The sequence below is a fragment of the Shinella yambaruensis genome (assembly GCF_050859155.1).
GTDB classification, from domain to species: Bacteria; Pseudomonadota; Alphaproteobacteria; order Rhizobiales; family Rhizobiaceae; genus Shinella; species Shinella yambaruensis.
The window spans coordinates 168,515-283,857 of sequence record NZ_CP150641.1; the positions used below are offsets into that span (position 1 = coordinate 168,515).

Genomic DNA, 115,343 nt, shown 5'->3' on the forward strand with positions numbered 1-115,343 from the left:
GAGGCGGGTGAAGAGGTCTTCGGCCGGCTCGTCGGGGCTGGCCTGCGCCATCAGGGCCAGCATGGCGGCCGTCGAGCGCGACACGCCCATGTGGCAATGGACGAGGAGGTGGCTCGGCGCCGCGCGGTCCTGCCGCGCCTGGAAATCCGCGCCGAACTCAAGGATCGCCTCGACATGGTCCGGGCGGGGCATCACCTGGTCGGGCAGCGCGGCGATGATGTCGTGGAAGCGCAGCGTCGTGCGGTGGTGCCGCCCATAGGTGGCGAAGGTCTCGAGCTCGGGGAGGTCGGGATCGACGATGGACAGCACATGGGTCACCTTGCGGTCACGCTGGCTGGGCAGTTCCTCTATCCCGCAAACCGTCAGTTCCGGGGTGAAAATCACGTCCATGGTCTTTCCTTCCAATCCTGTCTGCCCTCGCGCGCCGCCTCTTCTGCGCCCTGTACGAAGGCAGGGTGGAAACGTGGCGCACGCCTCCCGTTTGTACGACAGCCGCGAGCGGGCCGATAGAGCCAAATTCCCGGGGCTTGCGCGGAAGATCGGGCGGTGCGGCCGCCTGCCGCCATCGTGCGGGACGGCGCCTATGATCCGGCGGAATAGAGGTCGGCATAACTCTCGCGCAGCACGTTCTTCTGCACCTTGCCCATCGTGTTGCGCGGCAGGTCCTCGACGAAGAGCACGCGCTTGGGCTGCTTGTAGCGCGCCAGCCGGTCCCTCAGCGCCGCCAGAACGGCCGCCTCGTCGAGCGTCGCGCCCTTCTGGCGCACCACGACGGCCGTCACGCCCTCGCCGAAATCGGGATGGGGCACGCCGATGACCGCGCTCTCGACGATGCCGGGCATGCCGTCGATCTCGGTTTCCACCTCCTTCGGATAGATGTTGTAGCCGCCGGAAATGACGAGGTCCTTGCCGCGTCCGACGATGTGCACGTAGCCGCGCGCGTCGATCAGGCCGAGATCGCCGGTGATGAAGAAGCCGTCCGCGCGGAACTCCGCCGCCGTCTTCTCCGGCATGCGCCAATAGCCCTTGAAGACGTTCGGCCCCTTCACCTCGATCATGCCGGTCTCGCCGGCCGGCAGGGGCCTGCCGGTCTCCGGCTCGGTGACGCGCAGCGACACGCCGGGCAGCGGGAAGCCCACCGTGCCGGCAATGCGATCGCCGTCATAGGGGTTGGAGGTGTTCATGTTGGTCTCGGTCATGCCGTAGCGCTCCAGGATGGCATGGCCGGTCTTTTCCGAGAAGCTGCGATGGGTTTCGGCGAGCAGCGGCGCGGAGCCGGAGACGAAGAGCCGCATGCCGGCCGTTGCCGCCGGCGTCAGGCCGGGATGCTGCACGAGGCGGACATAGAAGGTCGGCACGCCCATCATCACGGTGGCCTCCGCCATCAGGCGCAGCACCTCGTCGGCATCGAACTTCGGCAGCAGGTACATCGACGAACCGGACAGCAGCGTGACGTTCGAGGCGACGAACAGGCCGTGCGTGTGGAAGATCGGCAGGGCATGGATCAGCCGGTCGGTGCGGGTGAAGCGCCAGTGGTCGCGAAGGGCGAGCGCGTTGGACAGCAGGTTGTCATGCGTCAGCATCGCGCCCTTGGAGCGGCCCGTCGTGCCGGAGGTGTAGAGGATCGCTGCAAGATCGTCCGGGCCGCGCTCCGCATCGAGGAAATCGGTCTCCTCGTCCGCCGCAAGCTCCAGCAGCGAGCCGCCGCCCGCCTCGTCCAGCGTTTCGACATGGGCGCCGTATTTGCCGGCGATGGGGCTCACGCCCTCGCGGGCACCCGGCGAGATGACGACCAGGCTCGGCTCGGCATCGCCGATGAAATAGTCGAGTTCGGCCAGCGTATAGGCGGTGTTGAGCGGCAGGTAGACGGCGCCGGCCCTGACGCAGGCGAGGTAGAGCATCAGCGCCTCGGGGCTCTTTTCCACCTGCACGGCGACCCTGTCGCCCGGGCGCACGCCGCGCGCGGCGAGGGTGCCGGCGAGCTGCCCCGAAAGCGCGATCATGTCGCCATAGGTCCATCGACGCCCGTCGCCCGTCTCGATGAAGACCGCCTCCGGCGTCGCCGCTGCCCGGATCGCGTCGAAGAGATGGTTGCTCATGGGGTCGTTTCCCTCGTGTTGCCGATTCTGTCCCGCGCCGGGCCAAGCCGCGAGCACACTAGAGCATTTCCAGCCGAAGCGAAGTCGCTTCGGCGTCGGATAATGCGGCAGAACAAGAATCTGGAGCCTTGCGGATCCGCGCCGGACAGCGCGAATTCCCCGCCACCGGTTCAGGGCGCGGGCGCCTTCAGCGGGCCAAGCGCGCTCAGGTGCTGGCGCATCGCCTCGGCGGCCTCTCCATTCCGGCCGTCCAGCACCAGTTCGAGGATGTGCACATGTTCGGCGCAGCGCTGGCGGGCCTGTTCGCGGTCCACCCGCTGCTGGTACTCGATGAGCCGGCGCAGCCGGTCGACGCGCCGGAGGCTCTCGATGAAGAAGGCGTTGCGGCTGCATTCGGCGATCGCCTCGTGCATCTCGCTGTTCGTCTCGAACAGGCGCACGGCCGAGATCTCCAGGATCTCCCCCGCCACGAAACGGCGCTGCTGTTCGAGATGCCGCTCCAGCACGGGCCGGTTGAGCGTGAAGCCCGGCTCCAGCAGCGCGGCCGGCTCGATCGCCTGGCGAAAGCTGTAGCTCTGCCGGTAGGTCTCCATCGAGGTCAGCACCGGCAGGAAGCGCCAGCCGTGCCCGGGCAGCCGCTCCGCCCAGCCTTCCTCCGACATGCGCCTGAGCAGGGCCTGCAGGCGCGGGCGGGTCATGCCATAGCGGCGCAGGAGCTCGTTCTCGCTCGTCCGGTCGGGGATCTCGCCGGCCAGCCGGTCGCGGGCGATGGCGAGATAGACCTCCTCGCCGCCGTCGGGCGCCGGCGTGCTGGCGGCAAGCGCCTTCGCGGCGGAAGGATCGGCCACCTTGAAGCCGCCGCGCTCGGCCGCCGCCAGCACGCCGGCGCGCTGGAGTTCGCGCAGCGCCGTGCGGATCGGCGAGCGCGAGACGAGGAAGCGCTCCGCAAGGCTGCGCTCGGTCAGGGGCTCGCCGGGCGCCAGCCGCTCGGCATGCACGAGCCGGGCGATCTCATGGGCAAGGGTGCTGGCTATCTGGGTCATCGGCGCTCCTGGATGGCCTGTGCCTTGTCGCATGTTCCGCGGGCTTCGCCAAGCGCCGGTTCTTTGTGCTTGCATAGTACCAGGATTCGGGCTATTGGACTTTTGTCATTTCAAAACACCAAGGAGAGTGCGCCGGCAGGACCGGCGCCGCCAGATTGATTGCCTGTGGATTGTCGTATATACGCGCTTAATACCATCCAGGGGTCGATCATGAACGAACTTCATCGCTCGCTGGCGGACAAGATCGTCCGCCATATCAGGACATCGGCCATGGAACGGGGACAGCACCTGACGGAAGCCAGCCTCCAGTCCCTGTTCGGCACGTCGCGCCAGCCGATCCGCTCGGCGCTCGGCATCCTGGCCGACCAGGGCATTGTCGAGCGGGTGCCCAACAAGGGCTTCTACCTGCGCGATCCCGACCGCATCGCCGCCGATCCGCTGCCGGCGGCCAACGAGACGTCGGACGAGGCGACCTATCTGCGCATCGCCGAAGACCGCCTGTCGCGCCGCCTGCCGGACCGGGTCAGCGAGACCGACCTGATGCGGCGCTACGGCGTGTCGCGGCTGGGGCTGCGGCGTATCCTGACGCGCATTTCCGGCGAGGGCTGGATCGAGCGCAACGAGGGCCGGGGCTGGACCTTCGCGGTGCTGATCGATTCCGTCGAGGCCTACCGGGAATGTTACGACCTGCGCCAGGCGATCGAGGTGCACGGCATCCGCTCGCCCGAGTTCCGGGCCGATCCCGCCGTGCTCGCGGACCTGCGCCGCCGGCAGGAGATCGTCGCCGACGGCGGCTGGCGTCGGCTCAGCCAGATGGAGCTGTTCGAGGCGAATTCGTCCTTCCACGAGGGTCTCGCCGCGCTCTCCGGCAACCGTTTCCTGGTCAACACGGTGCAGAAGCTCAACCAGCTCCGCCGCCTGATCGAATACCGCCAGACGCTGAATGCCGAGCAGGTGCGCGGCCAGAATGCCGAGCACCTCGCCATTCTCGACGCGCTGGATGCCGGCGATACCGGCAGGGCGGCGGACCTGATGCACGACCACCTCGGCAGGGCCAAGCTGCGCAAGGCCCGCGCCGAAATGTTTTCCGGTGGCCCCGCTGGCGGGCCGAGCAAGGGAGGTGACACATGACACGCGTACTTATACCCGCAGGCGCGCTGGGACTGGGCTATGACCGCGCGGCGCTGGAGCGCGGCGTCGCCAACCGGCCCGACATCATCGCCATTGATGGCGGATCGACGGACAGCGGCCCGTCCTATCTCGGGCGCGGCGTCTCGAAATATTCGCGCGCCTCGACCAAGGTGGAGTGGCGAGAATTGATGCAGGCGCGGGCCAAGGCCGGCGTGCCGCTCGTCATCGGCACGGCCGGCACCTGCGGCGCCGATGCCGCGGTCGACTGGCTGTTCGACATCACCCGCGAGATCGCCCTGGAGGAGGGCATGCAGGTCAAGGTCGCCACGCTGAAATCCGGCCAGCCGAAGGAACGGGTGAAGGCCGCGCTCGGCGAGGGCCGCCTGCACGCGCTGCCCGCCGCGCCCGACATCAACGAGGCCATCGTCGACGACTGCACCAACATCGTCGCGCTGGCCGGCGTCGAGCAGGTGGCGGCGGCGCTCGCCACCGGGGCGGACATCGTCATCGCCGGCCGCACCACGGACACCGCCATCATCGCGGCCCTGCCGGTCGTGCGCGGCGACCATGCCGGCGCCGCCTGGCACGGCGCCAAGGTCGGCGAATGCGGGGCGCTCGCCACCACGCAGCCGAATTCCGGCGTGATCCAGATCGATTTCGACGCCTCGGGCTTCACCATCGAGCCGATGGCCGCCGATGCCGCCGCGACGCCCTACACCGTCTCCGCCCACATGCTCTACGAGAACTCCGACCCCTTCATCCTGCACGAGCCGGGCGGCCATCTCGACGTGACGCGGTCGGAATACGAGGCGCTCGACGGGCGCCGGGTGCGCGTCGAGGGCTCGAAATGGGTGCCGGGGGGCTACACGGTCAAGCTGGAGGGCGCCCGCATCGTCGGCTACCAGACGGTCGGTCTCGCGGTGGTGCGCGAGCGCCGCTATGTCGAGCATGTGCGCGAATGGGCGGCGGATGTCGAGGCCAGGGTGCGCGACAAGATCGTCGCCCGCATGGGCCTTGCCCCCGATGCCTTCACCGTCGAGATTCGGCTGATCGGCATGGATGCGACGCTCGGCGCGCTGGAGAACCGCCACGACATTCCCGTCGAGGTCGGCATTCTCGGCATCCTCACCTGCCCGACCGCCGAGCTGGCGGCCGAGGCCGGCAAGATCCTCAACCCCTATCTCCTGCACCATCCCCTGACCGAGGACGAGCCGATGCCGACCTTCGCCTTTCCCTTCTCGCCCGCCGAAATGCAGCGCGGCGCGCTCTACGAGTTCTGCCTCAACCATGTGATGGAGCTGGACGACCCGCTCGCCGCCTTCGTGCTCGAGACCCACGAGGTGGGACATGCCTGAACTGGGAAGCCTCGTCAGCAAGGTGCGCTCCAAGAATGCCGGGCCGTTCTGGCTGACGGTCGATGTCTTCTGCGACGATCCGGCGACCTATGCCCGGGTGCGCGACGGGCTGAAGGACGCCACGGTGGCGAAGCTCTTCGGCGTCGAGCAGCAATTGCTCAAGCGCTTCGACATCCCGGCGCTCAACGTAGTGAAGTTCTCCGTGCCGCGCCCCGTCGTCCAGGGCACGCGCGCCGACCGCGACATGCACGGCGCCGGCTGGGCCTGCCTGCTGGAGGAACTGCAGATCGACTGACCGGCCTGTTGCGCACGGTTTCCTTTCGACGCCCTCCGCCTCCGGCAGGGGGCGTTTTGTTTGCAGGCCGAGGTTGCCGGCGCTCCGTTGTTTTCTTTTGAAACGATGTCGCTTCAGCAGTGGCCTATGAACAATGGAGATGACGGCCACCCCCCTCTGCCCTGCCGGGCATCTCCCCCTCAAGGGGGGAGATCGACAAGAGGCAGGAACCTTGTTCCATCAGCAAAGCCGGAGTTGGGCGAGACGGCGCTCCATCCGATCTTCCCCCTCGAGGGGGAGATGCCCGGCAGGGCAGAGGGGGGGGGGCTGCACCGGGTCCGGAACCCGGACCGCTTATTGCGCGGAACCGTTGCCTCCCAACGGCAACAACGGTGTTGCGCAACCGATAATATTGTCGTAAGTGTATTATTAAGACAACGGCAAGGAGGCCGGTGTCTGTGTTGCCGCTCGGCAGCACCGGGGCTTTCGGCCCGGACTTTTTGGGAGGAAATTATGATCAAAGCAGTTTTTGCCGCAGCATTGGCGTTTTCGCTTTCGGCCGCAGCGCCGGCCCTTGCCGATCCGGCCGTGGTGATGGCGCCGGGCGGCGCCGGCGGCGGCTATGACGCCATGGCGCGCCTGCCGTTCGAGGCCATGTCGAAGGAAGGCATCTTCACCGATGGCGCGACCTTCACCAACAAGGGCGGTGCCGGCGGCACGATCGGCCTTGCCGAATTCGTCGGCGCGAACCGCGGCAACGACAATGCCGTCATGTCGATGGGCGTCATCCTGGTCGGGGGCATCCTGCTCAATTCCTCGCCCGTCACGCTCGACGACGTGACGCCGCTGGTGCGCCTCACCAACGATACGGGCGTCGTCGCGGTGGCGACCGATTCCCCGATCAAGACGGTGGAAGACCTCGTCAAGGCGATGAAGGAGAACCTCGGTGCCGTGTCGATCGGCGGCGGCTCGGCCGGCGGCGTCGACCATATCGTGATGGCGCTGATCGCCAAGGAAAGCGGCCTGGAGCCGGCCAGGCTGAACTACATCCCCTATGACAGCGGCGCGGAAGCCGTGACCGCGCTCGGCGGCGGCGCCGTGACGGTCGCCGTCTCGGGCGTCTCGGAATTCAAGCCGATGGCCGATGCCGGCCGCATCCGCATCATCGCCGTCACCTCCGAGGGCCGCGTCGAGGGCATCGACGCGCCGAGCCTGAAGGAAGCCGGCCTCAACGTGGTCGTCGGCAACTGGCGCGGCATCGTCGGCGCGCCCGACATGTCGGCGGAGGGCCGTACCATGTGGCTCGACCGCTTCGCCAAGATGCACGACAGCACTGCCTGGAAGGACATCCTGGCCAAGCAGGGCTGGGAAGACGCCTACCTTGCCGGGGATGATTTCGTCGCCTTCCTGAACGACGAAAAGACCCGCATCGGCGCAATCCTGAAGGAAGCCGGCCTCACCAAGTAAGCCGCCGCGCTTTTCGAAAGGATGTCTGACATGACGGAACGCCCCTATTGGATTGCGGCGGGAACGGTCGGCTGGGGAGCCATCGTTTTCTGGAAGGCCGCGGAACTGCCCCAGTTCGACCAGTACGCCCATGTCGGCCCGGGCTTCATGCCCTCGGCCGTCGGGCTCGGCCTGGTCGTCCTGGGCCTGCTGCTGGCACTGCAGATCTACCGGGGCGTTCCGTTCGAGGAACAGGGCGCCGAGGACGTGAGCGAGGACCACAAGGTCAACTACATGGCGCTCGGCCTTGCCGCGGCCGCCAGCGCCCTGCCGATGCTGACGATGAAGCCGCTCGGCTTCGTCATCACCTGCACCGGCTGTTTCGTGCTGGTCGCGGCGGCCTTCAAGTCGCGCCGCTGGCATCTCGACCTGGTGCTCGGCTTCGGCTTCTCGCTTTTGTGCTGGTGGCTCTTCCGCAAGCTGGGCGTCCAGCTCGGCGGTCTTCTTCCGATGATGGGGGTGTAGGATGGACGCGATCACCGGCCTGATGAACGGTTTTTCCGTCGCCCTGCAGCCGCAGAACCTGTTTTGGGCCTTCGTCGGCACCTTCATGGGCACCGCCATCGGCGTGCTGCCCGGCATCGGCCCGGCGCTGACCATCGCGCTGCTCCTGCCCGTCACCGTCTATATCGAACCGACGGCGGCCTTCATCATGTTCGCCGGCATCCTGTACGGCGCGATGTATGGCGGCTCCACCACCTCGATCCTGCTCAACACGCCCGGCGAGAGCGGCTCGATGATGACCGCGCTGGAAGGCAACAAGATGGCCCGCCAGGGCCGCGGCGCGGCGGCGCTCTGCACGGCCGCGATCGGCTCCTTCGTCGCCGGCACCATCGGCACGCTCGGCATCACCTTCCTCGCCCCGCCCATCGCCGAGCTCGCCTTCATCTTCAAGCCGCAGGACTATTTCGCCCTGATGCTGCTCGCCTTCCTCTCCGTCTCCGTGGTGATGGGGACGTCCAAGGTGCGCGGCTTCATCGCGCTCTTCCTCGGCCTGTCGCTCGGCGTCGTCGGCATCGACAAGCAGACCGGCCTGCAAAGACTGACCTTCGGCGTGCCGGACCTCATGGACGGCGTCGAGATGACCGTCGTGCTCGTCTCGCTCTTCGCCGTCGGCGAGACGCTCTATGTCGCCAGCCGCTTCGGCTTCCAGAAGCCCAACCTCAATCCGCTTTCCGGCGGCATCTGGATGACGAAGGAAGACTGGAAGCGCTCGTGGAAGCCGTGGCTGCGCGGCACCGGCTTCGGCTTTCCCATCGGCGCGCTGCCGGCCGGCGGCGCGGAGATCCCGACTTTCCTCTCCTATACGGTCGAGCGCAACCTGACCAAGCATCCGGAGGAGTTCGGCCATGGCGCCATCGAGGGCGTGGCCGGTCCCGAGGCCGCGAACAACGCCGCTGCCGCCGGCGTGCTGGTGCCGCTCCTGACGCTCGGCCTGCCGACCTCGGCCACCGCCGCGATCCTGCTCGCCGCCTTCCAGAACTACGGGCTGCAGCCGGGGCCGCTGCTGTTCATCAACTCCGCCGATCTCGTCTGGGGCCTCATCGCCTCGCTCTATGTCGGCAACCTGATGCTGCTGATCCTCAACCTGCCGCTGGCGGGGCTGTGGGTGCGGCTGCTCTTCATCCCGCGTCCCTATCTCTATGCCGGCATCCTGATCTTCTCGCTGGTCGGCATCTGGGGCGTGTCGAACTCCTGGGTGGACCTTGCCATGATGGCCGGCGTCGGCGTGCTCGGCTACATGATGCGCGTCTATGATTTCCCGATCGCGCCGGTGCTGATCGGCCTCATCCTCGGGCCGATGGCGGAGGTGCAGATGCGCCGGGCGCTCGCCGTGGGGCAGGGGGATCCGACGGTCTTCGTCTCCACCCCGCTCTCGGCCGTGCTCATCGCCGTCTCGGTCCTGATCCTGATCGTGCCGGCGATGCTGCACTGGCGGCGCACCCGCAAGATCGACATGCCCGACGAAACCGCCGGCGTCTGACGCCGCCCACCATCCACGCCGATGCCTGACCGGCCGCTTCCCCGCGGGCGGGCGGGCGGTCGCAACCCTCCGGGAGCCCGAAATGGCCGAAACGCTTTATTTTAGAGCCGAAGACCTGATCCGATACGCCAAAGCCCTGTTCCTCTCCGTGGGCATGAGCGAGGCGGACGCGGCGCTGATCGCGGGCGACCTCGTCAAGGCGAACCTGCGCGGCGTCGACAGCCACGGCGTCAGCCGCATCCCGATGTATCTGGAGCGGCTGAAGCGCGGCCTCGTCAATCCGCGCCCCGACGTGACGGTGACGAAGGCGGCCGGCGCCGTTGCCGCGGTCGACGGCGACAACGGCATGGGCTTCATCGCTTCGAACATCGCCATGAGCGCCGCCTGCGACATTGCCGGCGAGATGGGCATCGGCCTTGCCGGCGTCCGCCGCTCCACCCATTTCGGCATGGGGGCGTGTTATGCGCTGCGCGCCATCGAGCGCGGCTTCATCTCGATGATCTTCACCAATTCCTCGCCCGCCATTCCGATGTGGGGCGGGCGCACCACCTTCCTCGGCGCAAGCCCCATCGCCGCCGGCATCCCGGGCGGCAAGCACCCGCCCTATGTCATGGACATGGCGATGACGGTGATTGCGCGCGGCAAGATCCGGCTTGCCGCCATGAAGGGCGATCCGATAGCCGAAGGCCTGGCGCTCGATGTCGACGGCAACCCCACCACGGACGCCGCCAAGGCCTTCGAGGGGGTCTGCCTGCCCTTCGGCGGTGTGAAGGGCTCCGTGCTGGCGACGCTGATGGACCTGATGTCGGGCGTCCTCACCGGCGCGAATTTCGGCGGCGATGTGAAGAGCCTCTATTTCGACCATTCCGAGCCGCAGAATGTCGGCCACCTGTTCTTCGCCATCAAGCCCGACCTCTTCCTCTCGCTCGACGATTTCGGCGCCCGCATGGATGAGTTCTACGAGCGCATCAAGGTGCTGCCGCGCGCGGCCGGCGTCGAGGAGATCATGATGCCGGGCGAGCCCGAGCAGCGCCGCGAGGACGAGCGCCGCCGCACCGGCATCCCTGTCACCGGCAATGTCGTCGCGGACCTTGCCGCCGAGGGCGCGGCCGCCGGCATCGCCGTGCCGGAAGGCAGCGCGGTCCCGTTCGAGGCGGCCTGATGAACCGCCTCTCCGCCCATATCGGCTATCTCTACGCAGACCTGCCGCTTGCCGAGCGGCCGGCGGCGGCGGCGGGCGACGGCTTCACCGCCGTCGAGCATCCGGAGCCCTGGGCCGTGCCGGCCAAGGAGATGCGCGCCCGCCTTGCCGATCTCGGCCTCACCTTCTCGCAGGTCACCTCGGGCATGGGCGATGCGGCTGCGGGCGAGAAGGGCCTTGCCGCGCTCGCCGGCCGCGAGGCGGAATTCCGCGCCGGCTTCGACCGCGCGCTCGCCTATGCGCTGGAGGTCGATTGCCCCTTCGTCCACCCCATGGCGGGCGTGCCGAAGGGCGGGCTCCTCGATGCCGCCGAGACCTACAGGCTCAACCTTTCCTGGGCGCTGAACCGGGTGGAGGGGAGCGGCGTTCGGGTGCTGGTCGAGGCGATCACCATTCCCGGCTATCACATGGGCAGCCTTGCCCTTGCGGCGGACCTGCAGGACCAGTTCCACGGCCGTTTCGCCCTCTTGTTCGACACCTACCATGCCGCCGTGCTCGGCGAGGATCCGCGTCGCTGGATCACGCGGAACGCCGGCCGCATCGGCCATGTCCATATCGCCGACCATCCCGGCCGTCACGAGCCGGGAACCGGCACGCTTTCCTTCGAGCCCGTCCTTACCGCCCTCACGGCGGCGGGCTATGCCGGCGCCATCGGCTTCGAATACATCCCCTCCGCCGCGACATCCGCCAGCGCTGCCTTCCTGCCCGGCTGGAAGCGGCTCCTTTCCGAAAAGGTTTCGCCATGACAGCCATCACCTCCGTCAACCCCGCCACCGGCCGGTCCATCCGCAGCTTCGACCTGCAGGACGATGCCGCCGTGGACGCCGCTTTGGAAGCGGCCGCCCGGGCGCAGCGTGCCTGGCGGCGCGTGCCGGTCGGCGAGCGCGTGGCGCTGCTCACCCGCATGGCCGCGGCGCTGCGCGCCGGCAAGGCGCGCTATGCCGGGATGATCGTGCGCGAAATGGGCAAGCCCATCGCGGAAGCCGAGGCCGAGATCGAGAAATGCGCGTATAATTGCGACTTCTACGCCGAGCATGCGCCGGCCTATCTCGCCGACGAGCCCGTCGCCTCCAATGCCAGCGAAAGCGTCGTCGCCTTCGAGCCGCTCGGCGTGGTGCTGGCGATCATGCCGTGGAACTATCCGTTCTGGCAGTATTTCCGCTTCGCCGCCCCGGCGCTCGCCGCCGGCAACGGCGCCATCCTCAAGCATGCCAACAACGTGCCGGAATGCGCCCTGGCCGTGCAGGAGGTGATGGAGGCCGCCGGCGCCCCGGCCGGGCTGACGGCGACGCTCCTCGTCGACACGTCCAGGGTCGCCAGCCTCATCGCCGACCCGCGCATCGCGGCCGTGACGCTGACCGGCTCGACCGAGGTCGGCGCCATCGTCGCCGCGCAGGCCGGCAAGGCGCTGAAGAAGCAGGTGCTGGAGCTCGGCGGCTCCGACCCGTTCATCGTGCTCGCCGATGCCGACCTCGACGCCGCCGCCGAGACCGCCGTCAAGGCGCGCTACATCAATGTCGGCCAGTCCTGCGTCAACGCCAAGCGCTTCATCGTGGAGGAGGCCGTGGCGGACCGCTTCACCGCGCTCTTCGTCGAGAAGGCCGCCGCGCTGACGATCGGCGATCCCATGGCGCGCGACACGAAGATCGGCCCGATGGCCCGCGAGAACCTGCGCACCGGCCTGCACGAGCAGGTGAAGCGCTCGCTCGCCGAAGGGGCCGTGCTGAAGCTCGGCGGCGCGCCGGTCGAGGGCGACGGCTTCTACTATCCGCCGACCGTGCTCGATCATGTCCGGCCCGGCATGACCGCCTTCCGCGAGGAGACCTTCGGCCCGGTCGCCGCCATCATCCGCGCGAAGGACGCAGACGAGGCCGTCGCCATGGCCAATGACAGCGAATACGGCCTCGGCGCCGCGCTCTGGACGGGCGACGTAGCCCGCGGCCGCGCGCTCGCCGCCCGCATCGATGCCGGCGCCGTCTTCATCAACGGCATGACCGCCTCCGACCCGCGCTACCCCTTCGGCGGCATCAAGCGCTCCGGCTACGGGCGCGAGCTCGGCGTCTACGGCATCCGCGAATTCGTCAACGTCAAGACCGTCTGGATCGGTCCTGCCAAGTGAGGTCCCACATGCCCGAACCCGCCATCCTGCGCCCGCACGAACTGAAGACCAACGACCGCGGCGGCGGCGCGCGCACCACGCCGCTCGTCACCCGCCGCTGCGGCTCCACCAGCATGATCAACGGCATCACCGCCTTCGATCCCGGCGCCGCCATCGGCCTGCATTTCCACAATTGCGAGGAGAGCGTCATGGTGATCGAGGGCGAGGCGATCGCCGAGATCGACGGGGTGCAGCACCACCTCGCCACCAACGACACGACCTGGATCCCCGCCAACGTGCCGCACCGCTTCATCAATGCGTCGGACAAGCCGATGCGCATCTTCTGGACCTATGCCACGGTCGACGCCACCCGCACCATGGTCGCGACAGGCGAGAGCCGGTCGATCGACGCCGAACACGGCCACGCACCGAAATGACGGAGAAACCGCTGCCGCCGGCTGCTACCCATCGGACGGCAGGGCAATCGCATATGAATTCAACGTTGCCGCCTTCCCCTTCTCCCCCGCGGGGAGAAGGGGAAGAACGGTAATGCCGAATTCCATATGCGATTGCCCTGTATCTGACAGAGGGTATGGCGCGCAGCCTTTTCTATGGCGCGGCATGACCTTGCGGAGCGGCCCGCAGCCGCGCCAGCGCTGCGACGATCGCCCGCCCGGCGGCCTCCACGTCCCCGGCTGAAATGTCGAGATGGGTGACCATGCGGATGCGGCTCTCGCCCTCGACATTGACGCGGACCGCCTCGCCGAGCAGCGCCTCGGCCAATGCGCGCGCGGCAACGCCCGTGCCGGCAAGGTCGAGGAAGAGGATGTTGGTGAAGCTGCTCTCGGGTTGCAGCGTCAGGCCCGGCACGCCGGCAAGGAGCGCCGCGAGCCGCCGGGCATTGGCATGGTCCTCCGCCAGGCGCGCGACATTGTGGTCGAGCGCATAGAGCCCCGCGGCGGCGAGGATGCCGGACTGCCGCATCGCCCCGCCGAGCCGGTGCTTCCAGACCAGCGCTTCCTCGATGAAGGCCTCCGGCCCCGCCAGCACGGCGCCGACCGGGCATCCCAGTCCCTTGGAGAGGTCGATCCAGACGCTGTCGCAGGGCGCGGCGAAGCGCGCCGCCGCAAGGCCGGTGGCGACAGCGGCGTTGAGCAGCCGCGCGCCGTCCATGTGCAGCGCAAGCCCCTTCTCGCGCGCCAGCGCCTTCAGGGCGAGGATATCCGCCTCGGGCCAGATGCGCCCGCCGCCCCTGTTGGTGGTCTGCTCGATGGCGATGACCCGGCTGCGCGGCGAACGGTGGCGCGGCGCCCGCAGCCGGCGGGCGACGTCCTCCACGGAAAAGAGGCCCGTCGCCGTCTCGATCGGCCGGAACTGCGCGCCGGAAAGCGCGGCCGCCCCCGCCCCCTCCGAGCCGAAGACATGGGCATTCTCCGCGCAGACGATCTCGTCCCCCGCCCGGCAATGGACGAGGAAGGCGATCTGGTTCGCCATCGTCCCGGACGGCAGGAACAGCGCCTTCTCCTGCCCGAGAAGCCCGGCCACCCGCGCCTCCAGCGCCAGCGTCGTCGGGTCCTCGCCCCGCTGCTCGTCGCCCACGGGCGCCGCCGCGATGGCCTGGCGCATGCCCTTGGAGGGGCGCGTCGCGGTGTCGGCGGCAAGATCGATGAGGCGGGGCTGTGTCGGCATGTCTCGTCGGTCCTTCCCGTGTTCGAAGCCGGCCGGGACTATGCAGGGACCGCCCGGCGAAAGGCAAGCCGGCCCCTCAGGCAAGACGGTAGGGGATCGTCTCGCGGATGTCGGGATCGACCTGCAGGCGGCCGCGGATCGGCGGGACGGCGCGGCTCGGACAGTTGCCACGCTCGCACAGCCGGCAGGAAATGCCGATCGGCTCGAAGCGGGAGCGCTCGCCGATCGCAAGGTCGTCGGCATAGACGAACTGGTCGGCATAGGAGACCTCGCAGCCAAAGGCGAGCACATAGCCCGTGCGCGTGGCGGCAAAGCCGCCGGTGCCCTTGAAGGTCTGCGTCGCAAGACAGAGATAGCGCACCCCGTCGGGCGTTTCGGCCAGCTGGCGGATGATGCCCTGCGGCACCTCGAAGGCCCGGTGGGCGTTCCACAGCGGACAGGCCGCGCCGAAGCGGGCGAATTGCAGCTTCGTCGCGCTGTGCCGCTTGGTGATGTTGCCGGCGCGGTCGATCCTCGCGAAGAAGATCGGCACGCCCTTGCTGCCCGGCCGCTGCAGCGTCGAGAGCCGGTGGCAGACCTGCTCCAGCGAGGCCTCGAAGCGGGCGGAGAGCAGTTCGATATCGTGGCGCAGTTTTTGCGCGGCGGCGAGGAATTCGCTGTAGGGCATGACGAGGGCGCCGGCGAAATAGTTGTGCAGGCCGATGCGACAGATGTCCCTTGCTTCGTCCGTGCGGAAGTTCGCCCGCTGCACGATCTCCTCGATCTCCCGCGCCGCATGGAGCCGGGAGACCTGGTGGGCGAGCTGGAAGACCTGCGTCGGGTTCGCCGAGAGCCGGTTGAGGGTCAGCACCTTGCGGTCGCGGTCGTAGTGGCGCAGCGGGCCGTCATTGGTCTCGGCGAAGGCGACCGAGACGCCGAACTGCTTTTCAAGATGGCGCACGAGGGCGGACCTGCGGTCGAAGCCCGCGCCGTAGAGGCCGGTCGCCAGCGTTTCGGCGAGAATGTCGAGCGCGTGCACGTAGTTGTCGACGAAATGGAAGAAGTCGCGCACCTCCTCGTAGGGCGTGGCGCCGAGGCCGGGGGCGTTCTCGCGGTCGTGGTCGAGGCTCGCCAGCTGCTCGCTCTTGCGGCGATAGGCCTGGTGGGCGAGCACGAGTGCATGGGCGAGCGCCGGGGCGTTCTGCGAAATCAGCTTGAGTTCCTGGAGGGAAGGGCTGAAACTCTCGAAGATCGGGTCGGCGAGCGCCTCGCTGAGCGCCGAGAGCAGCCGGTCGGTCTCCCCGCGCGAAAGCTCGCTGATGTCGAGGTTGAACTTGTCGGCGAGCTGCAAGAGCACGGCGGCGGAGACGGGGCGCTGGTTGTTCTCGATCTGGTTGAGGTAGCTGGTGGAGATGCCGATGCGCTTGGCGAACTGGCTCTGCGTCTGCTGGCTCGCCACGCGCAACTCGCGCACCTTCAGGCCGATGAACAGTTTTCCAAGCGCCATGTTCGCAATTTCGCAAGTTTCAATTCGCGAATTTATAATTCCACATTCGCGCCCGATCAAGACTTCAGCAAACCTGTGCAAACCGGTATGACTACCAGACGACACCATTGGGAGCCTTCATGCGCGACATCCTTGAACAACTCGAACAACGCCGCAGCGAGGCGAGGCTCGGCGGCGGCCAGAAGCGCATCGACGCCCAGCACGGCAAGGGCAAGCTGACGGCGCGCGAGCGCATCGAGGTGCTGCTCGACGAGGGCTCCTTCGAGGAATACGACATGTACGTCACCCACCGGGCCGTCGATTTCGGCATGGCGGGGCAGACCTTCGCGGGCGACGGCGTCGTCACCGGCTGGGGCACGATCAACGGCCGGCAGGTCTATGTCTTCAGCCAGGATTTCACCGTGCTCGGCGGCTCGCTGTCGGAAACCCATGCCCAGAAGATCTGCAAGATCATGGACATGGCGGTGCGCAACGGCGCCCCGGTCATCGGCCTCAACGACAGCGGCGGCGCGCGCATCCAGGAGGGCGTCGCCTCGCTTGCCGGTTATGCCGAGGTGTTCCGCCGCAATGCGGAGGCCTCCGGCGTCATCCCGCAGATCTCCGTCATCATGGGCCCCTGCGCGGGCGGCGCCGTCTATTCGCCGGCCATGACCGACTTCATCTTCATGGTGCGCGACACCTCCTACATGTTCGTGACGGGCCCGGACGTGGTGAAGACCGTCACCAACGAGATCGTCACCGCCGAGGAACTCGGCGGCGCCGGCACCCACACGAAGAAGTCCTCAGTCGCCGACGCGGCCTATGAGAACGACGTCGAGACGCTGGAGAATGTCCGGCTGCTCTTCGATTTCCTGCCGCTCAACAACCGGGAGAAGCCGCCGGTCCGCCCGTTCCACGACGATCCTGCGCGCCTCGAAATGCGCCTCGACAGCCTCGTGCCCGAAAGCTCGACCAAGCCCTACGACATGAAGGAATTGATCCTGGCTTTGGCCGACGAGGGCGATTTCTTCGAATTGCAGGAGGCCTTCGCCCGCAACATCATCACCGGCTTCATCCGGCTGGAGGGCCAGACGGTCGGCGTCGTCGCCAACCAGCCGATGGTGCTGGCCGGCTGCCTCGACATCGATTCCGCCCGCAAGGCCGCGAAATTCGTGCGCTTCTGCGATGCCTTCTCGATCCCGCTCCTCACCCTCGTCGACGTGCCCGGCTTCCTGCCCGGCACCGCGCAGGAATATAACGGCATCATCAAGCACGGCGCCAAGCTGCTCTTCGCCTACAGCCAGGCGACGGTCCCGATGGTGACGCTGATCACCCGCAAGGCCTATGGCGGGGCCTATGACGTCATGGCCTCCAAGCATATCGGCGCCGATGTCAACTATGCCTGGCCGACCGCCGAGATCGCCGTGATGGGCGCCAAGGGCGCGACCGAGATCCTCTATCGCTCGGAACTTAGCGATGCGGAGAAGATCGCCGCCCGCACGAAGGAATACGAGGAACGCTTCGCCAATCCCTTCGTCGCCGCCGAGCGCGGCTTCATCGACGAGGTGATCATGCCGCATTCCTCGCGCCGGCGCATCGCCCGGGCCTTCGCATCGCTGAAAAACAAGCAGGTGGAGACGCGCTGGAAGAAGCACGACACGATACCCCTTTGACGAGGACGGGGAGGATGGAACGGCCGGAACTGACGCCGGAGGAGGCGCGCAAGGACCACTGGCACATGCTGCGCTTCATGATGCTGCATGCGCTTGTCGGCGGCCTTATCGGCGCGGCCACGGCCGCCGCCGTCATCCTCCTCGATATCGGCGGCATCGGCACGCGTATCGCCCGTGCGGCGGATCCGGTCATGCCGGTCCTGCTGCTCGTCGTGCCCTTCGCCTCGCTGTTCGGCGGGGCCGCGACGGCCTCGGCCATCCTGCTGATGCCTTACGAAAAGAAATACAAAGACAGACCGGGACCGGAAGACACCTGATGTTCAAGAAAATCCTGATTGCCAATCGCGGCGAAATCGCCTGCCGCGTCATCAAGACCGCCCGCAGGCTCGGCATTCCCACCGTCGCGGTCTATTCCGATGCCGACCGCAACGCGCTGCATGTGACCATGGCCGACGAGGCCGTGCATATCGGGCCGGCACCGTCGGCACAGTCCTACATCGTCATTGATCGCATCCTCGAGGCCATCCGCAAGACCGGCGCGGACGCCGTGCATCCCGGCTACGGCTTCCTGTCGGAAAACGCCGCCTTCGCCGAGGCGCTGGAGAAGGAGGGCGTCGCCTTCATCGGCCCGCTGGTCGGCGCCATCCAGGCGATGGGCGACAAGATCACCTCGAAGAAGCTGGCGGCGGAGGCCGGCGTCAACACGGTGCCCGGCCATATGGGCCTGATCGAGGATGCCGACAAGGCGGTGACGATCGCCTCGCGCATCGGCTATCCCGTGATGATCAAGGCGTCCGCCGGCGGCGGCGGCAAGGGCATGCGCATCGCCTGGAACGACGCGGAGGCGCGCGAGGGCTTCCAGTCGTCCAGGAACGAGGCGAAGAGCTCGTTCGGCGACGACCGCATCTTCATCGAGAAGTTCGTCACGCAGCCGCGCCATATCGAGATCCAGGTGCTGGGCGACAAGCACGGCAGCACGCTCTATCTCGGCGAGCGCGAATGCTCGATCCAGCGGCGCAACCAGAAGGTCATCGAGGAGGCGCCGTCGCCCTTCCTCGATGTGGCAACGCGCAAGGCCATGGGCGAGCAGGCCGTGGCGCTGGCGAAGGCCGTCGGCTACCATTCCGCCGGCACGGTGGAGTTCATCGTCGACGGGAACCGCAATTTCTACTTCCTCGAAATGAACACGCGCCTGCAGGTCGAGCATCCGGTGACGGAGCTCATCACCGGCATCGACCTCGTCGAGCAGATGATCCGTGTCGCCGCCGGCGAGAAGCTGGCCTTCGGGCAGGACGACGTGCGGCTGGACGGCTGGGCGATCGAAAGCCGCCTCTATGCCGAGGACCCCTACCGCAACTTCCTGCCGTCGATCGGCCGCCTCACGCGCTACCGCCCGCCGGCCGAGGGCAAGGCGGCCGACGGCACGGTCGTGCGCAACGATACCGGCGTCTACGAGGGCGGCGAGATCTCGATGTATTACGACCCGATGGTCGCCAAGCTCTGCGCCTGGGCACCGGGCGAGGGGGCCGAGGCCCGGCGTGCGGCGGTGGACGCCATGGCCCGCGCGCTCGACGGTTTCGAGGTCGAGGGCGTCGGCCACAACCTGCCGTTCCTCGCGGCCGTCATGCAGCAGCCGCGGTTCCGCGAGGGCCGGCTGACGACCGCCTATATCGCGGAGGAGTTCCCGGACGGCTTTAACGGCGTCGAGCCGGATGGAGAGGCCGCGCGGGTGCTTGCCGCCGTCGCCGCCTCGGTCAATCAGGTGATGCAGGCCCGCGCCGTGCAGATTTCCGGCACGATCGGCAACCACCGTCGCGTCCTCGGCAAGGACTGGGTCGTGCGCTTCGGCGAGACCGAGCTTGCCCTGACGCTGGAAACCGGCGTGGAGGGTGCCAGCGTGCGCTTTGCCGACGGCACCGTGCTGCCCGTCGCCGGCAGCTTCGTGCCGGGCTCCACCCATGCCTCCTTCACCATTGCCGGCGAGACGGTCGGCATGAAGGTCGATCTCGTCGGCCCGGCCATCCGCCTGCGCTGGCGGGGCATGGACGTCAAGGCCCATGTCCGCTCGGGCCGGGTCGCGGCGCTGGCGCGGCTGATGCCGAAGAAGCAGCCGCCGGACACCTCGAAGATGCTGCTCTGCCCGATGCCGGGCGTCATCACCTCCGTCAGCGTCAAGGCGGGCGATACGGTCGAGGCCGGGCAGGCGCTCGCCGTCGTCGAGGCGATGAAGATGGAGAACATCCTGCGCGCGGAAAAGCGCGCGGTCGTCAGGCGCGTCGCCGTCGAGCCGGGCGCGAGCCTTGCGGTCGACGAGCTGATCATGGAGTTCGAATGATGGGAGTTCGAATGATGGCAAACGACCTTGACCGCGGCCGGCAGGAGGGCGCCCGATGAACGACAAGACGATCGCCGACTGGCAGGCGCTGGCCGAGAAGGAGCTGAAGGCCTCCCCCGAGACGCTGACCTGGCAGACGCCGGAGGGCATCGCCGTCAAGCCGCTCTATACCGCCGCCGATATCGAGGGCATCGACCATTTGTCCTCGCTGCCCGGCTTTGCGCCCTTCGTGCGCGGGCCGCGCGCCACCATGTATGCGGGGCGGCCGTGGACCATCCGGCAATATGCCGGCTTCTCCACCGCCGAGGCCTCGAACGCCTTCTACCGCAAGAATCTGGCCGCCGGTCAGCAGGGCGTGTCGGTCGCCTTCGATCTTGCCACCCATCGCGGCTATGACAGCGACCATCCGCGCGTCGTCGGCGATGTCGGCAAGGCGGGCGTCGCCATCGACAGCGTCGAGGACATGAAGATCCTGTTCGACGGCATCCCGCTGGAGAAGATCTCCGTGTCGATGACGATGAACGGTGCCGTCATCCCCATCCTCGCCAGCTTCATCGTGGCCGGCGAGGAACAGGGCGTCCCGCGCGAAAAGCTGTCGGGGACCATCCAGAACGACATCCTCAAGGAGTTCATGGTCCGCAACACCTATATCTACCCGCCGGCCCCCTCGATGCGGATCATCGCCGACATCATCGAATATACCGCGCGGCAGATGCCGAAGTTCAACTCCATCTCGATCTCCGGCTACCACATGCAGGAGGCCGGGGCGACGCTGGTGCAGGAGCTGGCCTTCACGCTGGCCGACGGGCGCGAATATGTCCGCGCCGCGCTGGCCAAGGGGCTCGACGTCGACGATTTCGCCGGCCGCCTCTCCTTCTTCTTCGCCATCGGCATGAACTTCTTCATGGAGGCCGCCAAGCTGCGCGCGGCGCGGCTGCTGTGGACGCGCATCATGCAGGAATTCGAGCCGAAGAAGCCGTCCTCGCTGATGCTGCGCACCCATTGCCAGACCTCCGGCGTCTCCCTGCAGGAGCAGGACCCCTACAACAACGTCATCCGCACCGCCTACGAGGCGCTGTCGGCCGCCCTCGGCGGCACCCAGTCGCTGCACACCAACGCGCTCGACGAGGCGATCGCGCTGCCGACGGAGTTTTCCGCCCGCATCGCCCGCAACACCCAGCTCATCCTGCAGAACGAGACGGGCGTGACCAGGGTGGTCGATCCGCTCGCCGGCTCCTACTACGTCGAAAGCCTCACCAACGCGCTGGCGGAAAAGGCCTGGGCGCTGATCGAGGAGGTGGAGGCGATGGGCGGCATGACGAAGGCGGTCGATGCCGGCCTGCCGAAGCGGCTGATCGAGGAGGCGGCGACGCGCCGGCAGGCCGCGGTCGACAAGGGCGAGGAGGTGATCGTCGGCGTCAACAGGTTCCGCCTGGAGGACGAAGCGCCGATCGACACGCTGGAGATCGACAATACTGCCGTCCGTTCCTCGCAGATCAAGCGGCTCGAAGCGATCCGGCGCCGGCGGGATTCCGCCGCCGTCACGGCCGCGCTCGCGCGCCTCGAGGAGATCGCCCGCACCGGCGAGGGCAATATCCTGGACGCGGCCGTCGACTGTGCCCGCGCCAGGGCCACCGTCGGCGAGATCTCCGATGCCCTGCGCGCGGTCTTCGGCAACCATGTCGCCGAGCCCAAGGTCGTCCGCAACATCTACGGCAAGGCCTATGAGGGCGAGCCGGAACTGTCGGTCCTGACGGAGCGTCTCGACGGCGTCGCCGAAAAGCTCGGGCGCAAGCCGCGGGTGATGGTCGCAAAACTCGGGCAGGACGGCCACGACCGCGGCGCCAAGGTCATCGCCTCGGCCTTCGGCGACCTCGGCTTCGACGTGCTGGCGGGGCCGCTGTTCCAGACGCCGGACGAGGCCGCCGCCATGGCCGCGGCGAAGGGCGTCGACGTCATCGGCGTCTCCTCGCTCGCCGCCGGCCACAAGACGCTGATGCCGCAGCTTGCCGAGGCCCTGAAGGCCAAGGGCGGCGAGGACATCATCGTCGTCTGTGGCGGGGTCATCCCGCGGCAGGACTATTCCTATCTGATGGAGAACGGCGTCGCCGCCGTCTTCGGCCCGGGCACCAACGTGCTCGATGCCGCCCGGACGGTGCTCGACCTGATCGAAGGCCGCCGCAGGAACCAGTGAGGCCAGCATGCTGAAACGCGTCAACCATATCGCCATCGCCGTCCCGGATCTGGCAGCGGCGGCCAGCCGCTACCGCGACCTCGGCGTTGCGACGACCGAGCCGCAGGACCTGCCGGAACACGGCGTGCGCATCGTCTTCGTGGAGTTCGAGAACACCAAGATCGAGCTTCTGGAGCCGCTGGGGCCGAATTCGCCCATCGCCGCCTTCCTGGAACGCCAGCCGGCGGGCGGCATCCACCACATCTGCTTCGACGTGGACGACATTTCGGCGGCCATCGGCACGGCGACGGAAAACGGCATCCGCCTGCTCGGCGGCGGCGAGCCGAAGACCGGCGCGCACGGCAATCCCGTCGTCTTCGCCCATCCCAAGGATTTCCAGGGCACGCTCGTCGAGTTCGAGGAGAACTGACGAAAGACCGCCCTACGCCTCCGTCGCGCCCGCACTGCGCCGGAAAACGGCCGGGGACTTCCCGGTCCATTTGCGGAAGGCGCGGTAGAAGGCGCTCGGCTCGGAAAAGCCGAGGTCGGCGGCGAGCTGCGTGACATTGGCATGGCCCTCCGCCAGCGCCTCCATGGCGAGCGCGCGGCGCAGGTCGTCCTTGATCTCCCGGTAGGACTGCCCCTCCAGCTTCAGCCGCCGCCGCAGGCTCGGCGCGGGGATGCGCATGCGCCCGGCCAGCTCCTCGAAACCCGGCCAGGCCTGCGGCGCGAGGCCGCCGAGGCGCTTGCGGATGGCGGCCGACAGGCCCATGTCGTGCCGGTAGCGCACGAGGATGTTGCCCGGCGCGTGGCGGAGGAATTCCTTCAGCGCGCGCTCGTCGCGGATGGTCGGCAGGTTCAGGAACTCGGCATCGAAGACCAGCCGCGTCTGCGGCTGGTCGAAGCGCACCGGCGCGCCGAAGAACAGGCGGTAGTCGGTGCCGGCCGGCGGCGCGCTGCAGCGGAAATCGACCCAGCGGATCGGCAGCCGCCGCCCGATCAGCCAGCAATTGACCCCGTGCACGATGATCCAGTAGGTGCGGTAGGCGAAGGCCGAGCGCGGCCCGCCCGCATCCTTCAGCACGATCTGCGCCAGCCCCTCCTCGACGACCAGCGTGCCGTGCGGATCGTCGAGCACGATCCTCAGGAACCGCAGCGCCCGCCGCAGCGCATGTTCCAGCGTCGCCGTCGAGAGGATGGCCTGGCAGAGCAGCGCGAAGGAGCCGGCACGCATGGGCCGCGCGCCCTCGCCGAAGAACTCGTCGTCCATGGTGCGGGCCACCGCGTGCCAGAAGGCGCCGTAGCGCTCGGCCGGGATGGGGCCGTTGATGACCGGCGGGAGGCCCGCTTCGGCGAGGAGCGGCGCGGCCTCCACCCCCTGCCGCCGCAGGCATTCGAGCGTGTCGTCCATGAAGCAGGGCGCGATCATGCGGCGTTCCATGCGGCCTGCCCTCCGTCCCTATGGCAAAAGCGATCACGAAATCTGAAACCTTCGGTCATTGCATACCATATTTCTCCGCCGCATCATCCCCTCTCGAAAGAAGGGGAGCCGGGCGGCATGGAGCCGGGGCGCCGCGCCTTCGCCGCCTGAAAGCGCGGCCGGCGGGGCGGGAGCCCGAACCGCCCGCCGGACACAGTCCGACATCATCACGACCGAATGCCTGGCGGGTGTCTTCACGCGCCGGATGGCGTTCTGCGCCGATCGTGGGCAGCGCAGCAAGGCCTCAACCATCGCCCGCAGCCAAACTGGGAGCGCATCCATGAAGAAAATCCTCTTGTCCTCGGTGGTCCTGACATCCCTGGCCCTGTCCGGCGGCAGCGCCTTCGCCGATATCGTCATCGGCGTCGCCGGCCCCATTACCGGCCCGAACGCCGCCTTCGGCGCGCAGTTCGTCAAGGGCGCGGAACAGGCGGCCGCCAACATCAACGCGGCCGGCGGCGTGCTCGGCGAGCAGGTGAAGATCGTCATCGGCGACGACGTCTCGGACCCCAAGCAGGGCATCTCGGTCGCCAACAAGTTCGTCGCCGACGGCATCCACTATGTCGTCGGCCATTTCAATTCCGGCGTCTCGATCCCCGCCTCCGAGGTCTATGCGGAAAACGGCGTGCTGCAGATCACGCCGGCCTCGACCAACCCGCAATTCACCGAGCGGGGCCTGTGGAACACCTTCCGCACCTGTGGGCGCGACGACCAGCAGGGCAGGGTGGCGGCCGCCTATATCGCGGCCAATTTCAGGGACGCGAAGATCGCCATCGTGCATGACAAGACGCCCTACGGCCAGGGCCTCGTCGACGTCGCCAAGCAGGAGCTGAACGGCGAGGGCATCACCGAGGTCCTCTATGAGGGCATCACCGGCGGCGAGAAGGATTTTTCCGCGCTGATCGCCAAGATGAAGGATGCCGGTGTCACGCTCATCTATTTCGGCGGCCTGCACACCGAGGCCGGGCTGATCATGCGCCAGTCGGCCGACCAGGGGCTGAAGGCGACGCTGTTCTCCGGCGACGGCATGGTCTCCAGCGAGCTGGCGCAGATCGCGGGCGATGCCGTCGTCGGCACGCTGAACACCTTCGCCCCCGACCCGCGCCGCAACCCGGCGGCAAAGGAGGTGGTCGAGGCCTTCCGCGCCGCCGGCTTCGAGCCGGAAGCCTATACGCTCTATTCCTACATCGCCGTGCAGATCGTCGCTGCCGCCATCGAGAAGACGGGCTCGGCCGAGGATGCGCAGAAGGTCGCCGAGACCATCAGGTCCGGCGGTCCCTGGGCGACGGCGCTGGGCGAGATCGGCTACGACGCCAAGGGCGACATCAACCGCCCCGACTATGTCATCTACGAATGGCGCAAGGGCGAGGACGGCAAGCCGACCTATTTCGAGAAATAGAGCATTTCCAGCAAAAGTGCGAAGCGGTTTTGCGTCCGGAAATGCGGTAAAACAAAGGGTTAGAGCGTTTTCGCGATTCGGAGAAAAGCGGAAACGCATCGAGGACGCAGGCATCGCGTCCGGGAACCGGACCGGCCGCGGCGGGGAGACCTGCCGCGGCCGTTCGCGTCACAGCGTCGGCAGCACCGCGCGGATATGGTCGGCGAAGGCGATCGTCGCCGGTGATGCGTCGCCGTCGGCGAAGGCGATCAGCATGCCGAGATGCGGCAGGTGCGGCAGCGGCGCGTTGAGGATGTGAAGGTCGGGCGGCACGGCCTCCTGCGTCATGACGCAGATCGCAAGGCCGGAGCGGGCAAGGCCGATGAGGCCGGCAAGGCTGTTGCTGGCATAGGAGATCTTGTAGCGCAGCCCCGCCCGCGCCATCGCCTCGCAGGCCGCGCGGTGGTCCATCGCATTGGAGGCCGGCAGCGCCAGCGGCACCGTATCGCCGAAATCATGCGCCTCCAGCGTCGGCTTGCTGCCGACCCAGACCAGCGGTTCGGTCCGCACGATATTGTCCACGTCGGCAAGATTGGGCGTCGAGACCAGCGCCAGGTCGACCTTGCGCGACGGCAGGAGGGCGCGCAATTCCGCGGTCGGGGCGGAGACCACCTTGATCTCGACATCCGGATAGCGCGTGCCGAAACTCTTCAGCAATATGGGAAAGAACGACAGGAGGTAGTCCTCCGGGCTGCCGAAGACGATGGAGCCGTGCAGGCCCTTTTCGGAAAAGGCGGAGACGGCCTCGTCGTGCATCTTCAGGATGCGCTCTGCATAGGCGAGGAAGCGCTCGCCGCTTCCCGTCAGCCGCACGCCGCTGCCGCTGCGGTGCAAGAGGCTGTGCCCCAGCATCTCCTCCAGCCGCTGCATCTGCATCGTCACGGCCGATTGCGTGCGGCCGACCTGCACCGCCGTGGCGCTCAGCGAGCCGGAGTGGGCGGCGTTGACGAAGGTGATGAGCAGGCGAAGGTCCAGCGGTCCCAACATATCAGTTTTCCTTATATCGGAATCCAAATACTATCAATTTTACAGAGATCCTGCCAGCCGGTATCGCTTGTGCAACGGCATCGGAGGCTCACATGTCACGCAATCAGGACCCCGCCTTCTGGGCGGCCGCACGCAAGCACCTCATCCGCTACGGCGGAAGCTTCGACCCGGCCATCATCGAGCGTGCCGAGGGCTGCTTCGTCTTCGATGCCGACGAGCGCCCGATCCTCGATTTCACCTCCGGGCAGATGAGCGCGCTCGTCGGCCATTCCCATCCGCACATCGTCGCCACCGTCCAGCGCCAGATGGGCGCGGTGGCGCATCTCTTCAGCGGCATGCTGTCGCGGCCCGTCGTGGACCTTGCCGCGCGGCTGGCGGCGCTGGCACCGGGGCTCGACCGGGTCATGCTGCTGTCGACCGGCGCGGAATCCAACGAGGCGGCCATCCGCATGGCCAAGCTCGTCACCGGCCGGCACGAGATCGTTGCCTTCTCCAAGAGCTGGCACGGCATGACGGGCGCGGCGAGCTCGGCGACCTACAGCGCCGGCCGCAAGGGCTACGGCCCCGCCATGGTCGGCTCGCTCACCATTCCCGCCCCCAACACCTTCCGACCGCGCTTCCGCCATGCGGATGGCAGCCTCGACTGGAAGACCGAGCTCGACGACGCCTTCGGGCTGATCGACAGCCAGTCGGTCGGCAGCCTCGCCGCCTTCATCGCCGAGCCGATCCTGTCGAGCGGCGGCATGCTGGAACTGCCGCCCGGCTATCTGTCGGCGCTGAAGGAAAAGTGCCGCGAGCGCGGCATGCTGCTCATCCTCGACGAGGCCCAGACCGGCATCGGCCGCACGGGCACCATGTTCGCCTTCCAGCGCGACGGCGTGACGCCGGACATCCTGACGCTCTCCAAGACGATCGGCGCCGGCCTGCCTCTGGCGGCCGTCATGACGACGGCGGAGATCGAGGACATCGCCCACGAGAAGGGCTACCTCTTCTACACGACCCATGTCTCCGATCCGCTGCCGGCGGCCGTGGGCCTCGCCGTGCTCGACATCGTGGAGGAGGAAGGGTTGGTCGCGCGCGCCGGCCGGCTCGGCAGCCGGCTGTTCGAGGGCCTGTCGCAGCTCAAGCAGCGCTTCGACTGCGTCGGCGACGTGCGCGGCCGCGGGCTGATGCTCGGCGTCGAGATCGTCAATCCGGACCGCAGCGCCGACCACGAGCTCGGCAGCCGCATCGCCGCCGAAGCCTTCCGCCGCGGGCTCAGCATGAACATCGTCAAGCTGCCCGGCATGGGCGGCGTGTTCCGCATCGCGCCGCCGCTGACGATTTCCGAGGAGGAGATCGACCTTGGCCTTGGCATCATCGCCCAGTCCATCGAGGCGGCATCCGTCTCCGGTGCCCGCGCGCCGGGCATTGCGGCTGAATAGGGAGAAAGAGCGGATGCGCGACGCGAACCTTGCCGGCGAAAGCCTTTCCACCGGGCCGGCCGAGGCCCCCGACACCATCCGCGTCCTCGTCGCCAAGCTCGGCCTCGACGGCCATGACCGGGGCGCCAAGGTGGTGGCGCGCATCCTGCGCGACGCGGGCATGGAGGTCGTCTATACCGGCCTCTACAAGACGCCGAAGGACGTCGTGCAGGCGGCGATCCAGGAGGACGTCGACGTCATCGGCGTCAGCCTGCTCTCCGGCTCGCATGTCCCGCTGTTCCGCGAACTCGGCCGCTGTCTGCGCGAGGAGGGGGCCGGGCACATCCTCGTCGTCGCGGGCGGGGTCATTCCCGAGCAGGACTATCCCGCGCTGCTGGAGGGCGGCGTCGATGCCATCGTGCCCCAGGAGGCCCGTTCCGACCTGATCGTCACGACGATCACCGACCTCGTCACGGCGCGTGGCCGGATATGACGGTCGTCACCCATTCCGCAAGTCCGCGGCGGGCGGCCTATGTCCCCTCGGCCGACCTGGTGAAGGACGTGCTGGCGGGCCGGGCCATCGCCATCGCGCGGATGATCTCGCGCGCGGAGGAAGGATATCCGGAGGCCGCCGCGGCGCTCGCCGAACTCTACAGGCTCGGCGGCAAGGCCCATGTCATCGGCATTACCGGCGTTCCGGGGGCGGGCAAGTCGACCCTCGTCTCGGCGCTGATCAAGGCCTATGCCGCCGAAGGCCGCAAGGTCGGCGTGATCGCCGTCGATCCGAGCAGCCCCTATTCCGGCGGGGCGATCCTCGGCGACCGCGTGCGCATGAGCGAGACGGCGGCCGCCGGCGGCGCCTTCGTGCGCAGCATGGCGACGCGCGGCCATCTCGGCGGGCTGACGCGGGCGACGCTCCAGGCGGTCGACGTGCTGGATGCGGCGGGCTACGACCCCGTCATCATCGAGACCGTGGGCGTCGGGCAGGACGAGGTGGAGGTGGTGACGGCCGCGCACACCGTCGTCGTGCTCTCCGCGCCGGGCCTTGGCGACGACATTCAGGCGATCAAGGCCGGCATCCTCGAGATCGCCGACATCCACGCCGTCAGCAAGTGCGACAAGCCGGAGGCCGCCGCGACGGTCTCGGCGCTGCGCGGCATGCTGGCGCTCGGCGGCGAGCGGCCCGGTTCCCGCCGGGCGCCGCCGGTCCTGCCGGTCAGCGCCGTCTCCGGCGAGCGCATCGGCGAACTGAAGGACGCCATCGGCGCGCATTGGGCGCATCTCAACGAGAGCGGCGAACGGGTCGAGCGCCAGCGCGCCATGGGCCGCACCCGCATCCTCGGCACGGCCCGCCATCTCTTTCAGCAGAAATTCCAGGAAGCACCCGAAACGCTCGAAAGGCAGATCCGGGCGGTGGCGGAACGGCGGATGGATCCCGCCGTCGCCGCGCGGGCCCTTCTGGGTTGGGAGGAAACACCATGAGCGACGCCCATCTCTTCTCCGCCTCCGCCATCGACGCCATCCGCCAAAGCCAGGCGGAATGGGAGGAGGGCGCGCTTGCCGCCTTCCTCAAGACCCGGCCGGAGGAAAAGGACGTCTACGAGACGGAGAGCGGCATCCCGCTGAAGCGGATCTACACGGCCGCCGACGTTGCCGACATTCCGGCCGAGGAGCTCGGCTTTCCCGGCGCCTATCCCTTCACCCGCGGCGTCTACCCGACGATGTATCGCGGCCGCCCCTGGACGATCCGCCAGGTCGCCGGCTTCGGCAATCCCGAGGCGACGAACCAGCGCTACAAATACATGATCCAGACCGGCCAGACCGGCCTTTCGACCGACTTCGATCTGCCGACCCTGCTGGGGCTCGATTCCGACGACCCGATGGCCTTCGGCGAGGTCGGCCGCGTCGGCGTCGCCATCGACACGATGGACGATATCGACCGCCTGTTCGACGGCATCGACCTGGAGAAGATCTCGGTCTCGCTGACGATCAACCCCTCGGCCTGGGTGGTCTATGCCATGTTCGTCGCCGTGGCGGAGCAGCGCGGCTGCGACCTTGCCAAGCTGACCGGGACGCTGCAGGCCGATCCGCTGAAGGAATATGTCGCCCAGAAGGAGTGGATCTATCCCGTGCGCCCGGCCGTTCGGCTCCTGCGCGACCTCATCATGTACAGCGCCAGGGCGACGCCGAAGATCAATCCCGTCAGCCTCAGCGGCTACCATCTCTCCGATGTCGGCGGCAACGCGCTGCAGGAGATCGCCTTCACCATGGCCTTCACCATCGCCTATTGCGAGGAGGTCACGAAGGCCGGCATGGACATCGACGATTTCGCCCCGCGCCTGTCCTTCTTCTTCATCAGCCACCAGGATTTCTTCGAGCAGATCTGCAAGTTCCGCGCCGCGCGCCGCGTCTATGCGAAGATCATGGCGGAGCGCTTCAAGGCCAGGAAGCCGGAATCCATGCGCCTGCGCGTGCATGTGCAGACGGCGGCGATGAGCCTCACCAAGGTCGAGCACCACAACAACCTCATGCGCACCGCCATCCAGGCGCTCGGCGCGGTGCTCGGCGGCTGCCAGAGCATGCACACCAACGGCCTCGACGAGGCCTTCGCCATCCCCACCGAGGAGGCGATGAAGCTTGCCATCCGCACCCAGCAGATCATCCGCGAGGAGATCAACGTCACCTCGGTGATCGACCCGCTCGGCGGCTCCTATTTCATCGAGCGGCTGACCAGGGACATGGAGACCGAGATCTGGAAGATGCTCGACGAGGTGGAGGCGCGCGGCGGCGCGGTCAAGCTGGTGGAGGAAGGCTGGTTCCAGCAGAAGCTTGCCGATTCCGCCTATGCCACCTTCAAGAAGATCGATTCCGGCGAGAAGATCTCCGTCGGTGTCAACAAATTCGCCGACGAGGCAAGCAGCACCGCCGAGGTGCATATCCACCCCTATGACGAGCAGTGCACCCAGTTGCAGATCGACCGGCTCCAGGCGGTGCGGGCGAACCGGGACGATGCGCGCATCGGGGTGCTGATGCAGGAACTTGTCGAGCAGGCCCGGTCGGAGGACATAAACCTCCTGCCCAAGACCATCGAACTGGTCAAGGCGCGGGCGACGCTCGGGGAGATCTGCGGCGCGCTGCGCGGCGTCTGGGGTGCCTATGCCGAACCGATGATCGTGTGAGGCGGATGATGAACGAGACTGTCCTTTCCACCCTCGAAGGGCCGATCGCCTGGATCACGCTCAACCGGCCGGAGCGGCTGAACGCCATGAACCGGCCGCTCGTCGACGGGCTGATCGCGGCGCTTTCAGCCGCCGAGGCGGACGACGCCGTCCGCGTCGTCATCCTCAAGGGCACCGGCCGGGCCTTCTGCTCGGGCGACGACCTCAAGGACCTCGACGCGCAGACCGCGTCGGAGGCCGAGACGCAGGACTGGGTGGAGGCCATCCAGGCCGTCACGCGCCACATCATGCGTTCGCGCAAGATCGTGATCGCCGCCGTGCACGGCTGGTGCGTCGGCGGCGCGCTGGAATGGGCGATCAACTGCGACTTCCGGCTTTTTGCCGAGAACACCCGCTGGTTCTTCCCCGAGGTCGGCTACGGCCTGTTCGTGACGGGCGGCGTGACCGCGCTCCTGACCAAGCAGGTCGGCCCGCAGGTCACCAAGGAACTGCTCATCCTCGGCGAACGCCACGATGCGCAAAAGGCTCTGGAGACCGGCATCGCCTGGAAGGTCGTGCCGGACGATACCTTGCTCGATGCGGCCCGGCAGCTCGCCCTTGCGATCGCCAGCCGTCCGGCGGGCGCGGTGGCGGATGTCAAGCGCGCCATCAATGACGGCTTTCACTCCTCCCTCGAGGACGCGATGGCGCAGGAGACGGCGGCCACGGTCCGCGGCTTCCTTTCTCCCGCGGCGCAGGCAAAGGCAAAAGGGTTCTGACCGTGTCCATCATTCCCGCCTTCCCGTCCCTTTCGCCCGTCCCGGGCCTTCACGACGACGCGATCGAAGAGCGTGTCCTGCCGAAGATCCTCGTCAGGCAGGCCGAGCGTTTCGGTTCCAACCCCTTCCTCGACATCTGCGGCCGCACGGCTAGCTTCGAGGAGATGCTGGACCTTACCTGCCGGCTTTCCGGCGGCCTTCGCCGGCTGGGCGTCGGCCGCGCCGACCGGGTGGCGATGCTGCTGCCCAACTGCCTTGAACTCGTCGCCACCTGGTTCGCCGTCTCCAGCCTCGGGGCGATCGAGGTGCCGAACAATCCGGGGCTGAAGGGCGACCTGCTCTGCCACAATCTCAACAATTGCGGGGCGGAGGTGCTGGTCGCCGATGCGGCTGCCCTGCCGGAACTCGCCATCGTGCAGGACCGGCTGCCGACGCTGCGCACGCTCATCCTCGTCGGCACCGATCCCGTAGAGGCGCGCGCGGCGGGGATCCGGATCGACCGCATCCTGCGTTTCGAGGAATGCCTCGCATCGCCCGCCGCCCTCGACCTTTCGGCCGTGCATTACAGCGACCCGATGGCGATCCTCTACACGTCTGGCACGACGGGCCCGGCCAAGGGCGCGCTGATGTCGCACCACCATTGTTACGCCTGGGCGGCGGCGATGGCGGCCAATCTCGGCTATCGCACGGACGACAGCTACTTTTCCGCCCTGCCGCTGTTCCACACCGATGCGCAGATGTTCGGCGTCTACCTGCCGCTGATCTACGGCACCAGGGCGACGCTCGTCGACGGGTTCAGCGCCTCGCGCTTCTGGGCGCAGGTGCGCGACAGCGGCGCGACGGCGACCAACCTCCTCGGCGCCATGGCCGTCATCCTCCTGCGCGCGCCGGCGGAGGCGCGCGACGGGGACAATCCGGTGCGGGTCTGCCAGTGCATTCCCATGGTGCCGGACAAGGCGGCGTTCGAGAAACGCTTCGGCATGCGCCTCGTCACCGGCTACGGCCAGACGGAGACCAGCTTCGTGACGCTCGACACCGTCGACGACACGAGGTCGGGCTCCTGCGGCAGGGCGCATCCCGACTGGGAGGTGGCCGTCGTCGACGACAGGGACCGCCCGCTGCCGCCCGGCAGCATCGGCGAGATCGTCTCGCGTCCGAAGAAGAGCTGGAGCATGTTCTCCGGCTACTATCGCGCCGAGGCCAAGACGGTCGAGACGCTGCGCAATCTCTGGTATCATTCGGGTGATGCCGGCGTGATGGACGCGGACGGCTGGCTCTACTTCAAGCACCGGCTGAACGAGGCGATCCGCCGCCGCGGCGAGAACATCTCCGCCTACGAGGTGGAGACGCTGGCCGAGCAGCATCCCGACATCGTCGAAAGCGCCGCCTTCGGCATCGCCTCCGAGTTCACCGAGGAGGACATCATGGTGGTGGCCTTCCGTCGCCCCGGCTCGACGCTCGATGCGGCCGGCCTGCTTGCGCATTTCCGGGCGAACGCGCCGCGCCACATGGTGCCGCGTTATATCGAGATCACCGACGCGCCGCTGCCGCGCACGCCGACGGAAAAGGTGGCGCGCAGCGTGCTGCGCCAGCGCGGCCTCGGCCCGGCGACCTTCGACCGGGGATCGCGCTAGGCTGCACGGCCCGGCGGGGCCATGGAGAAGCGGCGATCCGCACACATTCGCTTGAAGAGGGGGGAACAAATTGCAGTCGTTGGCGTTCCAGCGTACACTACAGGCGGGAGATTCGATACCCCCGGCTGACGACCGCAGGAGCGTTCCATGGGAACCACTGGCAGCGACGTTTTCGATCTGTTTTCAAAGGCTTACGCAAGTACTGCGCAGGAAGAGCTGAGCCTTCAGGAGTACTTGCTGGCCTGCCGTGACGACAAGAGCATGTATGCCACCGCGCCCGAGCGCATGGTGGCGGCCATCGGCGCGCCGACATTGATCGACACCAGCGCGGACGAGCGCCTCGGCCGGGTCTTCGCCAACCGCACCATCAAGATCTATCCCGCCTTCTCCGATTTCTTCGGCATGGAGGACACGATCGAACGCATCGTCGGCTACTTCCGCTATGCCGCCCAGGGGCTGGAGGAGCGCAAGCAGATCCTCTACCTGCTCGGTCCCGTCGGGGGCGGCAAGTCCTCGCTCGCCGAACGCCTCAAGAAGCTGATGGAAGAGCAGCCGATCTATACGCTCGCCATAAACGGCAAGATCAGCCCGGTCTTCGAATCGCCGCTCGGCCTCTTTTCCCGCGACCGCATGGGCGAGCTGCTGGAGGACAAGTACGGCATCGCCCAGCGCCGGCTCACCGGCCTCATCTCGCCCTGGGCAACCAAACGGCTGGACGAGATCGGCGGCGATATCTCCAAGTTCAGCGTCGTCAAGCTGATGCCCTCGCGCCTGCGCCAGATCGCCATCGCCAAGACGGAGCCCGGCGACGAGACCAACCAGGACGTGTCCGCCCTCGTCGGCAAGGTGGATATCCGGCAGCTGGAGAACTTCAGCCAGGCCGACCCCGACGCCTATTCCTACAGCGGCGGCCTCAACCGTACGACCCAGGGGCTGCTCGAATTCGTCGAGATGTTCAAGGCGCCGATCAAGGTGCTGCATCCGCTGCTGACCGCCACGCAGGAAGGCAGCTACAACGGCACGGAGAATTTCGGCGCCTTCCCCTACCAAGGCATCGTGCTCGCCCATTCCAACGAATCCGAATGGCTGCAGTTCAAGCACAACAAGAACAACGAGGCCTTCCTCGACCGCATCCTCGTCGTCAAGGTACCCTATTGCCTGCGCGTCACCGAGGAACGGCTGATCTACGAAAAGCTGCTGCGCGAGAGCGAGCTGGCCGACAGCCCCTGCGCGCCGGAAGTGCTGGAGAACCTCAGCCGCTTCACGGTCGCAACGCGCCTTTCCCCGCACGAGAACTCGCCGACCTACACGAAGATGCGGGTCTATGACGGCGAGAACCTGAAGGACACCGACCCCAAGGCGAAGTCCCTGCAGGAATACCGCGATGCCGCCGGCATCGACGAGGGCATGACGGGCGTCAGCACGCGCTTCGCCTTCAAGGTGCTGTCGGAGACCTTCAACTACGACACCAAGGAGGTCGCGGCCGATCCCGTGCACCTCATGTACATCCTGGAACAGGCGATCCGGCGTGAGCAGTTTCCGAAGGAGGTCGAGGCGAACTATCTCGACTTCATCCGCTCCGAGCTTGCCGCCCGCTATGCCGAGTTCATCGGCCACGAGATCCAGAAGGCCTATCTGGAATCCTACAGCGAATACGGCCAGAACCTCTTCGACCGCTACATCGCCTATGCCGATGCCTGGCTGGAAGACCAGGACTTCAAGGACCCCGACACGGGCCAGATCCTCAACCGCGAGATCCTCGACAGCGAGCTGTCGCAGATCGAAAAGCCCGCCGGCATCGCCAATCCCAAGGACTTCCGCAACGAGGTGGTGAAGTTCACCCTGCGCGCCCGCGCCCGCAACAACGGGCGCAATCCCGCCTGGACGAGCTACGAGAAGCTTCGGGAAGTCATCGAGAAGCGCATGTTCGGCCAGGTCGAGGATCTTCTGCCCGTCATCAGCTTCGGCTCGAAGAAGGACAGCACGACCGAGAAGCAGCACGCCGAATTCGTCCAGCGCATGACGGCGCGCGGCTATACGGGCCGCCAGGTCCGCCGGCTCGTCGATTGGTACATGCGCGTCAACAAGGCCGGCTGACCATGCCGAAGCGGGGGATTGGCGCATGCCGAATTTCATCGATCGCCGGCTCAATCCCAAGGACCGGAGCCTCGGCAACCGCCAGCGTTTCCTCAAGCGCGTGCATGACGAGCTGAAGCGCACGATCCGCGACCAGGTGAAATCCGACAGGATCGCCGACGTGGACGCCGCCCATGGCGTGCCGATCCCGCGGCGCGGCGCGGACGAGCCGAGCTTCCGCCATTCCGGCGCCAGCGGCGAGCGGGACCATGTGCTGCCCGGCAACCAGACCTTCTCGCCCGGCGACCGGATCCGCAAGCCCGAGACGGGCCCCGGCGGCGGGGGCAACGGACGCGGCCCCGGACGCGGCGAGGCGGCGGACGATTTCCTCTTCATCCTGTCGCGGGAGGAGGTGCTGGACCTCTTCTTCGAGGACCTGGAGCTTCCCGATCTCGTGAAGCTCAATCTGCGGGAAACCGTCACCTACAAGCCGCATCGCGCCGGGCTGACGACATCCGGCACCCCCACCAACATCAATGTCGGGCGCACCATGCGCAACAGCTTCGGGCGCCGCATGGCGCTGCGCCGCCCGAGCGAGCGGGAATGCCGCGTGCTTGCCGACGAGATCGCCGCGCTGGAGGGGGAGGAGCGGCTGTCGCTGTCGCAGCGCAACCGGCTCGCGCAGCTGCGGCAGGAGCTGGAGGTGTTGGAACGCCGGCGCCGGCGCATCGCCTATGTCGATCCCGTCGACGTGCGGTTCAACCGCTTCGAGCGCCAGCCGCTGCCCAATGCGAGCGCGGTGATGTTCTGCCTGATGGACGTTTCCGCCTCGATGGGCGAGCGCGAGAAGGACCTGGCAAAACGCTTCTTCGTGCTCCTGCACCTCTTCCTCAAGCGCCGCTACGAGCGCATCGACATCGTCTTCATCCGTCACACGGACGAGGCGCACGAGGTGGACGAGGAGACCTTCTTCTTCAGCAAGCAGAGCGGGGGAACGATCGTCTCGACCGCGCTGGAGGAGATGCAGCGCATCATCATGGACCGCTATCCCTCCAATATCTGGAACATCTACGCCGCGCAGGCCTCCGACGGCGACAATGCCAATGGCGATTCCGAGCGCTGCGCCTCGCTGCTGCGCGACGAGCTCATGAAACTCTGCCAGTACTATGCCTATGTCGAGATCATCGACGAGCGCGAAAGCGAGATCTTCGGCACCACCGACAACGGCACCTCGCTCTGGCGCGCCTATCGCACGGTCGACGGGGCGGTGGGGAATTTCCAGATGACGCGCATTTCCCGGCCCGCCGACATCTACCCCGTCTTCCGCAAGCTCTTCGCCCGGCACCAACCCCGCTCCGCGCGCGGCTGAGGGGGCGAGCGGATGGCGAAGCGACCGGCCTCCTCCCTGCTGTTCGAAGGCTCCGAATGGAATTTCGCGACCCTGTCGCGGGCCTATGACGCGATCGAGGCCATCGCGATCGGCGAGATGGGGCTCGACGTCTACCCGAACCAGATCGAGGTCATCTCCTCCGAGCAGATGCTGGACGCCTATTCCTCGGTCGGCATGCCGCTGATGTACCAGCACTGGTCCTTCGGCAAGCGCTTCGTCTTCGAAAGCCACCTCTACCGCAAGGGCTATCGCGGCCTCGCCTACGAGCTCGTCATCAATTCCAATCCCTGCATCACCTATCTCATGGAAGAGAACACCATGCCGATGCAGGCGCTCGTCACGGCCCATGCCGCCTTCGGCCACAACCATTTCTTCAAGAACAACTACCTGTTCCGCCAGTGGACGGATGCCAGCGCCATCCTCGGCTACATGGATTTCGCCAAGAAATACGTCGCCAAGTGCGAGGAGCGGCACGGCCCGGCGGCGGTGGAAGAGATCCTCGACGCCGCCCATGCCCTGATGGACCAGGGCGTCTTCCACTATCGCCGCCCGCCGCGGCTGTCCTCGGAAAAGGTGACGGAGCGGGCGCGCGAGCGGCTGGAATACGAGGAGCAGACCTATAGCGACCTCTGGCGCACCCTGCCGACGGCGGGCGGCAATGCCGGCATCGAGGCGGCCGAGCAGGAGGCGCTGGAGCGCAAGCAGGCGCTGAACCTGCCGGAAGAGAACCTGCTCTACTTCCTGGAGAAACACAGCCTGATCCTCGAGCCCTGGCAGCGCGAGATTCTGCGCATCGTGCGCGTCATCGCCCAGTATTTCTATCCGCAGGGCCAGACCAAGGTGATGAACGAGGGCTGCGCCACCTTCGTGCACTATTTCATCATCAACCGGCTGTTCGACCAGGGCCGGATGAGCGAGGGCGCCATGCTGGAACTGCTGGCGAGCCACGCCAACGTGGTCTTCCAGCCGGATTTCGACGATCCGCGCTTTTCGGGCCTCAATCCCTATGCACTCGGCTTCGCGATGATGCAGGACATTGAGCGCATCTGCACCCGGCCGACCGACGAGGACCGGGACTGGTTTCCCACCATCGCCGGCAATGGCGACTGGCGGGGAACGCTGCTCGACGCCTGGGAGAACCACCGCGACGAATCCTTCATCCTGCAATATCTGAGCCCGACGCTGATGCGCCGCTTCCGCCTGTTCCACCTCACCGACCGCGCCGACGAACGGTTCTGCGAGGTCGCCTCCATCCATGACGAGCGGGGCTATTCCGCCGTGCGCGCCGCGCTCGCCCGCAACTACGATCCCGGCGTCAACCGGCCGGATATCCAGGTGATCGACGTCGACCTCCTGGGTGACCGGCAGCTCCGGCTGCGCCACCGGGTGAAGAGCGGCATCCTCCTGAACGAGAGCGACCGCGACGCGACCCTCGCCCATGTCCGCCGGCTGTGGGGCTACAATATCAGCCTGTCCGGCGTGGATGCCGAGACGGGGGCCTCGCTCTACGAGTGCTCGGCGACGGAGGCGTGATTGGCGTGGGAATGTAAAGCTCCCACAAGGGCAGGGCCATCGCCTGTGGAGGAAACCGGTGCTTCCTTCCCTTCTCCCCCGCGGGGAGAAGGTGCCGGCAGGCGGATGAGGGGGATGCCGAAGGCGCAAACGATCCGTTAGAGCCACCCCCTCATCCGACCCTTCGGGCCACCTTCTCCCCGCGGGGGAGAAGGGGAGAACGGCAATGTCGAGTTCCACTTGCAACGATCCCACCCCTGTGGGGAAGGCTCTTCACGCCCTCTGCGACTGCCCCGCCTTCACCGGCACTTCCTTCTCCCGCACACGCACCGGCGGGATCGAATCGGTGCAGTACTGGTCGTAGAGGCTGCGATATTTCTCCGCCGCGCCGAAATCGCTGTAGCGGGGGAGCGCCGCCATGTCCGTCTTGTTGAGCACGACGCCGACGATCTTGGCCTCGATGCGGCTTTCGGCGGCAAGCAGGTCGCGCACCAGCGGCGAGGGGGTCTTGCCCCATTCCACCACGAAGAGGAAGCCGTCCGCCAGCGGCTCGAAGGTCTTGACGTCGACGACCGGGGCGAGCGGCGCGAGATCGACGACGATGTAGTCGAAGGTCTGGCGCAGCTCGTCGAAGAGCCGCTTCATGGCGGCCGACGCCATCAGCTCGTTGGGATGGTGGCTCTCGCCCGCGCCCGCCCGGCCGCCGGCCGGCAGCACGGCGAGCTTGCTGCGGCGGTCGACCTTGATCGCCTGGTTCCACGCGGCCTGCCCGAGCAGCACCTCCACGAGGCCGGCCTGCGGGGTGGGTTTCAGCATGGCGGTGAGGCTCGGCCGGCGCAGGTCCGCGTCGATCAGCAGGGTGCGCTTGCCGCTGGCGGCAAGCAGCGCGGCGAAGTTGATCGCGACGGTGGACTTGCCCTCCTGCGGCAGGGCGGAGACGATGCCGATCACGCGGCTCTCGCGCCCGTGCAGCATCATGTCGCTGGCGAGCCGGGCATGGCGCAGCGTTTCGGCGAAGGCCGAGCCCGGCGCGTCGAGCACGATGCGCGTCATGCGCTCGAAGGGAATGACGTCGCCCTCCTCCGTGCCGCCGTCCTCGGCCCGGGCGGGCTGCGCGCGCTCCTTGCGGGCGCCGACCAGCGGCAGGTAGCCGAGCGGGCGCAGCCCCAGCACGGCGCGGATGTCGTTGCCGACGCGGAAGGCGCGCTCGCGCATTTCCTGCAGCACGGTCAGCGCGCCGCCGCCCATCAGGCCGAGCACCAGCGACAGGCCCATCACCAGCGTCCTGCTCGGGCTGGAGGCCGCCGTCGGCACGCCGGCATCGGAGATCACCCGTGCCTTTGCGATGGGGAAGGACTGCTGCTGCGTCGCCTGCTCGTAGCGGGCGAGATAGGCGTCCGACAGCGTCTTCAGCGCCGCCGCCTGCTGTTCCAGCGTGCGCAGCTGCACCGAGGAGCGGTTCGCCTCGGCATTGCTGCCGGCGACTTTCTCGATGTTCTCGCGCAGCGAGACCTCCCGCGAGCGGGCGACGTCGTAGTCGTTGCGGTAGCTCGCCGTCAGCTGCTGGAGCTCCTGGTAGATCTGCCGGGCGAGGTCTTCCTTCTCGGTCCTGAGCGCCGTCGCCTGGGGATGGTCGGCACCGAAGGCGCGGGTGATCTCCTCTTCGCGCTTGACGACGGCGTTGTAGCGGCCGCGCAGCTCCTGCAAGATGGAATTGTCGCCCTGCCGCGCCGGGATGGTCGCATTGGCAACCGCCTTTTCCGGCCCCTGTTCGACGATCGCGCGGAACTGGTTGTAGCGGGCGGAGGCGCTTGCTGCGTCGGCCTGCGCCACGATGAGCTGGCTGTTGAGGTCGGCAAGCTGCTGTTCCGACATGAGCTCGCCGCGCGCGGCGGTCAGGCCGTTCTCGTTGCGGTAGCGCTCCACCTCCAGCGCTGCGGCCTGCGAGCGTTGCTGGATGTCGGCAAGCCGCTCCTGCAGCCAGGCGCTGGCCTGCTCGCTGGCATGGACATTGGCGTTGAGCTGCTCGGCGAAGAAGGCCTCGGCATAGGCCTTGGCGATGGTTGCCGAAAGCTGCGGGTCGGGCGAGCGGAAGGAGACCGCGACGACGGAGCTGCGCGCGACGCGCTCGACGCCGAGGGCCTGCTGCAGCATCGCCGCCGCCTTCTGCCGCCGACCCTCGGCTTCCGCCTCCGCCGAGGGGGCGGGACCGACGGAGCCGAGGGAGGCGAGCGACTTCACCCAGCCCTTGGCGAGGGAGACGGGCGATTGCGGCGGGTTGAGGATCGTCTCGTTTTCGGAAAGTTCAAGGGCATCGACGACGCGCAGCGCCAGCCGGCCCGATTTCAGGATCTCGATGGCGCTGGCAAGGCGCGTGTCCGCCTGCTGGCTGGTCTGCGGCGTGGTCTCGGCCTCCTCGGCATACCGCGACAGGTCCTCGTCGAGCAGGATCTGGGTCATCGCCGTGTAGAGCGGCGTGGCGAAGACGAGGTAGAGGACGCCGAGCGCCAGCGCCACGACGACGGAGAGCGCGATCAGCCGCGCCCGCCGCATGAGGATCGTCACGAGGCGGTTGAGATCGATGAAGCTGTCGGACGCATCCGGCTCCCTGCGGAAAAGGCTGCCGTACGGCACGGTGCGGTGATGCATGGGGCTCCGTTCTGCCTTTCGGCTCGTTGGTCGCTGCCTATGCGGATCCCGGGCCGGTGGTCCGGGATCTGCTTGTGTCAGGCGGCGCGCGCGCCGCCGCCGTGGGCCATCACGAGATCGCGCAGCGGCTCGAAGAGCGCGCCGCCGAGGTCCGGGCGGGCCAGCGCGAAGGCGACGTTCGCCTCGATGAAGCCCTGCTTCGAGCCGCAGTCATAGGTCCGCCCCTCGTAGACATGGGCATGGAAGGGCTGCGTGGCGGAGAGCTTCAGCATGCTGTCGGTCAATTGGATTTCGTTGCCGGCGCCGCGCTGCTGGCGGGCGAGATGGCCGAACACCTCCGGCTGGAGGATATAGCGCCCGTTGAGGAAGAGGTTGGAGGGCGCCGTGCCCGGCGCCGGCTTCTCCACCATGTGGGTGACGGCAAAGCCGTGCCGCACGGCCGCGCCCCTGCCGACGATGCCGTATTGCGAGGCCTCCTCGGGCGCGCATTGCTCGACGCCCACCACATTGCCGCCGACCTCGCCATAGAGGTCCATCAGCCCGGACAGGCAGCCGCGCGGGCCGAAGGACACCATGTCCGGCAGGAGCAGCGCGAAGGGCTCGTCGCCGATGAGATCGCGCGCGCACCAGACCGCATGGCCGAGGCCGAGCGGGGCCTGCTGGCGGGTGAAGCTCACCGCGCCCGCCGCCGGCAGCAGCCGGCCGAGCTCGCTGACCGCGGCCTCCTTGCCGGAGCGCTCCAGCGAGGAGATCAGCTCCGGCGTGTCGTCGAAATGGTCCTCGATGACCTGCTTGTTGCGGCTGGTGACGAAGACAACATGCTCGATGCCGGCCTCGCGCGCCTCGTCGAGCGCATATTGCACGACCGGGCGATCGACGATGGTCAGCATTTCCTTCGGCATGGCCTTGGTGGCCGGCAGGAAGCGGGTGCCGTTGCCGGCAACCGGGATGACGGCCTTGCGGACGGTCTTGGTTCGCTCCATGGCATTATCCTTTGTTCTTGAGCGGCAGGTCTTCCGCTGTCGTTGGGGAAAGGGCCGCGCGCGGCGCGGCCGTCCTCACAGGGGCCGAGGGCGCCATCAGGCGGCGCCACCGGGCGGCGATCGGCATCGCAAGATGCCGGAGCGCGACGGGATCGCCGAGCGCCACCTTGAGGGCGGGCCCGAGCGAACGGTTCTTCAGATGCTGGACGAGCGCGAGGAAGGACCGCGTCTCTTCGAGGTTGCGCGTGCGCCGGCGCTGGGCGGCGGCCGCCGCGCCCTGAAGCGGGAAGCGGGCGAGAAAACGCCGGTCGCCGGCCAGCATCGCATCGACATGGTGAAGGTGCAGCACGCGCGAGATCGAGCCTTCGCGGATGCGGTAGACATAGCCCGCCTCGGGCACGATGGCTGAGGTCCCGCCCGCGGCGAGCACCGAAGCGAGCAGGAGATAGTCCTCGCCGATGCGCAGCGCCTCGTCGAAGGCAAGGCGCTTCTCTTCAAGGAAGGACCGGCGGAAGACCGGCTTCATGTAGCCGAAAGTGTGCGTGGCGCGAAAAATCCGGTTGGCGTCGATGAAGACGGGCAGCGTCAGGGCCGGCATGGCAGCGAGTTGTGCCGCGTCGAACATCCGCTCCCTGCGGCCGTCGGCATGCAGCACGTCGAGATTGTCGACGACGACGGCGGCACCTTTCGCCTCGGCCGTGGCGATCATGCGGCAAAGGCGATCCGGCCGCATCGTGTCGTCGGCGTCGAGCACCGCGATCCAGCGGCCGCGCGCGGCGGCAAAACCCGCATTGCGCGCCCCGCCCGGTCCGCGGTTGCGATCGAGCGGCAGGAGCGTCAGCCCGGGCGTGCCGAGCGCGGCGACGGCCGCGCGGGTCGCATCCGCCGAACAATCGTCGACGACGATGATCTCCACCGTCACGCCCTCCTGCGCGGCGGCGCTGCGAATGGCGTCGCCGATCGTATCAGCCGCGTTGTAGGCGGCGATCACGACGGAGACATCGGGCGGGAGCGTGCGGGTCATCGCGTCGCGGCCTCCGGCTGTCCGTAGGGTTCGATGGCGCGGGCGCCGAAAAGGCCGCCGATTACGCCGGCATGCAGCAGGCCGCGCAGGAGGAAGCGGTTGCGCTGCACCGGCAGGAGGACGAAGGCCGTCGCCGCCGCAAGGCAGAAGCCGGCCTTCGCGGCCGCCAGCCCCGCCGCGCCGGTCCGGCCCGTGCCGCGCCCGGCAAGAAGCCGGCCATGGGTCTGGCCCATGCGCAGGCGGCGCTGCGCCAGCCAGGAAAACCGGGCGCGCGCGGGCGGAACCGGCTCGTTGACCCAGGCCTCGCCGGCAAAGGCGATGCGCCCGCCGGCGGCGTGCACCTCGCCGAAGAAGGCGGTGTCCTCGCCGCCGCTCCGGCCGAGCGCATGGTCGAACCGGCGGCCGGCGATGGCCGGCGCGGCAAGGCGCAGCAGCACGTTGCAGGTATAGCCGGTGCGGATCTCGCCGCCCACCCAGACGGGGCGGGTGGAATGGAAGTCGCCGCGCCGCATCCAGCCGGGGGCGTCCGGCCCGTACCGTGCCCTGACCGGGCCGAGGACCACGTCGGCGGCGGCCGTCGTCGCCGTGGCGAGCAGGTTTTCGAGCCATTGCGGCTCCACCGTCTCGTCGTCGTCGACGAAGGCGAGGAAATCCGCATCGGCCGCCTCCAGGCAGGCATTGCGGGCGAGCGAGATGTTGCCGGCCGGGCAATGCACATAGGCAAGCGCCATCGGCAGGTTTTTGCGCGCGGCCTCGGCGCAAGGACGGGCGCTCGGCTGGACATCGTTGTCGGCGACGATAATGCGCGCGGTGACGCCCGCCGGCACCGTCAGCGCGGCGAGCGTGGCGAGCGTATCGCCAAGCGCCGCGCGCCGGAACGTGCAGACCGCGATGTCGATGCGGAGCGGGGCGGGGGCCGTCATGCCGCGACCCTCCGCTGGCGGATGTCGAGAAGCTCGCGCCAGAAGCCGGCGGACCAGGCGAAATGCATGATCATCGCCGAGACGGCGGCGAGCGGGCCATAGGGGTTGCGCTGGCCGAGCGCCATCCAGGCGCCGTAGCCGAGGCAGGCCGCCGCCCACAGCACGAAGGGCACGGCGGCGATCCAGGTGATGGCCGCCAGGAACGCCCCGACCGCCACCGGCGCCACCATCAGCGGCAGAAGCTGGCGCAGGCTCGGGCGCGCGCGGTGCTTGAGGAAATTGCGCGCCCGCCCGCGGCCGTAGCGGAAATACTGCTTGAACAGCGGCCCGGCGCTGGCGCGCGGATAGTAGACCATCGCGGTGCGCGCGGTCATCCAGATCCGGTAGCCGGCCGCATGCAGGCGATAGTCGTATTCCGCGTCCTCGTTGGCGGTGAAGCTCTCGTCGTAACCGCCGACCGTGCGGAAGGCGGAGATGCGCATCAGCGCGTGGTGGCCGTGCTCGGCCCAGTGGCTTTGCGCCCCGGCGCGGTGTTTCGCGCCGCCATTGCCGAGCACGGAATTCTGCGCGACGGCGGTGGCCTTCTGGAAGGTGCCGAAGCCGACCGTCTGCATGGCGACGACGACGGAATCGGCCCCGGTCGAAAGGGCTTCCTCGACGAGCACGCGGCAATAGTCTGTGGGATAGGTGCCGTGCGCGTCGATACGGATGAGATAGTCGTGCTCCATGCCGAAGGTCTCGACGGCAAGGTTCACGGCCGCGCTCTGGATGCGCTTGGGATTGTCGAGGAGGTGCAGGTTCGGCACGCTTGCCGCAAGCTCGGCGGCGATGGCGCGCGTGCCGTCCGTGCTGCCGCCGTCGGCAATGACGAGCGTGGCGTTGAGCTCGGCCAGCGCCGGCTCCAGCTGCCGCACCAAGGGCTCCAGGTAGCGCGCCTCGTTGAGGCACGGGATCACGATCAGGCACCGCACGGATGTCACGGGATCAATGGTCATGGCAATCCACCTTGCTTGCGAGAAGAGAGGGAACGGGCGCGGGCTCCGCCGCCGGCGCGCGGAGCGCGGCGAGGCGCTGGACGAATGCGGCGCAATCGGCCCGGTCGTGGATCCAGGGTTTCGGCCCGAGCCTGGCGAGTGCGGCATGGAGCGCCCGGTAGCTGTCGCCGTCGAACGCGGAAAAGCGCGTCACCAGCGTTTCGAGGCGCGCATCGCGCAGCGCAATGCCGATGCCACGCAGGCCGGCAAGCCGCGCGGTCTCGGTTCCGCCGAGAACGATGGGCAGCGCGCCGTGGAGGCATCCCTCGTAGAGCCGGTTGGGCAGCAGCCAGGCGGAGTTCAGCCCCTCCTCGAAGAAGTCGATCGCCCAGGCGAGGTCGACGTCGCCGTAGATGGCGGCAAGGTCCTCCGGGTTGCGGTAGGGGCCTTCGAAGCGGATGAAGGGCTCGCGCGCCACGAGGCCGTCGAAATCGTCGAATTCCGACCGGGCGGGGCGGCCGCGCAGGATCACCTCGAAACGGCCCTCCATGCGCCGCGTGAAGGCGGCGAGGAGATCGAGCGACCTGCGGCAGCGGATCGCGCCGAACCAGCCGATGCGCCAGGGCTCGCCCGCCTGTTTTGCCCGCGGGGGAAGGTCGCCGGCCGGGCCGTCCAGCGCCAGCACGCGGTTTTCCATGAGGTGGACCGGCGCCCTGACGCCGGACAGCGGCTTGAAATAGTGCTCCACGAAGGCCGGCGAGCTGGTGACGAGGAGGCCGGCCTTGCGGGCGAAATGGCGCTCGGCCGCGCGCAGGCCGCGGCTCGCAACGCCCCTGCCGGTCAGCAGCCGGTGGATGTCGAGGCATTCATAGGCGATCGGCACGGTGCCGCCGAAGATACCCTGCGCCCGGCCGGCCAGCGCCAGCATTTCGAGATTGCGCGCGAGGATGACGTCCGGCTGCGCCGTGCCGGCCAGCCGGCGGGAAAGCGTGGCGCCGGCGCGGGCGACGGCGGCAAGGCGCTGGGCGAAGCGGGCGTCCCGGGTGGCGCCGAGTTCCACGGGCACGACGCCCTCCACCGCCGCGAGCCGGTTCTCGCCGCGCCGGAAGCCGGCCAGCGTCACCTCCGCCCCGCCCGCGCGCAGCATCAGCACGCGGCGGCGCACGGCGGGATCGGAAAGATCGTGAACGAGATAGAGCACCCGGAGCATCGGCGGTGTCCCGGTCAGTTCAGCAGGCAGGCGACGGAGCCCGCGAAGGGGCAGGCATCGCCCTCGGCGGTGAAGGCGACGCGCTCCACCTCGAGCCGCGTCGGGCCGGCAAAGGCGAAGCGGCCCATCCAGCCGGTCAGCGTGTCGCTGCCCCACAGCGAGAGGAACACCTTCTGGGCGTTTACCGGCAGCGCCGCCGGATCGGTCACCTCGTGCACGAGGGCGCCGTTCACGTAGTAGCGCAGCCGGTCCTTCTGCCAGACGAAGGCATAGTCGTTGAAGCCGGCATCCGCCGGGCCGGGGAGCGGCACCAGCTTCTCGTTGCCGCCCTTGCCGGCGACATACTGGTTGAGCTGGACGCGCGACGTGTCCTTGCCGAGCACCTCGAAATCGATCTCGTCGTGCTGTTTCTTGTCGGCCGGGCCGATATAGGTGAAGAAGGCCGAGTTGAGGCCGGAGCCGGTCGCCGTCTTCATGCGCACCTCATAGGTGCCGTAGCCGTAGCGCTTGCGCGTCTGCACCTCGCCGCAGGCATAATCACGCTCGCCGGCCGGCGCGGCATCGAAGGAGAGCAGCAGCTTGCCGTCGCTGACTGCGACCTGGTCCTTCGACCAGGTGCAGTTCTGATGCGCGCCGTTGTTCCAGCCGTCCGAGACGTACCAGAAGCCCGTGTCGAGCGTATCGAACTCCTCGACGAAGGAGGTGCCGCTTGCGCCCTCCTGGGCGGCAAGGGGGCCGGCTGCGGCGAGCACCGCAAGAAGGGCGCCGGCCCGAAGGGCGTTTTTCAAGGAAGCGGTCATTCCGGTTACCTCCGTTGGACGATGGAACCGCTCGGCTCCATCGGCGGATGCTGGCGCTGGCCCGTGGGCGCGCGCGGGCCGCCCAGCCGGCGGCCGGTGAGGATGGCGTGCAGCGACGGCGTGAAACGCCGCGCCGCAGCATGGCTGACAACGAGGTTGACGAGCGCGAGGAGAGGGCTTGCGACATAGAAGAGCGGGTAGTCGCCCGCGCTGCCGAGGCGGTTCCAGACCATCCAGAACAGGACGAGCAGCGGATAGTGCGCGCAGAAGATCCAGAAGCTGAGGCCGCCGAGCTTCGCCAGTGCCGCGCCCGGCGCCGTGCGCACCAGAAGCGCGGAAAGCGCCCAGGCGCCGAAGATGCCGGCGATCGCCGTCAGGCTGCGCAGCATGTCCAGCCAGGCCGGGAATTGCGGGCCGAAGGCGAAGAGGACGAGCGACAGCGCCACCGCCATGGTGAGCACCGCGAGGACGAGCGGCACGGCGAAGCGGTCGAGGCGGCGGATGTCGAAACGGTGCAGCGCGGCGCAGACGCCGAAGCTGAAGCCGAACAGGATCGACTTCTTCAGGAAGATGCCGTTCGGCAGCGGCAGCACCGCATAGGCCAGCATCAGCGCGAGCACGGTGCGCGGATAGCGCAGCACGGCGATGGCGATGAGCGGCGAGAGGAGAAGGCAGAGGAGGAGGTCGCGCAGGAAATAGAGCGGGATGTTGACCGGCCAGGCCTCGATGGCGAAGGAAAGGTTCATCCATTCGCGCGGCGTGGCGTTCAGGACGTCCGGCAGGTAGCCGAAGCCGATGCCGCGCGACTGCGCCGCCAGCACGAGGAGAAGGAAGGCCGTGTTCCACAGGAGGAACGGCACGAGGATCGTCGAGGCCTTGGTGCGGAGCGTCCTGCGATAGTCGAACCCCGCAAACCCGCGCTGGAAGAGCAGGTAGCCGGAAATCGCGCTGAGGCAGGGAACGCCGATCCGAAACAGGCTGTCGCCGAGGAAGACGCGCAGCCAGTCGAAGCCGCCGAACTGCCCGGCATAGGGGCTGGTCGCGGGATCATAGGGCACATGCACGAGGATGATGCCGCTGATCAGCACGATGCGCATCAGGTTGATGCGCTGTGAAACGGTCGCGTCGATATCCACGGTGTCCGTCACCCCTCTGGTGTGCCGCTCCCCCAAGCGGCCGTTCAAACAAGAGCAGACTCGAGCCTACGAAGCGGAGTCTGGGTGACGGGACGGAAAAAAATATGGCAGCGCAACAAAATCGCGTGAATGGAAGGTTGCATTGCAGCATAACGACAGGTTCGGCGCGGCGGGCGGAAGGGGAATTCGGGGCGCCGTCCGGCAAGACCAAGCGCCGGGGCATCAATTCTTTGAAGCCTATTCGAATATACTGATCTGCCTGCAATTATGGGGTGCAGCGACCTGTGAAGTTTTTTTCGGGAACCATGCGTGACCGGCCCGGTGCCGGCGCGATTGTGGCCGGACGGGGCCGAAATGCGGCGGCCTCAGGGCAAGACGGGCGATGCCTTGGGCCGGCGCGCGAGCTCGATGAGCTTGCGCAGCAGCGGGCGCTCCGTCAGGAGGACCAGCACGCCGTAGAGGATGCCGCCGAGCGCGATGCCGGCGGCAAGCTGCAGGGTGGCGGGCAGCCGCGGGGCGAGGACGTGGTCGAGGGCGTAGCGCACGGCAAGCGCCATCAGCGCGGCCATCAGCATCGGCCGCACCGCGCGCAGGAAGCCGGAGAGGAACGGCGTGCCGTCGGCGCTGAACACCAGCCTGGAATAACCGACCAGCACGAGCGCGTTGACGATGCAGAGCGCCGTCATCGCCGCGACCAGCGTGCCCTCATAGGCGCCATAGGCGACGGCGGCGGTGGTGACGACGGCGCGGCCGACCGCCCAGCGGAAGAGCGCGCCGCCATGGCCGGCGCCCTTCAGATAGGGGATGAAGGTGCTGCAGGGCGTCAGGATGCCCTTCGACAGCGCGAGCAGGCCGAGCACCGGCCAGGCGGCCGCCCATTGCGGGCCGAACAGCAGGAACATCGCGGGTTCGGCGAGCGCCCACAGGCCGAACATCATCGGTGCGAGCAAGAGGGTCGTCACCTGCGTGCTGAGCATCAGCGCCTGCGAGCGGCGTTCGCGATCATGCATCATCGCGCTGAAGGCGGGAAACAGCACGCCCATGACGGCGGACAGCACCACCTGGTTGGGAATACTGGAAAAGCGGTTCGCCGCGGAATAGGCCCCGGCCTCCGCCAGTCCCAGGAAGCGCGAGATGACGACCATCGGCGACTGGAAGGTGACGAAATTGGCGATCTCCGAGCCCATCAGCCCGAGGCTGAAGCGCGCGAGCCGCGTCACCTCCCCAAGACGGAAGCGAAGGCGCGGCAGGTAGCGCGAGACGAAGAACAGGCCGGCCAGCCGCACGACGCCCGCCACGAAGAGCTGGACGACCAGCGCGACGACGCCGAAGCCGGCGAGCGCCAGCGCGACCGCGGCGATCGCCGCCAGCGATTCGGACATCATGCTCCACAGCGCATCCTTGCTGAACTGCATGCGCCGGGCGACGAGGGCATAGGCGACGTCGCCGGCCAGCTGCAGCGGAACGAGCAGGCTCATCAGGCGGAGCAGCGGGGCGGCATCGGCCGCGCCGAGCCAACCGGCCAGCGGCTCGGCCCAGAAAAACAGCCCCGCCGCCATCAGGAAGGAGAGCGCCAGATTGGCCCAGAACACCGAGTGGATCGTCTCCTCGTCTTCCCGCGGTTCGAGGATGAGGGCCGAGGCGAGGCCCGCCCCGCCGATCATCGCCAGGAACTGCACGAGGGCCAGCGCAACGGCCACCGCGCCGAATTCCTCGGGCGAAAGCAGCCGGGCGAGAATGGGCACCGTGACAAATTTAAGCCCGAATGTGCTTGTCTTGGATAGGACGCTCCAGCCGACGTTTCGCGTCACCGACTTCGCGTTCACCTGCTGGGACATGGCGGATACCTGCTCGAAAAAGGAGCCCTGGCGACGACGAAATGCCTGCGCCGGAAACGGCCGCGCCCCCGTGGGAGGAGACCATGCGAAACTCTTTCTAGAGAAACCACAGGGACGAAAAGATGGCGAAGCTGACAGTTATCATCCCCTTCTACCAGAAGGAGCCGGGCATCCTGGGGCGTGCGCTCAGGTCTGTTTTTGCCCAGAATTTCAACGACTTCGACGTCATCGTCGTCGACGACGAATCGCCGTATCCGGCCGATGGCGACATCATCGCCCTTTCACCGGAAGACCAGGCGCGCGTGCGCATCCTGCGCCAGGAAAATGCCGGGCCGGGCGGGGCGCGCAACACCGGGCTCGACCATGTCGCGCGGGAAACCGAGCTCGTCGCCTTCCTCGATTCGGACGACACCTTCGCCCCCGGCCACCTTTCCCGCGCCCATGCGGCGATGACGCGGTTCGGGGCCGATTGCTACTTCGCCTCCATCACCGGGGGCGATGCCTTCTACTATCATTTCGGCGTCGCCGATCTTGCGGAAAGCGAGACCGTCGTGCGGCTCGAGGAGGATCCGCTCCTCATCGAGATTCCCGGCCTGACGCAGGTCATGCTGAAGAACTGGAGCTTCCTGCACCTTTCCTCAATGGTCATCGGCCGGCCGCTGATCGAGCGGGTGCGCTTCGATGCGGCGCTGCGGCTTGCCGCCGAGGACGTGCTGTTCTTCTGCGACTGCGTGATGGCGGCAAGGCGCGTCGTGCTCGGCGCTGAGGCGGGGGCCGTGCGCGGGGAGGGGGTCAATATCTTCCACGGCGTCGACAACGATTCCCCGCAGTTCCTGCGCCAGCAGTTCAACACCTGGCTGGCGCTCGACCGGCTGGAGACGCGCTTCACCGAGCGGCCGGCGGAGGTCGCCTCGCTGCGCGCCTACAAGCAGACGGCCCGGCGCCAGGCGCTCTGGGGCCAGGCGCGGCGCGTCAAGCGGCGCAAGCTGCCGCAGTTCGACATGCTTGCCCGCTGGGCATTGCGCGATCCGCGGCTGATCGCCAGCGCCTTCGCGCTCGCCGTCGGCAAGGTCTCCCGCTGAACCCTTTTCGCGCCGGGCGGGAACGCCCGGTCCCTTGCGCCCCGCTCTTCCAAGGAGGTGGACATGAAGCCCTATTACTGGGAATCGCAGCACGGCAATTTCGGCGACGACCTCAATCTCTGGCTCTGGGATTTCCTGCTGCCGGGCTTTCGCACCGTCCATCCCGACGTGCTGCTCGTCGGCGTCGGCACGGTGCTGAACAAGGCGCTGCTGCCCGAGGCGGGGCGAAAGCTCGTCGTCGGCAGCGGCTTCGGCTACGGCGTGCTGCCGGACATGCGGAATGAAAGCCTCTGGGACATCCGCTCAGTGCGCGGGCCGCTGACGGCGGGAAAGGTCGGCGTGCCGGAGACGCTGGGCATCGTCGACCCGGCGGTGCTGGTGGCCGACATGCCGGAATTTTCGAACCTGCCGAAGCGCCATGGCTGCAGCTTCGTGCCCCATTGGGAATCGGCGGTGGCGGGCCTCTGGCCGGCCGTCTGCGCCACGGCGGGCCTCAACTATATCGATCCGCGCGGCGAGGCGAAGGCCGTGATCCGGGCGATCGCGCAGTCGGAGCGGATCGTCGCCGAATCCATGCACGGCGCCATTCTCGCCGACGCCTTCCGCGTGCCCTGGGTGGCCGTCAGCACGTCGGACAGCATCAACAGCTTCAAATGGCGCGACTGGGCGGCGACGGTCGGCGTGGAACACCGGCCCCGGCGCGTGCCGATCTCCAGCCGCGCCGAGGCCATCGTCAAGGGCGCCCGTTTCTGGGGTGTGGACTACGAGGGACGCCGTGTCGCGCGGCTGGAGCCCGGGCCGGCACAGGATGTCGCGGTGGCCGAGGCCGTCCGTGCGCCATCCGGCACGGGCCTTCGCCTCGCGGCCAAGCAGGTGCTCGCCGCCCCCTCGACGCTGGCGCTCTGGCAGGCGAGCCGCGCCGAACCGCAGCTCAGCGCCGATGCGCGCCTTGCCGCGCGCAAAGCGCAGCTTTACGACGTGCTGGAAGGCGTGCGGCGCGACTACCTGTAAGCCCCGCGATGCCGGCCGGTCCCGTCAGACCGGCTCGGCGGGCAGCAGGTAGCGCAGGCCCGCCTCGGCCGGGACCCGCGGGCGGAAGCGCCGGTAGGCGGCCTCCGCCTTGTCGCGCAGGATGCCGCCGGCAATGGCCGGCAGGGCGGCGGGGTTGCCGAAGGCGTAGGAGAGGGCCGCACCGGCGCCGTTCTCCCGCTTGCGGTCGAGAAAGTGGCGCAGGGCATGCCGGTTGCCGATCTGGCGGCAGTGCCGGCGCAGGACGGGGAGCGCCTCGGGGGGGATGCCGCCCGTCGCCAGGATGGCGCGTTCGGCGGCATGCAGCGCCGCCAGGTCCTCCGTGCGGTGCCGGCCGCTGAGCGAGTTCTCGCGCACCAAGGCGCCGTAGCCGCAGCTCTCGATCACCGTATAGCGCGCGCCGTTCGCCAGCGCCCGCACATAGAGCTCGTAGTCCTCGCCAAGCCGCATCTCCTCGCGGTAGCGCAGCCCGTGCGCATCGAGAAAGGCGCGGCGCATGACCGGCTTCAGGAAGCCCAGCTCGCCGCGCGGCGCGCCGCGGCGGGAGATGTTGCCGAGCACGAAGGCCTTGAGATCGAGCCGGCGCGGGCGCGGCGCGAACCGCGCCGGCTGGCGGAGCGGTTCGGCCTCGGCCATGAAGGCGATGTTGTCGGCGATGAAATCCCAGTCCGGGCAGGCGAGCATCTGGCGGAAACGGCCGGGGAAGAAGACGTCGTCCGCATCGAGAATGGCGATCAGCGGTGCGCGGGACACGGCGATCGCCCGGTTGCGGGCCGCCGAAGGCCCGCGGTTCCGGGTGAAGCCCAGGATCTCCAGCCGGCCGCTCGCATCGTTCGCGGCGGCGGCGGCCGCCATGGTACGGTCGTCCGACCCGTCGTCCACCACCACGACCTCGGCCACTTCCCGCTGCGCAAGGGCCGAGCCGACGGCCCGCCCGATCGTCTGCTCGGCATTCTTCGCGGCAATGATGACGCAGACCGTTTCTTCCCGGGCCATGAGCATACCCCCGTCACGCGTTGAACCATGGCGCGGGGCCTGCCCGCGCTGCAATGCAGCATGAAAGGGGAAAAGGGCACAAAAACGGCCCGCGCGAGGACGCGGCGATCAGGGTTTGGAGTGGCCGGGCTCGTTCATCGAAACGGGGACCTTGCTCTTCGCCGCATCCCGGGTCTTGTCGGTGTCCGGCGTGCCGGGGCCAATCCCCTGCCGGCGCTCCCGGGCCGCGCGCCAGACCAGGAAGAGGGTGGTGAGGAAATAGCCGATCTGGATGAGGACGGCGCAGAGGAACGTCTGGAGGGCGGTGGTGGCGAGCGAGCCGGTGGAAAGATAGGTCACCACGGCAAAGGCGACGAGCGCGATGGCCATGCTGAGGAAGAAGCGTGGCGCATAGGCCATGCTGTCCCGCCACTTTTTGTCCGGCACGCGTTTCATCGTTGGAATCCGCCTTCTCCTCGCAGGCTGTGGGGCACTATAGTGTGTTTCCACCGGTGCAATCAACGGCAAGAGCCGCGCAGGCGCCCGCATCGGCTCCACCCTAGCCCGGCGACCTTGCGCTTCCGTTAAACGCCGCAGCGCCCGATTCGTTGCCTTGTTCTTGCCTCAATCGGGACATGGTCCACGCCGCATGCGGGTTATCCCGCCGCCAGCCTATCCGCGGGGTTGCGAAGGAAGGGCGCGGCGGATCAAATTTTATTACCGATTCAACGCTTCTTCGCCGGAAACTGTGCGTTGCAAAATTAATATTGCGATGCAAAATAATTCGCGGTTTCCATGTATATTATCGCGAGTTTTGCAATCTGCCGCAGAGGATTCCGGGAATGAACCGTAATTCATCGGCTTGTGATTCATCAAAAGAAGTGATGATGAAACTTTCAAGGTAAAGCCGCAGAAGTGCCATGGCCTTGCCGCCGCGAAAAAGCTTGCCATTGAACCTGGATGAACATAACAGAACTTCAATTTAGCACATAAAGAATTTCTTAAATTCGAGTGCATCGCCCTTGTCCACGGCTTCACATTTCAAAAAACAAACTGTGACCACACAGTCCGCATTGGATGACGGGACGCGTCCGAGGGGACCGACCCTATCGCAAATCCAAGTGGAGCCATCTCTATGAAGTCCGCGACACGATCGGCCAGTTCGCCGTATTTCAGTTCGTTTGCAACCGGCGCGCCGCCGGTGGGGGGAATATCGAAACGAAGCTTCGACATCCTGGTGGCGCTCGGCGCCATCATCGTCATCAGCCCCATCTTCCTGATGATCATGGCGCTGGTGAAATTCTCCGACGGCGGCAGCGTCTTCTACGGCCATCGCCGCATCGGCTATAACGGCACGACCTTCCGCTGCCTGAAATTCCGCACCATGGCGGAAAACGGCGATGCCATCCTGCAGCAGTATCTGAAGGACAATCCGGCCGCCTATGAGGAGTGGCGCACCGCCCGCAAGCTGCAATACGATCCGCGGGTGACCCTCGTCGGCACCGTGCTGCGCAAGCTCAGCCTCGACGAGCTGCCGCAGCTCTTCAACATCCTGCGCGGCGAGATGAGCCTCGTCGGGCCGCGCCCGGTGGTCGAGGACGAGCTGGAGCTCTACGAGGCCTCCGCCATCTACTATCTCCAGACCCGCCCCGGCCTCACCGGTCTCTGGCAGGTCAGCGGGCGCAACGACGTGTCCTATGCGGCGCGCGTCGCCTTCGACACGCATTATGTCCGCAACTGGTCGCTGGTGAGCGATCTCATGATCGTTGCCCGCACCATCCCGGCCGTCTGCCTTTCGCGCGGCAGCTATTGATCCGGAAGACGCGCCCGCGGCCCCGGCTGCGGGACGCCCGGAAGACAGGGGTTTCCATGAAGACGAAGACACCGAACGCGGCGTTCGCCGCGGCCGCTTTTCCCATGAAGGCGCGCACGGCGCTCTGCCTCGCGCTTCTCCTCATCGCCGGCCCGGCAGGTGCACAGGTCGGCGAATACCGGCTCGGGGTGATGGACAAGCTGCGCATCCGCGTGGCGGAATGGCAGACCGCCGAGGGCGCGATCCGCGACTGGAGCGCCGTCAGCGGCGACTACAGCGTCGGGGCGGACGGGGTGGTTTCCGTGCCCTTCCTCGGCCCGCTGCCGGCGGACGGCCGCACCACCGGCGAGCTTGCCGAGGAGATCGGCCAGAAGATGCAGGTCCTCTTCGGCCTGCGCGACCGCCCGTCCGCCTCGGTGGAGATCGCCGAATACCGGCCGGTCTATCTTGCCGGCGAGGTACAGACGCCGGGTGCCTATCCCTATGCGCCGGGTCTGACGGTGCTGAAGGCCGTCAGCTTCGGCGGCGGCCTGCGCCGCGCCGATGCCGGCCAGCGCTTCACGCGGGATTTCCTGCGCTCCGAAGGCGAGGCGGCCGTCTTCCTTGCCGAGCGCAACCGCCTGCTGGTCCGTCGCGCGCGCATCCACGCGGAGATGAACAACGCCAAGGGCATCGCCATGCCGAAGGAGCTCGGCGATACCGAGGAGGCGCGCGCGCTGATGGAGAGCGAGAAGGCGCTGATGGTCTCGCGGGAGAAGCGCCTGCGCCTGCAATTGACGGCGCTCGCCGATCTGAAATCCCTGCTCGGCACCGAGATCGACGCCCTCGCCAAGAAATCGCAGACCCAGACGCGCCAGCTCGAACTCGTCCAGGCCGATCTCGACAAGGTCGACACGCTCGCCGAAAAGGGCCTTGCGATCAGCTCCCGGCGGCTGGCGCTGGAGCAGCGCACGGCCGACCTGCAGGCCGCCCTGCTCGACATCGACACCGCCTCGCTGAAGGCCAAGCAGGACATCAACAAGGCCACGCAGGACGAGACCAACCTCACGAACGACTGGGACGCGCAGCTTGCCCAGGAATTGCAGAATACCGAGCAGGAGCTCGACACGCTGGCCCTGAAGCTCGGCACGAGCCGCAGCCTGATGTCGGAGGCGCTGATGCAATCGGCCGATGCGGCCGCCTTCAAGGACGGGCTCTCCTCCGCCAACATCGCCTATTCGATCCTGCGCACGGTGAAGGGCAAGGTCGAAGAGATCGCCGCCACCGAGACGACGCCGGTCCTGCCGGGCGATGTCGTCAAGGTGGGGCTGAGCCTGAAGACGCAGTGAGCCGGCCATGCGGATCGCCAAGGCAAGCCTGATCGACCCCGGGTCCAACACGGCCTATGCCGCGACCGCCGTCGCGCTGTCCTTCTTCGTCTTCGCCTATTCCTTCCGCTTCGGCCAGGTGTCGATCCTTGCCTATTACGCGCTGTGGCTGCCGCTGGTCATCGTCGATTACCGGCGGGTGCTCGGCAATTATGCGCGCTACGGCTGGATCTTCGCCTTCGCCGTCTTCGCGTGCCTCTCCATCTTCTGGTCGCAGGCACCAGGCGTCACCGCCCGCGCGAGCGTGCAATACCTCTCCCATGTCGTCTGCGCGCTGATCGCCATGCGCGTCGTCGACACGCGCACGCTGGTGCGCGGCGGCCTTGCCGGCACGGCGCTTGTTTTGTGTTATTCGCTCGTCTTCGGCGTCTATCATCTCGACCCGCTCGACGGCACCTACAGCTTCGTCGGCGCCTTCGCCTCCAAGAACCAGCTCGGCTTCTACGCCTCGCTCGCCGTGCTCTTCGCCTTTGCCGCGCTCTTCCTCGGGGCCGAGCGCGGGGCGTGGAAGCTCGTCGCCCTCGTCTGCGTGGCCGTCGCGCTCTACTGCCTGAAAGCCTCGCAATCGGCGACCTCGGTGCTGACGACCGCCGCCGTCGCGGGCCTCTGCCTCGGGCTGAAGGCGCTGGAATGGCTGGCGCCGGCGCACCGCAAGATGCTGTTCCTCGTGCTTGCCGTCTTCGCCGTCCTCGTGCTCCTCGCCGGTGCCTATGGCGGGGGCTATGCGCTTGTGCTCGGCGCCTTCGGCAAGGATGCGACGCTGACGGGGCGCACCTATCTCTGGCAGCAGGGCATCGAGACGGCCGCGGCCGCGCCCGTCGTCGGCATCGGCTACCAGGCCTTCTGGGTGCAGGGTTTCGCCGAGGCCGAGCGGCTATGGGCCGCCTTCTTCATCGGCACCCGCTCGGGCTTCCATTTCCACAACACCTTCATCGCCGCGACGGTGGAGACCGGGCTGATCGGCTGCTTCTTGCTGTCGATGGTGCTGCTCGCCGCGCTCGCCGGCCATCTCCACCGGCTCCTCTCGGCAGCGCACGACCTGGAGGCGCTGGTCCTCTTCACCGTGGCGGCGCTGCTCGCGGTGCGCACCTTCGTCGAGATCGACATCCTCAACCCCTACCATGTCGGCTCGTTCCTGCTCTATTTCGCCGCCGGCAAGCTGGCCGATGCCCGCCGCGCCCGAAGAGGGCAGCCGATCTATCGCGTCCGGCTGCCGCCGCGCGCCGAAGATATCCGCCCATGACGGAAGAGACTCGGCCGGCGACGCTCTATGGCATCCAGTACCTGCGGGCGCTCGCCGCGCTTGCAGTCGTCCTCTTCCATGCCGGCGAACGCAGCGGCCATCCGCTGGCGATCGGCGCGGCGGGTGTTGACGTCTTCTTCGTCATCAGCGGCTTCATCATGTGGGTGATCGTCGCGCGGCGCCCGGTCTCGCCCGGCCGCTTCCTTGCCGAGCGCCTGCGCCGCATCGTGCCCGTCTACTGGCTGGCGACCGGCGTCATGGCGGCCGGCGCGCTGCTCGGCCTCTTCCCCAATCTCGTGCTGACGGTGCCGCACCTCCTCGCCTCGCTGTTCTTCGTGCCCTCCCGTTCGCCGAGCAGCGGGGAGGTCTGGCCGGTTCTCGTTCAGGGCTGGACGCTCAATTACGAACTCTTCTTCTACGCCGTCTTCGCCGCCTGCCTGTTGCTGCCTGCGCGCATGAGGCTTGCCGCCGTCGCCGCGATCTTCCTCGCCCTTGTGGCGCTCGGCCTCGCGGTGACGAGCGAGAACCCGCTCTTCGTCACCTATACCCGGCCGATCATCCTGGAATTCGTGGCGGGCATGCTGATCGGCCGGCTGTGGCTCGCCGGGCGGGTGCGCGGCCGGGGGCTCGGCCTTGCGCTCGTCGTCCTGTCGCTCGCCGGCTTCGCCGTGATCGGCCTCCTGCGGCTGCCCTTCGACGAATGGACCTGCGGCCCGCTCGCGGCCATGCTCGTCTACGGCACCGCGGCGCTGGAGCGGGAAGGCGGCGTGCCGCACCTGCGGCTTCCCGCGCTCCTCGGCAATGCCTCCTATTCGATCTATCTCTGGCACACCTTCGCCATCTCGGTCGTGGCGAAGGCGGGAACGATGCTCGGCCTGGCGCCGGCGCTCGTCTTTATCGCCTCCGTCCTCGCCGGCCTCCTTGCCGGCCTTGCCGGCTACCTGCTCATCGAGCGCCCGCTGCTGCGCGGGTTTTCCGGAAAGCGCCGCCCGGACGTCGCCCGCAAGGCAGTCGCCGCCGAGGGATAACGCATCCGTCCATGCTTCCCTCTGCCTGCCGGCACCTGCTTCTGAAAGGAAACCGTTGCCCCATCCCCTTCTCCCCGCGGGGGAGAAGGGGAAGGAGGCAATGCCGAATTCCACATGCCATTGTCTTGCTCTCAGGGGGAGAAGGTCGGACGCTCGTATTTCAGGCGCAGGGGATACCGCGGATTACGCGCCCGGCACGGGGGTTGGGGAGGGGACTTCACGCCGGGCGATTGCCCTCCGGCCCGAGCGGTGGAAAGGTGAGTTCCACCACCGTGCCCCGTCCCGGTGCCGAGAGGATGCGGGCGTCGCCGCCGCTCTGGCGCACGAAGCCGTAGACCACGGCGAGGCCGAGGCCGGCGCCGCCTTCCTCGTCGCGCGTGGTGAAATAGGGCTCGAAGGCCTTGTCGGCGGCTTCCGGCGACATGCCGATGCCCTCGTCGGCCACCGACACCACGACACCCGCCCCGCCGCCGAGGCAGCGGATGAGGATCGTCCCGCCCGACGGCATGGCGGCTGCGGCATTGAGGCAGAGGTTGAGGATGGATTGCTCGAACAGCGCCGCGTCGAGCAGCACCGCCGGCAGGCCTTCGGCAATGTCGAAGACGAGCCGGCACTTCTCGCCGACGGCGATCTCCAGCACGTCCGCCATGCCGCGCAGCAGCGCGCCGATCTCCACCGCGCCGGGATGGATCGGCTGCTGGCTGCCGATGGAAAGCATGCTGCCGGCCAGCGACCGGCCCCGGTCAGCGGCCTTGCGGATGCGGGCGAGATGCCGCTTCTGCCGGTCGTTGAAGCCGGTCTCGCGCTCCAGGAGACCGAGGCTGCCGGTGATGATGCCGATCATGTTGCCGACCTCGTGGCTCACCTGGTGCGTCATGCGCATGATGCCGTCGAGGCGCTGGATCTTGGCCGCCTCCGCCTCCTGCCGGTCGATATCGGTGACGTCGCGCGCAAGCAGCACGATGCCGCCGTCCGGCTGGCGCGACAGCGAGACCTCCGTCACCCGCCCCGCCGCGGAGCGATGGCGCAGCACGGAGCGATCCTCGAGCGCGCCCGCCTCGCTTTCGGCCGGCAGCAACATCGGGTCGATCTCGGGGATCGGGGCGACGAATTTGCGCACCGGCAGTTTGCGCGCCGAGCCCGACCAGCCGACGAGCTCGATGACGCGGCGGTTCATGGTGATCGGCTTGCCGCGCGGATCGAACAGCGCGATGCCCTCGTTCATGGTGCGGAAGGTGGAGCGGATGGTGCGCGCGGCGGCCTCGGCGGTGCGCCGCAGCCGCGAGACGCGCTCGACGCTCTCGCGGAAGGCGCGGAAGGCCTCCAGCAGCCGCACCAGCTCGGTTTCCGTGCCGTCATAGCGCGGGGCATCGACGTCCTTGCGCCCTTCCGCCAGCGCGTTCATGCCGTTCGACAGCGCGACGATGCCGCGCGAGACGCGCATGACGGAGCGGATGGAGAAGATCGCCATGACGAGCACGAGCAGCGCGGCGAAGGCGACGATGACGAGCAGGCGGCTCAGCGCATCGGAGGTCGAGACGAGATCGTCGTTGAGGCCGCGGGCGACCGCCTCGCTCTGGGTCTCCGTGGCGTGCGAGAGATCGCGCGAGACGGAATGCAGCCGCGAGACGGCGGCGCGGATGGCGAACATTTCGAGGAGGTAGCGCGTCTGCGCCTCGAAAACGCGTTCATAGGGCGCGAATTCGGCGGCGGAAAACCCGTTTGGGGCGGCGCGCACAAGGCGCGGCGCGGTTTCGGCAACATAGCGGCGGCGCAGTTCCCCGAGCTGGAACAGGCTGTCGGAATTGGAGGCCGACTGCACGATGGCGTTCAGCCGCCGGCGGAAATCGGTGTCGGCGATGCCGCTGCCCGTGGCGATCTCGCCGAGCGCGGCGGCGGCCTCGGCCTTGTGCTGCTGGGCGCTGTCCGCATCGCCCGCAAGCATCATGGTCTGCGTGCGGATCGTCTCCAGCAGCTCGACGATACGGGTGCTGGCAAGGCCCTTCACGGCCGCGGCCCCGCTTTCCGGCGCCATGGTGCGCAGCAGCGCATCGACCTGCGCGACCACCGAACGGCTTTCGCTGGAGACCCGGTAGGGCGAGGTGGCGTTCATCAGGAAGGGGGCGCTGGAGACGAGGTCGGAAACCTGGCGCGAGACGAGCGAGGCCTTGGCGAGGCTCGAAAAGGCCTGCAGGCCGTAGCTCGCCATCTCCTCGCGCGCCCGCTGCAGGCCGTAAATGGCGATGGTCGACAGGCTGAAGACGAGCACGCAGATGAAGACGATCGCAAACGGCAGGCGGAAGGCGATCGAGGAGAGGAAGGGGCGGCTGATCACGGTGAAAGCTCGCCATCGTCTGTGTCGAGCACGTAGCCCTTGCCGCGCCGCGTCTTGATATGGCGCGGCAGGTCCGGGTTGCGCTCGATCTTGCGGCGCAGGCGCAGCACCAGCACGTCGACGTTACGGTCGATATAGCGATCGCTCTCCGCGCCGAGCCGGTCGAGGATATGCGCGCGGCTGACCGGGATGTTCGGCGTCTCGGCGAGGATTTCGAGCAGGGCGAATTCGGCGCCGGTCAGCGACTTTCCGGGATCGGTGCGGCAGACGGCACGGCGGTTCGCAAGGTCCACCGACCAGTCGCCGAGCTTCAGGGAGGCCGGTTCGTGCTCGCGCTCGCTGTCCCGCTCGGGCTTCAGCGAGGGGATCGTGCGGCGCAGCACGGCCTTGATGCGCGCCGTCAGCTCGATCGGCTCGAAGGGCTTGACGACATAGTCGTCCGCCGCCGTCTCCAGCCCCAGCACCCGGTCCGCGGCGCTGCCCGCCGCCGTCACCATGACGATGCCGATATTGGTCTGCGCGCGCAGGCGCTGGGCGAACACCCTGCCGGAAATACCGGGCAGGTTATGGTCGACGAGCACGAGATGCACGCTTTCGCGCGCCAGCACGCCCGCCGCCGCCTCCGCCGACGCCGCGGTCACCGGTATCCAGCCCTCCGCCTCCACCAGGTCGGAGATGAGCTCCGCCATGTCCGGATCGTCCTCGACGATCAGAATCCGTATCCTCTCGTTCAACACATGCCTTCCTCCCGCGCCCATCATAGTGAGGCCGGGATGATTGTTCAAAGCGGCTCGCATTATGCGGTCTTGTCACATTTGTAACCTTTGTCATCTTTGGGAGGGCTGGTCGGCCGGCGCTGTAAGAACGGTAACCATTCTTCGATTGCGGTGCGCGGCGGATGTGCCATCCTGAACGTGGAGATTGGGATGCCCGCCGTTGCAGGCGGCGCGTTCCGAATGGGAGGAACATCGTGAGAGGCATCAGCGCTTTCGGCGCGGGCGCGGCCCTGTGGCTGTGTGCCGCCACGGCCGGCATGACGGCCCCCTCGCTCACCGTCCTGTGCGGTGTGGACGAGGCGTGGTGCGCCGTCATGCAGAAGGCCTACGAGGCGAAGACGGGCCTCGAGATCGCGATGACGCGCCGGAGCACCGGCGACATCCTCAACCAGATCCGCGCGGAAAAGGCAGCGCCCACCGTCGACGTCTGGTGGGGCGGCACGGGCGACACGCATCTGCAGGCCGGCTCGGAAAACCTGCTCGAACCCTACCAGCCGGCGCACGAGCGCGACATGCTGCCCTGGGCGCAGAACTTCTTCGCCATGTCCGGCGGCCGCTCGGCCGGCATCTATGCCGGGGCGCTGGGCTTTGCCTACAATGCCGAGCTGCTGCGCGCGGCAAAGCTGCCGGCGCCGACCTGCTGGAAGGACCTGACGGACATCGCCTATCGCGGCCGCATCCAGAGCGGCAATCCGAACTCCTCGGGCACCGCGTTCACGACACTGGCGACGCTGGTGCAGCTCTTCGGCGAGGAGGAGGCTTTCCGCTATCTCGCCGCGCTCAACCGCAACATCGAGCGCTACACGTCATCGGGCTCCGCGCCCGTCAAGGCCGCGGCGCGCGGCGAGGTGCTGATCGGCATCTCCTTCATGCACGACGCCGTCACGCAGAAGGAGGCGGGCTCCCCACTCGTCATCGTCGCGCCCTGCGAGGGCACGGGCTACGAGATCGGCGCCGTCAGCATCGTCAAGGGCGCGCGCCATGTCGAGGAGGCGAAGCGCTTCGTCGATTTCGCGCTGAGCCCGGAGGGCCAGGCGACGGGCGCGGCCGCCGGCCAGAACCAGGTGCCTTCGAACGCCATGGCGGGCCTGCCGCTCGCCGCCCCCGATATCTCGCTGATCAAGATGGTGGATTACGACTTCGCCACCTTCGGCTCGCCGGAAGAACGAAGTCGGCTGCTCGAGCGGTTCGACGCGGTGGTCTCCGCGACGAACTGATCGAGGCCCGGAAATAACCCTATTCGACAATCGCGAACGCGCCGCCCGCGGGCAGCCCGATGGCCTCGCCGTGCCCGTTCGTGCCGCAGATCAAAACCAGGCAACAGGAGGATGCCCCATGAAGACCAGAACCCTTTCCCTCATGCTTTTCGCCGGAACGGCGCTTGCCGCCCTGCCGGCGCAGGCGGCCGGCGAACTCAACCTCATCTGCTCGGCCGACGTCGTCATCTGCGAGCAGATGAAGGGCGATTTCGAGAAGGCGCACAGCGACATCAAGGTGAACATGGTGCGCCTGTCCTCGGGCGAGACCTATGCCAAGGTGCGCGCCGAGGCCCGCAACCCGAAGACCGACATCTGGTGGGCCGGCACGGGCGACCCGCATCTCCAGGCCGCTTCGGAGAACCTGACGCTGGAATACAAGTCGCCCAAGCTCGACGAACTGAACGACTGGGCGAAGAAGCAGGCCGAAAGCGCGGGCTACAAGACGGTCGGCGTCTATGCCGGCGCGCTCGGCTGGGGCTACAACACCGAGATCTTCAAGTCGAAGGGCTTCAAGGAGCCGCTCTGCTGGGCCGATCTGCTGGCGCCGGAACTGAAGGGCGAGATCCAGATCGCCAATCCGAACTCGTCCGGCACCGCCTATACGGCGCTCGCCTCCCTCGTGCAGATCATGGGCGAGGACCCGGCCTTCGACTACCTGAAGAAGCTCAACGACAACATCTCGCAATACACCAAGTCCGGCTCGGCGCCCGTCAAGGCGGCGGCGCGCGGCGAGACGGCGCTCGGCATCGTCTTCGTGCATGACGCGGTGGCGCAGACGGCCGAAGGCTTCCCGGTCAAGTCGATCACGCCCTGCGAGGGCACCGGCTACGAGATCGGCTCCATGTCGATCATCAAGGGCGCGCGCAACCTCGACAATGCCAAGATCTGGTACGACTGGGCGCTGACCGCGGAGGTCCAGTCGCGCATGAAGGATGCGAAGTCCTTCCAGCTGCCGTCGAACAAGAACGCGGAAATCCCGAAGGAAGCGCCGCGCTTCGAGGACATCAAGCTGATCGACTACGATTTCGCGACCTATGGCGAGCCGGCCAAGCGCAAGGCGCTGCTGGAGCGCTGGGACCGCGAAGTCGGCGCGGCCGCCAACTGACGGCCCGATGGACGGCGCCCGTCTCCTCCGGGCGCCGTCTTCCCGAAACGACACACATAGCGAGGTCGGCCATGAGACATGGCAATCGCAGGCTGGACGTGGTCCTGATCCTGGGCGCGGTCGCTTTGACCCTTCTGCCCTGGTACCGGATCGACGGCGGCTTCTACGGGTTCGGTTGGCTGGCCGGTTTCCCCCTTTCCACCGAGGTCGCGCCCGGCCTCGTGCAGATCGCCGCGCATGGCCGGTGGTGGCTTGCCGGCGTCGTTCTGCTGCTTCTTCTCGCCGGCGCGGCGCGCGGCATGGCGGACCCGATGCGCCGCGGCGCCGCGCTGGCCTGGCTGGGTGCGCTCGGCGTCCTCTTCCTGTCGCTGCAGGGCCTTGCCATCGGCTTTTCCGGCTGGACGTGGACGATCAGCGAAAGCCTGTTCGGCGCGCTTTCGGACGGCCAGCCCTCGATGGGCGCCGGCGCCGTGCTGTCGGCCGTCGTCTTCGTGCTGCTCTTTTCCTTCGGCCTTGCCGAGCGCGGCGTCATGAAGGGCGATGCCTTCGTCGTCAGCGCCATCTCGCTGCTCGTCTTCCTCGTCGCCGTCTTCGTCTTCTATCCGATCGGCAGCATGTTCGCCGGCTCGGTGCAGGATTTCGACGGCTCGTTCAATCCGGACGGCTTCATCCGCAACATGCAGGATCCCGGCATCTGGAGCCTTGGCTGCGTCATCGGCGGCGGGCGCTGCGGCGTTGCCTGGCGCACCCTGTGGCTCGCCATCATGACCGGTCTCGGCTCGACGCTGCTCGGCCTCGCCTTCGCGCTGGTCGCCACCCGCACGCGTTTTCCCTACAAGAAGGGCCTGCGCCTCCTCACCATCCTGCCGATCATCACGCCGCCCTTCGTCATCGGCCTCGCGCTGACGCTGCTCTTCGGCCGCGCGGGCGTCATCACGCAGGGACTTTCCGAGCTTTTCGGCATCGAGCCCGGCCGCTGGCTCTACGGCCTCACCGGCATCTGGATCGCGCAGGTCCTCTCCTTCACGCCGATCGCCTTCCTCGTCCTGATCGGCGTCGTCGAGGGCGTCAGCCCGTCGATGGAGGAGGCCTCCACGACGCTGCGCGCCGACCGCTGGCGCACCTTCCGGCGCGTCTCGCTGCCGCTGATGAAGCCGGGCCTCGCCAATGCCTTCCTCATCGGCTTCATCGAGAGCATGGCCGATTTCGGCAATCCGCTGGTGCTCGGCGGCAGCCACGGCGTGCTCTCGACGGAGATCTTCTTCGCCGTCGTCGGCTCGCAGAACGATCCCTCGCGCGCCGCCGTGCTCGCCATGGTGCTGCTCGTCTTCACGCTCTCGGCCTTCCTCGCCCAGCGCTTCTGGCTGTCGGGCAAGAACTTCGCCACCGTCACGGGCAAGGGCGACAGCGGGGCGCATATCGCGCTGCCGCGCGGCCTGTCGATCGGCGTGCATGCCATCGTCATCCCCTGGGGCCTCTTCACGCTCGTCGTCTACGGCATGATCCTCGTCGGCGGCTTCGTGAAGACCTGGGGCCTCGACAATTCGCTGACGCTCGACCACTACGCCAAGGCCTTCTCCATCAGCTTCGACGGCAGCATCGCCTGGACGGGCGTCGCCTGGAACTCGTTCTGGACGACGATGGAGATCGCGCTGATCTCCGCGCCGCTGACGGCCATCGTCGGCCTTTTGACGGCCTATATCATCGTGCGCCAGAAGTTTACCGGCAAGAACGTGTTCGAGTTCGCGCTGATGATGAGCTTCGCCATTCCCGGCACGGTCATCGGCGTCAGCTACATCATGGCCTTCAACCTGCCGCCGCTGGAAATGACCGGCTCGGCGCTGATCCTGATCGCCTGCTTCGTGTTCCGCAACATGCCGGTTGGCGTGCGCGGCGGGATCGCGGCGATGAGCCAGCTCGACAAGAGCCTGGACGAGGCCTCGCTGACGCTGCGCGCCGGCAGCTTCCGCACCATCCGCAAGGTCATCCTGCCGCTCCTGCGGCCCGCCATCACCGCCGCGCTCGTCTATTCCTTCGTGCGCGCCATCACGTCCATCAGCGCCGTCATCTTCCTCGTCAGCGCGCAGTACAACATGGCGACCTCCTATATCGTCGGCCTCGTCGAGAACGGCGAATACGGCGTGGCGATCGCCTATTCCTCCATGCTGATCGTCGTGATGATCACCGTCATCACCGGCTTCCAGCTTCTCGTGGGCGAACGGCGCCTGCGCCGTGAGAACCGCGTCGCCGGCCTTGCCCCCTCTCGTCAGGAGAAAACCGCATGATCAACCAGAAAGCCGGTTCCGTCACGTTCGAGAACGTGAAGAAGACCTTCGGCGCCTTCACCGCCATCCCCGACCTTTCGCTCACCATCGAGCCCGGCACGCTCGTCACCCTGCTCGGCCCCTCCGGCTGCGGCAAGACGACGACGCTGCGCATGCTGGCCGGGCTGGAACACCCGACGGCCGGGCGCATCCTCATCGGCGGCAAGGACGTCACCATGCTGCCGGCCAACGAGCGCGACGTCTCGATGGTCTTCCAGTCCTATGCGCTCTTCCCGCACATGACCTCGCTCGACAATGTCGCCTACGGTCTGGAATCCTCCGGCCTCTCGCGCAAGGAGGCGCGCCAGAAGGCGGAGGAGGGGCTTTCGCTCGTCGGCCTTGCCGGCATGGGCGGGCGCCTGCCGGCCGAGCTTTCCGGCGGCCAGCAGCAGCGTGTCGCCGTCGCCCGCGCGCTGGTGCTGGAACCGCAGGTGCTGCTGCTCGACGAGCCGCTCTCCAACCTCGACGCGCGCCTGCGCCGCCGGGTGCGCACGGAGATCCGCGAGCTCCAGCAGCGCCTCGGCTTCACCGCCGTCTATGTCACGCACGACCAGGACGAGGCGCTCGCCGTCTCCGACCGCATCATCGTCATGAAGGACGGCGAGATCGCCCAGTCGGGCGCCCCGCGCGACCTCTACGAGTTCCCGGCCTCCTCCTTCATCGCCGATTTCATGGGCGAGGCGAATGTCATCGCCTGCGAGGTGGTCGGCATCAACGGCGCCGAGGCCGATATCCGCATCGGTAGCCTCACGCACCGCGTGCCCGCCGGCCGGGCGAAGCCCGGTGCTGCCAGCCTTGCCGTGCGCCCCGGCGCGGTGACGCTCGCCGAGGGCCGCGGCGAGGGGCTGGCCGGCCGCATCCTGCATTCGGCCTATCTCGGCGACCATGTCGAATACGAGGTGGAGACCGATGTCGGCACGCTCTTCATCGTCGACCATGCCGTCGACCGCATCCTGCCCGCCGCCTCCGACGCCACGCTCGGCTTCAAGAACCGCGGCATCGCCCTCATCAGCAACTAGAGCAATTCCGCTTTTCCTCGAATCGCGGAAACGCTCTATCTTTTTGTTTTTACGCAATTCCGGACGCAAAACCGCTTCGTACTTTTGCTGGAATTGCTTACCCAAGGAAATCAGCATGACGTCGCAAGAGACGGACCTCGACAGGCGCTTCGTCCTCGCCAAGGCCATCGCCCAGGAGGCGGGGGCCATGGCGCTCGATTATTTCAACCGCCGCGACAGCCTGGTGATCGAGACCAAGCGCGACCCGCAGGACGTCGTCTCCATCGCCGACCGCAATGTGGAGAAGCTGATCCGCGAGCGGGTCGAGGCGACATTCGCCGGGGACGGTTTCCTCGGCGAGGAGTTCGGCCACACGGCGGGCACCTCCGGCTATACCTGGGTGGTCGATCCCATCGACGGCACCGCGCCCTTCGTCAGCGGCATGCCGAACTGGTGCGTCTCGGTCGCCGTGCTGCACGGCGACGAGCCTGTCATCGGCGTCATCGGTGCGCCCTGCCACAACGAGCTCTATGCCGCCGCTGCCGGCAGGGGCGCCAAGCTCAACGGCAGGGCCCTGACGCTCGACCCCACCCGCAACGTGCGCAACGCCATGACCGGCATCGGCGCCAACAGCCATGTGACGCCGGAGGCCATGGCCGACATCGTCAGCCGGCTGCTGCAGGCCGGCGGCACCTTCATCCGCAACGGCTCCGGCGCGCTGATGCTCGCCTATGTCGCGGCCGGCCGGCTCGTCGGTTACTACGAGCCCTACATGCACGCCTGGGATTGCCTTGCCGGCTATTGCCTCGTGAAGGAGGCCGGCGGCTGGCATCACCCCTTCCCGGTGGAGGGCGAACGGCTGACCAAAGGATCGCCGGTCGTCGCCGCAGGCCCGGGCGCCCGCGCCGACCTCGAAAAGCTGGCCGGGCTTGCCTAGCCGGCCGGTTTCACACATCAATGCACGGCTGTGCAATATTGTATTGACAAGTGCCGACCCTCAATGATTGACTGCACCCACTGACCAGCCAGGATGGGAGGAAACATTCCCGGTTTGGTCGAATTCGGTGCGGTGGCCGGCGGAAGCCGGCAGGGGAGGAAACATTGCACGGCTTTGCGAAGACGGTTGGAAAAACGTGCCGCAGCGCACAAGGCGGGCTCCATGGCCACGTCTGATGCGGCTGTAGCGCCAGCGCCCGTTGGCGGCGCGCGCTGGCGCTACCGGTTGCGGCTGGCGCTGCGCGAGCCGACGACGGTGATCGCCGTCCTGATGGCGGCGCTGTTTGCCTATCTCATCGTGGTGCCCATCCTGTCGATCCTTTCGGATGCGGCCACCGTGCAGTTCGGCGACGAGCGGCGCACGGCGGGCGAAACGGGCAGCTTCACCGCCTACTATCTCTACCGCGCCTTCGCCTCGCCCGTCGCGCACGATCTCTTCTGGGAACCGCTCCTCAACACGCTGAAGGTGGCCTTCGGCGCCATCGCCATCTCGCTGTCGGTCGGCGGCGTGCTCGCCTGGCTGATCGCGCGCACCGACATGTTCGGCCGCCGATGGTTCGCCACCGCCCTCATCGTGCCCTACATGCTGCCGGCCTGGACCTTCGCGCTCGCCTGGACCACGCTGTTCAAGAACCGCACCGTCGGCGGCCAGCCGGGCTGGTTCGAGGCGATCGGCCTGTCGCCGCCGGACTGGCTCGCCTATGGCCAGGTGCCGATCACCGTCATCCTCGCGCTGCACTATACCCCTTTCGTCATCCTGCTGTTCGGCTCGGCGCTGCGCCGCTTCGACAGCCAATTGGAGGACAGCGCGCGCATTCTCGGCGCGCCGGGCCGGGTGGTCGCACTGCAGATCATCCTGCCGCTGATGCGCCCCGCGCTGCTGTCGGCCGTGCTCCTCATCTTCGCCAAGTGCCTCGGCGAGTTCGGCGTGCCCTATGTGCTCGGCCTGCCGGTGAAGTTCGACGTGCTGGCGACCTCGCTCTACCGCTCCATCGGCTCGCGCCAGACCGGCGTTGCGGGCGTGCTCGCCGGCGCCATCATGCTGATCGGCGTTCTGGCCATCATGATCGACGCGCATCTCGCCCGCGAGGCGCGGCGCTTCGTCACCGTCGGCTCCAAGGGCGCGATGAACCGGCTGTCGCGGCTGAAATCCTGGCGCTGGCCGGCCAGCGGCTTTGCCGCCGCCATCTTCATCGTCTCCGTCGGCATGCCGCTCCTGACGCTGGCGCTCTCGACGGTCATGCACCAGCCCGGCAGCTTCGCCCTGTCGAACTTCACGCTCGACTACTGGATCGGCCGGGACCTGCCGACGGTCGCCATGCGCACCGGCATCCTGCTCAGCCCCGATCTCTGGCAGGCGGCGCTGAACACGATCTGGATCGTCGGCATCGCCTCGGTCTGCTCGGGCATCCTCGGCGTGCTCACCGGCTATGTCGTGGTGCGCACGACCATCCGGCCGCTGGCGATCTTCCTGCGGCAGGTCACCTTCATGCCCTATCTGGTGCCGGGCATCGCCTTCGCGGCGGCCTATCTCTCGCTCTTCGCCGTGCAGCGCGGGCCGATCCCCGGCCTCTACGGCACGACGCTGATCCTCATCCTCGCTTTGATGGCGGACCAGATGCCCTATGCGTCCCGCGCCGGCATCTCGGCCATGATGCAGCTCGGCAAGGACCCGGAGGAGGCGGCGCAGATCGTCGGCGCCGGCTGGTTCCGTCGCATGACGTCGATCGTCATCCCGATCCAGAAGGGCTCGCTCGTCACCGGCATCCTCCTGCCCTTCATCTCGGGCATCAAGGGGCTCAGCCTCTTCGTCATCCTCGCCGTGCCCGCCACGGACGTGCTGACGACCTTCTCGCTGCGCCTCGTCGACTACAACTACACCCAGGCCGCCAATGCCGTGGTGCTGATCATCGCCGGCCTTGCCTATGGGGGCACGGTGCTCGCCCAGCGGCTCACCCGCACCAACCTTGCCGAGGGACTTGGAAACTGATGCCCGATATCGTTCTCAGCAATGTGCAGAAATCCTACGGCGCCGGCTCGCCCAACGCGGTGAGCGACCTCGACCTTCACATCAGGGACGGCGAGTTCATGTGCCTGCTCGGCCCCTCCGGCTGCGGCAAGACGACGACGCTGCGCATGATCGCCGGGCTGGAGAACCTGACGGACGGCGAGATCCGCGTCGGCGAGAAGATCGTCGACAGCCCGGCGCGCGGCGCCTTCATCGGCCCGGAAAAGCGCGGCATGGGCCTCGTCTTCCAGTCCTATGCGCTCTGGCCGCATCTCACCATCGAGCGCAACACGGATTTCGGCCTGCGCCTGCGCAAGGTGCCGAAGGCCGAGCGCGAGGCGCGCGTGACCGAGGTCATGAAGGCGCTGGACATCGAGAAGTACCGGCACCGCTATCCCTCCCAGCTTTCCGGCGGCCAGCAGCAGCGCGTGGCGCTCGCCCGCATGCTGGCGGTCAATCCCGGCGTGCTGCTGCTCGACGAGCCGCTGTCCAACCTCGACGCGCGCCTCAGGCTCGAAATGCGCGCCGAGCTGAAGCGCATCCACGCCGCCTTCGGCACCACCATCGTCTTCGTCACGCACGACCAGTGGGAGGCGATGACGCTCGCCACCTCCATCGCCGTCATGAACGAGGGCCGGCTGCAGCAGCTCGGCACGCCCAACGACATCTACGACCGGCCGGCCAACCGCTTCGTCGCCGAATTCGTCGGCAGCCCGCCGATCAACATTCTCGAAACCGCGACCGGCCATGCGCTGGATCGCGCCGCATCGCATTGGCTCGCCGGTCGGCTCGGCGAGAGCGCGGGGGTCGGCTCGGTGGGCTTTCGGCCCGAGGCCTTGCAGATCGCGCGCTCGGAGGCTGCCGTTCCCGGCGACAGCTTCCGCCATGCGGCCGAGGTCACCGGCATCCTGCCGACCGGCGGAAGCTGGATCATCGAACTGAAGGTCGACGGCCGCGCCCTCTTCGCCACCACCACCGAATGCCCGGTGCTGAAGGGCGGCGAGCGGGTCTTCGTCCATGCCCGGCCGACGGCCATGCATGTCTTCGACGCGGCGGGCCTGAGGCTTGCCGGCGCCGACGACACGCTGGCGCGCGCCGCCTGAACCGAAACGGAAACTGAAACCCGCGCCATCCGATGGGAAGAGACGGATGGGGCGAAGCTGGAGGAGGAAAACATGCGGAAATACGGTTTACTGGCAGGCGTCGCCCTTGTGCTCGGCATGGCCGGCGGGACGCTGGCGGAAGACTTCAACCTCGACGCGCTGATCGAGGCGGCGAAGAAGGAGCCGCCGCTGTCGGTCTATGACAGCACCGGCAAGATCGTCGACATGGTCGAGGCGTTCAACGCCAAATACGGGCTGAAGGCGGAGGGCTCGAAATCCAAGGCCACCGCGCAGCTCGAAACGATCATCCGCGAATCCCAGTCGGGCAACATCCAGACGGACGTGTCCTTCATCTCCGATCCCTCGGCGGTGGTCGGCCAGCTGATGCCCGCCGGCTTCGTGGAGAACTGGGTGCCGCCGGATCTTGCCAAGGACATCTCGCCCGAGGCGCACAACCCGCTGCTCGTCGTGTCGAGCCCCAACTTCCTCGCCTACAACACCAAGCTCTACGACAAGTGCCCGATCACCAATATCTGGCAGCTCACGGAGGCGGAGTGGAAGGGCAAGGTCGCCATGCAGGACCCGCTCGGCAAGCCGTCCTACACCGACTGGTTCAACCAGATGCGCAGCCGCATCGACGACAAGATCGCCGCCGCCTACGAGAAGCAGTACGGCAAGAAGCTGGAGAGCGACCTCGGCAGCGCGACCGAGGCCTTCGTGGCGGCGCTCGCGGCCAACGGCCCGCTGCTGACGGATTCGGATTCCGCCGCCGCCGAGGCCGTCGCCGCGCCCGGCCAGAGCGAGCCCTTCGTCGGCCTCGTCGCCTCGGCCAAGTTCCGCGACAATGCGGGCAAGGGCTTCTCGCTCGGCCTTTGCACCGGGGTGGATCCGATCATCGGCTTCTCCAACCCGACAGTCGGCGTCATCGTCAAGGGCTCGGACAGCCCGAACACGGCAAAGCTCTTCGTCCACTATGCCATGACGGCCGAGGGCATCGCGCCGCAGGCCGAGGACGGCAAGCTGTCCAGCAACCGCACCGTCGGCCTGCCGGACGACGAGCCGTCGGGCATCGGCAAGCATCTCGATGCCCTGCTGAACTACGACCCGGCGACGGGCCGCGAAGACTGGGACAGCCGGCAGGACTGGCAGGATTTCTGGCGCGTCCACTACAAGCGCTGAGCCAAAGACGGGCGGGCCGTTTCCCGGCCCGCCTGCCGCCCTTGCGGCGGCAATGATGAACCGGAAACGAACAGGGCAGGAAAGACAGGGCACATGAGCATTGACGAGGGGGCGATCGACCGCCGGGAGGCCTTCCTGCACGCGCTTGTCCGCGAGGCGGCGGATCTCGCCCGCGCCGGCTTTGCCCGGCAGACGGGGCAGGCGGTCAGCATGAAGGGCCCGCAGGACTACCTGACGGAGACCGACGGGCAGGTGGAAGACCATCTGCGCGCCCGGATCTCGGAGGCTTTCCCCGAGGACGGCTTCCTCGGCGAGGAGAGCGGCGGCGAGCCCGGCCGGCAGGCCTGGGTGGTCGACCCCATCGACGGCACGGCCAACTTCGCCCGCGCGATCCCGCATTTCTGCGTCGCCATCGCCTTCATCGCCAGGGGCGAGGTGCAGCTCGGCGCCATCGTCAACCCGGTGCTGGACGAGGTCTATTTCGCCCGCCTCGGCCGCGGGGCGCACCGCAACGGCAAGCCGATCCGCGTTTCCGCCACGAGCGACATTGCCGCCACCTCCTTCGAGATGGGCTGGTCGAACCGCCGGCCGCTCGCCCGCTATATCGGCGCGCTCAACGCGCTCTTCGAGGCGGGCAGCAATGTGCGGCGCGGCGCCTGCGGGGCGCTGGGGCTCGCCTATGTTGCGGACGGGCGCAGCGACGGCTATGCGGAGCTGCACATGAATTCCTGGGATTGCCTTGCCGGCCTCCTGCTCGTGCGCGAGGCGGGCGGGGTGACGGGGCCGTTCCTGTCGCTCGGCGGGCTGACCGCCGGCGCGGCGGTGCTGGCCGCCGCGCCCGGCGTCGCCGCCATCCTGTCGGAGGCGACGGGCATTCCCCTTCTGACCGGGCCGGACCTTCTGGCCGCGGCGGAAGAAGAGCATCGGAGAACCGCATGACCGACAAACCCACCCGCCACTACGATCGCCCGCCGATCAGCCGCGTCTACGAGAACCTGCCGGGCTTCGGTGTCGATCTCTTCGTCGGCGGCCGCGAGGGGGCGTCGGACGTGCCGCTGCTGCGCCGGAACGGCATTTCCACCGTGCTCAACTGCGCGGTCAATCTCGACTTCAACTATGTCGCGGCGCCCGCCGAGGTCTCGCATGACAGCCGCGTCGGCTACGGCCCGGCGCCCATCCGCTACTACAAGCTCGGCATCGTCGACGGCCCCGGCAATCCCGACACGATGTTCCTCGCCGGCTACTACCAGCTGCTCGGCGCCTTGCAGCAGGTGCTGCCGGAAAAGCCGAGCTATCCCATGCGCGAGCGCGGCAACGTGCTGGTCAACTGCCGGGCCGGGCGCTCCCGCTCGGTGATCCTCGCCGCGCTGCTGCTGCATTTGCAGATCCCCGGCGAATTCCCGACGCTTGGCTCCGCGGTCGACCATGTGCGGGTGAAGCGCGAGCTGCGCCCCGACGAATGGCACGAGACACCGAAGCCCATGCTTATCGCCGCCGCCGAGAGCGCCGCCGGCTGGGTGCGCCTCGTCGAGGCCGATCGCGTCCGCGCCGCCGCGCCCGCAAGAGCCACTGCATGATCCGCATCGCCGTCATCGCCGATCCGCATGTGCATGATTGTGCCTGGATACCGGATGGTTCCGGCCTGCCCGGCGCCATCCGCAGCTTCACTGAAACCGCCGCCTCGACGCGTGTCTTCAACGAGAGCATCCCCGCCTTCCGCGCGGCGCTGGACCGCGTCGCCGAGGCCGGCGTGAAGACCGTGCTCCTCGTCGGCGACCTCACCGACGACGGCCAGCGGCCGAACATCCGCGCCGCGCTCGCCCTTGTCGCGGAGTATCGCGAGCGCCACGGCATCCGCGTGCTGATGACCCCCGGCAACCACGATTTCTACGCCCTTGCGGGCCGGCCGCAGGACAAGAGCTTCCTCATGACCGACGGTACGCCGCTGCTCCTTCGCAGCGCCGATTGCCCGGAGGCGGCGACGCTCGGCACGGCGGAGGCGCTCGCCATGCTCTCCGGCCTCGGCTTCATGCCCGAGGCCGGCGACCTCCACTGGGAAAGCCCCTTCGGCACCGATCCGGCCTGGGAGGCCCGCAGCTACGAGGCGGTGAGCCCGGACGGCGGCACGCGCTGCCGGATGATCGATTCCTCCTATCTCGTCGAGCCGGTGGAAGGCCTCTGGGTGCTCGCCATCGACGCCAATGTCTGCGTGCCGCGCGACGGGGCGGGCGACCTTGCCGATCCCGGAGAGTTCCACGATCCGACCGACGGCGGCTGGCGGGCCGTGCTCGCGCATCGCGCTCATCTCTTTTCCTGGATGGCGGACGTGGCGACGCGGGCGAAGGCGAAGGGCAAGCGGCTCGTCGCCTTCTCGCACTATCCGGCGCTCGATCCGCTCGGCGGCGTGTCGAGCGAGGAGGTCGCGCTGTTCGGCCCCACCGGCCTTGCCCGCCGCGCGCCGACGGCCGCGGTGGCCGACGCCTTCGCCGCGACCGGCGTTTCCCTGCATTTCTCCGGCCATCTCCATGTCAACGACACGGCGCGGCACGAGACGGGCGCGGGACGCTTCGTCAACATCGCGGTTCCCTCGCCGGTCGGCTACGGGCCGGGCCTGAAGATCGTCGACCTCTACGCTGATCGCAGCGAGATCCGCACGCTCTCTCTCCGGCAGGTGCCCGGCCACGACGCGGCCTTCGCAGCCTACCGCACCGAGGCGGCGCGGGAAGGGGCGGCGGAGCTCGCCGCGAGTTCCGCGCCCGACCACGGCACCTTCCTCAGCCGCCATCTCGTCAACCTCGTGCACGGGCGTTACCTCGCGCGCGAATGGCCGCGCGACATGGTGGAGTTCGTGCGCACGGCGACGGTCGCCGACCTTCTCGAAGCGCTCGGGCTCGCCGCCGCCGGCGCGCCGGCCTTCGGCCTCAACGAGCTCGTCGAGGACTGGTACCGGCTGCGCAAGGCGGGCGAGCTCAGCCACGCGGACATCGCATCCGACCGCCTCGCCTTCTACCGGGACCTTTGCGCAAGGGCGCCGCATATCGAGGGCGACGGCCTGCCGGCCCGCTTTTCCACGCTGCTGCGCATGATGCGCGCCTATCTCGAGCGTCCGCCGAACCGGGATTTCTCCCTCAGCCTGCCCGACCTCGTCGTCCGGGCGCTTTAGAGTTTGTCAGGAAAAGTGGGAGCCGGTTTTCCCGAAGAGACAAACGAAAACAAAGAAACCGAGAATCTGTCTGGTTCAGAATGAACCTGACAGATTCTAGGGCCGCACGCTCTTGCGCCAGGCGACCTGCGTCGGCAGGCGCTTGGGCGGGGCGGGGTCGGCCTCGTCCTTCTCGATGATGGCGACGATATGGTCGGCGATCTCGCCGATCGGCTGGCGGAAGGTGGTGAGGTTGTAGCCGATCCAGCCGGCCTGCGGGATGTCGTCGAAGCCGACGACGCAGAGCGCCTCGGGGATGTCGAGGCGGAATTCCAGCCGCGCCACGTCCATGAAGCCGAGCGCCAGCAGGTCGGTGACGCAGAACACGCCGTCCGGCCGGCTGGAGGCGCCGAGCAGCTGGCGGGCGCCTTCCGCGCCGGTCGCGTAGCTGGTCGGCCCGGCACGGCTGACCTGCGCTTCGAGGCCGAGCTCGGCGGCAGCGGCGACGAAGGATTGCTCGCGCGTCACGATGCTCGGCGTGCCCGCCGTCGAGCTGACCACGGCAAGGCGCCGGCAGCCGGCCCGGTGCAGCATGAGGCAGGCCTCGCGCGCCGCGCTCTCATTGTCCACCAGCACGATCTCCGGCCCCTCGATCGGGTCGTCGCGGTTGATGAGGATGACTCGCTGGCCGTTCTCGATGCAGGTCTCGATCAGCGAGACGGGCGGCGCGCCGGACACCACCACCGTGGCGTCGGCGCGGTAGTTCAGCGTCTGGCGCAGCGCCGCCTCGACATTGTCCGGCTGGCCGGCCGTGTTCAGCACCATGACCACCTTGCCGATCGCCTGCAGCTTGCGCGTGGTGACCTCCACCACATTGGAGTGGAAGGGCGCCTGCAGCTCCGCCACGATCATGCAGACGATGCCGGACCGGTGATGGATCAGCCCGCGCGCCAGGTGGTTGACGTGGTAGCCGAGCTTTTCCGCCGCCGCGAGCACCTTGGCGCGCGTCGCCGGCGAAACGCTGGCCCCGTCGGTGAAGGTGCGCGAGACGGCCGAGCGCGAGACGCCCGCGAGCTCGGCCACGCGAATGGCGCTGACCGAGGCCTTTTTCGGCCTGGACCTGGATGTCGTCACGTCTTCCTGCCTCCGGATGCGTTTGTGCATACTTGCGCATATTCTTCGCCCTGTGCAAAGCCGCAGAATGATGAATTTCCCCGGAAAAGCGCGAAATCGCGGGATCGCAGCGCCATTCCCACCATCGGTCTCGCGCGGGTTTTCGCACGGCTGTGCAAGGCGCACTGCCTCGGCCTGGCGGAGGCAAGGGAACCCGAATCCGTCTTTCGCGTTATGGCTGCATGACGGACCTGATCGAGAACGATGGACGGCGGGAAGGGGCGCTCTGGAGCGTTGCACGCGGCCAGTCGCCGATCATCGGCACCGCCATTCACGACGGCCACCTGCTGCGCAGCGACCTTGCGGCACGCATGAAGCTCGACGCCGCCGGCCGGCTGCGCGAGGAGGACCCTTTCACCGCCGCCTTCGTCGAAGATATCGGCAACCGGATCGTCGTCCACCGTTCGCGCTTCGAGGTGGACCTGAACCGGCCGCGCGAGGGCGCCGTCTACCTGCGCCCGGAACAGGCCTGGGGCCTCGACATCTGGGCCGAGCCGCCCGGCCAGGAGGCGCTGGAGACGCTGCTTGCCCAGCACGACGGCTACTATGTCATGCTGAAGGCCGTGCTTTTGGACATGGAGCGTGCGCATGGCCGCTTCGTCCTCCTCGACATGCACAGCTACAACCATCGCCGGGCCGGCCCCGACGGGCCGCCGACCGCGCAGGCGGAGGCGCCGGACATCAATATCGGCACCTTCTCCATGGACAGGGCGTTCTGGGCGCCGGTGGTCGATGCCTTCATGGCCTGCCTGCGCGAGCAGCCGTTCCCCGGCCGGCAGCTCGATGTCCGGGAAAACGTTGCCTTTGCCGGCAAGGGCGAGCAGACGCGCTTCGTGCACCAGCATTTCCCCGGCCGCGGCTGCGCCATCGCCGTGGAGTTCAAGAAGATCTTCATGGACGAGTGGACGGGCGCGCCGGACCGGGAGGCGATCGCCGCCTTTTGCGCGGCCATCCGTGCCAGCCTGCCGGTGCTCGAAAGCGCTCTCCGGGCCATGCCGGGCGGGGACGGGCCATGAGCGGGCGTGCCCGCAAGGCGGCGGACCCGCTCGCCGCGGTCGCCGCCGCGCTGGAGCGCGGCCTTCCCGTCCGGCTCGACCTGCCGCGCCGCGGCCGGCTCCACCTCGATCGCCCGCTGCCGTTTCTCGCCGTGCATGTGAACCGGCGCTCGGCTCCTGCGGCCCGCGCGGCCACCATGGCCAATGCCGCCTATCTCCTGGCCGGCAACCTCTCCGACGCCGCGGCCATCGCGCGCCTCGTCGGCGAACGGATGCGCGAGGAATTCGGCGCTTTCCTCGTGCTCGATTTCGGTGAGCTTGCACGCGACCAGCTGGCCGCGGACACGCCCTATCTCGCGCCCTTCGAGATCAGCGTCTCGGCCTCGCCCGATGCGGCGGCGGAGCGCGCGCAGTCGGCCTTCGTCGGTGCGGTGGAGAAGATCGACGGCCGCTACCGCGCGCCGCGCATCGCGCGGCCGACGCTTGCCGAGGACCCCCATGCGGGCCTTGCCCGGCGCCTGCCGGATATCCCTACGCTCAACGTGCGCGTCGCGCCGATCTACCGGGTGCCGACCTCGCGCGCCGTCTATCCGGAGCTGCAGGGCCGGCTGGTCGCCCACCTGGTCGATGCCGGGCTGCGTGCGGCAAGCCAGTTCGCCCGCGCCGAGACGGCGCTGGCGCCCGCCACCCACCGGGCGCTCGGCCGGCGTGTCTTCGTCGAGGCGGTGACCCGCGCCGACCGTGCCATGGACGATATCGCCGCCAGCTTCGATTTCCTGCTCGCGGTGACGCCGATCAATGCCGACGCGGCCTTCGAAGCCTTCCGCGCGGCCGGCTGCGAGCGCGCGCCGACCTTTCTCTACCGCCCACTCGCCATCGACATCGCCGCGCGCAAGAAGGCGCTGTTCTCCATTGCCCTCGACCGGTTCGAGGATCCGGTGCTGGAGCGGCTCTACGGCGAGAAGCAGCAGGAGCTGGACCTGCAGCTCTCCATGCTCGCCGCCCGCGAGGATGCCCGCTTCGTCGAGATGAGCCGGGCGCTCTACGGCTCCGTCGACGGCCGGCTGGCGAAGGTCGCCGGCGATATCCTGGAGGCGACCGCGAAACCCGGCCGCAAGGCCGCCCCGCAGGAGGTGGACCATCGCTATGTCGAGCGGCGGGCGCGCGCGATGATCGACCGCTACAGCGCGCAGTTCTCCGCCTTCGCGCCGAGCGTCGAGGTGCGCAACGACCTCCCGCCGGGGCTGATGGTGTCGAGCGACCGGCTGCTGATCGCCCGCACCACGACGATGGCGCGCGAGCGGGTCGAGGCGCTGCTGAGCCACGAGGTCGGCGTGCACCTCCTCACCTATTGCAACGGCTCCGGCCACGGGCTGCGGCTCTTCCGCTCCGGCCTTGCCGGCTACGAGGGGGCGCAGGAGGGGCTGGCGGTGCTGGCGGAATATCTCGTCGGCGGCATGACGACGGCCCGCCTCCGGCTGATCGCCGCGCGGGTGGTCGCCTGCGCCGCCATGCTCGACGGGGCGGGTTTCGTGGAAACCTACCGGCTGCTGGTGCGCGAGCATGGCTTTGCCCCGTCCGGCGCCTTCAACATCGCGCTTCGCCTCCACCGCGGCGGCGGGCTTGCCAAGGATGCGGTCTACCTGCGCGGCCTCCTGGAAATCCTCGCGCATCTGCGCGGCGGCGGCGATCTCGAGCCGTTCTGGCTCGGCAAGATCGCGGCCCGCCACTTCGCCGTCATGCAGGAGCTCAGCCTGCGCGGCCTCCTCAAGGCGCCGCGCCTGACGCCGCAATTCCTGACCGCCAAGGGCGCGCAGGAGCGCCTTGCCCGGCTGCGCGCCGGCCTTTCACCCCTCGATCTCATCGCCTGAGGAGGCTCTCATGCGCATCGCTTTCTTCGTTAACTCGATCGCCGACGAAACCCCGCAGTTCACCACGACGACGCTGGCGCTCGCCGCGCTCAACCGCGGCCACGAGATCTGCTACGTCACGCCCGGCGATTTTGTGCTGCGCGCGGATGACAGCCTTGCCGTGCGCGGGCTGGTGCTGCCCTCCTCGGGCTACAAGAAGCCGGAGACGCTGCACAAGGACCTGCAGGGGGAGAATAGCGAGACGCGCATCTTCGACGTCGCGGAGATCGACGTCCTGTTCCTGCGCAACGACCCCTCGCTCGACGTGACGGACCGGCCCTGGGCGGCCCATGCCGGGGCGCTGTTCGGGCGGCTTGCGGCGCTGCGCGGCACCCTGGTCGTCAACGATCCGGCGGGCCTCGCCAAGGCACAGAACAAGCTCTACCTGCAGGATTTCCCGCCCTCCGTGCGTCCGGCCACGCTGGTCTCCAAGAGCATCGAGGAAATCCGCGGCTTCATTGCCGGGGAGAAGAAGAAGGGGGCGATCATCAAGCCCTTGCAGGGTTCGGGCGGCAAGAACGTCTTCAAGGTCGCCTCGCCCGACGACCAGAACCTCAACCAGATCTTCGAGGCGGTGAGCGGCGAGGGCTATCTCATCGCCCAGAGCTTCATGCCGGAGGCGAGCGAGGGCGACGTGCGCTTCTTCGTGATGAACGGCCGGCCGCTGATGCGCGACGGCAAATACGCCGCCTTCCGCCGCGTGCCGGCCAAGGGCGAGATCCGCTCCAACGTGCATGTCGGCGGCGGGCCGGCGCCGGTGGAGGTGACGCCTGCCATGCTCGCCGTCGTCGAGGCGGTGCGCCCGAAGCTCGTCGAGGACGGCATGTTCCTCGTCGGCCTCGACATCGTCGGCGACAAGATCCTGGAGATCAACGTCTTCACGCCGGGCGGGCTCGGCAATCTGGCGCAGCTCTACGAGACCAACTTCTCCGACACGGTCATCGCCGCGCTGGAGGACAAGATCGCCATGCGCGAGGCCTATGGCGGCCGGCTGGACAACAGCCGGCTCGCCACGCTGTGAGCGGCGTGCCTCTCTCGTTTCAGCGCCGGGTGGCGATGCCGGCGGTGAGGATGCCGAGCAGCGTCAGGAGCGCGATGCCGAGCACGACATAGCGCGCCGCATCGACCGCCACGTCCCCGCCGGCCGCCATCAGCGTGCCGGCAAGCGCCGAGGTGACGGAGAAGGCGATGAGCTGGGTCGTGGTGATCGCCGCGGCCGCCTTGCCGCCCTCGGCCGGGTCGTGCGTGCTGCGCATGGCGGCAACGCCGAGCAGGGGCCAGGCAAGGCCGATGCCCACGCCCGCCAGCGCCAGCACCGCGACCCAGGCGGCGACCAGCCCCGTGCCGGCGCCGGCCACCTGCAACAGGCCGTAGGCGATGAGGCCCGCCGTCAGCAGCAGCGGCCCGGCGCGCACGGCGCGGCGCCGGCCGGCGGGCGACGTCACCGACACGACGAGGAGCTGCGCGATGACCCAGGCGAACGAGAGCACCGCCCCGAGCAGGCCGCCGACCAGCGGGCTGACGCCGGCGAGCTGCTGGCTGAAGAGCGGGATGAAGGTCTCCACCATGACGCCGGCGCTGAGCGCGGCGACGGTGAGATAGACCCATTTCAGCGCATTGCCGCGCCGGTAGGTGATGCGCGGCAGGATGGTGTTGTGCGCGCGCCGCTCGACGAGCACGAAGAGGACGAGAAGCACGAGGCCGGCGCCGACGGTCGCCAGCGTCGGCCAGCCGATCGGCACGATGGCGCTGAGGCTGATGGCGATGGTGGCAAGCACCAGCGGCACGAGCGATGCGACGGGCACGGGCGTACGGTGCGGCGAACCGCCCATGCCGGCAAAGGCGCGCTGCGCGAGAAGGGCGAAGAGCAGCGCGACGATGGCGAGCGCCCCATAGGCCCAGCGCCAGAGGCCGAGCTCGGCGAAGATGCCGCCGAGCGCCGGCCCGAACAGCGTGCCGAGGCCCCACATGGCCGAGACGGCGCCGGTTCCCCGCGCCCAGTGCCGCTCGGGCAGCGCCGCGCGGATCACGGCATAGCCGAGCCCGGCGAGCAGCCCGCCGCCGAGCCCCTGCACCACGCGGCCGACGATGAGAAGATCCATGGTCGGGCTGGCGGCATTGCCGGCCGCGCCGAGCGCGAAGACGAGGAAGGCCAGCACATAGGCCGGCCCCGGCCCCTTCCAGTCGAGCATGCGGCTGACGAAGAGCGAGGCGACGATGGCCGAGACGACGAAGGACGTCGTCACCCAGGCATAATAGGCCTGGCCGCCGATGTCGGCGACGATGGAGGGCATCAGGGCCGCGGTGAAATAGAGGTTCATCGCATAGAGCAGCACGCCGCTCGCCAGGATGGCGACGATGACGAGATGGCGGCCGGACAGGAGGTCCGACCAGGTGTCGAGGTGTGCGCCGGGCGCAGGCGAGGGATCGGCCGGGCCGGCCGATGTCAGCGGTTCTTTCATGGGAATGCTCCGGGGGAAACGGTCAGGTGCGCGGGCGCGAGACGGCTAGCACGATAAGCGAGACGACCAGCACGATGGCGGGGGCCGTCATGTGGGCATAATCCTGGTTGACGAGGGTGGTGAGGGTCGCCGCCGCCATGACCGCCGTGCCGAGCGCGGCGCCGAGGCGGCGCGTGGCAACGGGGATCAGCAGCAGGGCGGCCGCAAGTTCAAGGGCGGCGGTGAGGAAGGGAAACCAGCCCGGATAGCCCCAGCGTTCATAGGCCGCCGCATTGTCGGCGGAGAGGAAGGCGTTGCCATAGGCGCCGAACAGGAAGAACGCCGCGAGCGGCCAGGCGAGCAGCGCGGCGAGGCGGGAGGAGAGGGACGGGGAAAGGATCGACTGGGACATGACACTCCGCTTTTCGGCAAAGCCCTCCCTTTCCAGCGGCGCGAGGCTGGACGGGGCGGTGGTTTCACCATAGATTGAGCGTTCATTCTAATTATGATCGCCGTTCCGTCAAGATAGATAGAGCGATCATTCTATTTTTGGAGACCGCATGGCACGCAAGCTTGTTCCCGAGCAGCACGAGGGAAAACGCCACGAGATCCTGGAGGCCGCGCATCGCTGCTTCCTGCGGCACGGGCTGCAGGGCGCGTCGGTCTCGATGATCTGCAAGGAGGCGGGCATCAGCCCCGGCCATCTCTACCACTATTTCCCCAGCAAGGAGGCGATCGTCGAGCAGATGGCGGACGAATACCTCGCGCGCCTGCACGGCGTCTTCGGCCGGCAGCGGGAGACGGGCGATGCCGCGACCGTGCTGCTTTCGGAGATCTGGAGCATGGAGAGCTGGGAGGACACCGCCCACTGTCGCATCCTGTTCGAGCTTTTGGCGGAAGCGGGGCGCAACGAGCGGGTGCGCGCCATCCTCGCCCGCAACACCGACGGCGTGCGCGTGCTCCTGTCGCAGGTGCTGAAGGCCGGCCAGGCGCGCGGCGAGGTGGATCCGGCGCTCGATCCGGAACACACCAGCGCCATGCTGATCGCCATCGTCGACGCCGCCCCCATGCTGCCGCTGATGGTGCCCGGCATCCGCTTCGACGAGAGCCGGGCGCTGATCACCACCATGGTCCGGCGCTTCCTGCGGCCCGAAGGCCAGGTCTGAGAGCCGCCTTGCCGCCCTAGATCCTTGTTTGCCGCATTGTCCGACGCCGAAGCGACTTTGCTTCGGCTGGAAATGCTAGCGGATCAGCGGCAGCGCGGCGAACTGGTGGTAGGGCGGCGGCGAGGAGAGTGCCCATTCCAGGGTAACGGCCCCTTCGCCCCAGGGATTGTCGCCCGCAACGCGCTTGCGCGCGAAGGCTTCGGCGACGGCGAAGAAGAAGACGGCAAGGCCGGCGGCCGAGATGTAGGAGCCGACCGAGGAGACGAGGTTCCAGCCGGCAAAGGCATCCGGATAGTCCGCATAGCGCCGCGGCATGCCGGCGAGGCCGAGGAAATGCTGCGGGAAGAAGACGAGGTTGACGCCGACGAAGGTCAGCCAGAAATGCAGTTTCCCCAGCGTCTCGCTCATCCGGTAGCCGCTCATCTTGGGGAACCAGTAGTACCAGGCGGCGAAGATGGCGAAGGCCGCGCCGAGCGACAGCACGTAATGGAAATGCGCGATGACGTAGTAGGTGTCGTGCAGCACGCGGTCGATGCCCGGATTGGCGAGCACCACGCCGGTGACGCCGCCGATGGTGAAGAGCAGCACGAAGCCCGTCGCCCACAGCATGGGCGTGGCGAAGCGGATCGATCCGCCCCACATCGTCGCCAGCCATGAGAAGACCTTGATGCCCGTCGGCACGGCGATGACCATGGAGGCGAAGGCGAAATAGCGCTGCGAGTCCAGCGACAGGCCGACCGTGAACATGTGGTGGGCCCAGACGACGAAGCCGATGGCGCCGATCGCCACCATGGCATAGGCCATGCCGAGATAGCCGAAGATCGGCTTTCTCGAGAAGGTCGAGATGACGTGGCTGACGATGCCGAAGGCCGGCAGGATCATGATGTAGACCTCCGGATGGCCGAAGAACCAGAACAGGTGCTGGTAGAGGATCGGGTCGCCCCCGCCGGCCGGCTGGAAGAAGGTCGTGCCGAAATTGCGGTCAGTGATGAGCATGGTGACGGCGCCCGCCAGCACCGGCAGCGAGAACAGCAGCATGAAGGCGGTGACCAGCATCGCCCAGGCGAAGAGCGGCATCTTGTGCAGCGTCATGCCCGGCGCGCGCATGTTGAGGATCGTGGTGATGAAGTTGATCGCCCCGAGGATCGACGAGGCGCCGGACAGGTGGATCGACAGGATGACGAAATCCACCGCCGGCCCCGGCTGGCCGTCGCTCGAATAGGGCGGATAGAGCGTCCAGCCGCCGCCATGGCCGTTCACCCCGGCGGCGCCCGGCACGAACATCGACAGCACGAACATCGCGAGCGAGGCGACGAGCAGCCAGAACGACACGTTGTTCATGCGCGGAAAGGCCATGTCCGGCGCGCCGATCATGATCGGGATGAACCAGTTGCCGAAGCCGCCGATCAGCGCCGGCATGATGACGAAGAAGATCATCACCAGCCCGTGCGCGCTGACCACGACGTTGAAGACGCCGGGATCGGAGAAGACTTGCAGGCCTGGCGCCTGCAGCTCCATGCGCAGCGCCACCGAAAGCCCGGTGCCGAGGATGCCCGACAGCATGGAGAGGAGGAGGTAGAGCGTGCCGATGTCCTTGTGGTTGGTGGAGAACAGCCAGCGGGCGGCAAGGCCCGGCCGGTGTTCCGTTTCGCCGAGGATGTGTTCGGACATCGCATGCGCCTTTCCTGTGTGCGGCCGGGTGCAGCGGGGGAGCCGGCACCTCTCCCCGCCTTTGTCGGCCCTGTTGCCTGAAAGGAGTGTGGGCCGGCGGGAAGAAGGAAGGCAAACGGAATTAAATGCTGTATGAAGACAAAATAATTGCACTCAATGGGGAGCCTCATGGATATCGATCGGGCGCGCACCTTCCTCGAGATCGTCCATACCGGCAGCTTCCTGAAGGCCTCCGAGCGGCTGCACATCACCCAGACGACGGTGAGCGCGCGCATCCGCACGCTGGAGGAGGCGCTGGGGCGCAAGCTTTTCGTGCGCACGCGCAACGGCGCGGCGCTGACGGCGGCCGGCCGCGAATTCGAGCGTTTCGCGCAATCCTTCGTCCAGGTCTGGGAGCGGGCGCGCCAGCAGCTCACCGTGCCGCCCGGCCGGACATCGGTCGTGGCGGTGGGCGGCGAGATGAGCCTGTGGAACCCGCTGCTGCTCGACTGGCTGGTCTGGATGAAGGGCAATTGCCCCGAAATCGCCATCCACGCCGCCGTCGGCGTGCCCGACCAGCTGCTGGAACAGCTGCGCACCGGCGTGCTCGACATCGCCGTGCTTTATGCGCCGAAGCTGATGCCGGGCTTCAAGGTCGAGCTGGTGGAGGAGGAACGGCTCGTGCTGGTGCGCAGGCCGGCCGGCCCGCAGGAGAGCGGCGCGCCGGACTATGTGCATGTCGACTGGGGGCCGCGCTTTGCCGGGCAGGGCGGCTTCGGGCCGGCGGGTTTTGCCGAGCCGGCGCTGAAGGTGGATTTCGGCCCGCTCGCCCTCCACTATATCCTGCGCACCGGCGGCATGGGCTATTTCCGCAAGGGAACGGTTGCGCCGCATCTGGCGGCGGGCGACCTCGAACGGGTGGAGGACGCACCCGAATTCCCCTATCCGGCCTATGCCGTCTATCCGGAGGCGGCCGAGGCCCGGCGCGACGTGGAGGAGGCCCTTCGCGGCCTCAGGCAGGTTTCGCCCTGACGCAGCGGCAGGCAGCCCGGCAGCGCGATTTTCCGCCGCCCGCAATGGGCATGCGGCGGCGGAATGTCACCCGGACAAGATTTTGTTGTTGCCGACGGCAAGAGAAGAATTTCCTGCCTATGTTAACCGGCGAATCGCCGCCAATATCGGCAGCAGACGCTGACCGCAGGAGACAAAGATGCTGATCGCGAACCCAACCCGGCGCTCGTTCTTGCAGGCCGGGGCCACCCTTCTCGCCTCGACGGCGCTGCCGGCCATCGCCCTTGCCGAGAGCGCGCCGGCCGGCGGCCGGCTGGTGGTGGCGGCCGATTCCGAGCCGAAGAACCTCAACCCCGCGATCGTCGCCTCCAACGGCGTGTTCTTCGTCGCCAGCAAGGTTATCGAGCCGCTGGCCGAGGCCGCCTTTGCGGGCGAGGACGGACTGTCGCCGCGCCTTGCGACGAGCTGGGAAGGATCGGACGACGGCCTTTCCGTCACCTTCCGCCTGCGCGAGGGCGTGACCTGGCACGACGGCAAGCCCTTCACCTCCGCCGATGTCGCCTTTTCGGCACTTGAAGTCTGGAAGCCGCTGCAGAATCTCGGCCGCATCGTTTTCGCCCATCTCGAGGCCGTCGAAACGCCGGATGCCGCCACCGCCATCTTCCGCTTTTCCAGGCCCACGCCGCTCCAGCTCATCCGCAACGCCCTGCCGGTCGTCAGCAGCGTCATCCCGAAGCATCTCTACGAGGGCACGGATATCGCGACGAACCCGGCGAACACCCAGCTCGTCGGCACCGGCCCCTTCCGCTTCGCCGAATACAAGCCGGGCGAATATTACCGCCTGACGCGCAACGAGGCCTATTGGGATAAGGACCAGCCGAAGCTCGACGAGATCATCTTCCGCGTGCTGCCGGACCGCGCCGGGGCGGGCGCGGCGCTGGAGGCGGAGGAGATCCAGCTCGCCGCCTTCTCCGCCGTGCCGCTCGCCGATCTCGACCGCATCTCCAAGGTGCCGGGCCTTGCGGTCGTCACCAGGGGCTACGAGGCGCTGACCTACCAGCTCGTCGTGGAGATCAACCATCGCCGCAAGGAGCTCGCCGACCTCAAGGTGCGCCAGGCGATCGCCCACGCCATCGACAAGACCTTCGTCGTCGACACCATCTTCCTCGGCTATGCCGAAGCCGCCACCGGCCCGGTGCCGAAGAACGCGCCGCAATTCTACGAGGCCGACGTGCCGTCCTATGCCTTCGATGTCGCCAAGGCCAATGCCCTGCTCGACGAGGCCGGCTATGCGAAGGATGCGAACGGCACGCGCTTCACGCTGAAGCTGCGCCCCGCGCCCTATTTCAACGAGACGCGCCAGTTCGGCGACTATCTCCGCCAGGCGCTTGCCGCCATCGGCATCGATGCGGAACTGGTGAACGCGGATTCGGCCGCGCACCAGAAGGCCGTCTATACCGGCCACGATTTCGACCTTGCCGTCGCCCCGCCGGTCTTCCGCGGCGACCCGGCGATCTCCACGACCATCCTCGTGCAGTCGGGCATTCCGGCCGGCGTCGGCTTCTCCAACCAGGGCGGCTATGCCAATGCCGAGCTCGACGCCGTCATCGCAAAGGCGGCCGAGACGATCGACACGGCGGCCCGCACCGCGCTCTACCGCCAGTTCCAGAAACTGGTCGCCGCCGACCTGCCGCTGATCAACGTCGCCGAATGGGGCTTCATCACGGTGGCGCGCGACAGCGTGCTCAACGTCGCCAGCAACCCGCGCTGGGCGGTGTCGAACTGGGCCGATACCGCGCTCAAGACGTGACGGCGGGGCCATGACGGGCGCTTTCGTGAACAGCTCTTATCTTCTCGGGATAAATGGTAACCGCATGGGACGCCAGCACCCCCCTCTGCCCTGCCGGGCATCTCCCCCACAGGGGGGGAGATCGAATGGAGCGCCGTCTCGCCCATCTTCCACTACGCGGTTTGAGCGAGGCTCTTGCCTCTTCCCGATCTCCCCCCCTGTGGGGGAGATGCCCGGCAGGGCAGAGGGGGGTGGTTCCCTTACCACGCCGCCCATCCGGCGCCACCCGTGACCCGCGCCCTCCGCCTCACCGCGCGCCGTGCCCTCAGCAGCATTCCCGTCCTGCTGATCGTCGTCATCCTCACCTTCCTGCTCTTGGAAACGGCGGCGGGCGATGCGGTCGATGCCTATCTGCTCTCCATCGGCGGCGGGGATGCGGCGATCGCCGAGGCGCTGCGGCAGGCCTACGGGCTCGACCAGTCCATGGCGGCGCGGCTGTGGCTCTATCTCTCCGCGCTCGCCCGGCTCGATCTCGGCTGGTCCGTCGCCTTCGACCGGCCGGTGCTCGGGCTGATCATCGAGCGCCTGCCGAACACGCTGCTCCTGATGGGAAGCGCCACCGCGCTCGCCTTCGCCTTCGGCTCCACGCTCGGCATCCTCGCCGGCGCGCGGCCGGGCAGCCTGCGCGACCGGCTGCTCTCCACCCTCTCGCTGGTCGTCTATGCCATACCGGGCTTCTGGCTCGGCCTGGTGCTCGCCATCGTCTTTGCCGTGCAACTGCGCTGGCTGCCCACCTCGGGCATCGAGACGATCGCCTCCGGCCGCACGGGCCTTTCCCGCGCCGCCGACATCGCGGCCCATCTCGTCCTGCCCGTCGGCACGCTGGCGCTCATCTATGCCGCGCTGTTCCTGCGCGTCATGCGCGCCGGCATGGCCGGCATCTGGCGGCTGGATTTCGTGCTATTCGCCCGTGCCAAGGGGCTTTCGCGTGCCCGCATCGTCTTGCGCCACGTGGCGCGCAATGCGCTCCTGCCGCTTATCACCATGCTCGGCCTGCAGGCGGCCGCCATGCTCGGCGGCAGCGTCGTCATCGAGAGCATCTTCGCCATTCCCGGCTTCGGGCGCCTGGCGCAGGAGGCGGTGAGCGGGCGCGATGCGGCGCTGCTCTGCGGCATCATCGTCGTGAGCGCCGTGCTGGTCATCCTCGTCAACCTCCTCGTCGACATCGTCTATGCCGCGCTCGATCCGCGCGTCGGCGCCGCGGAGCGCGGCGCATGAAGCTTGTCGGCGACATGCTGCGCCGGCCGGAGGCGGCGGCCGGCCTTACGATCCTCGTCCTGCTCGCGCTTCTCGCGCTGCTCGCGCCCGTCCTCTTCCCCGGCGATCCGCTGAAGATCGCCGGCCGGGCGCTGACGGCGCCCTTCACCGATCCCGCCTTTCCGCTCGGCACCGACCGGCTCGGCCGCGACGTCCTGGCCGGCATCGTTCACGGCGCGCGCACCTCGCTCTTCGTCGGCCTCGCCGCGGCGCTGGCGGCGCTGGCGATCGGCCTTTCGGTGGGGCTTGCGGCGGGCTTTGCCGGGGGGATTGCCGACGAGGCGCTGATGCGCGTGGTCGATGCCTTCCAGATCGTGCCGAGCTTCCTCCTGGCGCTCGCCTTCGTCAGCGTCGTCGGCGCCTCGGTGCCGGTCGTGGTGCTGGCCATCGCGCTCGGCGCCTGGGCCGATCCCGCGCGGCTCACCCGCGCCGAGGTGCTGTCCGTGCGCGGGCGGGACTATGTCGCCGCCGCGCGTATTGCCGGCATGCATCCGGTGGAGATCGCCCTGCGCGAAATCCTGCCCAATGTGCTTCCCCCCGTGCTGGCGCTCTCGGCCATCATCGTCGCCACCGCCATCCTGACGGAGGCGGCGCTCTCCTTCCTCGGCCTCGGCGATCCCAATGTCGTCACCTGGGGCTCGATGATCGCCGAGGGACGAAACGTCCTGCGCTCCTCGCCCTTCCTGTCGATCTTCCCCGGCCTCGCTTTGGTCGCCACGGTGGTCGGCGTCTACCTGCTCAGCGAGGGGCTGACCAATGCGCTTGCGGGGGAAGCGAGTGTCGAAAGGAAGAAACCACGGCGCGTCGGCAAATCCCCCCCTCTGCCCTGCCGGGCATCTCCCCCTCAAGGGGGGAGATCGGCAAGCGGCGGGAACCCTGCTCAACCGGAAGCGCCGGAGGTAGGTGAAACGGCCCTCCATCCAATCTCCCCCCTTGAGGGGGAGATGCCCGGCAGGGCAGAGGGGGGTGTCGGCGCTGAAAGCGATCGTCCTGCTCAACGGAGGCAGGAAGATGTGCTGTGCGAAACTCAAAACCTCTCCGTCACCTATCGCGGCCAGGAGACACCGGCCCTGACGAACCTCGACCTTGCGATCCGCGCCGGCGAGCGGCTGGCGATCATCGGCGAGAGCGGCTCGGGCAAGAGCACGTTCGCGCGGGCGCTGGCCGGGCTCCTGCCCGAAGGGGCCGAGGTGGAGGGCACGGTGCACTGGGCGGCGGGCGCCGCGCCGCTTGCCGGCCGCGATCTCGGCTTCGTGCTGCAGGACCCCTCCGCCAGCCTCAACCCGGTGCTGACGATCGGCGAGCAGGTGGCCGAAGGCGCGCGCCGGCATCTCGGCCTCTCCCGGCCCGAGGCCCGCGCCCGCGCGCTCGACATGCTGGAGCGGGTGCGCCTTCCCGAGCCGGAAAAGCTGCTCGCCGCCTATCCGCACCAGCTCTCCGGCGGCCAGCGCCAGCGGGCGGCGATCGCCGCCGCGCTCGCCGCCCGCCCGGGCCTCGTCATCGCCGACGAGCCGACCAGCGCGCTCGACATGGTGGTGCAGGCGGAGATTGTCGCGCTGCTCGACGACCTGGTGCGCGGGGCGGGCATGACGCTCGTCTTCATCACCCACGACATCGCGCTGGCCGCCGGCTTCGCCGACCGGGTGGCGATCTTCAAGGACGGGGCGCTCGTCGAAACCGGCCCGGCGGCGGCCGTACTGGCCGCACCGCGCGAAACATATACGAAGATGCTGGTCGCCAGCCACCGCGACCTCGTCTCCCCACCGCTGGTCGGGGAGATCCGCGCATGAGCCTTCTCGTCGCGCAAAATCTTGGCAAGCGCTTTTCCTCCGGCGGCCGCACCGTGGAGGCGCTGCGCGATGTCTCCCTCAGCCTTGCGGCGGGGGAGACGCTCGGCCTTGCCGGCGCCTCGGGCAGCGGCAAGTCCACGCTGGCGCGCATCCTCACCCGGCTCGTGCCGCCCGATGGCGGCAGCGTGCGCTTCGCCGGCGAGGACTGGCTCGCCCTTTCGGGCGCGGACCTGCGCCGCCGCCGCGCCCGCATGCAGATGGTGTTCCAGGACGTTTCCGGCGCCTTCAATCCGCGCGCCACCGTCGCCGCCGCGCTCGACGATCCCCTGCGCATCCACGCGGTGGTGCCGAAGGGCGAGCGCCCGCGCGAGATCGCGGCCCTGCTCGATCGTGTCGGCGTGCCCGCCGCCTATGCCGGCCGCGCGGTCCGCGACCTCTCCGGCGGCCAGCGCCAGCGCGTCGCCATCGCCCGCGCCATCGCCACGCGCCCGGCGCTGATCGTGCTCGACGAGGCGGTCTCGGCGCTCGACGTCTCGGTGCGCGAACGCATCCTGCACCTGCTCGCCACGCTGCAGGAAGAGCGCGGCATCGCCTATCTCTTCGTCTCGCATGATCTTGCCGTGCTGCGCGCGCTCTCCCACCGCATCGCCGTGATGGAGGCCGGGCGCATCGTCGAATGCGGGCCGGCGGGCCGCGTCATCGCCGATCCGCAATCGCCCGCCGCCCGCGCCCTCATCCGCGCCGTGCCGCGCCTCCTACCCCAGGAAAGCAAGGAAAGCCCCGATGGCCGCTGACCGCTGGAACGCCCTGAACGATGTCCCCGATTTCCCGCCCCACCGCCTCGGCCCGCTCGCCGACCGGCTCGCCCGCATCCTGAAGACCCGCAACGACATCCTCCTCTTCCAGACGGAGGCCGTCGTGGCGCTGGAGGCGGTGGCGACCAGCATCGCCCGGCCGGGGCTGACGGCGCTCAACATCGTCACCAGCCCGTTCGGCGCCTGGTTCGGCGACTGGCTGCGGCGCGGCGGCGCGGACGTCGTCACGCTCTCGGCCGAACCCGCCCTGCCCATCGACATTGAAAGCGTGGAGGCGGCCTTCGACGCCCATCCCCAAGTGAAGGCCGTCATCCTCTGCCATGCCGAATCGGCGAACGGCGTGCTCAATCCGCTGGCGGAGATTGCCGCCGCGGCCCGTGCCCGCGGCATCGTGACGATCGTCGATGCGGTCGCCTCGGTGGGCGGGCATGCGCTCGACGTCGACGCGCTCGGCATCGATATCGCGGTGATCGGCCCGCAGAAATCGCTGGCCGGGCCGGCCGGCGTCTCGGCGCTGTCGGTCGGCCGGGCGGCCTGGGCCCTGGTTTCGGCGGCGGGCGGGCGGCGCAGCTCGACGCTTTCCCTGCTCGACCGCCGCGACTGGCTCGACAGCGGGCGCGGCGCGCTTCCCGGCACGGCGGCGCCGCTGGAATTCTTCGCTTTGGAGGCCGCGCTCGACCGCTTCGAGGCGGAGGGGGCGGACGCCGTGCTCGCCCGCCATGCCCGGGCGGCGGCGGCGTCGCGCGACGGTCTCCTGGCGCTCGGCGCTTGTCCCTGGGCGGATTTCGGCCGGGCGTCCCATCTCGTCACCACCGCGGCGCTGCCCGAGGCCGTCGATCCCGAGACCTTTCTTGCCGCCGCCGTGCCGCTCGACATGGAGCTGTCCGCCGGCATCGGCCCCGGCGCCGCGCGCCTGGTGCGGCTCAACCATACGGGCCGCCGCGCGCGCTTCGATAGCGTGCTCGGCAATGTGCTTGCCTATGGCATCGCCCTGCAGAAATGCGGCGCCCCGGCGGATCTTGCCGCCGCGGCCGCGGCTGTCGCCGCGCATTACGGCGCGGATTGAAGCCGTTCGAGGAAATCGGCACTGCGCGGTTGAAGAGGTCCAGCCGCTGCAACGGGCAAATCGCTGGCGCCGGGCGGCACGCTGTGCGGGGGGGGGGGCGCCGGCAGGGCAATCGCATAGGGAACTGGAAGCGTGCCTCCTGCCCCTTCTCCCCCGCGGGGAGAAGGTCGCGGCAGCGGGATGAGGGGGCGGCGCAGGCGGAAGACGGCGTGCTTACCCCTCATCCGACCCTTCGGGCCACCTTCTCCCCGTGGGGGAGAAGGGGAAAACGGCACCATCGTGCGCCCTGGTGGCACCGGGGGTAGTGGTGTGCCCCAGACGGGCGGCGTGCTGCTGCCGTCGCCATCCGACACGCCTGCGCAAAAATCGGGCACGCCGCGTCGCCGGCAGAAGCAACGCGGCATTTGCATAGCTGCATTGCACAATAAATGTTTCCCATATGGTCAAAAAAATCGCATAGTGCCCTCAGTTGATGCACACGGCGGTTTTCCTCCCAGTGCCGCCGCATCAGCTGTTCCCCTCTGGAGGTTTTTGACCTTCACACTTCATGGGCCGCGGTTTCCGCTGGCCCATTTTTTTTGGCCCCTTTGCGGCTTGATTTTCCCGGCCATTCGGAGGCATCTGCGGGAAACCTTCACGCCGACACGGTGGGGACATGCAACCGGGCGCACTGAACGTACTGGTCATCGACGAGAACCGCATCCGCGCCGCCATCATCGAGGAGGGGCTGCGCGATGCCGGCTATGCCGTGACCGTGGTCGAGGAGATGCAGGGCCTTGCCCGCCGCATCGCCGAGCTCAATCCCGACGTCATCGTCATCGACCTGGAAAACCCCAACCGCGACATGCTGGAGAGCATCTTCCAGCTGACACGCGCCATCCAGCGCCCCATCGCCATGTTCGTCGACAAGTCCGACGAGGCCTCCATCGAGGCGGCGGTGGAGGCGGGCGTCTCGGCCTATATCGTCGACGGGCTGAAGCAGGAGCGCGTGCGGCCGATCCTGAAAATGGCGATCAGCCGCTTCAACGCCTTCTCCCGTCTCAGCCGCGAACTGGAGGAGACGCGCAGCGAGCTGGAGAACCGCAAGGTGATCGACCGCGCCAAGGGCCTCCTGATGCGCTCGCGCGGGCTGTCCGAGGAGGCGGCCTATGCGCTCTTGCGCCGCACGGCGATGAACCAGAACCGCAAGATCGCCGAGATCGCCCAAAGCCTCGTCACGGCAGCGAGCCTGCTCGATCCGGGAGTGAAGACATGACGACGCGCCACGCCATCACCGCCGGCTTCGTGCCGCTGCTCGACAGCGCCCTCCTCGTCGCCGCGAAGGAGAAGGGCTTTGCCGCGGCGCAGTCGATCGACCTCACGCTGGTGCGCGAGCGCTCCTGGGCGAGCATCCGCGATCGCCTCGCCGTCCGCCAGTTCGACGTCGCCCATATTCTCGGCCCCATGCCGATTGCCTGCAATCTCGGCCTTTCCGCCCCGGCCCCGAAGATGATCGTGCCCATGGCACTCGGCCTCGGCGGCAACGCCGTCACGGTCTCGGCGGCGCTCTGGCAGGCAATGGCCGAGGCGGGCGCGACCGCCGACCTCGACGCGCGCGAAAACGGCGCTGCGCTGCGCCGGGTCATCGACGGGCGCAGGGGCGAGCCGCTGCGCTTCGGCGTCGTGCATCCCTATTCCGGGCACAATTACGAGCTGCGCTACTGGCTGGCGGCGAGCGGCATCGATCCGGACCGCGAGATCGACATCCTCGTCCTGCCGCCGCCGGATATGGGCGATGCGCTCGCCGAAGGGCTCATCGACGGCTATTGCGCGGGCGAACCGTGGAACACGTTCGGCGTCCTGAAACGCGGCGCGCATCTTGCCACCGTCACGGCGGCGATTTGGAAGTCGAGCCCGGAAAAGGTGCTCGGCGTCGATGCGGGCTGGGGCGAGGCGAACCCGGAGGCGCTCGCCGCCCTGCTGGTCGCGCTGCATCACGCCGCCATCTGGTGCGGCGAGCCGCGCAACCATGCGGAACTCGCTTCGCTGCTGGCGCTGCCCGCCTATGTCGGGCGCGAACCGGACCTCCTGCTGCCGGCCCTCACCGGCGTCCTGCCGGTCGGCGGCGGCGCGGTGGGCACGGTCGGCGATTTCTTCGTGCCGCAGGCCAAGGCGGCCACCTTCCCCTGGAAGAGCCATGCGCTGTGGTTCTACACCCAGATGGTCCGCTGGCGGCAGGTGGCGCACACCGAGGCGAACCGTCAGGTCGCCGCTGAGACCTACCGCCCGGATGTCTACCGCGCCGCGCTGAAGGCGCTCGGCATCGCCATGCCCTCGGCGAGCGCCAAGGTGGAGGGCGCGCTGACCGCGGAAACCCCCGTCGGCTCCTCCGGCGCGCTGACGCTCGGCCCCGACGGCTTCTTCGACGGCGGGCGCTTCGATCCCGACGACGTCGATGGCTATATCGCAGCGCAATCGCGCTGACGCCTATTTTATGCGCAGTGCACAAAATTTGGCGCCGCTTTGCCGATAGCCTGTGCGCATGCCGGCACGCGGTCTTTCAGGACATGAATTAAATCAATCGTTTGCCGACTTGGCACGCCGATTGCTTTTCTCTCCATAGGCCTTCGGGCCACGATATCGGCGTCCAACGACGGGCGCCACCAGCAAAGCCGCTGATCGGGTTTTTCGCGCACATGGCCTCCCTCGTGTCGCGCGAAAAGAACCTGGCCAGCGGCTTTTTGTTTTTCACCCTCAAAGATGGAGCGGCACGACCTTGTCGGGCCCCGGAGACGCCATGTCAAAGATCAAGCAGCCCCTGTCCCCGCGCGAACCTGCCGTCGCGCTCTGGATGTCCACCTTCGCCTTCACCATCTGTTTCGCCGTCTGGACGATTTTCGCCATCATCGGCATCCGCATCAAGGAGGACCTCGGGCTCACCGAAGCCCAGTTCGGCCTCCTCGTCGGCACGCCTATCCTCACCGGCTCGCTGGTGCGCATCCTGCTCGGCGTCTGGACGCCGCGTTATGGCGGCCGCCTCGTCTATACGCTGACCATGCTGGCGGCGGCGCTTTCGACGCTCATGCTCTCGCATGCCGCGACCTTCCCGCAGATGCTGCTCGCCGGGCTCGGCGTCGGCCTTGCCGGCGGGTCCTTCGCGGTCGGCGTCGCCTATGTCTCGCCTTTCTTCCCGCCGGAAAAGCAGGGCACGGTGCTCGGCATCTTCGGCGCCGGCAATGTCGGCGCGGCGCTGACGAAATTCCTCGCGCCCTTCGTGCTCGTCGCCGCCGGCTGGCAGATGGTGGCGGAAATCTGGGCGGCGGCGCTGATCCTTACCGCCTGCCTCTTCTGGTTCACAACCAGCGACGACCCGGCCTTCCGCAATCGCCGCGACGGCAAGGCGCCCAAGCGCAGCCTCATGCAGGAATTCGCGCCGCTGAGGAAGGCGCAGGTCTGGCGCTTCTCGCTCTATTATTTCTTCGCCTTCGGCGGCTTCGTGGCGCTGGCGCTCTGGCTGCCGCGCTACCTCGTCGGCGTCTACGGCTTCGATATCGCGACGGCCGGCATGGTCGCCGCCGCCTATTCCATCCCCGGCAGCATCTTTCGCGCGCTCGGTGGCATGCTTTCGGACCGCAAGGGCGCGCGCGCCGTCATGTACTGGATGTTCGGCATTTCCGCGGTCGCGACGCTCGTCCTGTCGCTGCCGTCCGGCGTCACGCCCGCCGTCTTCATCGTCACCGTCTTCGTGCTCGGCTTCGTCATGAGCCTCGGCAAGGCGGCGGTCTACAAGCACATCCCGGCCTATTACCCCGATGCCGTCGGCCCGGTCGGCGGCGTGGTCGGCATGGTCGGCGGGCTCGGCGGCTTCGTGCTGCCCATCGCCTTCGGCCTGCTGAAGGACGCGACCGGCCTGTGGTCGAGCTGTTTCCTGCTGCTCTTCGCCGTCGTCGCCGTCTCGCTCCTCTGGATGCACCTTTCCATCCGCCAGATGGAGCGCCCCTCCGTCTCCGCCGTCGCCGCGTAACGTTGAGAAAAATCCCATGACCGAGAAACTCGTCATCGTCGGCAATGGCATGGCCCCCGGGCGCATGCTGGAGCACCTCCTCGAAAAGGCCCCGGGCCGGTACGAGGTCACCATCTTCAACGCCGAGCCGCGGGTGAACTACGACCGCATCATGCTCTCGCCCGTCCTCTCCGGCGAGAAGGCGTATGAGGAGATCATCATCCACGGCGACGGCTGGTACATCAAGCACGGCATCACGCTCTACAAGGGCCACCGCATCGTCGCCATCGACCGCGACGCGAAGACCGTCACCTCCGATCACGGCGTCACGGAACGCTACGACAAGCTGGTCATCGCCACCGGCTCCGTGCCCTTCATCCTGCCCGTGCCGGGCAACGACATGCGCGGCGTCATCACCTATCGCGACCTCGACGACGTGCAGGCCATGCTGCTCGCCGCCCAGTCGCGCGAAAAGGCCGTCGTCATCGGTGGCGGCCTGCTCGGCCTCGAAGCCGCCGCCGGGCTTGCCGGCCGCGGCATGGACGTCACGGTGCTGCACGTCATGCCGACGCTGATGGACCGCCAGCTCGATCCCGCCGCCGGCTATCTCCTGCAAAGGGAGCTGGAAGGGCGCGGCATCAAGATCATCTGCAAGGCGAACACCCGGGCCATCGTCGGCAACGGCAAGGTCGAGGGCATCGCGCTGGACGACGGCCGCGTCATTCCCGCCACGCTCGTCGTCATGGCCGTCGGCATCCGGCCGAGCGTGAGCCTCGCCAGGGAGGCGGGCCTTGCCGTCAACCGCGGCATCGTCGTCGATCACGGCATGCAGACCTCGGACGGCAGCATCCTGGCGCTCGGCGAATGCGCGGAAGTGGGCGGCATGGTCTATGGCCTCGTTGCCCCGCTCTACGAGATGGCCCGCGTCGCCGCCGCGCATCTGGCCGGCGACCGCTCGGCCGCCTTCGTGCATTCCGATACGCCGACCAAGCTGAAGGTCACCGGCATCGAGCTCTTTTCGCTCGGCGATTTCGCCGACGGCGACGACCGCGAGGAAATCGTGCTGCGTGATGCCTCGGCCGGCGTCTACAAGCGGCTGGTGCTGAAGGACAACCGCATCATCGGCACGGTGCTTTACGGCGAGACCGCCGATGGCGCCTGGTTCAACGACCTGAAGAAGAAGCAGACCGACATTTCCGAGATGCGCGAGACGCTGATCTTCGGCCAGGCCTATCAGGGGGGCGCCCCGCTGGACCCTATGGCGGCCGTTGCAGCCTTGCCGGATGATGCGGAAATCTGCGGCTGCAACGGCGTCTGCAAGGGGAAGATCGTTTCGACGATCACGGAAAAGGGCCTGGCCTCGCTCGACGACGTGCGCGCCCACACCAAGGCGTCCGCCTCCTGCGGCTCCTGCACCGGCCTCGTCGAGCAGCTGATGACGCTGACGCTGGGCGACAGCTACAACCCCGCCGCCGTTCAGCCCCTGTGCGGCTGCACCGATCTCGGCCATGACGACGTGCGCCGCCTGATCAAGGCGAAGGGGCTGAAGACCATCCCCGCCGTCATGCAGGAGCTGGAGTGGAAGACCTCCTGCGGCTGCGCCAAGTGCCGGCCGGCCCTCAACTATTACCTCGTCTGCGACTGGCCCGACGAATATGCCGACGACTACCAGTCGCGTTTCATCAACGAGCGCGTGCATGCCAACATCCAGAAGGACGGCACCTATTCCGTCGTGCCGCGCATGTGGGGCGGCGTGACGAATTCCGGCGAATTGCGCGCCATCGCCGATGTGGTGGACAAGTTCGAGATACCCTTGGTGAAGGTGACGGGCGGCCAGCGCATCGACCTGCTCGGCATCGAGAAGGAGGACCTGCCCGCCGTCTGGGCCGATCTCGGCAAGGCCGGCTTCATCTCGGGGCAGGCCTATGCCAAGGGCCTGCGCACGGTGAAGACCTGCGTCGGCTCCGACTGGTGCCGCTTCGGCACGCAGGATTCCACCGGGCTCGGCATCCGCATCGAGAAGTTCATGTGGGGCTCCTGGACGCCGGCCAAATTGAAGATGGCCGTCTCCGGCTGTCCGCGCAACTGCGCGGAGGCGACCTGCAAGGATATCGGCGTCGTCTGCGTCGATTCGGGCTTCGAGATCCATTTCGCGGGCGCGGCGGGCCTCGACATCAAGGGCACGGAGGTGCTCGGCCTCGTCAAGACCGAGGACGAGGCGCTGGAGCATATCGTGGCGCTGACGCAGATGTACCGCGAGCAGGCGCGCTATCTGGAGCGCATCTACAAATGGGCCAAGCGCATCGGCCTCGACGAGATCCGCCGCCAGATCATGGGCGACGCCGACAAGCGCAAGGCCTTCTACGACCGGTTCGTCTTCTCCCAGAAATTCGCGCAGGTCGATCCCTGGTCGGAGCGGGTCTCCGGCAAGGACAAACACGAATTCAGGCCGATGGCGACCATCGGCTACGGCGAGGCCGCGGAATGAGGAGCACGGACATGACCTGGTTTCCCATCGGCAACATCGCCGACATTCCCCTGCGCGGCGCGCGCTGCGTGAAGACGCCGGAGGGGAAGATCGCCGTCTTCCGCACGGCGGAAAACGAGGTCTTCGCCATCGAGGACCATTGCCCGCACAAGGGCGGGCCGCTCTCGCAGGGCATCGTGCACGCCAAGGCCGTCACCTGCCCGCTGCACAACTGGGTGATATCGCTGGAGACCGGCAAGGCGCTCGGGGCGGACGAGGGAGCGGTCAGGACCATTCCCATGCGCAACGAGGACGGGGCGCTGTTCATCGCGCTCGAAAGCCTGATGGCGGCGGCGGAGTAGGTGGTGATGCAGGCAAAACTCCCCTCCTCCCACAGGTTGAAGACCTCCTCTGGACTCTTTCCCACAAAGGCAGGGCGATCGCCTATGGAGGAAAACGGTTGCCCCATCCCCTTCTCCCCCGCGGGGAGAAGGTGCCGGCAGGCGGATGAGGGGGGTGGCGAAGGCGCAGACGACCCGTCAGAGCCACCCCCTCATCCGACCCTTCGGGCCACCTTCTCCCCGCGGGGGAGAAGGGGAGAACGGCAAGGTCGAATTCCATATGCGACAACCTTCCTAACAAGGGGGCGATGCCGGCAGGCAGAGAGAGGTGCCGGGGTGCGCCGTCACCGGCCCCTGAAAGGAGCCGCCCATGCCCGTTGAGACGAAGACGACCTGCCCCTATTGCGGCGTCGGCTGCGGGGTGATCGCCACGGTCGGCGAGGGCGGCGCGGTTTCCGTCAGGGGCGATCCGGACCATCCCTCGAACTACGGCCGGCTCTGCTCGAAGGGCTCGGCGCTCGCCGAGACGATCGATCTCGACGGCCGCATCCTCCACCCCGAGATCGCCGGCCGGCAATCGACATGGGACGAGGCGCTCGACCGCGTCGCGGAGAAATTCTCCGCCGCCATCGAAGAACACGGGCCGGATTCCGTCGCCTTCTACGTCTCCGGCCAGCTCTTGACGGAGGACTATTACGTCGCCAACAAGCTGATGAAGGGTTTTGTCGGCTCGGCGAACATCGACACCAATTCGCGGCTGTGCATGTCTTCCTCCGTCGCCGGCCACCGCCGGGCCTTCGGGGCCGATACGGTGCCGGGGACCTACGAGGACCTGGAGCTTGCCGACCTCGTCGTCCTCGCCGGCTCGAACCTCGCCTGGTGCCACCCGGTGCTCCACCAGCGGCTGGCCGCGGCCAAGGCGCGGCGGCCGGGCCTGAAGGTGGTGGTCATCGATCCGCGCCGCACCATGACGGCGGATATCGCCGACCTGCACCTCGCCATCCGGCCGGATACGGATGTGGCGCTTTTCGCCGGCCTGTTCTCCCATCTCGTCAAGAACGGCGCGGTGGACCAGAATTTCATCGCGGCGCACACGATGGGCTTTTCCGAGGCGTTCGCGGCGGCGGTTTCCTTTCCGGAGGCGCTGGAGCGGACCGGCCTGCCGGCCATGCAGCTTCGCGAATTCTTCCGGCTGTTCACGGCGAGCGAAAAGGTGGTGACCTGCTACAGCCAGGGCGTCAACCAGTCCTCCTCCGGTACCGACAAGGTCAACGCCATCCTCAATTGCCACCTCGCCACCGGCCGCATCGGCCGGCCGGGCATGGGGCCGTTCTCGCTGACCGGCCAGCCCAACGCCATGGGCGGGCGCGAGGTCGGCGGCCTTGCCAACATGCTGGCCGCCCATATGGCGCTCGAAAGCGCAGAGGACCGCGACCGCGTGCAGCGCTTCTGGCAGGCGCCGCGCATCGCCGAGAAGCCGGGGCTGAAGGCGGTCGACCTGTTCCGGGCGGTGGCGGAGGGACGCATCAAGGCGCTGTGGATCATGGCGACCAACCCGGTCGTCTCGATGCCGGACGCCGATGCCGTCGAGGCGGCGATCAGGGCCTGTCCCTTCGTCGTCGTCTCCGACATCCTGCGCGAGACGGACACCGCCCGCCACGCCGATGTGCTCCTGCCCTCGCGCGGCTGGGGCGAGAAGGACGGCACCGTCACCAATTCCGAACGGCGCGTCTCCCGCCAGCGGGCGTTCCTCGACGCGCCGGGCGAGGCACGGGCGGACTGGTGGCAGCTGGCCGAGGTCGGCCGGCGCATGGGCTTTGCGCGTGCGTTCGCCTATGACGGGGCGTCGGGGATCTTCGCCGAGCATGCGGCGCTCTCCGCCTTCGAGAACGGCGGCAGCCGGGATTTCGATATCGGCGCCCATGCCGGCATCGGGCCGGCGGCCTATGACGCGCTTTCGCCCTTCCAGTGGCCGCAGCCGGCAGGCCGCGGAGAGGGGGAAACCCGGTTCTTCGCGAACGGCGGCTTCTATCATCCGGACGGCCGGGCGCGCTTCGTCGCCGTCGCGCCCGCCGCGGCCGACCGCACCGATGCCGCCTATCCCTTCACGCTGAACACGGGCCGCATCCGCGACCAGTGGCACACCATGACGCGATCCGGCAAAAGCGCCCGCCTTTCCGCCCATATCGCGGAACCCTTTGCCGAGCTTCACCCGCGCGATGCGCTGGAGATCGGCGTCGTGCCCGCCGGCCTGGTCGAGATCGAAAGCCCGCGCGGCAGCGTGGTGGTGCGCGCCCTCGTCACGGACCGGCAGGCACGCGGCAGCCTCTTCGCGCCGATGCACTGGAACGACCAGTTCGCGGCAAAAGCCCGCGTCGACACCCTCGTGCCGCCGCTGACGGACAGGATCTCCGGCCAGCCGGCCTCGAAGAACGTCGCCGTCGCCGCCCGCCCGTTCAAGGCCGTCTCCTATGCCTTCGCCGTGTCGCGGGCAAGGCCGGAAGGGCTCGAGGCCGCCTATTGGGCGCTGGCGAAGGCCGAGGGCGGCTGGCGGCTGGAGCTTGCCTTCGATCGTCCCGTGGAGGACTGGGCCGCCTGGTGCCGGCGCGCCTTCGCCATCCCGGACGCGGTCGAACCGCTCGGTTACGCCGACCGGGAGACCGGCGAGATCCGCCTCGCCTTCTTCGACGGCCCGCGCCTGCTCGCGGCCTTCTTCCTTGCGCGCGAACCGGTGGCGGTGGCACGCAACTGGGCGATCGCGCAGCTTTCGGCCGAACATGCGAACCTGCGCCGGCGCTTCGCCCTCGTCGCCGGCCGGCCGGGGGCGGACAGGCAGGATCCCGGCGCCACGGTCTGCGCCTGCTTCGGCGTCGGCGTCAACCAGATCGTCGCGGCCGTGCGCGGCGGGTGCCACGGTGTCGAAGCGGTCGGGGAAGCGCTCAAGGCCGGCACCAATTGCGGTTCCTGCCGCGGGGAGATCCGCAGCATCATCGACAGGTGTCTTGCCGCGGCGGCGGAATGAGGGGGAGCCAGCGGCACCGGCCCCCGCGCCGGCCCCTGCGCCGAGGATCGCGCTATCCGGCGGCGGCCTTGCGGCCGAAGGACAGCAGGTCGCGCGTATAGGCCTCGGCAGGGGCGGCGATCACCGCCTCCGTCCGGCCGAACTCGATGACGTCGCCGCGGCGCATGACGAGGAGCGTGTCGGAAATGTGCGCGACGACCTTGAGGTTGTGGGTCACGAAGAGCATCGAGAGGCCGCGGCTTTCCTTGAGGTCCGCGAGCAGGTTGAGGATCTGCGCCTGCACGGAGACGTCGAGCGCCGAGGTGGGCTCGTCGAGGATGAGCAGGCCCGGTTCCAGCGCCAGTGCCCGGGCGATCGCCACGCGCTGCGCCTGGCCGCCGGAAATCTCCCGCGCGCGGCGATCGAGGAAATCGGCGGTGAGGCCGCAATCGGCGACGAGCGCGGCGATCTTCTCGCGCAGCGCCGGGCCTTGCCGCGCGCCGGCGGCCAGCAGGGGCTCGGCGACGATCTCGGCGATGGTGAGGCGCGGGCTCAGCGACAGGAAGGGATTTTGCGAGACGACGCCGATCTTCTGGCGCGCGCCGCGCAGGGCGTCGCCCTGCAGTGCCAGCCAGTCCTGCCCGTCGAGCCGCACCGTGCCGCTTTCCACCGGCAGGAGGCGCAGGATGGCGCGCAGCAGGCTCGTCTTGCCCGAGCCGCTTTCCCCGACGATGCCGAGGGTCTCGCCCTTTTCAAGCCGGAAGCTGGCGCCGTTGACGGCCGGTTTCGGGCGCGGCGCGAAGAGGCCGGCGCGATAGCGGATGACGAGATCCCTGACGTCGAGCATCGGGGCCGGGCTCATGCCGCATCCTCCGGCAGGTGGCAGAGCCAGGTGTGGCGGTCACGGGCGCGTTCGGGCGGCGGCTCGGCGGCGCAGACGGGCATGGCCTTCGGACAGCGCGGGGCGAAGGCGCAGCCGGCGATCCTCGTCCGCGGCGGCGGGATGGAACCCTCGATGGCGGCAAGGCGGGCGCCGTGCGGGGCGGCATCCGGCAGGGCGGCGAGCAGCGCGCGCGTATAGGGATGGCCGGGCTTCTGCAGCACGGCCTCCACCGGGCCGGTCTCGACGGAGCGGCCGGCATAGAGCACCGTCGCCCGGTCGCAGGCCTCCGCGATGACGTCCATGTCGTGGGTGATCATCAGCACGGTGAGGCCGCGCTCGGCGACGAGCTTGCGCAGCAGTGCGAGGACCTGCGCGCCGACGGAGACGTCGAGCGCCGTGGTCGGCTCGTCGGCGATGAGGAAGTCGGCGCCCGTCGCCAGCGCCTGGGCGATCACCACGCGCTGCTGCATGCCGCCGGAAAGCTGGTGCGGATAGCTCTTCAGCACCCTTCCAGGATCGGGCAGGCCGGTGGCGGCGAGAAGGTCGGCCGCCTCCCTGCGGCGGGCTTCGCGCGGCAGGGTGCGGTGGGCGCGGATGACGTCGTCCATCTGGCGGGCGATGGAAAGCACCGGGTTGAGCGCGGCCGCGGGGTCTTGCGCGATCATGCCGATGCGCTTGCCGCGCAGGGCCTTCGCCTGTTCGCGCAGGTCCGCGCCGTCGAAATGGAAGCGCGCGGCCTCGATGCGGGCGCCCTTCGGCGCAAGGCCGAGCGTGGCCATGCCGGTCATCGTCTTGCCGCAGCCGGATTCGCCGATGACGCCGTGGATCTCGCCGCGCTCGATCCTAAGGCTGACGGCGCGCACGGCATGCACCTCGCCCTCCGGCGTCGGGATGCGGACGGAGAGGTCGCTTATGTCAAGCAGGGGCACGGACGGTCCCTCCCTTGCGCTCGCGCAGCGCATCGCCGAGCACGCTGAAGGCGAGCGCGACGATGAAGATCGTCAGGCCGGGCATGGCCGAATACCACCAGCGCGCCGGGAAGAATTTCCGGCCGGCATCGACCATCTGGCCCCAGTCGGCCGTCGGCGGCAGAACGCCGAGGCCGAGGAAGGAGAGGGCGGCGGCGGTCAGCAGCGCCGGGCCGACGTCGAGCGCGGCCTGCACGGTCAGCGGCCGGCCGGTGGCGGGCAGGATGTGGCGGGCGATGATGCGCGGATGCGACACGCCGGCAAGCCGCGCCGCCTCCACATAGGGCTGGCCGCGCAGCACCAGCACTTCCGCGCGGGCAAGCCGGGCATACCAGGGCCACCAGGTCACGGCGACGGCGATGATGCTGTTGAGGAAACCCGGGCCGAGGGCGGCGGCCATCAGCACGGCGAGCAGCAGCGCGGGAAAGGCGAGGAAGACATCGGTGCCGCGCATCAGCGCCTCGTCGATCCAGCCGCCGAAATAGCCCGCCGCAAGGCCGACCGGCAGGCCGATGAGCAGCGAGAAGGCGACGATCAGCACGCCGTTGGTCAGCGAGACGCGGGTGCCGTAGATGATGCGGCTCAGGATGTCGCGGCCGAGATGGTCTGTGCCGAGCCAGTAGTCAGCCGAGGGCGGCGCGAGCTTCGCCAGTACGTTCGGCGCGCCGGCGCCCTGTGCGGGATAGGGCGCGATCCACGGCGCGAAAAGGCCGGCGAAGACGAAGAGGAGGACGACGGCAAGGGCGATCGTGCCGGGCCAGCCGAGGCGGTGAACGAGCTTTTTCATGAGAGCGCCACCCGCGGGTCGACAAGCGCCTGGGCGATGTCGATGAGGAGGTTCATCACGACATAACAGATCGTCACCACCATGGTGACGGCCGCGATGACCGGAAAGTCCTTGGCGAGGATCGCCTCGGAAACGTAGCGGCCGAGCCCCGGCCAGGCGAAGATGATCTCGACCAGCACCGCGCCGGTCAGCGCATAGGCGAAGGAGAGGCCGATCACCGTCAGGGCCGGGCCCATGGCGTTCGGCAGCGCATGGCCGAACAGGATGCGCGGCTCGGACAGGCCGAGCGCGCGGGCGGCGACGACGTGGCGGCGCTCGAGGATTTCGATCATCGCCGAGCGCGTCAGGCGCATGGCGACGCCGGCGGGGTAGGAGGCGAGCGTCAGCGCCGGCAGGATGAGATGGGTCACCGCATTGCCGAAGGCATCGAGCCGGCCGGCAAGGAGCGCGTCGACAAGCGTGAAATTGGTGACGACGGGCAGCGGCGCGCCGATCGCGATCTCGCGCGACAGCCGGCCGGACAGCGGCAGGATGCCGAGCCATTGCGCGAAGACCAGCTGCAGGATCATGGCGAGGAAGAAGGTCGGCATGGCGACGGCGGCGATGGAGCCGAAGCTGCCGAGCCTGTCCGGCCACCTGCCCTGCCTTGCGGCGGCGAGCACGCCGAGCGGAATGCCGATGAGAAGCGCAAGGCCGGTGGAGAAGACCGCAAGCTCCAGCGTCGCCGGCAGGTAGGCCTTGAGGTCTTCGGCGATCAGCCGGCGTGACTTGTAGGAGACGCCGAAGTCGCCGGAGGCCATCGCGGCCGCGAAGGTGGCGAAGCGGGCGGGCAGGGGCGCGTCGAGGTTGAGTTCCTGGCGCGCCTTGTCGATCTGCTCGGCCGTCGGGCGCGGGCCGGCATAGAGCGCGGCGGGATCGGAGGGAACCACCTGCGCCACGATGAAGACCAGGAAGGTCACGCCGACGACGACGAAGGCGGAGAGGACCGTGCGGCGCAGGATGTAGCGGAGGAGTTCCATCAGCGGGCCGATCGCATGGCGGAGGGGAGGGTGAAAGGACTGCGGCGAGCACCGCCGCCGCCTGCCGGCATCTTCCGGGCGGACGCGTTGCGCCGGGCCGGATGCGGGGCGCGGGCGCCATGATCGGACGGGTTCGCCTGCGGCATTCTCCCCATGTCGCTGCCGCGACCTCCTCCCCGAGGGGGAGAAGGGAGCAGGCAGGACGGGTCCGCCCCATGGGCACGACCTCTCGCCGCCAAAGGAGAGGTCGCGAGGCGGGAACCCGGCTTCAACGGCACCGTCGAAGAAGGGCGGAGCGCCACCCCACCCGATCTCCTCCTTTCAGGGGGAGATGGCCGGCAGGCCAAGGAGGGGTGCGCGCGCGTCATCTGGGGGTTTCCCGTTCCGTTACCGGCTCAGTTCGTTGACGAAGGTGACATGGCCATAGGCCGGATTGTCGGTATAGCCCTTGATGTCCGAGCGGATGATGTGGACGTTCGGCCGGTCGACCATGAAGACGGCCGCCGCTTCCTCGATCACCGTGCGCTGCGCCTCGATGAAGAGGGCTTCGGCGCGGGGGCGGTCGGTGCCGGAGAGCTTGGCCGCCTCGTCGATCTTGGCGTCCACCTCGGGGTTGGAATAGTAGCCGAGGTTGAAGTTCGGCTTTTCTTCCGTGTGGAACAGGTTGAAGAGGTAGTCGTAGGGCGTGACGAAGGTCGGCCACCAGAACATGACGAAGATGTCCTGCGCGGCCTTCGGGTCCGACTTGCCGAGCTGCCATTGCGCTTCCCAGGCCATAGGCTGCAGCGTCAGCGTGATGCCGAGGGTTTCGAGATTCGCCTTCCAGAGCTCGCCGGCAACGGCCGAAAGCGCCTGGGTGGTGGAATAGGTCATGACCAGTTCCAGCCCCGGCTCGATGCCTTCCTCCGCCAGCAGCGCCCTGGCGGCTTCCAGGTCGGTGCTGGGGATCGGCGCATCGGCGTCATGGCCCCAGATGCCGGCGGGCACGACGCCCTTGGCGCGGGTGCCGAGGCCCATCGTGCCGGCGGCGATCACGTCGTCATAGGGGAAGGCGAGCGACAGCGCTTGGCGCACCTTCACCTTGTCGAGCGGCGCACGCTTGACGTTGTAGAGGCCGAACAGCGTTTCGAAGGAGGGGTTGGAGACGACGTTGAGGTCCGGATTGGCCTTCATCGCCTCGAGGTTCTCGAAGGGAATGGAATAGGTCCAGTCGGCCTGGCCGCTCTCGATCATGTTCTGGGCGAGCGTCGTGTCCTCGATGATCTCGAAGGAGATCGTCTGGAAGGCGCCGTCCGGCACGGTGTCCCAGTAGCCTTCGACGCGGTCGAGCACCGCGCGCTGGCCAGGCTCGTAGCGCGAGATCCTGAACGGGCCGGTGCCGGCATCGTTGCCGGCGTTGAACCAGGCATTGTCCTTGTCGAAGGAGGAGGGCGCGTAGATCCAGGCGGCAAAACCGGCCGAGGCGATGAGGTCGAGCGGCTGCGGCTCGGAGAGCTGGAAGACGACCTTCAGCGGCTCGGGCGTCTCGATCGCGGTGACCGGACCCCAGATGAAGGCCGCGCCGCCGCCGATCTTCTTGGTGCGCTCGATGGAGCCCTTGACGGCCTCGGAGGTCAGCGCCGTACCGTCGTGGAATGTCACGCCGTCGCGCAGGGTGAAGGTCCAGGTCTTGCCGTCGGCGCTCACCTCCCAGGCGGTGGCGAGCCGGGGCTCGATCTTCGCCTCCGTCTTCTCGTCGCCGGGAATGTAGCGCGTCAGGCCCTCATAGACATTGGCCAGCACCGCGCCGTCGTTGGAGAACGAGGTCGCCGGGTCGAGGTCCGGGAAGCTCGTCGGATAGGCGAGCGTGAAGATCTGGCTGGCGCCCTGCGCCATGGCGAAGTTCCAGCGCGCGGTGGCGGCGGTGGCGAGGGCGGCAAGGACGGTGGTCTTCAGGAAATTGCGGCGGTTCATGTCGGGCTCCCAATGGATGGTTTGATCGGACGATCAGGCGTCTTCTTCGTAATGCGGGACTGCGGGCGCATCGGCGGAGACGCCCATCGGCACGAAGTCGAAATCATAGCCGAAGGCCCGGGGGCCGACGGAGGCGAGCGCGATCTCGCTGCGCAGCAGCACCGGCGCGGGCATGGAGAGCACGTCGATGCGCAGGCCGTAGCGCAGCTCCTCCGTGCCGATGGCGCGGCCGGTCTCCGAATCCACGATGCAGATGAGGTCCGGCACCATGGTGATGATCGTCTCGCCCTCGCGGGCGATGAGATATTCGTTCTGGATCTCGACGGTCAGCGTGCGGCCGGCATCGCCATCCAGCCCCGCCACGGTCAGCTTGCCGCGGGTGAAGCCGGCCATGACGCGGCGGCCGATATCGGTCACCTTGCCGCGCATCAGCCGCACGCCGCCGGATTGCTTCAGGATCGCCTCGACCGGGTCCGCCTTGGCGGCGCGGGCGGTGAGCACGGCGTCGCCGAGGCTCCAGGCCTGGCTCGTCGTGTGCGGCACGCCGAAGCGGCGCACGAAGTCACCCGACATCGGCGCGGTCGTCATCAGCGCCGTGCAGCCCATGGCGATGGTGCTGGCGCGCAGCAGCTTTTCCAGCATTTTCGGCGTGGTGGCGTCGGTGACGACCAGCACGTTGCCGTCCGCATCGGCGAGCGCCGCCGGCTGCACCGGCTGGCCGTGGATGAAGAAGGTCGTCATCTGCACCTCCGGGAAGGCGCGGCCCATGCCGTCGGCATCGACGACCGGCAGGTCCACCATGGCCGCCGTCAGCATCGGCGCGATGCCGTTGCCGCCGCCCACCTCGTCGCCGAGCAGCGCATCGACCTTGCGGCCCATATGGCGCTCCAGCGCGTGCAGGAGCCGCACGCCCTCGCCGCCCTCGGCGATCTTCTCGATGCCGACGGTGGGCGCGCCGATGCCGCCGATGCCGATGATCTGCGCATCCGGGTCCATGTCGGCCGGGCGCACCATGCGGATGCGTTTACCCTCCCGCAGCAGCGCCTTGGCGCGCAGCGCGCCGTGATAGGTGCTGCCGCCGCCGCCGGTGCCGAGGATGCCGCAGCCGATGGCGATGCGGTCGATATCCGCCTCGGTGAGCGTCCAGTATTTCATGCCCGCAATTCTCCAATGACTTTCGCCGCGACGCGCACGGCATTGCCGGGCAGGTAGGCGAGCGGCGTTTCCTCGATCTCGGCGAGCGTCGTCGTTTCGGCGGCCGCGCCCGCCTCGACGGCGCGCGCCCGCGCTTCCGCGACGACGGATTCGAGCGCGATCTCGCGTGTCGTGCCTTCCAGCGAGACCACGCTGTCGACCTCGCCGGAAACCTGCGCGATGGCCGCGCCGATGGCGTTGGCCGAGCCGAAATGATCCGGCTTCAGCGAAACGGAGGTGCCCTCCAGCAATCCTTCGACCAGCACGGAGCCGCCGCCGACGAGGATGGCCGGAATCGGCTCGGCGCTCGGCTTCATGCGGTCGAGCACGGTCTCGATGCTGGCCTTCATCTGCGCCAGCATCTTCTGCGCGAAATCCGGCGTGATGTGGGAAAGGCGGCTGCGGTCGCCGAGGTCGACGAGGCCGGCGGCAACCGCAATATCGGTCGCCGTCAGCGTGTCGCCGCCAAAGCACAGCGCCCTTTGCGGCAGGCGGAAGCCGACGGAGTCGGGGCCGACGGTCGGCGCTGCGCCGTCTCGCACGATGCTGCCGCCGCCGAGGCCGAAGGAATAGACGTCGGGCACGCGGAAATTGGTCGGAACGCCGCCGATCATCGCGCCCTCGCTGCGGGTGCGCGGGAAGCCGGCGACGAGCATGCCGATATCCGTAGTCGTGCCGCCGATATCGATGACCGCGGCGTCGGAAAGCCCGGTGAGGAAGGCGGCGCCGCGCATGGAGTTGGTCGGGCCGGAGGCGATGGTGAAGACCGGGTAGCGTTCGGCGAAGTCCGCCGCCATCAGCGTGCCGTCGTTCTGGGTGAGATAGAGCGGGCAGGCAAGGCCGAGCGCGGCGAAGGCCGAGCGGAAGGCGCCGACCGTCTCGCGGCCGAGCGTGTGGAGGCTGGCATTGAGGATCGCCGCGTTCTCGCGCGGCAGGAGGCCGGTGCGGCCGATGCGGTGCGACAGGCTGATCGCGGCATCCGGCATTTCCCCGGCGACGATGGCGGCCGCCTCGATCTCCATGCGCGGATCGACCAGCGCGAAGACGGAACAGATCGCGATGGCGGAGATGCCCCGGGCGCGCCAGTCGCGGCAGGCCGCGCGGATGGCGAGGCCATCGAGCGGCGCGATGTCCGAGCCGTCATAGTTGAGGCCGCCGCCGACCAGCGCCGCGCCGCCCTCGACGATGGGACGCAGGGTGTCCGGCCAGTCGATCATCGGCGGCAGCGAGCGCGTCGCCGCGCCGCAGAGCCGGAGCACGCCGACCTTCTTGAGGTGCCGTCCCTCGACCACCGCATTGAGGAAATGCGTGGTGCCGATCATCACGCCGTTGACCGCGCCGGCGGCGATGCCGGCCTCGGCCAGCACCGTGCGGATCGCCGCGGCGACGCCGGAGGTCACGTCCGCCGTGGTCGCGGATTTCACCGTGGCCAGAACCGTCGTGCCGGAGAGCAGCGCCGCATCCGTATTGGTTCCGCCCACATCCACCCCGATGCGCAGCATGGGTTATCCTTTCTTCTTGCCGCCGAGGTCCGTGCCGCGGCTGATCGCGGTCGTCCTCGTGCCGAATACCTTGTAGAGGCGCAGGACGACCGAGCTCGTCACGCGCTTCACGCCGGGCAGCTTGCCCAGCTCCTGGTCGATGAATTCGAGAAGCGCCGCATGATCGGCGACGAAGAGCGAGGCGCTGAGATTGGCCGTGCCGCTGGTGGCGGCGAGGTAGCCGATCTCGTCATATTCGGCGAGCTGAATGGCGACCTCCTCCTGCCGGCCCGGCTCGATTTCGATCAGAAGCTCGACCTGCACGTCGCGCCCCAGCGCCACGGGATCGGGAATGGCGCCGATGACGATCATCTTGGCCTGCAGCAGGCCGGCGATGCGGTTGCGGATGGTGCGCTCGGAGACGCTGCCGATCCGGCCGGCGATCTCGGCGGCCGAAAGGCGCCCGTCCTCGCTGAGGTAGCGGATGATCTCGCGGTCCAGATCGTCGACGAGGTAGCGTTGGCTCATGCGCGGTTCCATTTCGGCCTGAATGCATCAAGTAGATTTCCGAAACGGAATTGTGTCAAGAATATTTCAGCCATATCGGGCCATTCTTTCCGAAAATATCCCGGTTTTCGGCTTCCGGATGCAGAAAATTGCCGATCCGGCAACCGGAGAGGAGTCTTTCCGGGGCTGTCCGTTGCCGAAACGGAAACGCGCGGACGCAGCCCGCCGCCTGCCATGGCGAGGTTTCCGGACGGCTTTGGAGGGGTCAGAGGCCGGCGGTCTTCCGCAGCGGCAGGTTTTCCTTCAGCAGCACCTCGATGCGGATGCGCTCCTGCGAGGCGAGAAGCTCGCGATGGTCGGCGCGGGCGCGCATGATGCGCAGGGCGCTGCGCACGGCATGGCCGGGGTCCTGCGCGATCACGGCGTCGATGCGCTCGTCCATCAGCGCCTGCGCGCTGAAGGGCGTGTGCTCGTGGGCGATGACGGTGAGGGGGCGGTCCCCTTGCGCGTTCCAGACTGCGGAGAGGGGGACGCGCGCCTCGGAACTCAGGACATAGACGGCGACGGTGTCGGGATTGTGCTGCAGCGTGCGCCGGATGATGAGGTCGGCGCGCTTCTCGTCCGCATAGGTCTCCAGCGAGGGCAGGCTCTCGAGATGCGGAAACTGCGCGTTGATGATGCTGTCGAAGCCGAGGCGGCGCTGGATGCTGTCGAGCGCCATCATGGTCTCGGCGACGACCATGATCTTGCCCGGCCGCGCGCCGATGAAGCGGCCGGCGATCTTGCCGGCCGTCGCGCCGGCGGCGAAGTTGTCGATGCCGACATAGTCGGCGCTCTCCAGCCGCTCCTGGCCGGAGAGGAACTGCACCACCTTGACGCCCCGCTCGACGAGGCGCAGCAGCGCGTCGCGCACCTGCGGCGATTCCGGCGCCATCACGGCGACGCCGTCCACCGCGTCGTGGTCGATGGCGGTGAGGTACTTGGCGACGTGGTGCGGGTCGCTCATCGGGATCTGCACGGCCTCGACCTCGGTAGAATCGGCGCGCAAGGCCTCCTTGGCCTCGCGCACGCGGGCGAGGAGTTCGGCAAGATACTGGTCGCCGGAGGTCGGCAGCACGAAGCGGAAGCGGTAGGTCTTGTTGCGTGCCAGCGCCACGGCGGCGGGATTGCGCACGAAGCCTATGCGCTCGATGGCCTCGGCCACCTTCCTTGCGGCCTTCGGGCTGACATTCGGCCGCTCGTTGAGCACGCGATCGACCGTCGCGAGGCTGACGCCCGCGGCTTCTGCCAGGTCTTTCGCGGTGGGCCGCATTCTCCGCTCTCTTTCACGACGGCGTGATCCTGATCCGATTCCTCCAACAAAAGCAGGCGAAAAGCAAGAATTGAAGTGCGCACCTCAAAAATCGCTTGCATTGAGGTGCGCACCTCAATATGACTCGTTGCGTGGCCGGCAGGAGGAACGGCGCGTGCCACAAGAGGCGGCGCGGAGGAGGAGGGCCCGATTGCGGGCCCGCCGGAAAGCCAGTCCGCGCCATATGCCCGCACCGGGCGTTTTCAGCCTTCCGATGGGGTCGGAAGGCGAGGGAGGAGGTCCCCGCCATGACATTTCGCCATGCCACATCACTGGCCGCTTTCGCGGCCCTCTTGGCTGCCGGCGCCGCAGCCACGGGTGAAGCGAGCGCAAAGGATCTGACGCTGTGCTGGGCCGCATGGGACCCGGCGAACGCGCTCGTCGAGCTCAGCAAGGATTTCGAGGCCAAGAACGGCGTCACGATGAAATTCGAGTTCGTGCCATGGCCGAACTTCGCCGACCGCATGCTCAACGAGCTGAATTCCGGCGGCAAGCTCTGCGACCTGATGATCGGCGACAGCCAGTGGATCGGCGGCGCGGCGGAGAACGGCCAGTACGTCAAGCTCAACGATTTCTTCGACAAGGAAGGAATCAAGATGGACGACTTCATTCCCGCGACCGTCGTCGGTTACGCGGAATGGCCGAAGAACTCGCCGAACTACTGGGCGCTGCCGGCCTTCGGCGACGTCGTCGGCTGGAGCTACCGCAAGGACTGGTTCGAACGGCCCGAGCTGCAGGCGGCGTTCAAGGAGAAATACGGCCGCGACCTCGCCGTGCCGAAGACCTTTGCCGAATTGAAGGACATCGCCGAATTCTTCCAGAAGCGCGAGATCGACGGCAAGACCGTCTACGGCGCGGCGATCTATACGGAGCGCGGCTCCGAAGGCATCACCATGGGCGTGATGGACGTGCTCTACAGCTTCGGCTTCCAGTACGAGAACCCGGACAAGCCCTATGAGCTGGAAGGCTACGTGAACTCCGCCAAGGCGGTGGCGGGCCTGGAATTCTACAAGCAGCTCTACGATTGCTGCACGCCGCCCGGCCATTCCGACGCCTACATGTCCGAGGATATCGACGCCTACAAGTCGGGCCAGGTCGCGCTGCACATGAACTTCGCCTTCACCTGGCCGGGCATCCATGCCGACGCCAATGTCGGCGGCGAGAAGTCCGGCTATTTCCCGAACCCGGCAGGCCCGGACGGCGTCGCCTTCGCCCAGCTCGGCGGGCAGGGCATTTCCGTGGTCGCGGCCTCGGAAAAGCAGGAGGATGCGCTCGCCTATATCAAATGGTTCGCCCAGCCGGAAATCCAGGAAAAATGGTGGCAGATGGGCGGCTATTCGGCGCTGCGCAAGGTGGTCGAGGATCCAAGCTTCGCCACCAGCCAACCCTATGCGCAGACCTTCCTCGATTCCATGGCGATCGTGAAGGACTTCTGGGCCGAGCCCGCCTATGCCTCGCTCTTGCAGGCGGCGCAGAAACGCTTCCACGACTATGTCGTCGCCGGCCAGGGCTCCGCGCAGGACGCGCTCGACGGCCTTGCCAAGGACTGGACGCAGGTCTTCGACGACGAAGGCAAGTACTGACACCGCCGGGCGGCCGGGTTGAACGCAAGCCGATGCGGCTTCCTTCTTCCCATGGGGCAGGGCCATCGCATCGGGGTTCGACACTGCCGTTGTCCCCTTCTCCCCCGCGGGGAGAAGGTGGCCCGAAGGGCCGGATGAGGGGGTGGCTCGGATAGAGCCTTTGCGCCTCCGGCATCCCCCTCATCCGCCTGCCGGCACCTTCTCCCCGCGGGGGAGAAGGGGATGGGGCAGCGGTTTCCTTCTTTCTGCGATGGCGCTGCCCCCGTAGAGGAGAAGGGAAACGAGGCACCTTCTTGCGTCGCGGCCGATCGTCTTCATACTCTGCCCTGTCCCGCCGCCTCCCAGCGGGCCACGGGCGCGGCCGGAGCCGGGGATCTGCCCCGGCTCTGTCGCCGCCCAGTCAGATAGTCAGGGGAACACCCATGCTGAAATCCTCCGTGGACCGGATCGCCGAGGCGACGCCGCACGCCATTGCCAGACGCATGCACGGCCTGTCCGACCGCGCGCTCGCCTGGCTCTTCGTCGCCCCGTCGATCGTGCTCTTGCTGGCGGTCAACATCTTCCCGCTCATCTGGACGATCCGGCTGAGCTTCACCAATTTCCGCGTCAACCGGCCCAATGCCGAGGTCGATTTCGTCGGCCTGAAGAACTATGCCAGCATCCTGTCCGACCGCGACATCTGGCTGACCATGCAGGCGACGGCGCATTTCCTGATCTGGACCATCGTGCTGCAGGTCCTCATCGGCTTCTCGCTCGCCTATCTCATCAACAAGAAGTTCCGCGGCAACGATCTGTGGACGACGATCATCGTGCTGCCGATGATGCTCAGCCCGGCGGTGGTAGGCAATTTCTGGACCTTCCTCTACCAGCCGCAGATCGGCCTGTTCAACTATGCGGTCGGCTTCCTCACCGGCGCGGATCCCTCCAGCTTCTCGATGATCGGCGACGTCAAGCTCGCGCCCTGGGCGATCATCATCGTCGACACCTGGATGTGGACGCCCTTCGTCATGCTGATCTGCCTTGCGGGCCTGCGTTCCATTCCGGGGAGCATCTATGAGGCCGCCGAATGCGACCGCGCCAGCAAGTGGCGGCAGTTCTGGACGATCACCATCCCGCTCGTCCTGCCCTTCCTGATGCTCGCCGTGCTCTTCCGCGGCATCGAGAACTTCAAGATGTTCGACCTCGTCGTGCAGCTGACGGGCGGCGGCCCGGGCTCGATCACCGAGCTCACCTCGATCAACCTCAAGCGCGAAGCCTTCGAGAAGTGGCGCACCGGCTATGCCTCCGCCTATGCCGTCATCCTCTTCGTCACGGTCTTCGGCCTTGCCTCGATCTACGTCAAGGCGCTCAACAAGGTGAAACAACGATGAGCAGCTATTCCGTCACCGAGCCCTCGCCAAGGCAGAAATGGGTCGCGGGCATCCTGGTCGTCGGCTACGCGCTGATCACCATCCTGCCGCTGGTCTGGATCATCGCCACCAGCTTCAAGACCCCGTCCGACGCCATCGCCTATCCGCCGAA

The 115,343-nt window shown here is 68.0% G+C and carries 94 protein-coding genes and 1 pseudogene (2 of these 95 running past the window's edge); 62 read left to right on the forward strand and 33 right to left on the reverse strand.

The annotated features are described in order from the left end of the window. The 3 genes from WMC41_RS28620 to WMC41_RS28630 form a co-directional block, all read right to left on the reverse strand. Positions 1-390: the 5' portion of a tyrosine phosphatase family protein gene (locus WMC41_RS28620; RefSeq protein ID WP_272808892.1), read on the reverse strand. It extends 195 nt beyond the left edge of the window; the window shows 390 of its 585 coding nt (coding positions 1-390); the start codon lies at positions 388-390; its stop codon lies off the left edge, out of view. Positions 391-581: 191 nt separating this feature from the next. Then, entirely contained in the window at positions 582-2,099 is a 1,518-nt protein-coding gene (locus WMC41_RS28625) for a malonate--CoA ligase (RefSeq protein ID WP_432349826.1), read from the reverse strand. 170 nt (positions 2,100-2,269) lie between these two features. Continuing rightward, on the reverse strand, positions 2,270-3,142 hold the full coding sequence (locus WMC41_RS28630; RefSeq protein ID WP_432349827.1) for a GntR family transcriptional regulator: 873 nt from the start codon (positions 3,140-3,142) through the stop codon (positions 2,270-2,272). A 210-nt stretch (positions 3,143-3,352) separates the two neighbouring features. On the opposite strand from WMC41_RS28630, the gene WMC41_RS28635 reads away from it, so the two are divergent. The 10 genes from WMC41_RS28635 to WMC41_RS28680 all read left to right on the forward strand — a co-directional run bounded on the left by WMC41_RS28635 (position 3,353) and on the right by WMC41_RS28680 (position 13,128). Then, a complete protein-coding gene (locus WMC41_RS28635) occupies positions 3,353-4,273 on the forward strand; it encodes a GntR family transcriptional regulator (protein WP_244768863.1) in 921 nt (306 codons plus the stop codon). After that, complete coding sequence (locus WMC41_RS28640) at positions 4,270-5,628, forward strand: acyclic terpene utilization AtuA family protein (RefSeq protein ID WP_244768864.1); 1,359 nt, start codon at positions 4,270-4,272, stop codon at positions 5,626-5,628. Before WMC41_RS28635 ends, WMC41_RS28640 begins: the two co-directional genes overlap by 4 nt. After that, positions 5,621-5,923 (forward strand): DUF4387 family protein, encoded by a 303-nt coding sequence (locus WMC41_RS28645; RefSeq protein WP_244768865.1) that lies wholly within the window; start codon positions 5,621-5,623, stop codon positions 5,921-5,923. Before WMC41_RS28640 ends, WMC41_RS28645 begins: the two co-directional genes overlap by 8 nt. Before the next feature lie 492 nt (positions 5,924-6,415). Next, positions 6,416-7,369: a tripartite tricarboxylate transporter substrate binding protein gene (locus tag WMC41_RS28650; protein ID WP_288082180.1), complete on the forward strand. Its 954-nt coding sequence runs from the start codon at positions 6,416-6,418 to the stop codon at positions 7,367-7,369. Between the two features lie 30 nt (positions 7,370-7,399). Then, positions 7,400-7,873: a tripartite tricarboxylate transporter TctB family protein gene (locus WMC41_RS28655; protein ID WP_244768867.1), complete on the forward strand. Its 474-nt coding sequence runs from the start codon at positions 7,400-7,402 to the stop codon at positions 7,871-7,873. A gap of 1 nt (position 7,874) precedes the next feature. Further along, positions 7,875-9,392: a tripartite tricarboxylate transporter permease gene (locus WMC41_RS28660; RefSeq protein WP_244768868.1), complete on the forward strand. Its 1,518-nt coding sequence runs from the start codon at positions 7,875-7,877 to the stop codon at positions 9,390-9,392. 82 nt (positions 9,393-9,474) lie between these two features. Beyond that, positions 9,475-10,554 carry an Ldh family oxidoreductase gene (locus WMC41_RS28665; RefSeq protein ID WP_432349638.1) on the forward strand — a complete coding sequence of 360 codons (1,080 nt, stop codon included), beginning with the start codon at positions 9,475-9,477 and terminating at the stop codon, positions 10,552-10,554. Then, the gene (locus WMC41_RS28670) at positions 10,554-11,339 is read left to right on the forward strand and encodes a hydroxypyruvate isomerase family protein (protein ID WP_432349639.1); all 786 of its coding nucleotides are present in this window, start codon (positions 10,554-10,556) and stop codon (positions 11,337-11,339) included. Before WMC41_RS28665 ends, WMC41_RS28670 begins: the two co-directional genes overlap by 1 nt. Then, the gene (locus WMC41_RS28675; RefSeq protein ID WP_432349640.1) at positions 11,336-12,712 is read left to right on the forward strand and encodes an NAD-dependent succinate-semialdehyde dehydrogenase; all 1,377 of its coding nucleotides are present in this window, start codon (positions 11,336-11,338) and stop codon (positions 12,710-12,712) included. The genes WMC41_RS28670 and WMC41_RS28675 overlap by 4 nt, the downstream gene beginning before the upstream one ends. An 8-nt stretch (positions 12,713-12,720) precedes the next feature. Continuing rightward, positions 12,721-13,128 carry a cupin domain-containing protein gene (locus WMC41_RS28680; RefSeq protein ID WP_244768872.1) on the forward strand — a complete coding sequence of 136 codons (408 nt, stop codon included), beginning with the start codon at positions 12,721-12,723 and terminating at the stop codon, positions 13,126-13,128. 172 nt (positions 13,129-13,300) lie between these two features. Here the strand turns inward: WMC41_RS28680 and WMC41_RS28685 are convergent, their stop codons facing one another. After that, positions 13,301-14,380 carry a threonine aldolase family protein gene (locus WMC41_RS28685; protein WP_432349641.1) on the reverse strand — a complete coding sequence of 360 codons (1,080 nt, stop codon included), beginning with the start codon at positions 14,378-14,380 and terminating at the stop codon, positions 13,301-13,303. Positions 14,381-14,456: 76 nt separating this feature from the next. Next, complete coding sequence (locus WMC41_RS28690) at positions 14,457-15,866, reverse strand: helix-turn-helix domain-containing protein (RefSeq protein WP_432349642.1); 1,410 nt, start codon at positions 15,864-15,866, stop codon at positions 14,457-14,459. 119 nt (positions 15,867-15,985) lie between these two features. Here WMC41_RS28690 and WMC41_RS28695 point away from each other — a divergent pair, with 119 nt between their 5' ends. The 5 genes from WMC41_RS28695 to mce are packed head-to-tail and all read left to right on the forward strand — an operon-like array spanning position 15,986 to position 22,456. Continuing rightward, the gene (locus WMC41_RS28695) at positions 15,986-17,518 is read left to right on the forward strand and encodes an acyl-CoA carboxylase subunit beta (protein ID WP_432349643.1); all 1,533 of its coding nucleotides are present in this window, start codon (positions 15,986-15,988) and stop codon (positions 17,516-17,518) included. A 14-nt stretch (positions 17,519-17,532) separates the two neighbouring features. After that, positions 17,533-17,835 carry a hypothetical protein gene (locus WMC41_RS28700; RefSeq protein WP_023514401.1) on the forward strand — a complete coding sequence of 101 codons (303 nt, stop codon included), beginning with the start codon at positions 17,533-17,535 and terminating at the stop codon, positions 17,833-17,835. Further along, complete coding sequence (locus WMC41_RS28705) at positions 17,835-19,853, forward strand: acetyl-CoA carboxylase biotin carboxylase subunit (protein WP_432349644.1); 2,019 nt, start codon at positions 17,835-17,837, stop codon at positions 19,851-19,853. The genes WMC41_RS28700 and WMC41_RS28705 overlap by 1 nt, the downstream gene beginning before the upstream one ends. Before the next feature lie 55 nt (positions 19,854-19,908). Beyond that, positions 19,909-22,047 carry a methylmalonyl-CoA mutase gene (gene scpA / locus WMC41_RS28710; protein ID WP_432349645.1) on the forward strand — a complete coding sequence of 713 codons (2,139 nt, stop codon included), beginning with the start codon at positions 19,909-19,911 and terminating at the stop codon, positions 22,045-22,047. 7 nt (positions 22,048-22,054) lie between these two features. Continuing rightward, the gene (gene mce, locus WMC41_RS28715; RefSeq protein WP_244768878.1) at positions 22,055-22,456 is read left to right on the forward strand and encodes a methylmalonyl-CoA epimerase; all 402 of its coding nucleotides are present in this window, start codon (positions 22,055-22,057) and stop codon (positions 22,454-22,456) included. Between the two features lie 12 nt (positions 22,457-22,468). On the opposite strand, the gene WMC41_RS28720 is transcribed toward mce, so the two are convergent. After that, positions 22,469-23,467 (reverse strand): AraC family transcriptional regulator, encoded by a 999-nt coding sequence (locus WMC41_RS28720; protein WP_432349646.1) that lies wholly within the window; start codon positions 23,465-23,467, stop codon positions 22,469-22,471. A gap of 319 nt (positions 23,468-23,786) precedes the next feature. Here WMC41_RS28720 and WMC41_RS28725 point away from each other — a divergent pair, with 319 nt between their 5' ends. Then, complete coding sequence (locus WMC41_RS28725; protein WP_244768880.1) at positions 23,787-24,905, forward strand: branched-chain amino acid ABC transporter substrate-binding protein; 1,119 nt, start codon at positions 23,787-23,789, stop codon at positions 24,903-24,905. 168 nt (positions 24,906-25,073) lie between these two features. Here the strand turns inward: WMC41_RS28725 and WMC41_RS28730 are convergent, their stop codons facing one another. Next, complete coding sequence (locus WMC41_RS28730) at positions 25,074-25,931, reverse strand: LysR family transcriptional regulator (protein ID WP_064333568.1); 858 nt, start codon at positions 25,929-25,931, stop codon at positions 25,074-25,076. A 92-nt stretch (positions 25,932-26,023) separates the two neighbouring features. Between WMC41_RS28730 and WMC41_RS28735 the strand changes: the two genes are divergently transcribed. From WMC41_RS28735 to WMC41_RS28775, 9 genes are all read left to right on the forward strand, one after another. Next, positions 26,024-27,355 (forward strand): aspartate aminotransferase family protein, encoded by a 1,332-nt coding sequence (locus WMC41_RS28735; protein WP_432349647.1) that lies wholly within the window; start codon positions 26,024-26,026, stop codon positions 27,353-27,355. A gap of 13 nt (positions 27,356-27,368) precedes the next feature. Next, positions 27,369-27,827, forward strand: coding sequence for a cobalamin B12-binding domain-containing protein (locus tag WMC41_RS28740; RefSeq protein ID WP_244768882.1), 459 nt, complete (start codon positions 27,369-27,371; stop codon positions 27,825-27,827). Further along, entirely contained in the window at positions 27,824-28,816 is a 993-nt protein-coding gene (meaB, locus tag WMC41_RS28745; protein WP_432349648.1) for a methylmalonyl Co-A mutase-associated GTPase MeaB, read from the forward strand. The genes WMC41_RS28740 and meaB overlap by 4 nt, the downstream gene beginning before the upstream one ends. Beyond that, positions 28,813-30,513, forward strand: a complete 1,701-nt coding sequence (locus WMC41_RS28750) for a methylmalonyl-CoA mutase family protein (protein WP_432349649.1) — start codon at positions 28,813-28,815, stop codon at positions 30,511-30,513. The genes meaB and WMC41_RS28750 overlap by 4 nt, the downstream gene beginning before the upstream one ends. Before the next feature lie 8 nt (positions 30,514-30,521). Continuing rightward, a complete protein-coding gene (locus WMC41_RS28755; RefSeq protein WP_432349650.1) occupies positions 30,522-31,271 on the forward strand; it encodes an enoyl-CoA hydratase/isomerase family protein in 750 nt (249 codons plus the stop codon). 2 nt (positions 31,272-31,273) lie between these two features. Then, on the forward strand, positions 31,274-32,905 hold the full coding sequence (locus WMC41_RS28760) for an AMP-binding protein (protein WP_432349651.1): 1,632 nt from the start codon (positions 31,274-31,276) through the stop codon (positions 32,903-32,905). A gap of 147 nt (positions 32,906-33,052) precedes the next feature. Next, a complete protein-coding gene (locus tag WMC41_RS28765) occupies positions 33,053-35,002 on the forward strand; it encodes a PrkA family serine protein kinase (RefSeq protein WP_288082152.1) in 1,950 nt (649 codons plus the stop codon). Between the two features lie 25 nt (positions 35,003-35,027). Then, positions 35,028-36,350: a YeaH/YhbH family protein gene (locus tag WMC41_RS28770; RefSeq protein ID WP_432349652.1), complete on the forward strand. Its 1,323-nt coding sequence runs from the start codon at positions 35,028-35,030 to the stop codon at positions 36,348-36,350. 12 nt (positions 36,351-36,362) lie between these two features. Beyond that, positions 36,363-37,904, forward strand: a complete 1,542-nt coding sequence (locus WMC41_RS28775) for a SpoVR family protein (RefSeq protein WP_432349653.1) — start codon at positions 36,363-36,365, stop codon at positions 37,902-37,904. 252 nt (positions 37,905-38,156) lie between these two features. Here WMC41_RS28775 and WMC41_RS28780 read toward each other — a convergent pair whose 3' ends face one another. The 9 genes from WMC41_RS28780 to WMC41_RS28820 form a co-directional block, all read right to left on the reverse strand. Continuing rightward, complete coding sequence (locus tag WMC41_RS28780; protein ID WP_432349654.1) at positions 38,157-40,532, reverse strand: polysaccharide biosynthesis tyrosine autokinase; 2,376 nt, start codon at positions 40,530-40,532, stop codon at positions 38,157-38,159. Between the two features lie 77 nt (positions 40,533-40,609). Beyond that, positions 40,610-41,515 (reverse strand): UTP--glucose-1-phosphate uridylyltransferase, encoded by a 906-nt coding sequence (locus WMC41_RS28785; protein ID WP_272808917.1) that lies wholly within the window; start codon positions 41,513-41,515, stop codon positions 40,610-40,612. 4 nt (positions 41,516-41,519) lie between these two features. Continuing rightward, positions 41,520-42,539 (reverse strand): glycosyltransferase family 2 protein, encoded by a 1,020-nt coding sequence (locus tag WMC41_RS28790; RefSeq protein ID WP_432349655.1) that lies wholly within the window; start codon positions 42,537-42,539, stop codon positions 41,520-41,522. Beyond that, a complete protein-coding gene (locus WMC41_RS28795) occupies positions 42,536-43,462 on the reverse strand; it encodes a glycosyltransferase family 2 protein (protein WP_432349656.1) in 927 nt (308 codons plus the stop codon). The genes WMC41_RS28790 and WMC41_RS28795 overlap by 4 nt, the downstream gene beginning before the upstream one ends. Next, positions 43,459-44,457, reverse strand: a complete 999-nt coding sequence (locus tag WMC41_RS28800; RefSeq protein ID WP_432349657.1) for a glycosyltransferase family 2 protein — start codon at positions 44,455-44,457, stop codon at positions 43,459-43,461. The genes WMC41_RS28795 and WMC41_RS28800 overlap by 4 nt, the downstream gene beginning before the upstream one ends. Then, complete coding sequence (locus WMC41_RS28805; protein WP_432349658.1) at positions 44,447-45,646, reverse strand: glycosyl transferase family 1; 1,200 nt, start codon at positions 45,644-45,646, stop codon at positions 44,447-44,449. Before WMC41_RS28805 ends, WMC41_RS28800 begins: the two co-directional genes overlap by 11 nt. Positions 45,647-45,660: 14 nt before the next feature. Further along, positions 45,661-46,446, reverse strand: a complete 786-nt coding sequence (locus WMC41_RS28810) for a glycoside hydrolase family 16 protein (protein ID WP_432349659.1) — start codon at positions 46,444-46,446, stop codon at positions 45,661-45,663. A gap of 5 nt (positions 46,447-46,451) precedes the next feature. Continuing rightward, positions 46,452-47,594: an acyltransferase family protein gene (locus WMC41_RS28815; RefSeq protein WP_432349660.1), complete on the reverse strand. Its 1,143-nt coding sequence runs from the start codon at positions 47,592-47,594 to the stop codon at positions 46,452-46,454. Between the two features lie 353 nt (positions 47,595-47,947). Next, positions 47,948-49,420, reverse strand: coding sequence for a lipopolysaccharide biosynthesis protein (locus tag WMC41_RS28820; protein WP_432349661.1), 1,473 nt, complete (start codon positions 49,418-49,420; stop codon positions 47,948-47,950). 122 nt (positions 49,421-49,542) lie between these two features. Here WMC41_RS28820 and WMC41_RS28825 point away from each other — a divergent pair, with 122 nt between their 5' ends. Continuing rightward, on the forward strand, positions 49,543-50,502 hold the full coding sequence (locus WMC41_RS28825) for a glycosyltransferase family 2 protein (protein ID WP_432349662.1): 960 nt from the start codon (positions 49,543-49,545) through the stop codon (positions 50,500-50,502). 63 nt (positions 50,503-50,565) lie between these two features. Beyond that, positions 50,566-51,513: a polysaccharide pyruvyl transferase family protein gene (locus WMC41_RS28830; protein WP_432349663.1), complete on the forward strand. Its 948-nt coding sequence runs from the start codon at positions 50,566-50,568 to the stop codon at positions 51,511-51,513. A gap of 24 nt (positions 51,514-51,537) precedes the next feature. Here WMC41_RS28830 and WMC41_RS28835 read toward each other — a convergent pair whose 3' ends face one another. Together WMC41_RS28835 and WMC41_RS28840 are read right to left on the reverse strand one after the other, a co-directional pair. After that, positions 51,538-52,533 (reverse strand): glycosyltransferase family 2 protein, encoded by a 996-nt coding sequence (locus WMC41_RS28835; protein WP_432349664.1) that lies wholly within the window; start codon positions 52,531-52,533, stop codon positions 51,538-51,540. Positions 52,534-52,635: 102 nt separating this feature from the next. Further along, positions 52,636-52,953, reverse strand: coding sequence for an exopolysaccharide production repressor protein (locus tag WMC41_RS28840; RefSeq protein ID WP_432349665.1), 318 nt, complete (start codon positions 52,951-52,953; stop codon positions 52,636-52,638). 688 nt (positions 52,954-53,641) lie between these two features. On the opposite strand from WMC41_RS28840, the gene WMC41_RS28845 reads away from it, so the two are divergent. The 4 genes from WMC41_RS28845 (at position 53,642) to WMC41_RS28860 (ending at position 57,957) form a co-directional block, all read left to right on the forward strand. Then, positions 53,642-54,319, forward strand: coding sequence for a sugar transferase (locus WMC41_RS28845; protein WP_244768901.1), 678 nt, complete (start codon positions 53,642-53,644; stop codon positions 54,317-54,319). Between the two features lie 104 nt (positions 54,320-54,423). Next, entirely contained in the window at positions 54,424-55,647 is a 1,224-nt protein-coding gene (locus WMC41_RS28850) for a polysaccharide biosynthesis/export family protein (protein ID WP_432349832.1), read from the forward strand. Between the two features lie 7 nt (positions 55,648-55,654). After that, entirely contained in the window at positions 55,655-56,929 is a 1,275-nt protein-coding gene (locus WMC41_RS28855) for an O-antigen ligase family protein (RefSeq protein WP_432349666.1), read from the forward strand. Next, positions 56,926-57,957, forward strand: a complete 1,032-nt coding sequence (locus WMC41_RS28860) for an acyltransferase family protein (RefSeq protein ID WP_432349667.1) — start codon at positions 56,926-56,928, stop codon at positions 57,955-57,957. The genes WMC41_RS28855 and WMC41_RS28860 overlap by 4 nt, the downstream gene beginning before the upstream one ends. 217 nt (positions 57,958-58,174) lie before the next feature. Here WMC41_RS28860 and WMC41_RS28865 read toward each other — a convergent pair whose 3' ends face one another. Beyond that, a complete protein-coding gene (locus tag WMC41_RS28865) occupies positions 58,175-60,292 on the reverse strand; it encodes a two-component system sensor histidine kinase NtrB (RefSeq protein ID WP_432349668.1) in 2,118 nt (705 codons plus the stop codon). Further along, a complete protein-coding gene (locus WMC41_RS28870) occupies positions 60,289-61,029 on the reverse strand; it encodes a response regulator (RefSeq protein ID WP_272808933.1) in 741 nt (246 codons plus the stop codon). The genes WMC41_RS28865 and WMC41_RS28870 overlap by 4 nt, the downstream gene beginning before the upstream one ends. A 233-nt stretch (positions 61,030-61,262) precedes the next feature. Here WMC41_RS28870 and WMC41_RS28875 point away from each other — a divergent pair, with 233 nt between their 5' ends. The 11 genes from WMC41_RS28875 (at position 61,263) to WMC41_RS28925 (ending at position 75,203) form a co-directional block, all read left to right on the forward strand. Further along, positions 61,263-62,285, forward strand: coding sequence for an ABC transporter substrate-binding protein (locus WMC41_RS28875; RefSeq protein WP_432349669.1), 1,023 nt, complete (start codon positions 61,263-61,265; stop codon positions 62,283-62,285). A 118-nt stretch (positions 62,286-62,403) separates the two neighbouring features. Then, complete coding sequence (locus tag WMC41_RS28880) at positions 62,404-63,432, forward strand: ABC transporter substrate-binding protein (RefSeq protein WP_432349670.1); 1,029 nt, start codon at positions 62,404-62,406, stop codon at positions 63,430-63,432. Positions 63,433-63,503: 71 nt separating this feature from the next. Continuing rightward, a complete protein-coding gene (locus WMC41_RS28885; RefSeq protein WP_432349671.1) occupies positions 63,504-65,717 on the forward strand; it encodes an ABC transporter permease in 2,214 nt (737 codons plus the stop codon). Then, positions 65,714-66,775, forward strand: coding sequence for an ABC transporter ATP-binding protein (locus tag WMC41_RS28890; RefSeq protein ID WP_432349672.1), 1,062 nt, complete (start codon positions 65,714-65,716; stop codon positions 66,773-66,775). The genes WMC41_RS28885 and WMC41_RS28890 overlap by 4 nt, the downstream gene beginning before the upstream one ends. A 115-nt stretch (positions 66,776-66,890) precedes the next feature. Continuing rightward, positions 66,891-67,691 (forward strand): inositol monophosphatase family protein, encoded by an 801-nt coding sequence (locus WMC41_RS28895; protein WP_432349673.1) that lies wholly within the window; start codon positions 66,891-66,893, stop codon positions 67,689-67,691. 222 nt (positions 67,692-67,913) lie between these two features. Continuing rightward, on the forward strand, positions 67,914-69,740 hold the full coding sequence (locus tag WMC41_RS28900) for an ABC transporter permease (RefSeq protein WP_432349674.1): 1,827 nt from the start codon (positions 67,914-67,916) through the stop codon (positions 69,738-69,740). Then, positions 69,740-70,861: an ABC transporter ATP-binding protein gene (locus tag WMC41_RS28905; protein ID WP_244768913.1), complete on the forward strand. Its 1,122-nt coding sequence runs from the start codon at positions 69,740-69,742 to the stop codon at positions 70,859-70,861. The genes WMC41_RS28900 and WMC41_RS28905 overlap by 1 nt, the downstream gene beginning before the upstream one ends. 72 nt (positions 70,862-70,933) lie before the next feature. Continuing rightward, on the forward strand, positions 70,934-72,040 hold the full coding sequence (locus WMC41_RS28910) for an ABC transporter substrate-binding protein (protein ID WP_432349675.1): 1,107 nt from the start codon (positions 70,934-70,936) through the stop codon (positions 72,038-72,040). Positions 72,041-72,133: 93 nt separating this feature from the next. Continuing rightward, positions 72,134-72,979, forward strand: coding sequence for an inositol monophosphatase family protein (locus WMC41_RS28915; RefSeq protein WP_432349676.1), 846 nt, complete (start codon positions 72,134-72,136; stop codon positions 72,977-72,979). Continuing rightward, on the forward strand, positions 72,976-73,617 hold the full coding sequence (locus tag WMC41_RS28920) for a dual specificity protein phosphatase family protein (protein ID WP_432349677.1): 642 nt from the start codon (positions 72,976-72,978) through the stop codon (positions 73,615-73,617). Before WMC41_RS28915 ends, WMC41_RS28920 begins: the two co-directional genes overlap by 4 nt. Continuing rightward, positions 73,614-75,203, forward strand: a complete 1,590-nt coding sequence (locus WMC41_RS28925) for a metallophosphoesterase family protein (protein ID WP_432349678.1) — start codon at positions 73,614-73,616, stop codon at positions 75,201-75,203. The genes WMC41_RS28920 and WMC41_RS28925 overlap by 4 nt, the downstream gene beginning before the upstream one ends. Positions 75,204-75,299: 96 nt before the next feature. Here the strand turns inward: WMC41_RS28925 and WMC41_RS28930 are convergent, their stop codons facing one another. Continuing rightward, the gene (locus WMC41_RS28930) at positions 75,300-76,346 is read right to left on the reverse strand and encodes a LacI family DNA-binding transcriptional regulator (RefSeq protein WP_432349679.1); all 1,047 of its coding nucleotides are present in this window, start codon (positions 76,344-76,346) and stop codon (positions 75,300-75,302) included. A 191-nt stretch (positions 76,347-76,537) separates the two neighbouring features. On the opposite strand from WMC41_RS28930, the gene WMC41_RS28935 reads away from it, so the two are divergent. From WMC41_RS28935 to WMC41_RS28945, 3 genes are read left to right on the forward strand one after another with little or no spacing between them, the layout of a single operon-like run. Continuing rightward, positions 76,538-77,371, forward strand: a complete 834-nt coding sequence (locus tag WMC41_RS28935; RefSeq protein ID WP_432349680.1) for an N-formylglutamate amidohydrolase — start codon at positions 76,538-76,540, stop codon at positions 77,369-77,371. Next, positions 77,368-79,221 (forward strand): flavohemoglobin expression-modulating QEGLA motif protein, encoded by a 1,854-nt coding sequence (locus WMC41_RS28940; protein WP_432349681.1) that lies wholly within the window; start codon positions 77,368-77,370, stop codon positions 79,219-79,221. Before WMC41_RS28935 ends, WMC41_RS28940 begins: the two co-directional genes overlap by 4 nt. A gap of 10 nt (positions 79,222-79,231) precedes the next feature. Next, positions 79,232-80,281, forward strand: a complete 1,050-nt coding sequence (locus WMC41_RS28945) for a glutathione synthetase (RefSeq protein ID WP_432349682.1) — start codon at positions 79,232-79,234, stop codon at positions 80,279-80,281. Positions 80,282-80,300: 19 nt separating this feature from the next. Here the strand turns inward: WMC41_RS28945 and WMC41_RS28950 are convergent, their stop codons facing one another. Continuing rightward, positions 80,301-81,722, reverse strand: coding sequence for an MFS transporter (locus WMC41_RS28950; protein WP_432349683.1), 1,422 nt, complete (start codon positions 81,720-81,722; stop codon positions 80,301-80,303). 22 nt (positions 81,723-81,744) lie between these two features. Next, entirely contained in the window at positions 81,745-82,113 is a 369-nt protein-coding gene (locus tag WMC41_RS28955) for a DoxX family protein (protein ID WP_432349684.1), read from the reverse strand. 148 nt (positions 82,114-82,261) lie between these two features. On the opposite strand from WMC41_RS28955, the gene WMC41_RS28960 reads away from it, so the two are divergent. Next, positions 82,262-82,867, forward strand: a complete 606-nt coding sequence (locus tag WMC41_RS28960) for a TetR/AcrR family transcriptional regulator (protein ID WP_432349685.1) — start codon at positions 82,262-82,264, stop codon at positions 82,865-82,867. A gap of 75 nt (positions 82,868-82,942) precedes the next feature. Here WMC41_RS28960 and ctaD read toward each other — a convergent pair whose 3' ends face one another. Continuing rightward, positions 82,943-84,538 carry a cytochrome c oxidase subunit I gene (gene ctaD, locus WMC41_RS28965; RefSeq protein WP_432349686.1) on the reverse strand — a complete coding sequence of 532 codons (1,596 nt, stop codon included), beginning with the start codon at positions 84,536-84,538 and terminating at the stop codon, positions 82,943-82,945. A 168-nt stretch (positions 84,539-84,706) separates the two neighbouring features. Here ctaD and WMC41_RS28970 point away from each other — a divergent pair, with 168 nt between their 5' ends. The 13 genes and pseudogenes from WMC41_RS28970 (at position 84,707) to WMC41_RS29030 (ending at position 102,117) form a co-directional block, all read left to right on the forward strand. Beyond that, positions 84,707-85,549, forward strand: a complete 843-nt coding sequence (locus tag WMC41_RS28970) for a LysR family transcriptional regulator (RefSeq protein WP_432349687.1) — start codon at positions 84,707-84,709, stop codon at positions 85,547-85,549. 178 nt (positions 85,550-85,727) lie between these two features. Then, positions 85,728-87,338 (forward strand): ABC transporter substrate-binding protein, encoded by a 1,611-nt coding sequence (locus WMC41_RS28975; protein WP_432349688.1) that lies wholly within the window; start codon positions 85,728-85,730, stop codon positions 87,336-87,338. Positions 87,339-87,605: 267 nt separating this feature from the next. Continuing rightward, positions 87,606-88,595, forward strand: a complete 990-nt coding sequence (locus tag WMC41_RS28980) for an ABC transporter permease (RefSeq protein ID WP_432349689.1) — start codon at positions 87,606-87,608, stop codon at positions 88,593-88,595. Further along, positions 88,592-89,398 (forward strand): annotated as a pseudogene (locus tag WMC41_RS28985) (ABC transporter permease); the annotation flags it as partial. The gene WMC41_RS28980 and the pseudogene WMC41_RS28985, both read left to right, overlap by 4 nt. A gap of 180 nt (positions 89,399-89,578) precedes the next feature. After that, positions 89,579-90,424 (forward strand): ABC transporter ATP-binding protein, encoded by an 846-nt coding sequence (locus WMC41_RS28990; RefSeq protein ID WP_432349833.1) that lies wholly within the window; start codon positions 89,579-89,581, stop codon positions 90,422-90,424. Next, complete coding sequence (locus WMC41_RS28995; RefSeq protein WP_432349690.1) at positions 90,421-91,218, forward strand: ABC transporter ATP-binding protein; 798 nt, start codon at positions 90,421-90,423, stop codon at positions 91,216-91,218. Before WMC41_RS28990 ends, WMC41_RS28995 begins: the two co-directional genes overlap by 4 nt. Beyond that, positions 91,208-92,305, forward strand: a complete 1,098-nt coding sequence (locus WMC41_RS29000; protein WP_432349691.1) for an aminotransferase class V-fold PLP-dependent enzyme — start codon at positions 91,208-91,210, stop codon at positions 92,303-92,305. Before WMC41_RS28995 ends, WMC41_RS29000 begins: the two co-directional genes overlap by 11 nt. A gap of 655 nt (positions 92,306-92,960) precedes the next feature. Then, positions 92,961-93,560 carry an ANTAR domain-containing response regulator gene (locus WMC41_RS29005; protein ID WP_432349692.1) on the forward strand — a complete coding sequence of 200 codons (600 nt, stop codon included), beginning with the start codon at positions 92,961-92,963 and terminating at the stop codon, positions 93,558-93,560. Beyond that, complete coding sequence (locus WMC41_RS29010) at positions 93,557-94,768, forward strand: CmpA/NrtA family ABC transporter substrate-binding protein (protein ID WP_432349693.1); 1,212 nt, start codon at positions 93,557-93,559, stop codon at positions 94,766-94,768. The genes WMC41_RS29005 and WMC41_RS29010 overlap by 4 nt, the downstream gene beginning before the upstream one ends. Positions 94,769-95,081: 313 nt before the next feature. Next, on the forward strand, positions 95,082-96,308 hold the full coding sequence (locus WMC41_RS29015) for an MFS transporter (RefSeq protein WP_244768932.1): 1,227 nt from the start codon (positions 95,082-95,084) through the stop codon (positions 96,306-96,308). Between the two features lie 16 nt (positions 96,309-96,324). After that, on the forward strand, positions 96,325-98,775 hold the full coding sequence (nirB, locus tag WMC41_RS29020) for a nitrite reductase large subunit NirB (RefSeq protein WP_432349694.1): 2,451 nt from the start codon (positions 96,325-96,327) through the stop codon (positions 98,773-98,775). Between the two features lie 11 nt (positions 98,776-98,786). Further along, complete coding sequence (nirD, locus tag WMC41_RS29025; protein ID WP_432349695.1) at positions 98,787-99,116, forward strand: nitrite reductase small subunit NirD; 330 nt, start codon at positions 98,787-98,789, stop codon at positions 99,114-99,116. Between the two features lie 349 nt (positions 99,117-99,465). Further along, entirely contained in the window at positions 99,466-102,117 is a 2,652-nt protein-coding gene (locus WMC41_RS29030) for a nitrate reductase (RefSeq protein WP_432349696.1), read from the forward strand. Between the two features lie 52 nt (positions 102,118-102,169). Here WMC41_RS29030 and WMC41_RS29035 read toward each other — a convergent pair whose 3' ends face one another. From WMC41_RS29035 to WMC41_RS29075, 9 genes are all read right to left on the reverse strand, one after another. Next, the gene (locus WMC41_RS29035; protein ID WP_244768936.1) at positions 102,170-102,958 is read right to left on the reverse strand and encodes an ABC transporter ATP-binding protein; all 789 of its coding nucleotides are present in this window, start codon (positions 102,956-102,958) and stop codon (positions 102,170-102,172) included. Then, a complete protein-coding gene (locus WMC41_RS29040) occupies positions 102,955-103,908 on the reverse strand; it encodes an ABC transporter ATP-binding protein (RefSeq protein ID WP_288082091.1) in 954 nt (317 codons plus the stop codon). Before WMC41_RS29040 ends, WMC41_RS29035 begins: the two co-directional genes overlap by 4 nt. Continuing rightward, positions 103,895-104,734, reverse strand: coding sequence for an ABC transporter permease (locus tag WMC41_RS29045; protein ID WP_432349697.1), 840 nt, complete (start codon positions 104,732-104,734; stop codon positions 103,895-103,897). The genes WMC41_RS29040 and WMC41_RS29045 overlap by 14 nt, the downstream gene beginning before the upstream one ends. Continuing rightward, positions 104,731-105,753, reverse strand: coding sequence for an ABC transporter permease (locus WMC41_RS29050; RefSeq protein WP_432349698.1), 1,023 nt, complete (start codon positions 105,751-105,753; stop codon positions 104,731-104,733). The genes WMC41_RS29045 and WMC41_RS29050 overlap by 4 nt, the downstream gene beginning before the upstream one ends. A 387-nt stretch (positions 105,754-106,140) precedes the next feature. Beyond that, complete coding sequence (locus WMC41_RS29055) at positions 106,141-107,706, reverse strand: ABC transporter substrate-binding protein (RefSeq protein WP_432349699.1); 1,566 nt, start codon at positions 107,704-107,706, stop codon at positions 106,141-106,143. 33 nt (positions 107,707-107,739) lie between these two features. Beyond that, complete coding sequence (locus tag WMC41_RS29060) at positions 107,740-108,861, reverse strand: DUF917 domain-containing protein (RefSeq protein WP_288082087.1); 1,122 nt, start codon at positions 108,859-108,861, stop codon at positions 107,740-107,742. Further along, entirely contained in the window at positions 108,858-110,402 is a 1,545-nt protein-coding gene (locus tag WMC41_RS29065) for a hydantoinase/oxoprolinase family protein (protein ID WP_272808969.1), read from the reverse strand. The genes WMC41_RS29060 and WMC41_RS29065 overlap by 4 nt, the downstream gene beginning before the upstream one ends. Positions 110,403-110,405: 3 nt before the next feature. Beyond that, positions 110,406-110,909 carry an Lrp/AsnC family transcriptional regulator gene (locus WMC41_RS29070; protein WP_272808970.1) on the reverse strand — a complete coding sequence of 168 codons (504 nt, stop codon included), beginning with the start codon at positions 110,907-110,909 and terminating at the stop codon, positions 110,406-110,408. A 244-nt stretch (positions 110,910-111,153) separates the two neighbouring features. Then, on the reverse strand, positions 111,154-112,200 hold the full coding sequence (locus tag WMC41_RS29075; protein WP_272808971.1) for a LacI family DNA-binding transcriptional regulator: 1,047 nt from the start codon (positions 112,198-112,200) through the stop codon (positions 111,154-111,156). A 287-nt stretch (positions 112,201-112,487) separates the two neighbouring features. Between WMC41_RS29075 and WMC41_RS29080 the strand changes: the two genes are divergently transcribed. From WMC41_RS29080 to WMC41_RS29090, 3 genes are all read left to right on the forward strand, one after another. Further along, the gene (locus tag WMC41_RS29080) at positions 112,488-113,822 is read left to right on the forward strand and encodes an ABC transporter substrate-binding protein (protein ID WP_244768945.1); all 1,335 of its coding nucleotides are present in this window, start codon (positions 112,488-112,490) and stop codon (positions 113,820-113,822) included. Between the two features lie 422 nt (positions 113,823-114,244). Next, on the forward strand, positions 114,245-115,192 hold the full coding sequence (locus tag WMC41_RS29085) for a carbohydrate ABC transporter permease (protein ID WP_244768946.1): 948 nt from the start codon (positions 114,245-114,247) through the stop codon (positions 115,190-115,192). Further along, positions 115,189-115,343: the 5' portion of a carbohydrate ABC transporter permease gene (locus WMC41_RS29090; protein WP_244768947.1), read on the forward strand. Its footprint extends 787 nt past the window's final position; the window shows 155 of its 942 coding nt (coding positions 1-155); the start codon lies at positions 115,189-115,191; its stop codon lies off the right edge, out of view. Before WMC41_RS29085 ends, WMC41_RS29090 begins: the two co-directional genes overlap by 4 nt.

What these genes read in the sequence shown, in the direction of transcription:
- WMC41_RS28625 (WP_432349826.1), bottom strand. Translation starts at nt 2,099, where the DNA reads ATGAGCAACCATCTCTTCGACGCGATCCGGGCAGCGGCGACGCCGGAG.
- WMC41_RS28630 (WP_432349827.1), bottom strand. Translation starts at nt 3,142, where the DNA reads ATGACCCAGATAGCCAGCACCCTTGCCCATGAGATCGCCCGGCTCGTG.
- WMC41_RS28635 (WP_244768863.1), top strand. Translation starts at nt 3,353, where the DNA reads ATGAACGAACTTCATCGCTCGCTGGCGGACAAGATCGTCCGCCATATC.
- WMC41_RS28640 (WP_244768864.1), top strand. Translation starts at nt 4,270, where the DNA reads ATGACACGCGTACTTATACCCGCAGGCGCGCTGGGACTGGGCTATGAC.
- WMC41_RS28645 (WP_244768865.1), top strand. Translation starts at nt 5,621, where the DNA reads ATGCCTGAACTGGGAAGCCTCGTCAGCAAGGTGCGCTCCAAGAATGCC.
- WMC41_RS28650 (WP_288082180.1), top strand. Translation starts at nt 6,416, where the DNA reads ATGATCAAAGCAGTTTTTGCCGCAGCATTGGCGTTTTCGCTTTCGGCC.
- WMC41_RS28655 (WP_244768867.1), top strand. Translation starts at nt 7,400, where the DNA reads ATGACGGAACGCCCCTATTGGATTGCGGCGGGAACGGTCGGCTGGGGA.
- WMC41_RS28660 (WP_244768868.1), top strand. Translation starts at nt 7,875, where the DNA reads ATGGACGCGATCACCGGCCTGATGAACGGTTTTTCCGTCGCCCTGCAG.
- WMC41_RS28665 (WP_432349638.1), top strand. Translation starts at nt 9,475, where the DNA reads ATGGCCGAAACGCTTTATTTTAGAGCCGAAGACCTGATCCGATACGCC.
- WMC41_RS28670 (WP_432349639.1), top strand. Translation starts at nt 10,554, where the DNA reads ATGAACCGCCTCTCCGCCCATATCGGCTATCTCTACGCAGACCTGCCG.
- WMC41_RS28675 (WP_432349640.1), top strand. Translation starts at nt 11,336, where the DNA reads ATGACAGCCATCACCTCCGTCAACCCCGCCACCGGCCGGTCCATCCGC.
- WMC41_RS28680 (WP_244768872.1), top strand. Translation starts at nt 12,721, where the DNA reads ATGCCCGAACCCGCCATCCTGCGCCCGCACGAACTGAAGACCAACGAC.
- WMC41_RS28685 (WP_432349641.1), bottom strand. Translation starts at nt 14,380, where the DNA reads ATGCCGACACAGCCCCGCCTCATCGATCTTGCCGCCGACACCGCGACG.
- WMC41_RS28690 (WP_432349642.1), bottom strand. Translation starts at nt 15,866, where the DNA reads ATGGCGCTTGGAAAACTGTTCATCGGCCTGAAGGTGCGCGAGTTGCGC.
- WMC41_RS28695 (WP_432349643.1), top strand. Translation starts at nt 15,986, where the DNA reads ATGCGCGACATCCTTGAACAACTCGAACAACGCCGCAGCGAGGCGAGG.
- WMC41_RS28700 (WP_023514401.1), top strand. Translation starts at nt 17,533, where the DNA reads ATGGAACGGCCGGAACTGACGCCGGAGGAGGCGCGCAAGGACCACTGG.
- WMC41_RS28705 (WP_432349644.1), top strand. Translation starts at nt 17,835, where the DNA reads ATGTTCAAGAAAATCCTGATTGCCAATCGCGGCGAAATCGCCTGCCGC.
- scpA (WP_432349645.1), top strand. Translation starts at nt 19,909, where the DNA reads ATGAACGACAAGACGATCGCCGACTGGCAGGCGCTGGCCGAGAAGGAG.
- mce (WP_244768878.1), top strand. Translation starts at nt 22,055, where the DNA reads ATGCTGAAACGCGTCAACCATATCGCCATCGCCGTCCCGGATCTGGCA.
- WMC41_RS28720 (WP_432349646.1), bottom strand. Translation starts at nt 23,467, where the DNA reads ATGGAACGCCGCATGATCGCGCCCTGCTTCATGGACGACACGCTCGAA.
- WMC41_RS28725 (WP_244768880.1), top strand. Translation starts at nt 23,787, where the DNA reads ATGAAGAAAATCCTCTTGTCCTCGGTGGTCCTGACATCCCTGGCCCTG.
- WMC41_RS28730 (WP_064333568.1), bottom strand. Translation starts at nt 25,931, where the DNA reads ATGTTGGGACCGCTGGACCTTCGCCTGCTCATCACCTTCGTCAACGCC.
- WMC41_RS28735 (WP_432349647.1), top strand. Translation starts at nt 26,024, where the DNA reads ATGTCACGCAATCAGGACCCCGCCTTCTGGGCGGCCGCACGCAAGCAC.
- WMC41_RS28740 (WP_244768882.1), top strand. Translation starts at nt 27,369, where the DNA reads ATGCGCGACGCGAACCTTGCCGGCGAAAGCCTTTCCACCGGGCCGGCC.
- meaB (WP_432349648.1), top strand. Translation starts at nt 27,824, where the DNA reads ATGACGGTCGTCACCCATTCCGCAAGTCCGCGGCGGGCGGCCTATGTC.
- WMC41_RS28750 (WP_432349649.1), top strand. Translation starts at nt 28,813, where the DNA reads ATGAGCGACGCCCATCTCTTCTCCGCCTCCGCCATCGACGCCATCCGC.
- WMC41_RS28755 (WP_432349650.1), top strand. Translation starts at nt 30,522, where the DNA reads ATGAACGAGACTGTCCTTTCCACCCTCGAAGGGCCGATCGCCTGGATC.
- WMC41_RS28765 (WP_288082152.1), top strand. Translation starts at nt 33,053, where the DNA reads ATGGGAACCACTGGCAGCGACGTTTTCGATCTGTTTTCAAAGGCTTAC.
- WMC41_RS28770 (WP_432349652.1), top strand. Translation starts at nt 35,028, where the DNA reads ATGCCGAATTTCATCGATCGCCGGCTCAATCCCAAGGACCGGAGCCTC.
- WMC41_RS28775 (WP_432349653.1), top strand. Translation starts at nt 36,363, where the DNA reads ATGGCGAAGCGACCGGCCTCCTCCCTGCTGTTCGAAGGCTCCGAATGG.
- WMC41_RS28780 (WP_432349654.1), bottom strand. Translation starts at nt 40,532, where the DNA reads ATGCATCACCGCACCGTGCCGTACGGCAGCCTTTTCCGCAGGGAGCCG.
- WMC41_RS28785 (WP_272808917.1), bottom strand. Translation starts at nt 41,515, where the DNA reads ATGGAGCGAACCAAGACCGTCCGCAAGGCCGTCATCCCGGTTGCCGGC.
- WMC41_RS28790 (WP_432349655.1), bottom strand. Translation starts at nt 42,539, where the DNA reads ATGACCCGCACGCTCCCGCCCGATGTCTCCGTCGTGATCGCCGCCTAC.
- WMC41_RS28795 (WP_432349656.1), bottom strand. Translation starts at nt 43,462, where the DNA reads ATGACGGCCCCCGCCCCGCTCCGCATCGACATCGCGGTCTGCACGTTC.
- WMC41_RS28800 (WP_432349657.1), bottom strand. Translation starts at nt 44,457, where the DNA reads ATGACCATTGATCCCGTGACATCCGTGCGGTGCCTGATCGTGATCCCG.
- WMC41_RS28805 (WP_432349658.1), bottom strand. Translation starts at nt 45,646, where the DNA reads ATGCTCCGGGTGCTCTATCTCGTTCACGATCTTTCCGATCCCGCCGTG.
- WMC41_RS28810 (WP_432349659.1), bottom strand. Translation starts at nt 46,446, where the DNA reads ATGACCGCTTCCTTGAAAAACGCCCTTCGGGCCGGCGCCCTTCTTGCG.
- WMC41_RS28820 (WP_432349661.1), bottom strand. Translation starts at nt 49,420, where the DNA reads ATGTCCCAGCAGGTGAACGCGAAGTCGGTGACGCGAAACGTCGGCTGG.
- WMC41_RS28825 (WP_432349662.1), top strand. Translation starts at nt 49,543, where the DNA reads ATGGCGAAGCTGACAGTTATCATCCCCTTCTACCAGAAGGAGCCGGGC.
- WMC41_RS28830 (WP_432349663.1), top strand. Translation starts at nt 50,566, where the DNA reads ATGAAGCCCTATTACTGGGAATCGCAGCACGGCAATTTCGGCGACGAC.
- WMC41_RS28835 (WP_432349664.1), bottom strand. Translation starts at nt 52,533, where the DNA reads ATGCTCATGGCCCGGGAAGAAACGGTCTGCGTCATCATTGCCGCGAAG.
- WMC41_RS28845 (WP_244768901.1), top strand. Translation starts at nt 53,642, where the DNA reads ATGAAGTCCGCGACACGATCGGCCAGTTCGCCGTATTTCAGTTCGTTT.
- WMC41_RS28850 (WP_432349832.1), top strand. Translation starts at nt 54,424, where the DNA reads ATGAAGGCGCGCACGGCGCTCTGCCTCGCGCTTCTCCTCATCGCCGGC.
- WMC41_RS28855 (WP_432349666.1), top strand. Translation starts at nt 55,655, where the DNA reads ATGCGGATCGCCAAGGCAAGCCTGATCGACCCCGGGTCCAACACGGCC.
- WMC41_RS28860 (WP_432349667.1), top strand. Translation starts at nt 56,926, where the DNA reads ATGACGGAAGAGACTCGGCCGGCGACGCTCTATGGCATCCAGTACCTG.
- WMC41_RS28880 (WP_432349670.1), top strand. Translation starts at nt 62,404, where the DNA reads ATGAAGACCAGAACCCTTTCCCTCATGCTTTTCGCCGGAACGGCGCTT.
- WMC41_RS28885 (WP_432349671.1), top strand. Translation starts at nt 63,504, where the DNA reads ATGAGACATGGCAATCGCAGGCTGGACGTGGTCCTGATCCTGGGCGCG.
- WMC41_RS28890 (WP_432349672.1), top strand. Translation starts at nt 65,714, where the DNA reads ATGATCAACCAGAAAGCCGGTTCCGTCACGTTCGAGAACGTGAAGAAG.
- WMC41_RS28895 (WP_432349673.1), top strand. Translation starts at nt 66,891, where the DNA reads ATGACGTCGCAAGAGACGGACCTCGACAGGCGCTTCGTCCTCGCCAAG.
- WMC41_RS28900 (WP_432349674.1), top strand. Translation starts at nt 67,914, where the DNA reads ATGGCCACGTCTGATGCGGCTGTAGCGCCAGCGCCCGTTGGCGGCGCG.
- WMC41_RS28905 (WP_244768913.1), top strand. Translation starts at nt 69,740, where the DNA reads ATGCCCGATATCGTTCTCAGCAATGTGCAGAAATCCTACGGCGCCGGC.
- WMC41_RS28910 (WP_432349675.1), top strand. Translation starts at nt 70,934, where the DNA reads ATGCGGAAATACGGTTTACTGGCAGGCGTCGCCCTTGTGCTCGGCATG.
- WMC41_RS28915 (WP_432349676.1), top strand. Translation starts at nt 72,134, where the DNA reads ATGAGCATTGACGAGGGGGCGATCGACCGCCGGGAGGCCTTCCTGCAC.
- WMC41_RS28920 (WP_432349677.1), top strand. Translation starts at nt 72,976, where the DNA reads ATGACCGACAAACCCACCCGCCACTACGATCGCCCGCCGATCAGCCGC.
- WMC41_RS28925 (WP_432349678.1), top strand. Translation starts at nt 73,614, where the DNA reads ATGATCCGCATCGCCGTCATCGCCGATCCGCATGTGCATGATTGTGCC.
- WMC41_RS28930 (WP_432349679.1), bottom strand. Translation starts at nt 76,346, where the DNA reads ATGCACAAACGCATCCGGAGGCAGGAAGACGTGACGACATCCAGGTCC.
- WMC41_RS28935 (WP_432349680.1), top strand. Translation starts at nt 76,538, where the DNA reads ATGACGGACCTGATCGAGAACGATGGACGGCGGGAAGGGGCGCTCTGG.
- WMC41_RS28940 (WP_432349681.1), top strand. Translation starts at nt 77,368, where the DNA reads ATGAGCGGGCGTGCCCGCAAGGCGGCGGACCCGCTCGCCGCGGTCGCC.
- WMC41_RS28945 (WP_432349682.1), top strand. Translation starts at nt 79,232, where the DNA reads ATGCGCATCGCTTTCTTCGTTAACTCGATCGCCGACGAAACCCCGCAG.
- WMC41_RS28950 (WP_432349683.1), bottom strand. Translation starts at nt 81,722, where the DNA reads ATGAAAGAACCGCTGACATCGGCCGGCCCGGCCGATCCCTCGCCTGCG.
- WMC41_RS28955 (WP_432349684.1), bottom strand. Translation starts at nt 82,113, where the DNA reads ATGTCCCAGTCGATCCTTTCCCCGTCCCTCTCCTCCCGCCTCGCCGCG.
- WMC41_RS28960 (WP_432349685.1), top strand. Translation starts at nt 82,262, where the DNA reads ATGGCACGCAAGCTTGTTCCCGAGCAGCACGAGGGAAAACGCCACGAG.
- ctaD (WP_432349686.1), bottom strand. Translation starts at nt 84,538, where the DNA reads ATGTCCGAACACATCCTCGGCGAAACGGAACACCGGCCGGGCCTTGCC.
- WMC41_RS28970 (WP_432349687.1), top strand. Translation starts at nt 84,707, where the DNA reads ATGGATATCGATCGGGCGCGCACCTTCCTCGAGATCGTCCATACCGGC.
- WMC41_RS28975 (WP_432349688.1), top strand. Translation starts at nt 85,728, where the DNA reads ATGCTGATCGCGAACCCAACCCGGCGCTCGTTCTTGCAGGCCGGGGCC.
- WMC41_RS28990 (WP_432349833.1), top strand. Translation starts at nt 89,579, where the DNA reads ATGCCCGGCAGGGCAGAGGGGGGTGTCGGCGCTGAAAGCGATCGTCCT.
- WMC41_RS28995 (WP_432349690.1), top strand. Translation starts at nt 90,421, where the DNA reads ATGAGCCTTCTCGTCGCGCAAAATCTTGGCAAGCGCTTTTCCTCCGGC.
- WMC41_RS29000 (WP_432349691.1), top strand. Translation starts at nt 91,208, where the DNA reads ATGGCCGCTGACCGCTGGAACGCCCTGAACGATGTCCCCGATTTCCCG.
- WMC41_RS29005 (WP_432349692.1), top strand. Translation starts at nt 92,961, where the DNA reads ATGCAACCGGGCGCACTGAACGTACTGGTCATCGACGAGAACCGCATC.
- WMC41_RS29010 (WP_432349693.1), top strand. Translation starts at nt 93,557, where the DNA reads ATGACGACGCGCCACGCCATCACCGCCGGCTTCGTGCCGCTGCTCGAC.
- WMC41_RS29015 (WP_244768932.1), top strand. Translation starts at nt 95,082, where the DNA reads ATGTCAAAGATCAAGCAGCCCCTGTCCCCGCGCGAACCTGCCGTCGCG.
- nirB (WP_432349694.1), top strand. Translation starts at nt 96,325, where the DNA reads ATGACCGAGAAACTCGTCATCGTCGGCAATGGCATGGCCCCCGGGCGC.
- nirD (WP_432349695.1), top strand. Translation starts at nt 98,787, where the DNA reads ATGACCTGGTTTCCCATCGGCAACATCGCCGACATTCCCCTGCGCGGC.
- WMC41_RS29030 (WP_432349696.1), top strand. Translation starts at nt 99,466, where the DNA reads ATGCCCGTTGAGACGAAGACGACCTGCCCCTATTGCGGCGTCGGCTGC.
- WMC41_RS29035 (WP_244768936.1), bottom strand. Translation starts at nt 102,958, where the DNA reads ATGAGCCCGGCCCCGATGCTCGACGTCAGGGATCTCGTCATCCGCTAT.
- WMC41_RS29045 (WP_432349697.1), bottom strand. Translation starts at nt 104,734, where the DNA reads ATGAAAAAGCTCGTTCACCGCCTCGGCTGGCCCGGCACGATCGCCCTT.
- WMC41_RS29050 (WP_432349698.1), bottom strand. Translation starts at nt 105,753, where the DNA reads ATGGAACTCCTCCGCTACATCCTGCGCCGCACGGTCCTCTCCGCCTTC.
- WMC41_RS29055 (WP_432349699.1), bottom strand. Translation starts at nt 107,706, where the DNA reads ATGAACCGCCGCAATTTCCTGAAGACCACCGTCCTTGCCGCCCTCGCC.
- WMC41_RS29060 (WP_288082087.1), bottom strand. Translation starts at nt 108,861, where the DNA reads ATGAAATACTGGACGCTCACCGAGGCGGATATCGACCGCATCGCCATC.
- WMC41_RS29065 (WP_272808969.1), bottom strand. Translation starts at nt 110,402, where the DNA reads ATGCTGCGCATCGGGGTGGATGTGGGCGGAACCAATACGGATGCGGCG.
- WMC41_RS29070 (WP_272808970.1), bottom strand. Translation starts at nt 110,909, where the DNA reads ATGAGCCAACGCTACCTCGTCGACGATCTGGACCGCGAGATCATCCGC.
- WMC41_RS29075 (WP_272808971.1), bottom strand. Translation starts at nt 112,200, where the DNA reads ATGCGGCCCACCGCGAAAGACCTGGCAGAAGCCGCGGGCGTCAGCCTC.
- WMC41_RS29080 (WP_244768945.1), top strand. Translation starts at nt 112,488, where the DNA reads ATGACATTTCGCCATGCCACATCACTGGCCGCTTTCGCGGCCCTCTTG.
- WMC41_RS29085 (WP_244768946.1), top strand. Translation starts at nt 114,245, where the DNA reads ATGCTGAAATCCTCCGTGGACCGGATCGCCGAGGCGACGCCGCACGCC.